A 115,343-nucleotide genomic window follows, 5' to 3' on the forward strand; every position below is an offset into this window, starting at 1 on the left:
CAAATAAACAATGGAACAATTTAGAGGAACAGGGGTGGCATTGATAACGCCTTTTACGTCGAATCGAGCTGTCGATTTGGAAGCCTTAGAAAGATTAGTGAATTATCAGATTGATAATGGCGTGGATTATCTGGTGGTTCTAGGAACCACCGGAGAAACGGCTACACTATCCAAAGAGGAAAAAGAAATCATAAAAGCAAAGGTCCTGGAGGTTAATAAAGGAAGGTTGCCGGTTGTTTTGGGGCTGGGAGGAAATGATACGCTCAGTTTAGTAAAGGAGCTTAAGGAGGGTGATTTTGATGGTTTTTCGGCAATATTATCGGTTTCCCCTTATTATAACAGACCCACACAAGAAGGCATATATCAGCATTATAGAATGTTTGCCGAAGCGAGTCCTTTACCGGTTATTTTGTATAACGTACCTCCACGAACCGGGAGCAATATAACTCCTGACACTGTAATCAGACTGGCCAATGACTGTAAGAATGTCATTGGGTTAAAGGAGGCCGCAGGAGATTTTGAACAGGCCCTCGAGCTCCTCAGGAGGAAACCTGCTGATTTTCTTCTTATCTCAGGAGAAGATAAACTGGCTTTGCCTTTTGTTTTGGCAGGAGGAGCCGGAGTTATTTCGGTGATTGGACAGGCTTTGCCCAAAGCATTTAGTCAAATGATACGTTTGGGTTTTGAGGGAGAAAGTCAGAAGGCTTTTGAAATATTTTACAGTTTAGCCGAAAGTATTGATTTGATCTTTTCTGAAGGCAACCCGGCAGGTGTCAAAAGCATGCTGGATGCACTAGATATATCAAGGTCATTTGTGAGAATGCCTTTAGTGTCTGCAACACCAGAATTACGACAAAAAATTAATATCTTTGTCACTAAATTTAAAAGTTAAAAAAATGGTTTCAAATAAAATTCAAGAAGCATTAAATTATCAGATTCAAATCGAGGCTGAATCTTCACAAATATACCTAGCCATGGCTTCATGGGCTGAAGTCCAGGGGTTTGAGGGAGTTGCATCGTTTATGTATGCCCATTCTGATGAAGAAAGAATGCACATGCTTAAATTGGTGAAGTTCGTCAATGAAAGAGGTGGTCATGCACAGATTACACAATTGGAAAAGCCGCCTGTGTCATTTGGGTCTTTCAAAGAAATGTTCCAGAGCTTGTTTGATCATGAAGTAATGGTCTCTCAAAAAATTAATGACCTTGTCGATATCACCCTAAAGGAAAAAGACTATGCAACGCATAATTTCCTCCAGTGGTATGTGGCTGAACAGATTGAAGAAGAAGCCTTAGCCAGGAATATTCTTGACAAGATCAATTTGATCGGGGATGACAAAGGTGGCCTGTATCTGTTTGATAATGATGTAAAACTGTTGGTCTCTAATGCTGCTGCACCGCAGTAAACAGGATTTTTTAACAGTTTGTATATTATATAATTAAGAATCAAGTGGTTAATACTTGATTCTTTTTCTGTGTATGCAAAAAATATTTTTTCTAATTTCATTTTAAAAGAGTAATTTTGCCAGATGCAAAAAATGAAGAAGTTAGCCTTAATCATGTTAATGAGCTTTTTAATGGGTTCATGTGGTGAATATCAGAAGGTTTTAAACAAAGGTAAGAATACTGAAAAGTATCAGATGGCGGTTGCTATGTATGAAAAGAAGGAATACAAAAAAGCCATCACCCTGTTTGAAAAGATTATGGGGCCTTATGCCAATAAACCTCAAATGGAAAGAATCCAATATATGATCTCAGATTGTTATTTTCAAACTGAGAATTATACCATGGCTTCTTATTATTTTTCAAAATTCATCACCAATTATCCTGAAAGTACAAAAGCTCAGGAGGCGGCTTACCTGAGTGCCAGGAGTTATTATTTGGCATCACCTGTTTACAGCAGGGATCAGGAAGATACCTACAAAGCTTTAACGGCGTACCAGGACTTTATTGATAAATATCCAAATTCTGAAATGATTGAGGAAGCTAACAAAGATTATGCGGCATTAAACAGAAAATTACAATTCAAAGACTTTGAAGTAGCAAGACTATATTATCACACTGAAAATTATAAAGCAGCTATACAAGCCTTTGAAACATTTAATGAAGACCATTTGGGCTCTGAATTCAAAGAGGAAACCTATTATTACAGCTTTAAGTCTGCCTACGCCCTGGGGATGAATAGTGTGATCACAAAAAAGGAAGAAAGGTTAAATGATGCCATAAGGTCTTATAAGAAATTTCAAAAGTCCTTCCCGGAATCAGACAGGATGAAGGAGTTAAATGGCTCGTATGCTAAACTTGAGCAGGAATTGATGAAAACAAAGGAATTATTCACTACAATATCACAAAATAATTAACAGATGAAAGATTACAAGAATACAGAAGCTCCTGAGAGCACGATTACTTTTGACAAAGTTAAAATTGAAGAGCCTACTCATAATATTTACAAGGCTATTTCTATTATGTCAAAAAGGGCAGCTCAGGTTAATGAAGATCTGAAAAGTGAATTGATTGATAAACTTGAAGAATTTGCGACTTTCAATGATAGTCTTGAAGAAGTTTTTGAAAACAAAGAACAGATAGAAGTTTCTCGTTTTTATGAGCGTCTTCCAAAACCGACTTCTATCGCTGTTGAGGAATGGCTCAAAGGTGAAATATACTACAGAACACCAGATACAAGTAACGATAATTTAGACTAATTATGTCTGTTTTAAGCGGTAAGAATATTCTTCTCGGAGTTACTGCTGGAATAGCTGCTTACAAAACATCCTTCCTGGTAAGACATTTTATTAAGGCAGGTGCTGATGTAAAGGTAGTGATGACACCTTCCGCTAAGGATTTTGTTACTCCGCTTACCCTGTCAACCTTGTCGAAGAATCCTGTTTATTCTACTTTTTATGATAAAAATGAAGAGAATGAATTGTGGAACAACCATGTAGATTTGGCACTTTGGGCAGATTTGATGGTGATCGCCCCGTTAACAGCCAATACCTTGGCGAAAATGGCCGAAGGTATCTGTGATAATTTGCTTTTGGCAACATATCTTTCAGCCAAATCCACTGTTTATTTTGCTCCGGCCATGGATTTGGATATGTATCAGCATGAAACTACATCCACAAACATTAGTACCCTGGAAAGAAGGGGGAATGTTTTTATTCCGCCTGCATACGGAGAATTAGCCAGTGGCCTTGAAGGCGAAGGAAGAATGGCAGAACCTGAAGAAATCGTTGCTTTTATTCAAAAGGATCTGACAGCGAGTTTGCCACTCAGAGGAAAGCGCGTTCTAATAACGGCCGGACCGACCTACGAGGCAATTGATCCGGTAAGGTTTATCGGAAATCACTCTTCTGGAAAAATGGGTTTTGCACTCGCAGAGGCGGCAGCTCAGTTAGGCGCAACCGTGATACTGGTAACAGGTCCGAGTAATGAAGCTTTGCATCACACAGCCATAGACAGAATTGATGTGATGAGCGCAGCGCAAATGTATCAAACCATACATAAGTTTTATGGAGAAGTCGACATAGCCATCTTTTCGGCTGCGGTTTCTGATTTTACTCCAAAAGTTGTATCTTCTCAAAAAATAAAAAAGAAGACTAGTGAGATGCAGATCACGCTGGTGCCAACTAAAGATATACTGGCTTCTGCAGGAGCTGTAAAAAATAATCAATACCTGGTTGGTTTTGCATTAGAGACTGAAAACGAACTTGAAAACGCAAAAGATAAGATCAGGAAAAAGAATCTCGATCTGATCGTACTGAATTCTCTTCAGGATAAGGGAGCTGGTTTCAGATCTGACACGAACAAGGTCACCCTTATCGATAAAAATTTTCAGATTCAGGAGTTTGGCCTCAAAAGCAAACAGGAAGTGGCTACTGATATTTTTAATGAGATTTTAAAAAGTGTTCATGCGTAAGGTTTTAATCATAGGTCTGCTCTTATTCGGATTGAAGTTGTCGGCACAGGAATTAAATTGTGTTGTTTTTATCAATTCGGCAGAAATTGGTGTTTCGAACAAGAAGATTTTTGACACCATGCAGAATGATATCTTTGAGTATATGAACAATACCAAATGGACAAGTTCAGTGTATAGAACTCATGAGCGCATTGATTGTTCAATTACCATAAACATTTTGGAGGCTTTGTCGACCAATAGTTTTCGCGGCAGTTTACAACTTAAAATTTCAAGACCTGTTTATAATGCCACTTACACAACATCTATTTTAAATTTTAACGATAATGATATCTCTTTTAGTTACGAGGAATTTCAACCTCTGGTGTACAATGAGAACTCTTTTGATTCCAATCTTGTATCTCTTTTAACTTTTTATGCCTACACCATTTTGGGATATCAGGCAGATACCTTTGGTTTTAAAGGCGGTGAAAATTTCTTCAAGCTTGCCGAAAATGTAGTTAATGTGGCGCAGCAAGGTGGTGGAATAGGTTGGAACAGGATCGATGGAAATTATACGCGATATCAGTTAAATGAAAACCTGTTGTCTCCTGTGTATGAACAATACAGAAAAACGATGTATGAATACCATCTGTTAGGGCTCGACAGAATGGTCGACAATACAAGGGAAGCCAAAGAGGTTATGAGCAAATCAATTACAGACCTTCAAACACTTTATAATGAGAGACCGAATACTTTTTTGATCAGGGTATTCTTTGATACTAAAGGAGATGAAATCGTTGATGTTTTTTCCGATGGGCCCAGAATAGATACATCAAAATTACGCGAGGTACTATCCAGAATTTACCCTGCTTTTGACGAAAAATGGAAGGAACTTAAAATCTAGTCTCTTTTGAATATCAGTGTGACTTTTTATCTAAGTTTGTTTATTGATCAATATCTTTATTAATTGAGTAGATTTTATGCTTGCATCATTGTCCATAAAGAACTATGCCCTGATAGAAAACCTAAAAGTCGATTTTAAGGATGGACTGTCTATCATAACAGGTGAAACCGGGGCGGGTAAATCAATTTTGATGGGAGGTTTAGCCCTCGTGCTTGGAAAAAGAGCAGATACCAGTCTGGTTTATGACAAGGCAAAAAAATGTGTGATTGAAGCAGAGTTCCAAATCGGAGCCTACCATTTGAAAGCATTTTTTAATGAAAATGACCTGGACTATGATCCTTGGGTAATTATAAGAAGAGAAATCTTACCCAATGGAAAATCAAGGGCATTTGTGAATGATACACCAACAACCTTAGCAGTATTAAACAGTTTGTCGAGGCAGTTGATCGATATTCATTCTCAACATGAAACGTTGCAGTTGGCTGATCCTTTATATCAGTTTCATATTATAGATGGGCTGGCCGATAATGCGAAGTACTTGAATGATTATCAACATGCGCATGGACACTATAAATTTTTACTGAAGAATTTAGAGGCATTTAAAGAGGCGCAGCAACAGGCTCAAAAGGAATACGACTATCATATGTTTCTCTGGGATGAACTGGATAAAGCTGATTTAAAAGTTGAGGAACAAGAGGCCTTGGAAAAGGATCTTGAAAAACTGGCACACGCCGAAGAAATCAAGGCCAATTTATCGGGTATACTCGAAATTTCGGAAAGGGACTCGATAGGTGCATTCAGCCAGCTTTCTGAAATAGGCCAACAATTATCGCGTATAGGATCGTATGCTGATCTTTACCGGAGCTTGTCGGAAAGGATGAAAAGTTTGTTGATTGAATTCAAGGACCTGTTAGAGGAAATTGAATCTGAAAATGAACACTTGGTCTATGACCCCGAGGCATTGGAAAGGGTTGAGGACAGGCTGCAGCTCCTCTATGATTTACAGAAGAAACACGGAGTTTCAACTGTTAAAGAATTGATCGAAGTTCGTGATGGCTATCATTTGAAAATCGAGAATGTTGATCAGGCTGAAGCTACAATTGACAAAATGACGAAAGAAATAGGAGAGACAGCAGCAGCATTAGACAGGGTGTGCATGCAATTATACAAAAGAAGAAAAGAGGCCATCCCTAAGTTCGTTTCTCAAATCGAAACATCTTTGACGGGACTTGAAATGAAGAACACCCGCTTAAAAGTAGAACTTTCAGGAACAGATGAGTTTTTATCGAATGGTAAAGACCAATTACTTTTTTTGATGTCATCTGATAAGGGAAAAACGTATGAAGCCATGAAGAAAGTAGCATCGGGAGGCGAAATGTCAAGGATGATGCTGGCTGTTAAATGGATACTTTCTCAATATTCAAACCTTCCGGCTATTATCTTTGATGAAATTGATACAGGAGTTTCGGGAGAAGTTTCGAACAGAATAGCGGAGGTCATGTTGGCGATGAGCAGAAACATGCAGGTAATTACCATTACGCATCTTCCGCAGGTTGCAGCTAAAGGACAGCATCATTTTAAAGTATTTAAAGAAGAGCACAAGGAAGGTGTTTCATCAAACATAAAGTTATTGAATGAAGATGAACGTTTGGTGGAACTCGCTGAAATGTTGGGAGGTGCCAAAATTACAGAATCTGCCATAGCCCATGCCAAGCAGCTTTTGTCATAAGATTCATATAAAAATAAACACTTAACTTTGCCGCTGTCCGATAAGGAACTGTCGGTAGAAATGGATAGGAATAAAAATAAAATAAATCAAGAAGTATGTACAATCTATTAAAAGGAAAGAAAGGAATCATATTTGGAGCTTTAAATGAAGACTCAATTGCCTGGAAGGTTGCTGAAAGGGCACATGAAGAAGGAGCAACTTTTGTTTTAACCAATGCACCTATTGCTATGAGAATGGGTGAAATCAATAAGTTGGCTGCAAACACGGGGTCAGAGATTATTCCTGCCGATGCCACCGTTATGGAGGATCTGGAGAATTTAGTAGAGAAGTCTATGGAAATTTTAGGAGGAAAGATCGATTTTGTGCTGCATTCAATTGGTATGTCAATTAATGTGAGAAAAGGAAGGCATTATACCGAATCTAACTACGATTTTACACATAAAGGTTTTGATGTTTCTGCTTTATCTTTTCACCGGGTGATGAATGTACTGTACAAAAAAAATGCCATGAGTGAATGGGGATCCATTGTTGCATTAACCTACATGGCTGCACAGAGGGTTTTTCCTGATTATAACGATATGGCTGATAACAAGGCCTATTTGGAATCCATAGCAAGAAGCTTTGGTTACTTCTTCGGGCGGGATCATAAAGTCCGTGTAAATACGATTTCCCAGTCTCCGACACCAACGACTGCAGGAAGTGGTGTTAAGGGCTTTGGCGGTTTTTTAAGCTATGCAGAAAAAATGTCTCCTTTAGGCAACGCGACAGCCTTGGAATGCGCAGACTATACCCTTACACTATTTTCTGACCTGACACGTAAAGTTACACTTCAAAATTTATACCATGACGGAGGATTCTCAAATATGGGGATCAGTGATGTTATTATGGATAGTTTTATGGAGGGAAAAGAATGAATCAATTTTGAATAACATGCGATGATCGGGAATTTTTTGAGTGGATCTTAATTTTCCCGATTTATTTTTAAACTTAAGCCCCAGATTTTTTACCGTGCGTTTTTCTATAATCATACCAGTGTACAACAGGCCTGAGGAACTCGATGAGTTACTTCAAAGTATTGTTGAACAGGATGTTAATGATAAAACGGAAGTAGTTGTTGTAGAAGATGGCTCTTCGATAGTAAGTAAATCGGTTGTAGACAAATACATGGGTCATCTTGATATAAAGTATTGTTTCAAGAAAAATTCCGGACCCGGCGAAAGCAGAAATTATGGAATGGAGCGTGCTTCAGGAGCTTATTTTCTGCTCTTTGATTCGGATTGTATCCTGCCCAAAGGATATCTGTCTACTGTAAAATATGAGCTTGATGCCCAATACACAGATGCTTTTGGCGGACCGGATGCCGCTCATGAAAGTTTTAGCAGCTGGCAAAAGGCCATTAATTACTGTATGACTTCTTTTCTAACTACAGGAGGTTTAAGAAGCAAAGAAACTCCTTCGAGAAAATTCCAGCTAAGAAGTTTTAACATGGGCCTTTCAAAGGAGGCGTTTACTTTGACTGGCGGGTTTTCAAAACAGCGAATAGGAGAAGATATTGACCTTAATTTCAAGCTTTTGAAGCACGGTTGTTCCACTCGATTGATTTCAGACGCATTCGTATACCACAAGAGGCGTACTTCCTGGCTGGCATTTTTCAGGCAAACCAGGAATTTTGGGGCTGCCAGGCCCATTTTAAATAAAATGTATCCGGGCTCAGGTAAGTTGACCTATTGGTTGCCATCGGTTTTTATCATGGCTTTTATCGGAGCCATTGCTTTGACTTATATCGGTTATTGGGCTGCACTGGTCATCTTCTTTTTATATATGTTTCTCGTCGCGGCAGATTCCTTTTCTAAATCCAAACAGATCACAGTGGCTTTGTTAAGCGTGCTGGCCATGTACATACAATTCTTTGGGTATGGATGGGGTTTTATACGTACTTTCTTCAGGCTTCATGTTCAGCGCATGGACTTCAAAGAGGCTTTCCCTGGAATGTTCGCGTAACAATTTTCTGAACCCTTTGGTTTCTTGCTGCTTTCTCATTTTATTTTCCTTAAATTTGATCATATCAAATACAGCAAATGAATTTCGCCAAAAACATTTTAGAAACCATTGGAAACACCCCAATGGTAAAACTCAATAAAATTGTTGAAGACATAGATGCTTTGGTCTTGGCCAAGGTTGAAACATTTAATCCCGGTAATTCCGTCAAAGACCGTATGGCGCTTAAAATGATTGAGGATGCAGAAGCTGCCGGATTGTTGAAGCCCGGAGGAACCATAATTGAAGGAACATCCGGAAATACGGGGATGGGACTTGCCATCGCTGCTAATATCAAAGGTTATAAATGTATTTTCGTTATTGCTGATAAGCAGTCGAAGGAAAAAATTGATATCCTGAGAGCCTTGGGAGCTGAAGTGGTTGTGTGCCCTACTCATGTGGAGCCCCAAGACCCAAGGTCTTATTATTCTGTTTCGAAAAGGTTATCTGAGGAAACTCCGAATTCCTGGTACGCGCTGCAATATGACAACCTCTCAAATACAGCAGCTCATTATGAAAGTACCGGACCTGAAATATGGGAACAAACTGATGGAAAAGTGACACATTTTGTTGTGGGTGTTGGAACCGGAGGGACGATCTCGGGAGTTGGTAAGTTCCTGAAAGAGAAAAACCCTGAAATCAAGATATGGGGAATAGATACCTATGGCTCTGTATTTAAAAAATACCACGAAACAGGAATATTCGATCAGAATGAAATTTATTCTTATATCACTGAAGGTATCGGGGAAGATATTCTGCCAAAAAATGTAGATTTTGATATTATTGATGGTTTTGAAAAGGTCACGGATAAAGATGGAGCCGTTTATACCAGGAAACTGGCAAGAGAAGAGGGTATTTTTGTTGGAAATTCTGCGGGATCTGCCATCAAAGGTGTACTGCAATTAAAAGAACATTTTAAACCTGATGATGTCGTCGTCGTCCTGTTTCACGACCATGGCAGTCGTTATGTAGGGAAAATGTTTAATGATGACTGGATGCGTGAAAGAGGATTCCTTGACGAAAATATTACCATTGCCGCTGATCTGATCAAAAATAAAAATAAAGACTTGGTTTCGGTTAAAACTGAAGAACTGGTTTCTCATGCGATTGAGCGCATGCGCAAATATGAAATATCCCAACTGCCAGTTACAGATGCGGATGGTTTTGTAGGTTCTCTTGATGAAAGTCAGTTATTCAGGTTGTATTTCGAAGATAAACACATCGCGGACAAACCCATAAAGGATGTGATGAGCAAGCCTTATCCGGTGGTGAAAAAGACCGTGTCAGTGGAGAAGATCTCCTCTCTGATCCACAAGAACAATCAGGCTGTGATTGTTGATTCGGGAGATGGTCATTACCATATTATTACCAAACATGATATTATAAGGGTAATACATTGACATCATGATTTCATAAAAAAATAAAACCGCAAAAATCAGTAGCCGCGATTGGTTGAACAAAAGCTTAATACTCCGGGTACCAGTTGCGAAGCCTTACGTCAATTTCAGGATTTTGCTCATTGACCAGCTTTTTAAAAGCTTCTGTATCACTCATATCAGGGTTCCCCCGATAGTGGTAAGGATAAACGACTTTTGGTTTAAAATCTAAAACGGCACTTGCAGCCTGTTCGATATTCATGGTATAAGGCAGGTTCATGCAGACAAAAGCAATATCGATATCTTTTAATTCACGCATTTCAACGATATCTGCCGTGTCTCCCGAAATATAGACTTTCTTTTTACCAATTTGCAGGAGGTAGCCGTTGCCTCTTCCTTTTACATGCTTGGCATCAGCTGATTCCGGTAAATTGTACATTGGGATCGCTTCAATGCCAATACCTAGTTGCTTACTGTGCTCACCATTTGCCAGAATCACCAATTGGCTGTGGTATTTTTCAGAAATTTGATCGGCTACTGCCTGTGGTACTACTATTTTGATTCCCTCTGTTTTGAGCGTATCCAGTGTATTTTCGTTTAAATGATCTCCGTGGATATCAGTGATCAAAATTAGATTTGGTTTTGCTATACCTGCAAAAGCCTCAGCTCCTCCATATGGATCGACATAAATTACATTGCCTTCATATTGAAAGGCAAGTGTTCCATGGAGGATGGGTTGTATTACAAGGTTTCCTTTTTTTAATTTAAATACATCAGCCTCAGGTCTTTGCCCGGATATAAATAAGGTGTTCAAAAAAAGAAGGAAAACGAAGAATAATTTTCTAGTCATGGTACGGTATTTTTTATTGTTAAAAATAATGAATTAAGGCAAAAGATTTCACGTCCAATAAAGTGGTCATAAAGGATTAGCAAATAGGGAGCCTAAAAGATTTTTTTAACCTCTATTTTTAAATAAGATATTGCCGCACTTGTAGGGCCCTCGTTTTTACCGAGATTACGCAATATATCTTTTCTTAAATCTTCAGCAGTTTCGACTTCTTTTTTTGCAGCCGTCGTATGAATGATTTTGACGATTAAATTTTTTGAGGTGACTACCGCTTTCCAGGCTGTTTCGGATACATAGATCTGTTGGGCCAGGTTGTGCTCAAATTCCTGTTCGACAATGCTGATTAATTTATGACTGTACTTTTCAGGATCTTTTCCAGTAGGCTTGATTCTGATCAGTAATTTATTCAGAGAGATGCGTTCCAAAAATAAAATAAGTCTTTCAAAAGCCTGCAAACGCAATGGTAAAGCCAGCTTTTGACTTTCTTTTCTCAGTAAATAATTTCGTCGCTTATCTTCATTGGTAATAAAATATTTAAAGAAATAGAGCGCAACGAGTCCGGTAACGACAGCTGGTAAGGTATAAGCTAATAATTCTATAATTTTTGTCAGGTCCATAGATAGGAATTTGTGGTTTATATATGGCTTATGTAACTATCGTTACAAAGCCGAAATAAGATGATATTTGTCACAATTACTTGTAACATATGACACTAAATTTGGCCAAAATTAACAGATCGTTTAGGTCAAAAAGAAGAAATTATCTTTGATTGAGATAATTTCAGTTATCTTTAGATAATACGACACAAATTTAATCATTATGATACACAAATCAATCAAATTATTTTTAATCCTCTTAAGCAGTGTGGCTATGGCTCAAACTGGTCACTTGATGCAAGGTGTTGGGGCAGTTAATATGTCAATGGGGGGAGCCGCTACGGCCCAACCACTTGATATAAGTGGTGCAATGCAATGGAACCCTGCGGCACTTTCTGTGTTTGATGGTTCTATTTTAAAATTTGATATAGGAGCCTTTGAAGGTGTTCCTGAATTATCATCTTCGCTTCCTGCAGGCATGTTAGGCCCGGGATCTCCATCAGTTAGTGGTTCAACTAAATCTGAATTGGGGTATAATCCAATGCCAGCAATTGGGTTTGCATGGGGAAAAGCAGACTCTAAACATACTTTTGGGGTTTCAGCATTTGGAATAAGTGGTTTTGGTGTAGATTTTCCTCAGGAAAACAATTTGCCGATTGGTGCTGATGGTAACCCAAATCCTAATTGGAATCCTAATGATTCAAATCCTATTCTGTTTCCTCAAAATTTAATGGGTTTCGGAAACTTGCATTCTGAATATATGTTGCTGCAAGTCGGTTTTACATGGGCTTATAATTTTTCTGAAAAATTTTCTATCGGTCTGCAACCAACTTTTAACTACGCTTCTTTAATTTTAGAGCCTAATCCATTGGCTGCACCTAGTCAGACTTTGGGATATCCGTTAAGTGAATCAGCTTCTACTACTGGTTTTGGAGGACAAGTAGGTTTATTCTATGATTCATTAAAAGGGTTTAAGATTGGTGCCTCTTACAAGACACCTCAATATTTTTCTAAATTTGATTTTAAGAATAATTACTTGGATGGCTCAGCTGCTCCTAATGTGGAATTCACTATGAATTATCCTGCGATTTATTCAATTGGCCTTGGTTATTCAAAAGGAATCGTTGATATCGCTTTAGATTATCGATATGTAGATTATGAAAGCACTGAAGGATTCGAAGATTACGGATGGGAAGTTGCTGAGGAAGGCCCTTTTACAGGTTTCCCTACAGGAGCTGTTAATGGTTTTGGATGGCAAAATATTTCTGTTGTTTCAGCAGGACTTCAATTAAAAGCTATTAAAAAATTACCGTTAAGATTTGGTTATACCTATAGTTCCAATCCTATTCAGGATGAATTAGCCTTCTTTTCGACTCCGGCAACTGCAATTATCGCACATGCTTTTCAATTTGGGTTGAGTTATGAAGTAAGCGATTCTTTCAGAATTGACGCTGTATATCACTACGGAATGAGTGATGGAAAAACAAGTGGAAATCTTTTGAATCCTACTCCGGCAATCGATTTTAATGGAGACGGATTTCCTGATGGACCATGGGATGCAGATAGCAACCCTTTAGGTAAGATCCCAGGATCAGAAGTTGCTTATGAAATGACGACTCAGATGTTTATGCTGGGCTTAAATTTCAATTTAAAGGGTAAAGACACAGATGGAGATGGCGTAAAAGATAAGGATGATCTCTGCCCTGAAGTAGCAGGCCTTGAACAATTCAACGGTTGCCCCGACACTGATGGTGACGGTATCCAGGATTCTGAAGACAAGTGCCCAAATGAAGCTGGCTTGGCCAAATTCAATGGTTGTCCCGATTCAGATGGTGATGGTTTTATAGATGCTGAAGATATGTGCCCCAATGAAGCAGGTTTGGAACAGTTTAACGGTTGTCCTGATTCTGACGGAGACGGTGTAATGGATTCTAAAGATGCATGCCCAAATGAAGCAGGTCCTGTTGAAAATAAAGGTTGCCCGGTACAAGATACTGATGGAGACGGTGTTCCTGATGATCAGGATAAATGTCCTAACGTTGTTGGATCAGTTTCAAACTACGGATGCCCTGTAGTAACAGAAGAGGTTCAAAAGCAAATCACTGATTTGGCAAGAGCCATTTATTTTAAAACAGGACAAGATTCTTTTACTGATGAAACACAAATCAGACTTGAAGGGATTGACAGGATTCTTGCTGAGTATACCAATTCAGAATTTGTAGTCGAAGGACATACTGACAGCACAGGTAGTGATAAAATCAATAGTGAATTATCACAAAAAAGAGCAGATGCTGTCATGAATTATTTAATTGAAAATGGTTTCCCGGCAGAGAATATTACTGCTATAGGCTACGGATCTTCTAAACCTATTGGCGATAATAGCACCTCTAAAGGCCGTCAGGTCAATAGAAGGGTTGAGATTTACGCCAAGTAGCAGGAGATAATTCACGAATTTTAAAAACCGCTTTTTTAAGCGGTTTTTTTTTTGACAAAATGTCAATAACTTTTATTGCCGTTCTTCAATAACCATTGTATTTTTGATGAAAAACGCAGGGGTAGTGAGTAGTTATTTGGATGAGTTAAACGAGGCACAAAGGGAGGCAGTTCTTCAAAAAGAAGGACCCATGATCATCATCGCAGGAGCCGGATCAGGTAAAACCAGGGTTCTGACCTATAGGATAGCACATTTGATGAAAAACGGGGTAGATCCGTTTAATATTCTGTCACTCACGTTTACCAACAAGGCAGCCAGGGAAATGAAAAGCCGGATAGCCGGCGTCGTCGGCCCAAGTGAGGCCAAGAACCTATGGATGGGCACTTTTCACAGTGTTTTTGCAAGAATTCTTAGAAGTGAAGCTGAAAAACTGGGTTATCCCTCTAATTTCACTATATATGATACGCAGGATTCTGTAAGGCTGATCAGTTCCATTATCAAGGAATTACAACTTGAAAAGGAAAAATACAAGGCCAAACAGGTTCTTGGAAGAATATCACAGTTTAAGAATAGCCTGATTACCGTAAGGGCTTATTATCAGAACCCTGAGCTGATAGAAGCGGATAAGGTATCAGGAAGGCCCAAAATCGGAAGCATATACAAAGAGTACGTCGATCGCTGTTTTAAGGCAGGCGCTATGGATTTTGATGATTTGCTGTTAAGAACCAACGAATTACTCACCAGGTTTCCTGAGGTCCTTGCCAAGTATCAGGACAGGTTTCGCTATATATTGGTCGATGAGTATCAGGATACGAATCATTCTCAATACCTTATTGTCAGGGCACTGGCAGACAGATATCAAAATATATGCGTGGTAGGTGACGACAGTCAAAGTATCTACGCTTTTAGAGGAGCTAACATTAAAAACATTCTTAATTTCCAGAAGGATTACGATGATGTAAAAATGTTTAAACTTGAACAGAATTATCGTTCATCCAGTACCATTGTTCAGGCCGCGAATAGTGTTATTGATAAAAACAAGACCAAGCTCGATAAAGAAATCTGGACGGCAAATCAAGAGGGGGAATCCATCAAGATCATGCGCACTTTTTCTGAAGGGGATGAAGGCCGGTTTGTGGCCAATTCCATTTTTGAGAATAAAATGCAGCAGCAGCTTCCAAATAACAGTTTTACGGTTCTCTACCGAACCAATGCGCAATCGAGAGCCATTGAAGATGCTTTAAGAAAGAAAAACATCAAGTATAAAATTTATGGGGGCCTTTCATTTTACCAAAGAAAAGAGATCAAAGATACTTTAGCCTATTTAAGGTTGCTTGTCAACCCCAATGATGAAGAAGCACTTAAAAGAGTGATCAATTATCCGGCCAGGGGTATCGGTCAAACTACTGTTGATCGATTGGTCATTGCCGCAAATCACTATAAGATTTCAATTTTTGAATTACTTCATCAATTGGATGGTTTATCGATCAATATTAATTCGGGAATCAAAGCTAAACTTAATAATTTCAGAGACATGATCAGGAGCTTTCAGATTGAAGCCGCGTCTAAAAATGCTTTTGAAGTTGCTGACCTCGTTGTTAAAAAAACTCGTTTAATCCGGGATATTGAAAGTGAAGGAACGCCCGAGGCAGTAAGCAGGGTTGAGAATGTTCAGGAACTGATGAACGGCATCAAGGATTTTATTGAAGAGCAACATCAAAAGGAAGAAGACGCTTCCCTGGCTTATTTTCTTGAAGATGTGGCATTGGCAACTGATTTTGATAAGGATAAGGAAGATGTCCCAAGGGTTTCTCTCATGACTATTCACCTTGCTAAAGGATTGGAATTTCCCTATGTTTATATCGTGGGTCTTGAGGAGAACCTTTTTCCTTCGGCTATGAGTATGAACACAAGGAGTGAAATAGAGGAGGAGCGACGATTGTTTTACGTGGCACTGACAAGAGCGCAAAAACAAGTCTACCTGTCATATGCCCAGTCAAGGTACAGATGGGGGAAACTTATCGATTGCGAACCCAGTCGCTTTTTAGAGGAAATAGATGAAAAATATATTGATTTTATCAGCCCAAAGAAGGAACAGGCAGCGGGTAATAAATTTATAAATAAAGACATTTTTGGGATCCCTGATGAAAATAGGATCAGATTTAAAAAACCCTTGGTCAGAAAAGTTGAAAAGCCTCTCAAGAAAACAGCGGCTAAACCGGTTCAGGTTAAACCGGCCAAAAACCTTAAAAAGCTAAGCGACATGCAGGGGTCTCAAAACCTCTTCGATCATGACCTGCTTCAGGGTAATTATGTGGAACACGCTAAATTTGGCAAGGGAGAAGTTCTTTCGGTTGAAGGCACCGGGAATAGTAAAAAGGCCGAAATCAGATTTGAATCAGGCGACACAAAGAAGTTATTGTTGCAATTTGCTAAGTTGAAGATTATTGGTTAAATCGTTGCTTTGATCATTAAAATAATTGTTACTTTGCAGCAAGATAAAAATTTAATAAAACGTAGGCTTAAAGAAACGGAAGGATGGATTTAGAATACAATTCAGATCGCGAACATTTGATCATACCAGAATACGGCAGGCATATACAAAAGCTTGTCAATCACTGTATCAAATTAGAAGACAGAGAAGTGAGAAATACCATGGCAAAAGCCATAGTTCAAGTCATGGGAAATATGCAGCCGCATTTAAGAGATGTACCCGATTTTCAACATAAATTATGGGATCAGTTATTTATTATGTCCGATTATAATTTGGATGTCGATACGCCATATCCAAAACCGGAAAGGGAAATTTTACAGGCAAAACCCGAAGCGATGGAGTATCCAAAATCAGCTTCTAAATACAGGTTTTACGGAAATAACATTCAGATCATGATCGACACGGCACTCACCTGGGAAGATGGCGACATGAAAGATGCGCTGGTATTCACCATAGCCAATCATATGAAAAAGTGTTATTTGAATTGGAATAAAGACACAGTTGATGATGAAGTAATCTTTAGCCATTTAAAAGAATTATCTGGAGGAGCACTGGTGCTTAAAGACAAAGAAACGTTGTCGGAATCAAAGGACTTGTTGAGAAAGAAACCGGCTAAAACCTATCAGAAAAGCGCACAAAAACAAGGTAAAAAGAATTTTAGAAAAAGATAGTCCCTAATAATAACTTCCGCTAATGTCAATATTTAAAATTGAAGGTGGACATCGTCTCAAAGGTGAAATTGTCCCACAAGGTGCAAAGAATGAAGCACTTCAAATTATTTGCGCAACACTTTTAACAGCTTCTGAAGTTACAATACACAATATTCCCGACATTAGAGATGTAAACAAGTTGATTTTTATACTGGGTGAACTGGGGGTGAAAATCAAAAAACTGGATACCAACTCTTACAGTTTCCAGGCAGATGACATCAACCTGGAATATCTGGAATCTCTGCAATTTAAAAAAGATGGAAGTTCTCTTCGTGGCTCCATTATGATCGTAGGGCCCTTATTAACCAGATTTGGAAAAGGTTATATTCCAAGACCTGGTGGCGACAAGATCGGACGAAGAAGACTTGATACACATTTTGAAGGATTTATTAAACTGGGAGCCAAATTCAGATACAACAAGGAGGAGTCTTTTTATGGCGTTGAAGCTGATGAATTGCATGGAACAGAGATGTTACTTGATGAAGCGTCGGTAACTGGTACGGCAAATATTTTGATGGCTGCTGTGCTTGCAAAAGGAGAAACCATAGTCTACAATGCCGCTTGTGAACCTTATATACAGCAACTTTGCAAAATGCTGGTAAGTATGGGAGCGGTTATCGACGGAATTGGGTCGAACAGATTGATCATTCAGGGAGTTTCAAACCTCGGTGGATGCATACATCGTGTGTTGCCGGATATGATCGAGATTGGCAGCTGGATTGGAGTGGCAGCCATGACCAGATCTGCATTGACAATTAAAAACGTGAGCTGGAAAGATCTTGGTCTTATCCCAAATGTATTTAGAAAGTTGGGTATTGAACTTCAGCAAATCGATGATGATATTTATATTCCATCTCAGGAAAGTTATGAGATTCAGGGTTATATGGATGGATCCATTTTAACGGTGTCGGATGCGCCATGGCCGGGATTTACCCCTGATCTCCTGAGTATTGTATTGGTCGTTGCTACACAGGCAAAGGGCAGTGTTTTGATCCATCAAAAAATGTTTGAAAGCAGGTTGTTCTTTGTTGATAAACTCATAGATATGGGTGCCAAAGTAATTTTATGCGATCCACACAGGGCAACAGTCATCGGGATGAATCACGAGTCAAGTTTAAAAGCTACCACCATGAGTTCCCCCGATATAAGGGCTGGAATTTCTTTGCTTATTGCAGCCTTATCTGCAAAAGGAACAAGTACGATTCATAATATTGATCAAATTGATCGTGGATATGAGAATATAGATGAGCGTTTGCGCTCGATAGGAGCCAGGATAGAAAGAATCGAAAGTACCTTCTAAAGAATCTCAAAACTTAAGTTTAATTTTGTGACAATATGACACAATAACGGACTTGGCAGGTAATTTGCTTAGCTAGGTGTAATAGCTTTAAATTGAACAGACATGAGTGACCAAGAACATAAAGATAAAGAAATGGAAAATGATACACCCAAACAGGAAGTGGAAAACGGAACTGAAAATATAAATGATTCACAAAATATTGAAAATGAAATAATTGAATCGGAGGTTGATGTACTTAAAGATGAGTTAGGAAAGGAAAAGAATAATTTTTTAAGGTTATTTGCCGAATTTGAAAACTATAAAAAAAGGACATCTAAAGAAAGAATTGAATTGTTCAGTACTGCAAATAAGGAACTTATGACAGTCTTATTACCAATTTTGGATGATTTTGAAAGAGGATTAAAAGAGGTTGAAAAATCTTCTGATAATGTATTGCTGGAAGGTGTTCGACTGATCTACAACAAATTGAAAAATACCCTGAGTCAAAAAGGCCTTAAAGTAATGGATGTAAAGCAAGGAGATACCTTTGATGCTGAGATCCATGAAGCCATTTCTCAGATTCCGGCCCCTTCAAAAAAATTAAAGGGCAAGATTATAGATACAGTGGAGCAGGGATACAAACTTGGAGACACTATTATTCGTTACCCAAAAGTAGTCCTGGGTAATTAACAAATCAACATTTTAAAAAAGATTAACTTGAAACAAGATTATTACGACATACTGGGTGTAAGTAAGAACGCTGCGGCCAATGAAATAAAGAAAGCATATCGTAAAAAAGCGGTACAGAATCATCCTGATAAAAATCCCGGGGATAAGGAAGCAGAAGAAAGATTCAAGCAAGCTGCCGAAGCTTATGAGATTTTGAGCAATGCTGACAAAAAGGCTAAATATGATCAATACGGTCATGCAGCTTTTGAAAACGGTGGAGCCGGTGGCGGATTTGGAGGCATGAATATGGATGATATCTTCAGTCAGTTTGGCGACATTTTTGGAGGTCACTTTGGAGGCGGCTTTGGAGGCGGCTTTGGCGGTGGTTCCAGACAGACACGTGTAAAGGGAAGTAACCTCAGGATAAGGGTTAAACTGGAGCTAAAAGATATTTTGAACGGAGTAACCAAGAAAGTAAAAGTTCGACGCCAGGTAAAAGCAGAGGGTGTTACCTACAATACCTGCGGCAGTTGTGACGGACAAGGAAGCGTGATGAGGGTTACCAATACGATTCTTGGAAGAATGCAAACAGCTACAACCTGTCCTACCTGTAAGGGATCCGGAAAAGTGGTTAACCACAGGCCGAAAGGGGCAGATGCAAATGGCATGGTGATAAGAGAAGAAACGGTTGAAATAGAAATCCCTGCCGGAGTAACCGACGGGGTGCAACTCAAGGTGTCGGGTAAAGGAAATGAGGCCCCAGGAGATGGTATCCCGGGAGATATTCTGGTTGTCATTCAAGAAATTCAACACGAAAAATTAAAAAGGGAAGGCAATAACCTTCATTATGATCTCTATATTAGTTTTGCTGAGGCAGCACTGGGAGGCAGTAAGGAAATAGATACGCTCACCGGGAAAGTTAGGATCAAAATAGAAGAAGGAACTCAGAGTGGTAAAATTCTGCGATTAAGGAGTAAAGGATTGCCAAGTCTCGATAGATATGGCAATGGTGATTTATTGGTACATTTAAATGTATGGACCCCTAAAAAGTTGTCAAAAGAACAAAAGGCATTTTTTGAAAGTGTTCAGAATGATGAAAATTTCATCCCGAGCCCATCGGTTTCGGAGAAATCTTTTTTTGAAAAAGTTAAAGACATGTTTTCATAACTACGCAATAATCAATTTCTTATAGCGAAGTATTTAGTGATAATGAATTTTTTAATGAAAAATTTCATTATATTTGTTATGCTGGATTTTTAATTCAGTAACTTTTTCTTTTTCATAGCAATTTTCCCACTCTTTTATTAGAGTGGGTTTTTTTGTGATCATATCTTAAAAATAATTAAAAATAAATTCTCAATAAGATTAGGATTTTGATGTAAATATTGTATTTTTACCATCTTATTTATATTACTTTTAATAGTAATATTCTTTTTCATAGCAATTTTCCCACTCTTTTATTAGGGTGGGATTTTTTTTTATACCTGTTATAGACTATTTTTGCAAATGAAAAAGAAAGCCATCTTATCGCCACGCACAGCGTGGAGGAAAGTCCGGACACCAGAGAGTAGCATAGCGGATAACATCCGTCATCACGTCAACGGCGTGATAGGACAAGTGCAACAGAAAGTATGTACAGTTCGGCTGTAGTGAAACCAGGTAAACTCTATGCGGTGCAATGCTATGTACATTGGAGATCCGATTCGTCGGGAGAGAACTACTCGTTCGATTTCAAGGGGTGAGCAGCTAGAGTTGTAAAGCAATTTACAACCCAGATAAATGATAGGAGTCCCGCCTTTGGCAGGATAACAGAATCCGGCTTATTGGCTTTCTTTTTTCTTTTGATGATTCCATAATTTCACATCTTTTTTACTCAACTTTTTTATGGATTTGGAATAAATTATTCGCTTCAATGAGGAAGAGCAAATCATCTACTATTTTACTTCAATAATTTCTAAAATCATTTTAATATTTCGTATTTTTGAGAACTAAAAATTTAAACAGAACAATTTAATATAAGATTATGGCATTTGATATTGATATGATAAAAAAGGTCTACGAAAGAATGGCAGGCCGCGTTGATAGCGCAAGAAAGATTGTTGGACGACCTTTAACTTTATCAGAAAAAATATTATACAATCATTTATGGGATGGTTTTCCCAAAGAACCCTTCAAACGAGGTGTGGATTATGTGGATTTTGCTCCCGATAGAATAGCTTGTCAGGATGCTACCGCCCAGATGGCCTTGTTGCAGTTTATGCAAGCCGGTAAAAAGAAAGTTGCCGTGCCGACCACAGTCCATTGTGATCACCTTATTCAGGCTAAAATCGGAGCTGATAAGGATCTTCAGGAGGCAATCAATACCTCCAGTGAAGTATTTAACTTTTTGGCATCTGTGTCTAATAAATACGGTATCGGTTTTTGGAAACCAGGTGCCGGGATTATTCATCAGGTAGTTCTTGAAAATTATGCTTTTCCTGGAGGAATGATGATTGGAACTGATTCACATACCGTCAATGCGGGTGGATTAGGGATGATCGCGATTGGCGTTGGAGGAGCTGATGCAGTGGATGTTATGGCCGATATGCCGTGGGAGCTTAAATTCCCAAAATTAATTGGTGTAAAATTAACGGGTAAGCTGAGTGGCTGGACTGCACCCAAGGATGTTATTCTTAAAGTTGCCGGGATTCTTACGGTTAAGGGAGGTACCGGTGCTATTGTTGAGTATTTTGGAGAAGGAGCTGTTTCCATGTCTGCCACCGGAAAAGGAACGATTTGTAATATGGGAGCTGAAATTGGAGCTACAACCTCAACATTTGGGTATGATGCTTCGATGGAAAGATATTTAAGGGCTACCGGAAGAGATGAGATCGCAGATGCGGCTAATAAAGTGGCACCATATTTAACTGGTGATGATGAAGTCTATGAAAATCCTGAAAAATATTTTGATCAGGTAATTGAAATTGATTTATCAGCTTTAAAGCCATATATAAATGGACCTTTTACTCCGGATCTTGCGACGGAGGTCGGAGGCATAAAAGAAAAAGCAATTAAAAATGGCTGGCCTTTAGAGGTGGAATGGGGATTGATAGGATCTTGTACCAATTCATCTTATGAAGATTTATCAAGGGCCGCATCTATAGCAAAACAAGCCGTTGATAAAAAAGTTAAAGCAAAGGCTGAATTCGGTATCAACCCGGGTTCTGAACAGGTGCGTTACACCGCCGAGCGCGATGGTTTACTTGATATTTTTGAAAATCTCGATGCAATGATATTTACCAATGCCTGTGGACCATGCATCGGACAATGGGCTAGAGAAGGAGCCGACAAACAGAAGAAGAACACCATAATTCATTCTTTTAACAGAAACTTCTCAAAAAGGGCTGATGGAAACCCAAATACCCATGCTTTTGTGGCTTCACCCGAAATGGTGGCTGCCATTGCAATTTCAGGGAAACTTGATTTTAACCCAATGACCGACGCATTGATCAATGCCGATGGCAAGGAAGTAATGCTAGATGAACCGACTGGTTTTGAATTACCTCCTAAAGGATTTGATGTTGAAGACCCGGGATTTGTTGCGCCAGTTGAGGATGGATCTGGTATCGATGTAATTGTAAGTGAAGACTCTAAGCGATTACAGCTTTTAGATCCTTTTACACCTATTGGTGACAAGATTACTAATGCTAAATTACTGATCAAAGTCTTCGGAAAATGTACTACTGACCATATTTCTATGGCCGGACCATGGCTAAGATTCAGAGGGCATTTGGATAATATTAGTAACAACTTGCTTATTGGTGCTGTAAATGCCTTTAATCAGGAGACGAATAGTGTTAAAAACCAATTAACGGGTGAATATCAGCCGGTTCCGGATGCTGCCAGGGCCTATAAGGCTGCGGGTATTTATTCTGTCGTAGTGGGTGATCACAATTATGGAGAGGGATCTTCAAGGGAGCACGCAGCCATGGAGCCGAGACATCTTGGAGTGGCAGCTGTCATTGTAAAATCTTTTGCGAGAATCCATGAAACGAACCTTAAGAAGCAAGGAATGCTCGGCCTTACCTTTGCCAATGAGAATGATTATGACCTTATTCAGGAAAATGACACTTTCAATTTTGTTGATCTTGATCAGTTTGCTCCGGATAAACAATTGACCCTTGAGGTGGAACATGATGATAGAACTAAGGATATCATTAAGCTGAATCATACTTATAATCAGAATCAGATAGATTGGTATAAAGAAGGTTCGGCATTAAATCTGATCAAAAAAGAGAATGCTAAATAATTTGATTTTTTGACTTCAATATATAATGAAAGCTCCAATTGATCGGAGCTTTTTTTTATTTGATTTTGACGGAATTAAGTACATATTTTGAAGGGCTTTATGTAAACTTCTGATGAGGTTTCGTCTTAAGACCAAATAAATCAATCAAAAGTCATGAAAAATTATCTTGAAAGAATTAGCGCCATCGCTGCAGCCGTCATTTTGTTACAAACCCTTTACTTTAAGTTTTCGGGAGCACCTGAAAGTGTTTATATTTTCAGCCAGCTGGGGATAGAGCCTTATGGACGAATAGGAACCGGCGTATTGGAATTGATTATTTCAATGTTGCTTTTAGTGAAGAGTAATTCACTTATTGGTGTCATACTCGGTTTTGGCGTTATTTCAGGGGTGCTTCTTTCACATTTGTTTAGCCTCGGTATAGAAGTCGAGGGTAATAGAGGCTTATTATTCGGACTGGCAATTATTGTATTCGCTTTGTTGCTATTAACTGTTATCTTGCAAAAGGAAAAATTGTTGTTATTTGTAAAAAAAGTCAAAAAATAAAATTATGGATAAGGCTATGAAATTTATAAGAAAAAATTTGTCGAATATTTTATTCATTGGTTTTATTATTTTTCTGTTCACGCCATATGGATTACCTGTTCGGGCAACTCTTATTAAAGGGGTAAGTATGATAACCACACGAGTGTTCTCTTTAAAAGTTGATGACGAAGATCGGGTGAATATTAATAATTATAACTGGGAATTAAGAGATCTTGACGGGAATATAACAAATATGAAGGTTTTTCAGGATCAGGTGGTGGTTGTTAATTTTTGGGCTACCTGGTGTCCTCCTTGCGTAGCTGAAATGCCGAGTTTCCAGAAGTTGTATGATGCCTATGGCGACAAAGTTATTTTTCTGTTTGTAGCGAATGATGAAGAGGAAAAGGTACTTAAATTTCTTAAGAAAAAAGGTTATGATTTACCTGTTTTTTTTCAAGCTTCACGAGTTCCTCAGGCATTGGGTTCAAACTCACTTCCAACTACCTATATTCTCGACAAAGATGGTAACATTATTGTGAACAAAATAGGAGCAGTTGATTGGAACAGTAGTAGGGTTAGAGAATTACTTGATTCTTTGATACAATAAAAAAAGGTTACCGCATACGATAACCCTTTGATTCAAATAAAATATAAGAACGACTAAAGTTGTTTAATCATTTTTACAGGTAATAAATAGATCTCGCCGTGTTTGCCAGGTTGGTGATTTACCTTCTTGTAGTTTAATTTTCTCTTCAAATAAGATTCCAATTGAGCATTTTCTGTATCCACAGAGAGAACGATCAATTCTCTGTCGTTATTGACAGTAAACAAAACTTCTGCAGCATACTGATCAACCTCCATGTCGGCCAAATAGTTTGATCCGATCAAATCGACGATCTCTACCCGTAATTCATCTGTAGGTTTGATAGGATTTAAATTTGCTGCGGAAACATTAATTGTAAAAAGAGTTAAGGCAAGGACAAATAATTTTAAACTTTTCATGATATATAATTTAGATTAGACAAATAATAGATTAGACATTTATATATTAAAGGACGGAACTTTTGCAACAATTATTACATATGAAAATGTTAAAATTTCATGAATTAAGAAATATTTAACTTCAGAGGGTTAATTTGTTACAATAAATTAAGAAATTATTAACGCATATTGTAAATCAGTGTTGGTAGACGCCGCTTGTGATATAAATCCTGTCTTGAGAACTCTTACTATAAGTTATTAAAACAACTGTTGCTGACTAAAGCAGGAGAAGTGTTGAGCAGCATAACAATGATCTTTAAACAAAAAAAAACTGTCTTTTATAAGACAGTTTTTATTCAAATAAAATATAAGAATGACTAAAGTTGTTTAATCATTTTTACAGGTAATAAATAGATCTCACCGTTTTTAGTTGGTTTGTGATTTACTTTCTTGTAGTTCAATTTTCTTTTCAAATAGGATTCTAATTGAACATTTTCTGTATCAACCGAAAGAACGATCAATTCTTTATTGTTGTTCACAGTAAACAAAACTTCTGCAGCATACTGATCAACCTCCATGTCGGCCATATAGTTTGATCCGATCAATTCAACAATCTCGATGCGTAAATCATCTGTTGGTTTGATTGGGTTTAAATTTGATGCGGAAACATTAAGAGTGAAAAGTGCGAGTGCGAGTACGAATAATTTTACATATTTCATGATATATAATTTAGATTAGACAAATAGATTAGACATTTATATATTAAAGGACGTAAGTTTTTCCATGATTGTTACACATGAAATTGTTCACACTTCATCAATTAAGAAACATTTAACGTATTTGGAAGAAAAATGATGAGGTTAAGTCTATGCGGCAAAAAAAAACTGTCTTTTATAAGACAGTTTTTATTCAAATAAAATATAAGAATGACTAAAGTTGTTTAATCATTTTTACTGGTAATAAATAGATCTCACCGTTTTTAGTTGGTTTGTGATTTACTTTCTTGTAGTTCAATTTTCTTTTCAAATAAGATTCTAATTGAACATTTTCTGTATCAACCGAAAGAACGATCAATTCTTTATTGTTGTTCACAGTAAACAAAACATCAGCGTTATACTGATCAGCGTCCATTTCGACCATATAGTTTGATCCGATCAATTCAACAATCTCGATGCGTAAATCATCTGTTGGTTTGATTGGGTTTAAATTTGATGCGGAAACATTAAGAGTGAAAAGTGCGAGTGCGAGTACGAATAATTTTACATATTTCATGATATATAATTTAGATTAGACAAATAGATTAGACATTTATATATTAAAGGACGGAACTCTTAACGTAATTGTTACATAATTAAGCGTTAAAATTCCCTCAATTAAGAAACATTTAACTTTTAAAAGAAGCAAATAAGGAATTATTAAGAAACACTTAACATTATGAACAATTACCTAGATATAATAGGGGATAAATGTAAAATACAAAATTCATTAAGAAGTAATTTATAATATATGAATAGAGGTTTGAAGAATTTCAAGTGAAAAGAGCAAGCTTATCTAACACTATTTTTACTGAGAATATCCAGAATGTGTTTACATCCGGTTTTAATTTCCTCAGTTGAAATGGTCAAAGGTGGTGTTATTCTCACAGCCCTCGGTTCATACAGGAGCCAAAAGAGTAAAATTCCGTTTTTCATCCCTGAAAGAATAAGTTGATCTGCAACTTCAGGGCTTTTCATGATTAAAGCCAGCATCAATCCTTTTCCCCGGATTTCTATTATCTTTTCATGAATCAGTAATTTTCTGATTAATGCTTCTTTTTCGGTGGTTTGCTCGATCAATGTGGAACTAAAAAGGGTTTTTAGTGTTGCCAGGGCAGCCGCGCATATAATGGGATGTCCTCCAAAGGTTGTGATATGCCCCAATTTTGGATTACTTATAAACAAGTTCATACAGGTTTGGGATGAAATAAAGGCGCCTATAGGCATTCCACCACCTAGCCCTTTACCGGTAATTATAATATCGGGTGTAACATCATATTGCTGGAAAGCAAAAAACGAGCCTGTCCGTCCTATACCAGATTGAATTTCATCCAAAATCAGCATGGCACCTACTTCGTCACAACGCTCCCTAACTTTTTTAAGATAGTTGTTTTGCGGTTCAATAAAACCGGCTCCTCCTTGAATAGTCTCCAGTATGACACCTGCAGTCTTTCTATTGATTATTTGTAGATCAGCTTCATTGTTGAACTCTACAAACGAAACTCCCGGTATAAGAGGTCTGAAGGCAGCGTTTTGTTCTTCTCTTCCGCAAACACTCATCGAGCCCTGTGTATTTCCGTGATAGGCATTTTTAGCCGAGACAATTTCAAATCTTCCTGTTGCCCTTTTGGCCAGTTTCAAAGCTCCTTCAGTCGCTTCGGTTCCCGAGTTTGTAAGATAAGTACAATTTAGAGATTCGGGTAAATGCTTGGCGATGATCCTGGTAAGTTCCAGCTGAGGTTCCTGTATAAATTCACCATAAACCATCACATGCATGTACTTATCCAATTGATCTTTGATGGCTTCAACAACAGGAGCTGGCTGATGACCAAGCGTATTAGCTGATACTCCTGCTATAAAATCAAGGTATTTATTGTCACCTGTATCGTAAACATAGCTGCCTGCTGCTTTTTTTATTTCCAATAAAAGCGGGTGAGGGCTTGTTTGTGCCTGATATTTTAAAAAGTCACTCTTCATCTTTTATAAATATATCATCTTTTGATTTTGGCTTTTCAATTTCCCTCCAAATAAATCCTCTTAACTTTCGGGCATTCAGAGGTAGTTTGGATGGAGGATAGGTTTGGCCATCTGGTGATGTAATAAATTTAGAGGATTCGATTTTGCCGTCTCGAAGGACAAAATGAATCTCGCTGCAGGATGTTTTTTCAATTCCTATAAGTTCCTGTTCTTCGTCTCTCACAAAGTGTATTACTTCCGAATTACCGATGATGGTAACATAGCGAAGGTCATTTTCTTCGAATTTCCCGTATAGATCCCGGCCTTTAATCTGATTAAATCCTATTGAATCCTTGTCTATGATAAAGGCATTTCTAAGCACTTTTAAGCTATCCAATTGATTAGTCAGCGTGTTGTTTAACAACTGTATCGTATCCCCGGTAATCTGACTCTTTTTTGACCAAAGAACAGGCGACCTGAACAACTGGGTCAAACCACTTCCCTGATCAGAGTGAATTGAGTCGCATTTGCCACTTAAATCACTTTTGTAAAATTTCACATGGTGATAAGCTCGGATGATCCTTTTTTCAGGCTTTCCGGTCGCTAAAATCGTATCTCCATGAATAAACAGGGAATCTTTATTTGTGTTGGTAACAGCAAGGGCTCTATCGATAACAAAGGCTGAATCAACTTTTTCAAAGAACTCAGCATAATTTCCTTTTAATACGACATGATTAAGCGTGTCAATAATCACAATATCCCTTGTAGCGGATGCAAAGCCTAAAGTCCTGTTGTAAAAGAGGCTGTCGGCCTTTATTTCCTTTTCGTCAAATTCTATCCTTGCATTTTTAGTGAAATGAGATACATTTTGCTTGGTGTCATAAAATCCTTTTTCGCAGTAGATAAGGTTTTCATCACTTTTGATGGTCGAAGGGCCATATAAAAATGCTCTTCCGCTATCTGTATAATAATCCAGGTGATTTGATTCCAATACATAATCAGGATTGGTGAGGACCACATTTGAAATGGCCTGAAACTTGTTGTTTTCTAAATAATAGTTCCCGGTATTGCTTGTTAATACATTGGTGCTGTCTTTGATGGTGGCACCATACTTGTAAAAAAGTAATTGTCTTGACCTGTCAAAATTCAGCGTATCTGTACTCAGGGTCATTTTAGAATCTTTGATTACCACATTACCCCATGACAAGGCTTTCTGAGAATTGCCGTTGTATTCTGTATATTGACTGGTTTGTACTACGCTATCGCCCTGATTGAGCACAACATCACCGTAAGCTTTAATAAAATTCTCATTTTTATAATGGATGGCTTTTTTACAATTGAGCTTGATTCCCTCATGCCTGATTTCAATATTTCCCAACAGGATCGTTGCACCTGGCAGCCGTACTTCATCAATACTGGAGTTATCAGAATGTATAATTTCGATTCTTTTTCCCTGCGCCATACAGAACAAGGGTAGAGAACATAATAATAGCAGCAAAAGTGTTGATTTCAATATTTTTGCAATTTAATTTAACGTTACAAATATAAACTAAATGAAAAAAGGTAAAGTCTCAATAAAGAACTTTACCTTTTTTGTTTTTTGTTGACCATGGTTTATACCATAATGGTTTGCTTTCGGTCCGGACCTACTGAAACGATTGTTACTTTCGCCCCAACAAAATCTTCAATAAAAGCTATATAATCATTAAGGTTTTTTGGCAATTGCCCGGCTTCAGTCATTGCTGTAAGGTCTTCAGACCATCCTTCAAATTCTGTATAATTGACTTTGACATTTTCTTCTTCAATATTAAAAGGAAAATGTAAAATATCTTTGCCTTTATAGGTGTATGAGGTACAGGCTTTTAAGGTTTTAAAACCCGAAAGCACATCTCCTTTCATCATCATCAACTGACTAACGCCATTGATCTGAACAGCGTACTTCAGGGCAATCAGGTCAAGCCATCCGCATCGTCTTGGCCTTCCGGTTGTTGCCCCGAATTCATGACCTACTTTTCCCATGGTTTCACCATCCTCATCAAACAGTTCAGTAGGGAAGGGGCCTGATCCAACCCGGGTGGTATAGGCTTTGAAAATTCCAAACACCTGACCAATTTTATTTGGTGCTACACCGAGTCCGGTACATGCACCTGCTGCTGTTGTGTTTGAAGAAGTCACAAAAGGATAGGTTCCGAAATCAATATCCAGCAAAGAGCCTTGGGCTCCCTCAGCTAAAATTGATTTTCCTTTCGAAAGCGCCTGGTGAATATATTCTTCACTGTCAATAAAAGTAAGTTCCTTTAAAATGTCAATGGCTGCAAAAAACTCCTTTTCCAGTGCTTCAAGATCAAATTCGAGTTCAACAGCATAGAACTTGATCATATTGAGATGTTTCTTTGTAAGTGCCCTGTAACGGGTCTTCCAATCAGCCATTTCAAGATCACCTATTCTCAGACCGTTTCTTCCTGTCTTATCCATATAAGTAGGACCTATACCTTTTAATGTTGATCCGATTTTTAATTTACCTTTCATTTTTTCAGAAGCAGCATCCAACAAGCGATGTGTAGGTAAAATAATATGGGCTTTTCTTGAGATTAGTAATTTGGTTTTAAAATCAATTTGATAGCTACTAAGATTATCAAGTTCCTTCCTGAAGATCACGGGATCGATTACTACTCCGTTTCCAACAATATTAATTGCTCTGTCGTGAAAAATTCCCGAAGGGATCGTATGCAATACGTGTTTATTTCCATCAAAAATAAGTGTGTGCCCTGCATTCGGGCCCCCTTGAAATCTGGCAATGATATCGTAATTCTTTGTGAGTACATCAACGATTTTTCCTTTTCCTTCATCACCCCACTGCAGGCCTAGTAGTAAATCAATCATTTAATAAATTTTATAAAGTTATTCTGCTGTTTTATTTTTTTGACCATAGAAGTAAAGTGAATGGCTGTCAATTTTTACATTAAAAACATCTTCAATTGACTTTTTGATATTCTCGATCCTGGGATCACAAAATTCAATCACCTCACCGGTGTCAGTCATGATGATGTGGTCATGCTGCTTGTTGAAATAAGATTTTTCATAATGCGCCTGGTTTTGACCAAATTGATGCCGTCTCACTAAACCGCATTCCAAAAGTAATTCAATTGTATTGTATAAAGTAGCCCTGCTCACACGGTAATTCTTATTCTTCATCTCTATATACAATGTCTCAATGTCAAAGTGGTCATCATTGTCATAAATTTCCTGAAGAATGGCGAATCTTTCCGGAGTTTTTCTATGGTTATTCTCTTCTAAAAACTTGGTAAAGAAGTTTTTAACTGTTTCCTGATTTTGGCTATTACTCATGTAAATAAAATCCTGGTTCTTGCATTGCAAAGTTACATTTAATCCCCACATTAATGCGATATATTTGCAAAAAAAGTTACAATTTAATTTGTATTTCTGATCACTTTTTCAATGCCATCAATCTTGAGGAGTTTTTGTATCAGATTGGTTAATTGTTTGTTATTATTGATATGAACCGTGATCACGCCTTGAAAAAATCCTTCATCACCGGAAATGTTCAAACTGTGGATGTTCACGTTGAGGATTCCAGATATAACCTTAGTGACTTCATTGACCAGGCCCACATTGTCAACCCCGGTGAGTTCAAGTGTGGCTTTGAACCCTTGCTGAGAAGAATCTATCCACTTGGCCGAAATCACTCTGTAGGCATATTGAGACTGCATGCTAAGGGCATTTGGACAATTGCGTTTATGGACCTTAATTCCATCTTTTATAGTGATAAAGCCAAATACCGGATCCCCGGGAATCGGATTACAGCATTTAGATAAACTATACTTTAATTTTTCCTCTTCCTTGCCAAAAACCAGCATGTCATAATTGGCAGTAACTTCCTCCTTGCTGTTATCCTCCTTAATGGCAGTAGGCCTGTTTATCCTACTTTTCAAAAAATGCATCAAGACATTAGAACGCTGACTTGCATATTTTTTAAGATCCTGATTATCAATGCTTCCGTTGCCAATCTTGTAGAACAAATCAAAACTGGTCTTAAGTTTAAAGAAATTAACAAGCTCATTGATGGTTTTCTCATTCAACTTAATTTTCAGGTGCCTCAATTTTCGTTCAAGAACTTCCCTGCCTTCCTTGGCAATTACCTTGTGTTCATCCTTCAGGATACTTTTGATACGGGATTTTGCCCTGGCTGTTTTTACAATATCCAGCCAGGCAAGCTTTGGGTTCTGGTTTTTGGAAGTAATGATTTCAACTTGATCACCGCTGTGCAATTCCTTGCTGATTTGAGTAAGCCTTCCGTTTACCTTAGCGGCCCTGCACCTCATGCCAACTTCTGTATGAATGGCAAAAGCAAAGTCAAGGGCCGTTGCTCCTTTTGGCAGCGACTTTATGTCTCCGTTTGGCGTGAAGACATATATTTCCTTTGCGTAGAGGTTCAGTTTGAACTGTTCTACAAAGTCAACAGCATTCACATCCGGGTTTTCCAGTGATTCTCTTAATTTATTCAGCCACACTTCCAGACCGCTTTCTTTTTGAGAGCCGTGCTTGTATTTAAAATGGGCAGCGTAGCCTTTTTCGGCAATCTCGTCCATTCTGCTTGATCTGATCTGAACTTCCACCCACTTTCCCTGAGGCCCCATAACCGTGGTGTGAAGCGATTCATAACCCGTCGTTTTCGGTTGTGTGATCCAGTCACGCAATCTGTTCGGGTTCGGGCTGAAATGATCTGTTACAATTGAATAGATTTTCCAGGCATCAAATTTTTCATCTTTGACGCTCGACTGATAAACAATCCTGATTGCAAATTTATCATACACTTCGTCAAAGGAGACTCCCTGATTCAACATTTTTCGGCGAATCGAATAAATGGATTTGGTCCTTCCTTTGATTGTATATTTAAAACCTTCATGATCCAAGGAATCCTTTATGGTTTTTGTAAAGCTTTCAATGTATTTTTCCTGTTCCTCCTTGCTCTCTGATATTTTTTCCATGATATCAGTATACACTTCATTTTCAGTGTATTTAAGGCCGAGGTCTTCCAGTTGGGTTTTGATGTTGTACAACCCAAGACGATGGGCCAGAGGTGCATAAATAAACAAGGTTTCTGATGCGATCTTTACCTGTTTGTCTTCTCTCATTGATTCCAGGGTCTGCATATTGTGCAATCGATCGGCAATCTTTATAAGGATTACCCTCACGTCATCGTTAAGTGTAAGGAGCATTTTACGAAAGTTCTCAGCCTGAATGGAGGCATTCTGGTCCTTTTGTAATTTTGAAATTTTCGTAAGACCGTTGACGATCTTTGTTATGGTTTCTCCGAAAATTTGTTCAATATCAGCAAATGAATAGTCTGTATCTTCAACAACGTCATGTAAAAGGGCTGCTGCTATTGAACACGCTCCCAGCCCTATTTCATTGGCTACAATCTTGGCAACGGCTATAGGATGATAAATATAGGGCTCACCTGTTTTGCGCCTTTGGTCCTTGTGTGCATCGGCGGCAATATCAAATGCCTTTCGTATCATGAGCTTGTCCTCGTTAGACAAGGTCTGATACGTGTCTTTAAGCATGTCTTTATACCGACTAGCTATTTCCTTTTTTTCTTCTTCTATGGTTACTGTATAAGCCATCGATTAAAAATACTATAAAGCGAATTAATTAACAAGTTTTTTATTCAGCAGAAGTTAATTCAAAAAACTCTTGCAGCTTAACTTGTCGTTAGATTTCTGACTCGCTGCAGTAAGGTCGGGTGAGAATAGTGAACAAATACGTTGGCCTTGTGAGGCGTTAAATTGCTCAGGCTGTTTCTAGAGAGTTTTTTAAGGGAGGTGACCAATGCTTTACCGTCGTAATTGATTTTGGCATAGTTATCGGCCTGGTATTCAAACTTCCTCGAGATAAAATTCATCAATATTCCTGTTAACTCCGAAATGGGACTGTAGAGAATACCAAAGGTAATCAATCCAATATGAAAACTTGGAATAGCCACCGACAGCGCCTCCGAGAGTATAGCGTTATTGATAAATAAAGAAAAGATATAAAGTGTTATTCCTGAAATCAAAAGTGAAAGGAACATGTTAACCATGACATGCTTTTTTTTGTAATGTCCTATTTCGTGGGCTAAAACACCAATAATTTCTTCAGTCTCAAGGTCGTTAATCAGCGTGTCATACAACACGATTCTTTTTTTAGACCCAAAACCTGAGAAATAAGCGTTGGCCTTTGTGGACCTTTTGGATCCGTCAATCACAAAGATATTATCGAGTTTAAAGCCTACTTTTTTTGAGAAGCTATGGATCGCATGTTTCAGGTCGCCTTCTTCAAGAGGAGTTTGTTTGTTAAAAAGCGGAACGATCAACGAAGAGTAAAACATAGTCATAAAGATGGTAAATAGACCAATAAAAATCCAGGTATATATCCAAAAAGCATCGCCTGTTTTTTGATAGAACCAAATAATAATTGACAAAACACCTCCACCAATAATGGCACTTAGGAGCCATCCTTTTATTTTGTCAATAAGGAAAAGTTTTTTCGAACTTTTATTAAATCCGTATTTTTCTTCGATAACGAAGGTGTGGTAATAAGAAAAAGGAGTATTCAATATGTCACTGCCTATCATAATGACCCCAAAAAATATCAAGGCCACCGTAATGTCATTGCTGCTATAACTTCGGGCAAAATGATCTACCCAGGCAAACCCTTTAAAGAAAAAGAACCCAAGGGTCAGGGCGAGGCTAAAACTGCTGGTTACAAGAGAAAAACGATAGTTTTCTTTTTTGTAGGCCTGGGATTTGACGTACTCGTCTTTATTGTATACATCAGAGAGTTCTTCAGGGATCTGATCATTAAAATGTTTTGCATTCAAATGATCGATTAATTTATCGATGATAAAATCAAGAAGAAGAACACCGATAATGATATAAAATAGAGATTGTGGACTCATTTAATTTACTAAGGTTAATGTAAGGTGCATTATTTGGGTCATTCGAATTTTCGTTGTCTTTTGGCTTCAAAAATAAGAATTGCAGCCGAAACAGAGACATTAAGTGAATCTATTTTACCCTGCATGGGGATGATGATGTTTTCAGTTGCGTTTGCCAGCCATGGTTCATCCAATCCTGTAGCTTCAGTTCCTACCACAAAGGCAGTAGGTTTGGTATAATCAATATTGTGATAGGCAACGCTTTGAGGACTTAGTGCCGCTGAGAAAACCCTGATCCCATACTTTTTGAGTAAATCCAAAATTTCAGATGTGCTTCCAAAAGCAATTTGATTCGTAAAAACACAGCCTACACTCGACCTGATAATATTTGGATTATACAGGTCTGTTTTGGGGTTAGCAATGATCACGGCATCTATATGAGCAGCGTCTGCCGTACGAAGCAAAGCGCCAATGTTTCCTGGTTTTTCAGAGGCCTCAGCCACCAAAACCAAAGGATTCACCGTGAATTTTAAATCACTTAATAACAGTGATTTAGAGACCGCTACCGCTATCACCCCTTCAGTTGTTTTTCGATGCGCCAACCGCTCGTATACTTTGGTGGAAACCTTTATAATCTCAGGCGCTAAGCTTTTTTTCGAATAGGCAAGTAATTCAATTTTGCTTTGATCAATAATCTCCTCACAAAAAAGGAGTTGTTTTATTTGATAGCCCCCCTCAAGTGCCAGTGCTATTTCTCTCTTACCTTCAATGACAAAAAGGCCTTTTTGTTTTCTCGCTCTTGATTTTTCCTGCAAGTGGATGATATCTTTGATCAGCTCATTTTGCAGGCTTGAAATTTCTTTGATCATACGATCTTTATTTACACTTTCAAATGTATCAATTAAAATTCAATGTGTACTTTTTGTCGTAAGAAATGACAAGATCCATGATCTGATTATAGCTTTCTAATCCATCTTCTTGTTGATTGTACTTTAAATAATTGTCATAAAATGTTTTAAAAACAGGTTCTAATGGATTTTTATATTTTTTCCAAAATTCATCAGATTCACGGATGTTTTTGAGAACGCCTTTTGGAACCTTTTTTAAATACATCTCAAAAATCTCCTGATCATAGCGTCGTATATCAATTAAAGCGTAACGCAAAACCAGGAGATAGCCGGCATATTGAAAATAGGGATCTTTGTGTTTTGCTGAGGCCAGGAAACCCACAAAATTCGCTTCGCTTTCAGAAGCGATGCCAAGTTGATGTGCTACTTCATGTGAACAGGTAAATGGTAAATTTATCTTAGGAATCAAATAGTCTATTTGGGCTTCACCGGATAGCGGGTTGAAATATCCTGAAAAACCCATATAGGTGAGGGGCAGGCTGAAAAGCGATTTTTTAAGCGACGGCCTTTTGTATTGAAGAAAGTCGAACTGTTTGGCCAGCTGTTCGTAACCACCTTTTGTAAGTGCCATAATCTCATTTTTTGTATAGGGCACTTCCACTGCAACAGAGTCATGAGGCGATAATTGATGCTGAAGCAAGGTGGTTTTAAAAAGAATTTTTTCAGTAACTTCTTCCAGTTGGCTGATGTTGAAAGCCTCTTTTTCAAGTGCCAGCCTGTTTGACAGCGGGCTGCGTGAGTAATTCAGCCCCCATAAGGTGTAAAAGAAAAAATAGAACACAGAAATTCCTGCCGTAAAACCCAAGATCAACGAAATTCGGTTTTTCTTTTTATTAAGGCCCAGCATGACAAGAAACCGAATTATTAAAAAGATAAGCAGGGCATATACAATGTCACCAATTGAAAAGGGAATCCATCCTAATAAAAATCTCAAAACGGAGGAGATTTTAGGATAAAGGCCGTTGACATATACTTTTTCTATATATTCCGGGTAATTGGATAAAACTGCCACCAGTCCAATCTGCAAAAAAAGGAAAACCGATAGAAGAATATTTCTTTTTTCTTTATACATTGCAAGCAATTATTCTGAACAAAAGAACAAATTATTAACAACAATTACAATTAACTTAAGGTAACTGTTTGATTTTTAAAAAAGGTTCTGAAATTGCTAAAGAATTGCATACTAATTTATTAAGGTTTTCATAATTCAGGTAGACAATAAAACGTGACTACAAGTAGAATTTTGAATACCGAATTTAAGAATAACGTTATTAACATATATTTGCTTGTTAACAATTATTGTTAACTTTAATTGGGCTTAAAGAAGGCTTTTGCTTTCCTAAACATTTACATTTGCCACATGGATTCAGCGAGATCATTATCATATAAAAATAAAGGTAAAGGGACCATCATCAACCTTGAGCAAGGAAAAATACCACCACAGGCCATAGACCTGGAGGAAGCTGTTCTCGGCGCAATGATGATTGATAAAAAAGGTGTTGATGACGTTATTGACATCTTACATGCCGAAGCATTTTACAAACCTGCCCATCAGTTTATCTATGAGGCTATTTTCAGGCTTTTTGAAAATTCCGAACCGATTGACCTGCTCACAGTGTCGAACCAGTTGAAAAAAGATGAAAAGCTTGAGGCGATAGGAGGAGATTTCTATTTGATTAACCTTAGCCAAAAAGTATCATCTGCAGCTCATATTGAATTTCATGCCAGAATTATTCTTCAAAAATATATTCAGCGTAAATTAATCAGTATATCGAGTGAAATCATAACAAATTCTTATGATGAAACCATGGATGTTTTCGATTTATTAGATGAAGCCGAAACAAAACTTTTTGACATCACCCAGGGAAATTTAAAAAAGAGTTCTGAAGCTGCTCATAACCTGGTAACTCAGGCACTAAAAAAGATCGAAGAAATTTCCAATCAGGAAGGAATGAGCGGGGTCCCCTCGGGATTTAGTAAACTTGATCAGCTTACTTCAGGCTGGCAGCCCTCCGACTTGGTTATTTTAGCGGCAAGACCCGGAATGGGAAAAACTGCATTTGTGATGTCTATGGCAAAGAATATGGCGATTGATTTTGATATGGCAGTAGCGATCTTCTCACTGGAAATGTCTTCGGTTCAGTTAATTACCAGAATGATTTCAAGTGAAACCGGAATCTCATCAGAAAAATTGAGAAAGGGGAACCTGGAAACCTATGAATGGGAGGCCTTGAATGTGAAAGTGAAAAAATTATCTGACGCTCCTATATTTATTGACGATACCCCTTCATTATCTGTTTTTGACTTAAGGGCCAAAGCGAGAAGGCTCGTTTCACAACATAATGTCAAGGCCGTGATTATAGATTACCTTCAATTGATGACGGCAGGATCTTCAACAAAAAGTTCAGGAAACCGTGAACAGGAGATATCAACTATATCCAGAAACTTAAAAGCCCTGGCAAAGGAACTCAATGTGCCCGTCATTGCCTTATCCCAGTTGTCTAGGGCAGTGGAAACCAGGGGAGGCAGCAAGCGACCACTTCTTTCTGACCTCAGGGAATCGGGAGCTATTGAGCAGGATGCGGATATTGTTTCGTTCATCTACAGGCCTGAGTATTACGGTTTAACAGAATGGGATGATGACGAAAGGACGCCATGCGATGGCCAGGCAGAATTTATCGTTGCCAAACACCGTAACGGAGGATTGGAGAATATTAGAATGAAGTTTATAGGAAGACTGGCCAAATTTGCAAATTTGGATGAGGGCTTTGAAACTGAATTCCAGTCTTCAATGAATGCAGGTCAGATCTCACCTGATAATTTCACCAGCGCTAACGATGCTTTTGGCCATTTGGAAAAGGATGATGACGTCCCGTTTTAACAAAAAGTATAGTCTATCACATGTATGTAATGAAGTCGCTTCATAAACTCCGTCTCTTTTGTTGTTTGATGGTGTTGTTCTTGGCGCATGCAACGGTTTTTGCCTCTTACCTGCTTGTTCCCATGGATGAGGATTCTCAAAAAAATCACCTTAAGGCCTATGGAATTACCTATCAATCACTTATACAGGGAAGAAAAGTACAATGGTTGTTAAATTACCGGGGCGGATCATTCCTCCTTGAGGATCATGAGGCTTTAAGGCGTGAATGCACTATTAGAGGAGTTTCTTATGAAATAATTTCAGAAGCTGAATCCATTAAAATTTTGGAATTAATTGCAAGTCCGTCACAAAATATGGAAGCAGTGGTTTTGGAAAAAGCCCCGAAAATTGCGGTTTATTCACCTAAAAATAAGCAGCCATGGGATGATGCGGTGACCATGGTGTTGCAATATGCAGAAATTCCTTATGAAACAGTGTATGACAAGGAAGTTTTAGAAGATAAACTATTGCTCTATGAATGGTTGCATCTTCATCACGAAGATTTTACAGGTCAGTACGGCAAATTCTATGGGGCTTTTCGAACTGCTCCCTGGTATATTGAAGCCAAAGTAAAAGCAGAAAACGAAGCTGCTGCGATGGGCTATGCCAAGGTATCACAACAAAAACTGGATGTAGCTGCCAAGATCAGGGACTACGTTTTCGGCGGCGGTTTTATGTTTGCCATGTGTTCTGCTACAGATAGTTTTGATATCGCCCTGGCCGCAAATGGCGTTGATATTTGTGAGGTTATGTTTGATGGCGATCCTTCTGAAAGAGGATACCAGTCGAAATTGGATTATGAACAAACATTTGCCTTTAAAGATTTTATACTTGAAAGAAATCCGGTTGTTTATGAATTTTCAAATATTGACACAACCCGGAAAAGAAAAGTCCTGAAAACTGAAGATTACTTTGAATTGAAGGAGTATTCTGCTAAATGGGATATGGTTCCCAGTATGCTGTGTCAAAACCACACCTTGCTGGTCAAAGGTTTTATGGGTCAGACAACCGCATTTGAATCAGCTCTGATTAAGCCTACTGTAATGGTCATGGGCCAAAACAATGTCAATGGGGAAGCAAGATATATTCACGGAGTGAAAGGCAAGGGCATGTTTACTTTTTTTGGAGGACATGATCCTGAAGACTACCAGCACAGAGTGGGAGACCCAAAAACGGAACTTGATTTACATCCGAATTCGCCCGGATACAGGCTTATTTTGAACAATGTTTTGTTCCCTGCAGCCAGGAAAAAGAAACAAAAGACCTGATAAATTAGCGCTCAATCCATTTACGGGCATTGACAAAAGCTTCAAGCCAAGGGCTGACTTCGTCATTCCGCTCATCAGGATAATTGGCCCAGTTCCATTGGAAAATGGATCTTTCAATATGAGGCATCATAACGAGATGTCTGCCATCATCACTGGCCATCATTGCCGTGTTAAAATCAGAGCCATTCGGATTGGACGGATATGAGTCATAACCATATTTGGCCACAATATTATATCTGGATTCTTCGTATGGAAAACTGAATTTTCCTTCGCCATGTGATATCCAGACCCCGAGCGTAAGACCTGCCAATCCTGAAAGCATCACAGAGTTGTTTTCCTGTATTTTCACAGAAGTAAAGCCACTTTCATGCTTAAAGGAATCATTGTGAAGCATCTTTGGTTTGGCATCGTGATCAGGATTGATCATTTCAAGTTCTACAAATAATTGACAGCCATTACAAATACCTACCGATAAGGTGTCTTCTCTTTCAAAGAATTTTTTTAAGGTCTTATTGGCTCTTTCATTGTATAGAAAGGCACCGGCCCAACCTTTGGCTGATCCTAAGACATCTGAGTTTGAAAACCCGCCAACGGCACCTATAAATTGTACATCTTCTAAAGTCTCGCGACCACTTATCAAATCGGTCATGTGTACATCTTTAACATCAAATCCTGCCAGATACATGGCATTCGCCATTTCACGTTCACTGTTTGACCCTTTTTCTCTTATAACCGCAGCCTTTGGCCTGGGTTTTGAAGCGTCGATAAGGGGCAGTTTTCCCAAAAAATTCTTCGGGAATTCATAGGTCAATGCTTGCTGCTTGTAATTCTCAAACCTCGATTCGGCAAGATTATTTGCCGTCTGTTCCTTGTCTAAAAGATAGGAGGTAGTATACCAGAAATCTCTATAGGTTGCTATATCAAAGTTTAAATCAAAATTATTTATTTCAAGGCTTCCTGATGTATCGGCCGTTCCTATCTGATGAAAGCTGATGGTATGTGCCAAAAGGATATCTTCTAATGCTGCTGCATTTTCAGTCTGAATGATGACGCCACTTTTTTCTGAAAACAATAATTTATTAGGGTCTTTTTCATCAAATCCATCAAGGTGAATTTTTGCTCCGAGATTATTTTCAGCAAAACACATTTCCAAGAGGGTGGTAAGCATTCCTCCGGCAGATATATCATGGCCGGCCAATAAGACATCTTGTTTGATCAATTCCTGGACGGCATTGAAGCAATTCTTAAAATAAGCTGCATCCTTTATGGACGGAGTTGCCGTTCCTATTCCATTTTTGATTTGGGCAAAACTCGACCCGCCCAGATGAAACTCATCTTCAGAAAAATCTATATAATAGATCTTGTTGTTTTCTGAAGTCTTAAAAACAGGTTCCACCACTTTCCTTATATCCGAGCATTCTCCGGCTGCTGAAATGATAACTGTTCCCGGAGCAATTACTTCTTCATCAGCATATTTTTGCTTCATGGAAAGGGAATCTTTTCCGGTAGGAACATTAATCCCTAAATCGATAGAAAACGCTGATACCGTTTCGACTGCGTTATACAACCTGGCATCTTCGCCTTCATTACGACATGGCCACATCCAATTTGCAGACAAAGACACTGATTGAAGCCCATCTTTTAAGGGTGCCCAGACGATATTGGTCAGGGCCTCGGCAATCGCGTTTTTTGAGCCGGCTCTTTCATCGATGAGAGAACTTGCCACTGCATGACCTATAGAAGTTGCAATACCCCTATGTCCTTGAAAATCCAGAGCCATTACACCTACATCATTCAGGGGCAATTGAAGTGAGCCTGCACATTGCTGTTTTGCTACTTTACCTCCAACGCAACGGTCAACTTTGTTTGTGAGCCAATCTTTACAGGCCACGGCCTCCAACTGCAACACATTTTTCAGGTCTTCATAAATTTCATCAGTATTGTACTGCACTTGTTTATAGTGCCGATCAAGCGTATGGTCGGTCATTATGGTATGAGGTGAACTTCCGAACATATCAGCCAAGTCGAAATCCATGGGTTTTTCACCCGTTTTTTCAGAGACAAATGTAAACCTGAAGTCATCAGTTACCTTACCTACGTCATAAATAGGAGATCGTTCCCTGTCGGCTATCCTGTGCAAATAATCAAGATCCTTTTCATGAATCACCAATCCCATTCTTTCCTGTGATTCATTTCCGATGATCTCTTTTGAAGAGAGTGTTTGATCACCAACCGGCAAAGCATCAAGGTTGATGATTCCACCTGTGTCTTCCACCAGCTCCGACAAACAATTTAAATGGCCTCCTGCGCCGTGATCATGAATGGAGATAATTTTGTTCTCATCTCCTTCAACCATGCCCCGTATCGTATTCGCAACCCTTTTTTGCATTTCAGGATTTGATCTCTGAACGGCATTTAAGGTGATCGCTGTATTGAATTCTCCAGTATCAGCAGAAGATACGGCAGCACCACCCATTCCTATACGGTAATTGTCACCACCAAGGATAATAATGCTGTCACCTTTTACAGGTTTGTCTTTTAAGCTGTCAATTTTCTTTCCATATCCAATGCCACCTGCGAGCATGATGACTTTGTCAAATCCAAGTTTTCGGTTGTGTTCTTCGTGCTCGAAAGTGTAAAGTGAACCTGATATCAAGGGTTGCCCAAATTTGTTTCCAAAATCAGATGCTCCATTTGAGGCCTTGATTAATAATTCTATTGGAGTCTGGTACAGCCATTTCCGTTCCTGCATGGTTTCCCATGATCTGTTTTTTGTTAATCTTGAATAAGGAGTCATATATACAGCAGTTCCTGCCAATGGCAAAGAACCCTTTCCTCCGGCAAGCCGGTCTCTTATTTCTCCACCTGAACCGGTGGCCGCCCCGTTAAAAGGCTCTACGGTGGTTGGAAAATTATGGGTTTCGGATTTTAGTGAAATAACCGATTCTATTTTTTTATTTTGATAATAATCAGGTTTATCGGCCGATATAGGCGCAAATTGTTCAATAACAGGCCCTTCAATAAACGCTACATTATCTTTGTAAGCCGAAACGATTGTATTGGGATTTTCAACAGAAGTCTTTTTGATCATTTTAAAAAGAGAATTTGGTTTCTCCTTTCCATCGATCACAAAGGTACCGTTGAATATTTTATGACGACAGTGTTCTGAATTTACCTGTGAAAACCCAAAAATTTCTGAATCTGTCAATTTTCTGTTTAATTTGGCAGACAATTCCTCCAGATAAGTGACCTCATCATTGCTTAGTGCAAGTCCTTCAGCTTCGTTATAGGCAGCGATATTCTCGATGTACTTTATGGCTTCAGGTTCAATATCAACAACGAACAAGTCTTGGTCAAGTTGTTTGTAATGATGTTGTATCATCGGATCAAAAACAGGGCTATCGGAAGAAGTTTTAAAAAATTCCTCAATCCGTATAATTCCCGAAATACCCATATTTTGAGTAATTTCAACGGCATTGGTACTCCAGGGGCTGACCATTTCATTTCTGGGGCCAATAAAATTACCGGTAATGGAGTTTTCTTTTACTTTTTCAGCATTGCCGAAGAGCCATTTTAATTTTTCAATATTCTGTTCGTCAATTTCTGAAGGAGAAGAAACGGCAAATACCGTTTGTTTCTTGGTAAAAAAGTTGATCATTTGACTGATTTTATCTTTGGATTTTGAAAAATGCAAATTTAATCAATTGGCATTGTATTACAGTAGGCAATGTTAATAATATTCAATAAAATATTGAATTATAGCAAACAAGCAAACTTCCCATTTGTACAAAATTGATTCAAAGCCGCCAAGTTTCAAAACCAACTGAACTCATGAGAACTAAGACGGCATAGAAAATGAAGGAAATCAACCCCTAATCCATGCTTCTTTTATCATCTCCTTTCTAAAAGAGCCATATAAAAGCCGTCAAAACCTGAGGCTGCGGGAGACACTTTTTTATCCTTGATCATTTCAAATTCTTTGTGATTGGCCAGGAAAGCTTTTACCTGTTTTTCGTTTTCCGAAGGAAGGATAGAGCAGGTTGCATACACTAATTTGCCACCGGTTTTAACCATTGACGCGTATTGATCGAGTATTTCAGCCTGAGTTTTTCTGATTCGGTCGATAAAATCGGCATTGAGTTTCCATTTGGAATCAGGGTTTCTTTTCAATACTCCTATACCGCTGCAAGGAGCATCGATAAGGACACGATCAGCCTTGCCTTTTAATTTTTTTATTGATTTAGTGCCTTCAATGGTTCTTGTTTCAATATTGTGAGCTCCGTCTCTCTTTGCTCTTTTCTTAAGTTCTGCCAGTTTGTGACCATGGATGTCTAAGGCAATGATCTGCCCTTTGTTTTCCATTAAGGAGGCCAAATGCAGCGTTTTACCTCCGGCTCCGGCACAAGTGTCTATAACCTTTTGACCCGGTTTTACATCTAAAAAAGGAGCTACGAGTTGTGAGGAAGCATCCTGAACTTCGAACAATCCTTTTTTAAATGCCTGACTCAGAAATACATTTTTGCGTTCTACCAGCACAAGGGCGTCCGGTGCCGAAGGAACTGTTTCAGTTTCGATTTCTTCTTCGTGCAACAATCTTTGTAATTCCTTTCGGTTAGTTTTAAGGGTATTGGTCCTGAGGATAACCCTGGCCTGCTTGTTCAATTCCTTGATTTCAACATCCCATTGTTTCCCCAATTCTGCCTCACCGGTCTCATCTAACCAATCCGGTATAGACTCTCTAAACTTTCGGATGCTTTGTAACTCGTCAAATTTGCCTTTGATCCTTCGGGTCGGAGTACCTTCGAAATACCTCCAGTCGGGTAAATCAATCCCTTTAAGGGTGGCCCAAACCGCAAAATTTTTCCATAAATTATCTCGGGAATAATGCTCTTTTGTACCTGCGATTTCATTGTAAAGGCGTTTCCATCGTACCATGTCGTAAATGGTTTCGGCAACAAATTTTCTATCCCTGACCCCCCATCTTTTATCTAGTTTCAAGGTTTTTTGGACGACCTTATCCGCATATTCGTTCTCATTGTATATAAGATCAAGTGCATGGATCACTGCCAGGACAAGATTTCTGTGTAAGCGCATCAGTTTTCAATTTTAGGCCTCAAAGGTAGGGATTAAATGGAAAGGGAATAGCACCGGGTAATTGAATTGATTAAAAAATAAAATTGCTTTTGACCAGTCTCAGGAAAATTTTTCAAAAACACCTAATCCAAAAAGCGCAAAATCGTATTTTACAGGATCGGCAGGGTCCATTTCCCTGAGCTTATGATCTAATTCTTGGAGGGCTTTGGCATCGTTTTGTTTCCGATGCAGCAAACCGAGTTTTCGGGCTACATTTCCCGAATGGACATCCAGTGGACAGGATAATATGGCTGGTGGGATCTGCTTCCAAATACCAAAATCAACTCCTGTATTATCATTGCGGACCATCCATCTTAAAAACATATTGATCCTTTTTGCGGCCGAACCTTTTTTGGGGTCTGAAATATGCTTTTGGGTTCTTAATGGGTGGGGGATATCAAAAAAATGCCTTTTAAAATGATGAATACTGTTTTGAATGCTGTCAGCTTCGGCATATCTGCTAAAAACAGATTCCAGGCCTCCATGCACTTTGTATATATGTTGCAGCCCCTCCATAAAAAAACTAAGGTCAGTGGCATTAAAGGTTCTGTGAACGAAATGCTCCATTTTTCCAGGTTTCCATTCCATGACAAAATCATAAGGAGAATTACCCATAAGGCCCATTAACTTTTGAGCGTTTTGGATGATCATTTTTCTGTTGCCCCAGGAGATGGTTGCCGTTAAAAAGGCCGAAACCTCTATGTCTTCCTTGTTTTGGAATTGGTGAGGAATCTGAATGGGGTCTGTATCAATGAAACTGGGGTTGTTGTATTGATTGGCCTTTTCGTCTAAAAATTCCTTTAGTGCTGCTGATTGCATAATTGATGATAAAAAATCAAATGTAAAGAATCTGCAAAAGAATTAAGTTTTATATTTTCGTATTCTCATAATTTGTAAGAAATCAATTTTCAAACATCCATATCGTATTTAAAAGGGGTAGGCCCGTCAAGGGCAAAGTTGCTCGGTAAGGAACTGGGTATTTTTACCTATGCTGATCTTGCCAATTTTTTTCCTAACCGATATATTGACAGAACACAGTTTTACAAGATAAGAGATTTGCAGATAAATAGTGCTGATGTTCAGATTGTTGGAAAAATCACAGGAGTTAAATCAGTAAAGCAAAAAAGGGGTAGCAGGTTGGTCGCGCAATTTGTCGATGACACAGGTCATATGGAACTGGTTTGGTTTAGAGGCGTAAAATGGATTCAGGATTCCCTTAAAATAAACGTGCCCTATGTGATCTTTGGAAAAGTAAACTTCTTTAACGGAGCCTTTAATATGCCTCATCCGGAGATGGAGCTGCTGAGCGATTATAAAAAAGGCTTCAAAATATCTATGCAACCTGTTTACAGGTCAACAGAGGTTTTATCGAGTAGGGGGGTAAGCAACAGGGTCATGCAAAAAATGCAGCAACAGCTTTTTACAGAGACCCAGGGTAAATTCGGGGAGACGCTTTCTGAAAAGTTGATCAGGGATCAAGGCTTGATTTCAAAGAATGAGGCGATGTTCAATATACACTTTCCTCAAAGCCAGGAATTATTGACCAAGGCCCGTCAAAGATTAAAATTTGAAGAACTGTTTTTTATTCAGTTGCAGCTGGTCGTTAAAAACCTTACCAATAAAAGAAAAAACAAAGGGTTTGTTTTTGATAAAATCGGGGATTATTTCAACGGGTTTTACTCAGCGTATTTACCTTTTGAGCTTACAGGGGCCCAGAAAAAAGTGGTTAAGGAAATACGAATGGACCTCAATACAGGAGCCCAAATGAATCGCCTTCTTCAGGGAGATGTAGGTTCTGGTAAAACCATTGTGGCTGTTTTGACGATGTTAATGGCCCTGGACAATGCCTATCAAACAGCGCTGATCGCCCCCACTGAAATCCTGGCTACCCAACATTTTAACGCCATAGATGAATTATTGGCTCCCATGAATATTAAAGTACGCTTGTTGACCGGCTCTTCAACAGTTGCCCAAAGGCGCGTGATACACGAGGAACTCGAAAATGGCAGCTTGCATATTATTATAGGTACACATGCCGTTTTCGAAGATAAAGTTCTTTTTAAGAATCTTGGCCTGGCCATCATCGATGAACAGCACAGGTTCGGGGTGGCGCAAAGAGCAAAAATGTGGATGAAGAATGATTTGCCTCCTCATATTCTGGTCATGACGGCTACTCCGATTCCAAGGACCTTGGCTATGAGTGTTTACGGAGACCTTGATATTTCGGTCATTGATGAATTGCCTCCCGGAAGAAAAACAATAAAGACCATACATCGTTTTGACAGCAACCGTCTTTCGGTTTTTAAGTTTATCAAAGATGAGGTGGGCAAGGGTCGCCAGGTCTATGTTGTTTATCCGTTAATTAAGGAGTCAGAGCAACTCGATTATAAAGACCTTATGGACGGCTATGAAAGTATATCAAGGGAATTTCCATTACCAGATTATAGAATAAGTATTGTTCATGGTAAAATGAAATCGGCCGATAAAGAGTATGAGATGCAGCGCTTCGTAAAAGGGGAGACCCAGATCATGGTGGCTACCACAGTCATTGAGGTAGGGGTTAATGTTCCAAACGCCAGTGTAATGGTTATAGAGAGTTCAGAGCGTTTTGGCTTGTCTCAGTTGCATCAGTTAAGGGGAAGAGTTGGTCGTGGAGCAGATCAGAGTTATTGTATTTTATTATCAGGGGTCAAACTTACCAAAGAGGCTAAAAAAAGGCTACAGACTATGGTGGAGACCAATGATGGATTTAAAATCGCCGAAGTCGATCTCGAATTAAGAGGTCCCGGAGATTTAATGGGCACCCAGCAAAGTGGCGTATTGAATTTGAAAATAGCAGATATCGTTCAGGATTCGCAGGTAGTGTATACGGCAAGAAAGGCAGCAATTCAAGTAGCTCATTCTGCTTTAGGCCATAAAGATCCGGCTTATAAAAACATTTGGGCGACTTTTGGAGAAATTATGAAAAACAGGTCGATCTGGGCGAATATCAGTTGAATACATATCGATTGGGATATTTTTTTAGATAAAATCATAATTTCTATATTTGAAAAAAAAAGTTCTCAATTATGAATAAAAGCTACTATATCGTTTTTTTAGTTTTTTTGATCTACAATGTTGCCACAGGACAAAAAGACACCCTGACGCTTTCAAATAATGATGTCCTGGTAGGTACTATAGAAAAAATGGATCGGAGTATTTTAACCTTTAGTACTTCATATGATGATTCTGATTTTAAGATCAAATGGAGGGAAGTAAAGAAAATAAAAACCCAAAGACAATTTATAATTTCTGTAACCGAAGGAAAACGCTTTACCACAGATATTAACAGTATTTCAGGAAAAGATAAAACAGTGGTATTAAACGTTGAAGAAGGTACCAGTGAGTACGCCCTTATGGACATCGTATTTATAGAGCCCATTGGGAAGAATTTTTTTTCAAGGCTTACGGTAGATTTGGATTTTGGTATGACCCTCACAAAGGCTAATAATTCAAGGCAGGTAACTTCAAACCTCAACGCGACTTATTTGGCCTATAAATGGAGAGGTAAAGGGCTTTATAAAACCGTTTTAAGCCGTCAGGATGGAGCTGCTGATATCAATAGAATGGATGCAGAACTGGGAGGTGAATATTATTTGCCTCATGATTGGTTTATCCAGGCAAAAGCTATTTACTTGTCAAATGATGAGCAATTGCTGCAATTGAGATCAACCTATCAGGTTGGTGCAGGTTATTATTTTATAAGAAACAATACGATGTTCTTCTCTGCCAATGCCGGTATAGCCTATACGAATGAAAATTTCACAAGTGATTCTTCTGATCGGAAAAGTACTGAAGGATATGTGGCTTTGGGATTCACCAAATATGCGATTGGCGATTTAAGCGTTGGGACAAATGTTGTTGTATATCCGAGTTTTTCTCAAGGTGGAAGATACAGGCTGGATTTTAATTTTGATATGAAATACGACCTTCCCCTTGATTTTTATATCCGCCTTGGTTGGTCGTATAACTATGATAACCAGCCAGTTGAAAATGCAGCTGATAATGACTATGTCTTTAATACTTCTTTCGGCTGGGAATGGAATTAGGTTAAAAACAATGGTATTGAAGGGAATTCTCAGGACTTGATCCTGGTCTCTGAATCCATAAGTTTAAGATCAATGATAGCATTATCTTTTTGACCCAGGTATCTTCTGCTGCCTAAATATCTGTTTGTGTTGAATTCATCATAATACTTTGAAACAGGATCAATTGAACCCAGTTTCACCCTTCCCGAAGCATGAATAAACTCACCCTGGTCGTTGCCAAGCCATATAGCAACATGGGTTACCCTTTGCTTTGTGCTGTCGGTGGCTTTTTTCCCGAAGAACATCAGGTCACCCTTTCTAAGGTTTTCCAGCGTAAACTGAGGGTCTGCGTCTTTCCCTGCCATAATCTGCTGAGAGGCATCACGAGGGATGATATAGCCATTCATAAAGTAAACAGTCTTTGTAAATCCGCTGCAATCCATGCCTTTGGAAGAAGTTCCTCCCCATAAATAAGGAGCCCCCATTAATTCTTTAGCGTATAATTCAACGAGTTCGCCTGATGGTTGTACTTCCTGTATCCATGTATGATATACTTCGCTTTCTGATTTTTTAAGATAGCCTTGCCTTTTGTCGGGATACTGAACCTTGTAAAAAGAGGGCATTTCTTCCACCAACAGCAATTGTGAGCCTAACACCATGTCACCGATTTTGTCAAATTCATTGTTTAATTCCTTATAAACATAACCAAAACCCTTTGTGAAAACCACTTTTGTTGCCATTTTCCAGGACTTGAATTCCTCTGAAGACATAAGCGTAACCCCTCCGTGATCTACCCAGGAAATGTAACCATCTGGCGTTTGCACCAAATAAAAGTCTCCTTTGATTTTTAAAACTTTTAAGGGAGTACCCAGGATGGCCTGAGTTGCCAGTTCTCCCGAATGCCTGGCATTTGATCGGATGTTTGCAACGGAATTGTTCACTACTGCCTGTTTCCATGGGCCCACACTTGAGTCGGGCAAAATGATCGCCTCGTTTTTTATCTCCATCCCTCTGGCCTTCAGCAGGGTTATCAGACTGGAAAGCGCCTGTGGTTGATCAGTTTCACCCGTTATTTGAATCTGATTTGCCTGTTCCGACAGCGTGAGCGTATAAACGGCCACGCGCTTGTCTGGCGCATAGCTTTGTTTGATACTGTCATTCAGCGATTGAATCGCCTCAAGGCCTTGTTTGTTCGGTTGATCACAAGCGAACAGGGCAACTAATAAAATGGCTGGGAGTACTTTTTTAAGCATAATTTCTGGGTGTGACCCTTTTAAAATCGGGGCTAAGCTACAAAATTAAGGATAATACGCACATGGCTTAAGGCTTATCAGTTTAATGAGAAGAACAGCGTTCTTTGATCCAGTTATGCAGGTCATAAAAATTCTGCGGAGCCACGCCGTGGCCGACAGGGTATTCCCGGTAACTGTATTTGATGTTGAGTTTTTCAAGGAAGGGGCCTGTTTTTCTTGCCCATTCAACAGGTATTACCTGATCTGCCGATCCATGTGAAACAAAAAAATCAAGATCTTTATAGCTCTCTTTTTCAATAGGCTTTTCAATTAATTCTTGATTTACATATCCGCTAAGTGCTGCTATGTGTTGAATTTTATGAGGATGGTTAAGTGCATAAGCGGTGCTCAGTATGGTGCCCTGGCTAAATCCAAGAAGAAAGATGTTCTTTTCATCCACATCATAGGCTGCGACCACTTCGTTGATAAATTGATCTATGCGTTTCAGCGCCTCCTTTGCTTCAGGGATATCCGAAAATTTATCACTGCTTGTGGCATCAAAATGTATGGTATACCAGGCATAACTTCCAAATCCAAGTGATAAAGGAGCCCTGGCACTTATGATCAGCAATTCTCCGGGTAATTCGTCTGCAAAAGAAAACAGATCCTGTTCATTACTGCCATATCCGTGAAACATGATGAGCAGCGGAGCATTGGATTGAGGTATTTTAGGTTGTCTTATCAAGTATTCCAGTGAAAATGAAGCCATAGAAGTCTCTAGTGTGTTTTGATTTGTTTAATAGTCTTGAAAGATCTGCTCACCGAATCTTATGTTTTTAATGAATATTCCTGAACCATTCCTGAAATTGATCCCCAAGTAAGGGAACCCTTTTTTCTTCTCCCTGAATTGCCCCGATCAGGCCGATGATCCATAAAATAAATACCCCGATGCCCAATAACATATCTAACCAGCCAAAATCTGTATAGCGCTGCAGAAAATTAACGAGCAGACCCAGGACAAATATGCCTATCGCCTGACGGATATGAAAGGACGCAAAATAATTCTGTTTGTTTTGATTCATGATAAATGCGATCAAAGTACCAATAACAGTGATATAACTTATAATGGCAATGGTTTTGCCTTCTTGTACTGTTTGATTTTTCATGGGTGAAGATTTTAATAGTTAATGTGTTGGATTTCCTCTTTACATACTCAGGACAGTACCAGTTTATTGTTGGCGAAGATACCGTAAGATTTCCCCAAAAGTTCTTTTCCTAAAAATGCTGAGTTCTTTGATTTTGATATGATATCCGTTGTATCAAAAACATATTTGGCGTCGGGATCGAATAGGGTCAGCTCTGCCTTTGCATCTTTTTCAATAACTGAAACGGGAAGGTCAAAGCGTTTGCAGGGATTTTCAGTTAAGCAAGTGATCGTTTCTTCGAGCTCTAATTTTTTTCTGACGCTGCCAAAAAGTGATTCCATTCCAATGGTCCCGTAAAACCCATTTTCAAATTCCACGTTCTTGTTTTCAATATCAATGGGGTTGTGATCGCTAACGATCATGTCGATGGTTCCGTCTTTTATACCTCTGATGAGTGATTTTACGTCCTTGTCGGATCTCAATGGCGGTGTTACCTTAAAATTGGTATCAAATGATCTTATTTCTTCATCTGTGAGGAATATATGGTGTGAAGCGACACTACAGGTGACGTCAAGCCCTTTTTTCTTGGCTTCTTTGATCAATTGCACGGCCTTGGAAGTACTGATGGTCGGGATATGTAATTTTCCACCTGTATACTCCAGTAAAGCAAGGTCCCTGGAAATCTGTAATTCTTCAGAAAGATTAGGAATCGAATTAAGTCCGAGCCTTGTGGTATTTTCACTTTCGTTTACAAATCCGTGAGTCCCAATTCCTGCATCCTGTGGAAAGCTTAAGACAACCCCGTCGAAATTTTGAGCATACAACAACGCTATTTTAAGCAAATTTGCGTTTTCAACAGATCGGTTATAATCACCGAAAGCTATGGCCCCTGAATTTTTCATGTCATATAATTCGGCCATTTCCTTTCCTTGTGCCCCTTGGGTAAGATTGGCTATCGGATAAAGGTTGACAGCCGATTCTGAGCTTTTTTGTATCAAAAACTCTACTGCTGATTTGTTGTCGATTAATGGATTGGTATTGGGGTTTAAGGCTACTTTTGTAAACCCGGATCTCGCAGCTACTTCCAATCCGTGTTTAATGTTTTCCCTCTCTTCATACCCGGGTTCACCTAACGAAACACTGGTGTCGAACCAACCGTTGGAAACGTGAAGGTTTTTCAACTGAATTTCCTTGCAATTTTTCGGGAGTTCCAGTTTTTTGCCAATGTTCGTAATGATACCATGTTGAATCAAAATATCCATCTTTTGGTTATGATACCTTGAGTTGCTGTCGATGATCTTGGCAGATCTTAGAAGTATGTTCATTTATTTCTTGTTTTGATGCTAATCATCTTAAAATATTTAATTCTTCAAAAATTTTTGAAGCAGAATTTCCAAGATTAAAAAAACCAAAGCAAAAATAACAAATAATTGCCATAGTTCTCTATTATTATTCCTTTCGATTCCTTCTTTCATTGCCGTATCCAAAGAATTGAAATAATGGATGTTCTCAAATTGATCAGTCAAAGGTTTGAGATTGACATAAGTAAGGTCACTTTCAATTCGATCATAATTGAAAGCTAAAGTTTCCAGCAATGTGTCACCTGATTTCAAATCATAAAGGCCTGAATTGAGCGGGTAATCCTGGGTAGTTAATTTGATTCGCTCACTTGTTCTAATTTGCATTGGAATGAATTCCATGCCGTTCCCAACAATTTTTAAGGCTTCCTCATCCGACTTATCTGACCTTGCTGTAATCTCATTTTTTTGTCCTATGGTCAGGTAAATCGACTTATCATTCTTGTTTTGAACCGAAAAATTGTAAAACAGCGGAACGACAAGGGGCGAATTTACAAAAGTATTTTCCTGGGCAGACAGATGTGAGGAGATCCAGTAGATCTTGTTGTTGAAATATTTTATTTCTGTCACAAAATCTGTTTGGTCCTCAAACTGGAGTAGTGTGGAGGAATTTTTAAAATCGGCCGTATATCCATCTCGCAATAACGGATATTCAAAGTTATATACTTCTTTTTCGAATACCTGATCAAAAAACGGATGGTCATAGTTAATCCGGTTGACACTTTTTTCTTCATTGAACTTTCCCGCAATCTTTCCTGTTCCAAAAGCGTTCAACAGCTTGTTATAAGAGTCAAGATCTGCGTCAACGGCAGGAATGATCACAAGATTTCCATTTTTTTCAGTAAAAGCTGCCAGGCTTTGACTTAGGGGGTTTGGTATTTTTTCTAATTCATTAAGAATAATGAGATCTTGGTTCGGGATGATGCTTTGATCCAGGTCAGCATAACTGGATTTGATAAAGGCAAACTCTTGTGGATTGTAAATCCTTTCTAAAAAACTATTCTTGAGACCAATAACCAAAACATTTCTTTTTGGCTTTTTAGGAATACTGAAAAATAGTTCATTATCAAAATTCAAACTGTGGTCAGTAAAGGAGATGCTGCCGTAATCTGATGATGAAGCAGGAATCAAGAATTCAATGTGTTCAGTTTCTCCGGGTTTTAAGCTTAATGTTGTTTTTCCGTAAAGCAGTTCATTGATAACCAGGGATACACTTAAGTCTTTGACTTCCATTCTCTCGCTGCTTATTTCGGCTTTTAAAGAGATTTGGCGGCCATTGTTTTTTGTGATCCAGACCGAATCGAGAGAAATGTTTCCTGTGGTGATATCCGACAGGTCGACCAAAGAATAATTGTGTTCTTTACGTATTAAACTGGTATCAATAACATTGTTAATACTTTGAAAATCACTAATTAAATAAACATCAAATAAAGTATTGATTTTATTATTTGAATTGGTGTTTACCTGAAACAGTACCTGGTTAATATCTTTTTTAAGAGGGAAAAAATCAAGTTCAATCAAAGTCCTTTGAAGGCCCTTTTGGTCCAAATGACTCATAGGCTTGTTGTTGGTGATCAGGCTCACTTCATCATCTATTGCTTCTAATTTGTCAAGGAGGTAATTTTTGCTCAATTCTAACTTGTCGACGCCGGTGTTACCCTTTGCCTGCATACTCAGTGAATTATCTATATAAAAAATACGCTTCCTTTTTTGAAGGCCTTCATTCTTATTGATAAAAGGTTGAGAAAATGCAATAACCAATGCCATTAAAGTGAGCATCCGTGCCAAAAGAATGAGAAGCTTTTTGAGTTTGGAGCTTTTTCTGGTTTCGAGCTCTATTTCTTTCAGGAACTTAACATTTGTGAAAACTTCTTTCTTAAATTTTTGTAGCTGAAACAAATGAATAAGAAGGGGAATAAGCAGCAGAAAAAGAAAAAATAAAATCTCTGGATATTTAAATTGCATTATTCCGAATAACTTTGTCCAAAAGTAGGAATTTATTATTCAAATATAAAGCTTAAAATTGGAAATGATCAAGGCGAGGCCCTTACAACAGAACTACTGCTCCACGCCGTTAAGTTCGGATATTATTCCTTCACTGTCAATTTTAAACCTTTGGTATTTCTTTTTGTGCCTTACAAGCAAAAGTAACTCGGTGGCTGCGTCATCGAGATCCGTTGTAAGCAGCTTTCCCTCATATTTTTGCGTAATGGTTTCCCGTGTTGTATGGGCTACCACGTGCAACTTTGATTTGTGCTTTTTGAGCATTGTATTTAATTGCGGGCCAAGGGTGTCTAAAAGTACATAACCCCTGAACCAGTATGGACTGTCGGAATGGAAAAAAAAGCTTCTCATTTCCATCCAGTGATTTACATCATATTTGGTACTGTCGGGATATGCTTCCATCATCTCAAGATACATCGGCTCTTTCATAAAGAAATAAGCTTTATTATTGAATTCTTCAAGCGTAATAGGGCCAATGTTCAAAATACCGCCATGCGACATTACGACATGATCAATTTTTAACAAAGATACTTTGCTCCGCAGCCAGGATCCGAGTACCGAATTGATCGGATGGAACAACTCTTCATAACCAAGGCCATGGGCCAATGAAATATTTTGCTCCTTTCTGCTGAGATACCTCAGGTCTTTGGTCATGGTCATGATTTCATGATTGCCAAGTACAAGATGTGACTCGCCACCGGCTTTTGCAGCTTTTTCTTCCAATTGATAGATAAACCAAAGCACTTTTGTCACATCATCACCACGGTCAAAAACATCTCCTAAGAAAACAATATGAGCATTTCCTGCTGTCCAATTTAAGTTTTTATCAATGATCTTTGATTTGGTCAGCAAGGTGATCAATTGATCGTATCTCCCGTGGATATCTCCGACTACATATATAGAATCCACTTTTTTATAAACTGTTTTGTCCTGTTCGGCATTGGCTTTGATCCTCACCTGATGCATTCCTGCTTTTTCACCTCCGAATTCAAAAGTAAAGGGAGTTTTTATTTCTTTATCAAGGTTAATATTGTGGGTTCTTGCTGTATCTGTTTTCCCGGATGCAACAATCCTGTTTCTGGAGTCAATAATTTGATAGCGACCTATGTCTGCTGCCTCGGTGATCCAGCGAAAATTATAGTAATCGGTTTTCCCCACATACAAAGAGTAGGTCCCTTCATATTTATAATCATTTTGTGTTGCTATCCGGTTTATTTTTGAATGCTTATCAAAGCTCATAAAAATAAATACGGCAGAAACAGCAATGATGAAATAGCGCGTTATTAGTATGTTATTTTTAGTCTGTTTCATAGGCGTGCTTATGTTTTACCCTACAGGCCTTGTTTATTTTTTTATCGACATATTTTGGGTCATTGAGGTTTTTGTAAAACCCACTGACATACCTGGTCATTGAATTTCTGCTTTTTTCTGTTAAGAAGTCAGCATTTTCGATGATACCTAACATATCATCCTGGATACTCAGGTAAAAATCTATTGTTTTTTTATAACCATCTGAACGACAGAAACCCCTGAAATCACGAGTTTTTACATTTTCAAGATTACTTCCTTCCGGAGGCAGGGCATAAGGCGTATCAACCAATCCAGAATAATCAAAGTCATAAGGGACCGGGATTGGTAACCTTCCCTGATCACCTTTAACAAGTTTCATATTGTGCATTTTAGAGATGGACCAATCGTGATTTCCAATCATAAACTGGAACATGATCAACTTGTCGAGTTCTTCCTTATTTGCAACCTCCTGATTTCTGAGGGAATCCTTAAATACACTTACCTCATTTCTTTTTGCGACATCTTTGATATCTTCAATGAAAAAACCGTAGTGCATATTTGCCCTTTTCGGATTATCGGAGTCGATATAGGTAATTTCGGCAAGTATAACATTGAAACTATAAGGACTTACTTTCTGATACATTTTATACACCAAATATTCTTTTTGAATGTATTCTTCATAAGATTTCTCGTTCTGGCAATGTGTCACTAATTTAAGTTTCTTCTGATTTTTAAAAATCGTGTTCTTTGTGTCGGCTTTGTTAAAGGTCAATCTCAAAGGCGGAAAAGTACATATTTGTTTAAATGTGCGCGAATTTCCACGGACATTGACTTTTAACTGGTGCTCGACGACGGTCCCGTCAGCTTGTGTGTAGGATATTTTTGCGTTGTGCTTATTCCTTTCTTTTGTGTCATTTGCCACTGTTTTTAAGGGCATTTCAAGATTTAATACAAGAATGGAATCTGATCGGAACAACTTTGCTGCTTTTTGAGCATTGACCGAAAGGTTTGTTAGCAGCAGGAATAAGATTAAAAAAACTGATCTTTGGAACATAAATGTTACATTTAGGTATTACATATGAACCCTGTTTATTAAGGTTTATCTCATACAGGTCAATTATTGGATTCCACCGAGAGATAACAGATTTTTCTCAGATCAAATAAGACAGTTGCAGCCAGTTCTTATGAAAGCGCAAGATTTATTTTAATTGTTTTTTTACAAAAAATAAACCCAAAATATCTGATTATCAGATGTATCTGTTATCACTAAAACTTTAATCAAAAAAGAAATTTCAGAATAAATCCCTAGTAATCCATTGACTATACGTAAATATAAACAAAAAATAAAGGTCATTTCTTTCGAAATGACCTTTATTTTCAAAACGTCTTAAAGCTGTACCCTTTTTTTAGGTTTCTTAACCTTTTCTTTTAATAAAGCGAGATTGATAACTTCTTTCATTTCTTTTACATAATGGAAACTTAATCCCTTCAAATACTTTTCATTGATTTCCTCAACATCCTTTCTGTTTTCATCACAAAGAATAATTTCTTTTATGTTGGCTCTTTTTGCTGCCAGGATTTTTTCTTTGATTCCTCCAACGGGAAGCACTTTTCCCCGAAGCGTAATCTCACCGGTCATCGCCAGTCTGGCTTTTACTTTTCGCTGAGTGAGTGTCGACACCAAAGAAGTAAGCATGGTGATTCCTGCACTTGGACCGTCTTTTGGTGTAGCCCCTTCAGGAACATGTATATGTAAGTTGTTATGGATCACTGTTTTATAATCTATGCCAAATTCATCAAGATTTGCCTTTATGTATTCAAGGGCAATCGTAGCCGATTCTTTCATGACTTTACCCAGATTACCTGTAATCGATAATGTACCCTTGCCTTTTGACAGGATTGATTCTATGAAAAGGATGTCACCACCTACACTTGTCCATGCAAGCCCTGTTACAACCCCGGGGATTTGGTTGTTTTCGTATTTATCCCTTTCAAGGTGTGAAGGACCAAGGATGGATTCAATGTCCTGGTTCGTGATTTTGACATTGTATTCTTCGTCCATGGCAATTGATTTTGCGGCGAATCTAACAACCTCTGCCAGTTTCTTTTCAAGACCCCTTACACCCGATTCACGCGTATAACCGGTTACGATTTTTTCAAGTTGTTTTTTGCCTACTTTAAGGTTTGAAGTATCCAGGCCGTGTTCGCGCAATAGTTTTGGAAGCAAATGTCGCTTGCCGATTTCAACCTTTTCCTCAACGGTATAACCACTTACATTAATAATTTCCATTCTGTCACGAAGTGCCCATGGAATTGTTGATAAAGTATTTGCCGTCGCGATAAACATCACTTTTGAAAGGTCATAACCAACTTCCAGGTAATTGTCATAAAAATCAGTATTCTGCTCAGGATCAAGAACTTCAAGCATAGCTGAAGAAGGATCTCCGCTATGATTTGAGCTCAATTTATCGATTTCATCCAATACAAATACAGGATTCGATGTTTCGGCTTTTTTAATACTTTGAATTATCCTGCCTGGCAGTGCCCCTATATACGTCTTTCTGTGCCCTCTGATTTCGGCTTCATCACGTAAACCGCCCAATGACATTCGAACATATTTTCTGCCCAGAGATTCAGCAATTGACTTGCCAAGAGAAGTTTTACCCACTCCAGGAGGTCCGTACAAGCATATTATGGGAGATTTCATGTCTCCTTTTAGCTTTAACACCGCTAAATGTTCAATGATCCTTTTTTTAACCTTTTCAAGACCGTAATGGTCCCTGTCTAAAATCTTTTCTGCCCTTTTAAGATCAAACAAGTCGGTACTGTATTCTTCCCATGGTAATTCAAGAAGGAGGTCAAGATAATTTCTTTGTACCGAATATTCGGCTACCTGAGGATTCATCCTTTGCAGTCTTCCAATTTCTTTCTCGAATGTATCCTGAATTTCCTTACTCCATTTTTTCTTAGTTGCCAGCTCCCGCATTTCTTCAATCTCTTCATCATGCGAAACCCCACCAAGTTCTTCCTGAATGGTTTTCATTTGCTGATGAAGGTAATATTCCTTTTGCTGCTGGTCCATATCTTCACGAACCTTTGACTGAATAGCGTTGCTGAGTTCAAGCCTTTGCAGCTCCTTATTCATTTTTTTTAAGGTGGCCAGGGCCCGGCTTTTTAAACCATTGATATTCAAAAGTTCTTGTTTCTCTTCTGTGGTCAAATTCAGATTGGATGATACAAAATTGACAAGAAAGGAATTACTTTGAATATTTTTAATGGCGAAAGCTGCTTCTGTCGGGAGGTTCGGATTTTCTTTGATGATTCTCAGGGAGATATCTTTGATTGAATCAATGATAGCCTTGAATTCAGTGTCATTTTTTTCGGGAAGCGTCTCAACGATTTCTTTGACCTTTGCCTTTAAATAAGGTTTCTCTTCAATTAATTGATCTATTTCAAACCGTTTTTTACCTTGCAGGACCACCATGGTATTCCCATCAGGCATTTTAAGAATCTTAAGGATGCGCGCAACCGTTCCTATCTGATATATATCTTCCAGACCCGGATCTTCTGTTGCTTCGTTCTTTTGGGCCACCACACCTATCGTCTTGTTGCCCTTGTTTGCTTCTTTTAACAATTTGATAGATTGATCACGGCCCGCGGTAATCGGGATGACCACTCCGGGAAACAGTACCGTATTTCTCAGCGGAAGAATTGGTAATGTTTCGGGGACATCTTCTTTTCTTATTTCCTCTTCATCTTCAGGCGTCATCAACGGAATTAATTCGGCCTCTTCATCAAGAATATTTTGAAGTGACAAGTTGTCAATATTTATAATTTTTGATCTGCTCATACTTTTTTTAAGTCATTTTGACATTATTAATACAAACTCGATGTAGGTTTGTATATTTTCTCATTATTCAATTATCTCATTTAGAAAGAGTTGTGTATTAATAACCTTTCTATGCCTTATCTAATGGTCAATTCTTGTGCCAAGCAGCTATTTCATCAGAAGAAAGTTTCTCAAGCATGGATACTTAAATTATTATATTGATAATTAATCCTTTATAAAAAATTGTAATTTTATTTCATTAAAGTGTAACATCACGATAAATGAATTGTCATTAATATAGAACCAAAGCATTGCAAGTGGAACAACAGCATATAACCGAACTATTACAGGCTTGTAAAAACGGAAGTACAACAGCGCAATTTGAGATATACAAATTATATTACAAGGCAATGTTTAATACAGCCCTAAGAATTCTGCAGAATAGTTTTGATGCAGAGGATGTAATGCAGGAGGCTTTTTTAAATGCCTTTACAAAATTGGATACCTATAAAGGGGAAGTGCCTTTTGGAGCCTGGTTAAAAAGAATTGTGATCAACAGAAGTTTGACGCAGATAAAAAAGAAAAACAAATTACAGGAGGTGAATTTAGAAGTCATTGATAGAAAGCTTGAAGATGTGGATGAAAACGAAGTAAACGAATCAAAAATTGACTATGTGAATTTAAAAGTTAAGAAAGTGGCTCATGCGATGCAGCAATTAAAAGATAGTTATCGAAGGGTACTTACTTTAAGTTTGATCGAAGGCTATGACAATGAGGAAATTGCAGAAATACTCAATATCAGCAATGAGAATTGCAGAACGAAGATCTCAAGAGCCAAGAGCAGGTTACGTAAAATACTAACGGAGTCATCCGTTTTAAATTGAAGGATCATGAAAAATAATATGGAAGAATTTTTTAAGAATAATAAGCACGAATTTGATTTTGCTGAGCCGGATGTAGGCCATTTTGAAAGATTTCGCGCAAGATTGGAGAAAGTTGATGAGACTCCAAAGAAAAAGGGAGGAACACCCTGGTATATATTGGCAGTGGCCGCATCGGTCTTATTGTTTTTTGGTTACTGGATGGGTAATTACAATCAAAGCGATTCCCGAGGGATAGACCTTGCGGATGTATCTCCTAAAATGGAAGAGACTCAGAATTTTTATATGACCAGTATTCAAAAAGAGGTGGAAGAAATTAAGACGAGAAAAACACCGGCGAATCAAAAAATTATTGAGGATGCTTTTATACAACTGGAATTACTTGAAACAAATTATCGCAAACTTACTTTAGAGCTCAAAGAAAGCAATGCTGATAAACGTGTTATATATGCCATGATCACTAATTTTCAAACCAGGCTTCAAATTTTACAGAATTTGATGGATCAACTTGAGGAATTTGAAGAATTGGTGCCTCAGGAAAACAGAGTTTAACATTATTAAAATCAAAAGTCATGAATAGAAGGATACAATTATTAATAGCCATGTTTTTGGTGGTACCCATGTTGGGTATTGCTAATCCTAAAAAAAACGCAGGGGATTATGAAAAAACCAAAACCATTAAAAAAGAATACGACGTGAATGCTGATGCAAACCTCAGTATTGAAAATAAATATGGAAATGTAGACGTCATTTCCTGGGATCAGAATAAGGTTGAAATAGAAGTGACCATCACAGTGAGCGGAAATAACGAAGCTAAAGTAATTGAAAGGCTATCCAAGATCAATGTAAAATTTGAAAACAGCAGATCTGCGGTTTCGGCTAAAACAACGCTTGAAAACAATTCAAAAGGCTGGTACAATTCAAAGAATAAAATGAATTACCAGATTGATTACAAGGTAAAGGTACCTGTTACCAATAGTATCGACCTAAATAACGATTATGGAACCATTACTTTGAATGAGATCAAGGGAAAGGCAGAAATTAGTTGTGATTATGGGAAAATACTTATTGGAAGCCTGTATCACATAAATAACAGTGTCAATATTGACTATACTTCAGACTCAGAAATAGGGTTGATGAATGGAGGTAATGTTAATGCAAATTATTCTAAATTCAGGGTTGGGAAGGCTAAAAATATTGAATTAAATGCCGACTATACCGAATCTGTTTTTGAAAACATTGAAGAATTGAAATTTGTTTGTGATTATGGAAATGTTGAGGTAAAAAACGCGAATATCATAGAAGGTCAGGGAGATTATATAACCATGCGATTCGGAACCATTTACAAAAAGCTTAGCATTCAGGCTGATTACGGTGGCATTAAAGTGGATAAGTTGATGAAGGGTTTTGAGAGCATTGATATTCATACAGATTATGCAGGTATTAAAATAGGTCTTGATAGTGATGTGTCTTTTGATTTTATCGCCGAATTAAACTATGCCGGTTTTGACTATGACGAGCAGAATATAACTTATCTTAAAAAAGTGGTAAAATCCTCTTCCAGCTATTATGAAGGCTTTGTCAATAAAGAAAATTCTGGATCAAAAATGGAAATAAGTTCTGAATACGGAGGTGTAAAAATTTATAACAACTAATATAACGTAACAATGAAAAATTCAATTTTAAAATCGACTGTCTTACTTTTAATTTTAACCCTCGCATTCGGTACTTCTTATGCGCAGAAAGTAAAGGGGAATGGAAAAATTATAAATAAAACCAGGACTGTCGGAAGTTTTGACGGGGTAGGGGTATCAGGTTCCTTTGATGTCTTTTTAGTGGCCGGTGAAGAAGGAAAGCTTGATATAAGCGTTGAAGAGAATCTTGAGCCTTATTTGATTACAGAAGTAAAAGATGGCACTTTAAACATCAAATGGAAAAAGGGGACAAATATAAGAACTTCAGCCAAGACGACGGTAACAGTTCATTTTAAGAATATAAATTCTCTGGCCATGGCAGGATCGGGTGATATCATTGGAAAAGATAAAATCAAAGGCAATTCTTTAAATGTGGCCCTTGCCGGATCCGGAGATATTGATGTTGAGATGGATGTCCAGCAGCTTAAAACAGCTATATCGGGATCCGGAGATATTGAATTTTCAGGGAGTGCAACCGAATTTGAAGCAGCCGTATCCGGTTCAGGAGATGTTGATGCCTATGATTTGAAAACAGAAAAGGCAGCCTTGAAAATCTCTGGTTCAGGCTCTATTGGAGTACATGTAGAGAAGGAAATTGTTGCCAGGGTTTCAGGCTCCGGAGATATCAAATACAAAGGGCAACCCAGAATCGAAGACATTAAAGTAAGCGGTTCAGGCAATATCAGTTCTTATTAAAATTATTGTGGTTAGTTGATAAGTAAATGTCGGTACCCGTGGGTATCGGCATTTATTTTTTCTCCTCTGTCTTTCTTGTAAGCGTTTTTACAAGTGCAGTTGAATCACATAATTCCACTGTGATCACAAGCTCTTTTAGGTCACCGGAACCTTCTATCCAGTAATTTCTGCAAGGATCATTCTTTACCTGGCTTTTTGAAAAATCGATTTCTCCCCTGTTGAGTACCTGCATGACGTCCAGGCTGTCGGTTGGGGTTGAAAGGAGTACTTCTTTTACATCCTCGCTGAGCATGATCTTTTTCTGGCTTATGATATTTAAGATCCTGTCATTGGGTAACCAGTTGCAGGATGCTTTTTTACCTCCGAGAAAAAAGAAAACTAGAACGATTCCAATGGCGAAACCAAACCCATACAGCGTAAAACGCGTTTTCATGTCGTCCATTGGCTAGAAAATAAGCAGGTTGATGTCAGTAAAAGGCAGGTTGAACCAATCTGCAATACGCTTATTGGTAAGAATTCCATGGTAAAAATACATACCTTTCTGGAGGCTTTTGTCAAATCTGGCAGCATTTTCTATACCCCCCATTTCACCTACATTTAAAAGGTAAGGTGTAAAAATATTGCTTATGGAAACGGATGCGGTTCTGGAATACCTAGAAGGTATATTCGGAACGCAGTAATGAATTACGCCGTGTCTTACGATAGTTGGTTTACTGTGTGTGGTAATCTCTGAGGTTTCAAAACAACCTCCATTGTCGATGCTGACATCAATAACCACAGCTCCGTCTTTCATTTGCTCCACCATCGTTTCACTAACTACCACGGGTGTTCTGGTTTTTCCCCTCAAAGCCCCAATAGCAACATCGCATTCAGCGAGTGACTTGGTTAAATTTTTTGGCTGAATGGTAGAAGTGGCAATCGGATGCTGTAATTTGTGTTGTATGCTTCTCAATTTCGTGAGTGAGTTGTCAAAAACTTCTACGCTTGCACCCAATCCCATTGCAGAACGGGCGGCGAATTCAGCAACGGTACCGGCACCTATAATAACGACCTTACTCGGTGGGACCCCTCCAATATTACCTAACAAAAGGCCATTTCCGATATTGTTATTGTTCATAATCTCGGCAGCGATAAGTACCGAGGCAATTCCGGCAATTTCACTTAAGGATTTTACCAGAGGGTAAATACCATGTGAGTCTTGAATATAATCAAAGGCTATGGCAGTGATTCTTTTTTCCGCCAGGGCTTTAAAATATTCCTTTTTCTGCGTTTTGATCTGCATGGCCGAGATCAAAACACTTTGCGGATTTATCATCTTGACCTCATCAAGAGACGGAGGTTCAATTTTTAATATAATGTTACAGGCAAAGACATCATTTGCATTATATGAAATTTTCGCACCTGCTTCAGAATATTCCTGATCAGTATAATTTGTTCCATCCCCTGCACCTGATTCTACTACGATTCTATGGCCATGTGAAGTAAGCGCAGCTACTGCGTTGGGGGTGAGACAAATACGTTTCTCATCGAAATGTGTCTCTTTAGGGATACCGATATATAATTCGTCCTTATGCTTTTTTATTTCAAGCATCTCGGGTTTTGGCATCAGCTCTTCACGGCTAAAAGGTGAAAGTTGTTTGGACATTTTAGTTGATTTCTATGGTTCTGGTATTATCCTGATTAATGCTTAATTTAATAACAACCGACTCTAAAGGTAGTAAATTTTCAACTTTATCCGGCCATTCTATAAAACACCAGGCCTCGCTGTCAAAATATTCTTCAATTCCCATGTCATAGGCTTCTTCCTCGCTATTTATCCGGTAAAAATCAAAATGATACAGGGTTTCTTCGTTTATTGAATGGTATTCATTAACAAGAGAAAAAGTGGGTGAACTGGTAACATCATCAACACCAAGCTGCTTAGAGATTTCTTTGATCAAAGTGGTTTTCCCACTTCCCATAGGCCCGTAAAACAGCAACACTCTTGAGTTGCAGTTATGCAGAATCCATTTGGCAGTTTCCGATATTTCAGAAAGCTGGTATGTTCGCTTCATGCTTGATATTTCTTGTATAAAAACTTATCTGTTGCTTTAATTCAATTCCATTGAATGATAGACATTTTGCACGTCATCCTCCTCCTCAAGCCGCTCTAAAAGCTTTTCAACATCCGCCTGCTCTTCTTCACTTAATTTTTTGGTTGTGGTTGGGATTCTCTCAAAACCAGATGAAAGTATCTCCAGTTCATTTTCCTCAAGGTATTTTTGAATGGCACCGAATTGCTCAAAAGGAGCATAGATCAGGATTCCGTCTTCATCCTCAAACACTTCTTCCACGTCATAATCGATCAATTCCAGTTCAAATTCTTCAAGATCCATTTTTAAGCCCTCAGCAGCGATCCTGAAATTACAGGTATGGTCAAACATAAAAACAACTGATCCCGATGTGCCAAAGGTTCCATCACATTTATTAAATGCAGCACGAACATTGGCAACGGTTCGGTTATTGTTATCTGTAGCGGTTTCGATCAATACGGCTATACCATGCGGGGCATATCCTTCGAAAAGAATCTCCTTGTAGTCTGCAGTATCTTTATCAGATGCTTTTTTGATAGCCCTCTCAACATTTTCCTTAGGCATATTAGCTGCTTTTGCATTTTGCATCACAGCCCTTAGCCGGGCATTGGTCTCAGGATTTGGACCACCTTCTTTAACCGCCATTACGATATCTTTACCAATTCTGGTAAAAGTTTTGGCCATGGCCGACCAGCGTTTCATTTTTCGGGCTTTTCTAAATTCAAATGCTCTTCCCATGATTTGTTAGTTTGTCAATTTTGAAATGTGTTAAACTTGTAATATGCCTAAATTGAACTTTTTTTCGATAGGGGCCTGATTGGCTGCATGAATACCTGAACTGATCCAATGTCTGGTATCCAATGGATCAATAATGGCATCAGTCCATAATCTTGCCGCAGCATAATAAGGCGAAATTTGTTCTTTATAGCGATCAGTGATCGTTTGAAGTATCTCGTTTTCCTTTGCTTTGCTTATAGTTTCTCCTTGTTTCTTTAAAGTTGCCGTTTCTATTTGCAGCAGTACCTTGGCCGCCTGTTCCCCGCCCATAACAGCCAACTCCGCACTTGGCCAGGCAACAATCAGTCTCGGGTCATACGCTTTTCCACACATGGCATAATTTCCGGCACCATAGCTGTTGCCAATCACGACGGTAAATTTCGGAACCACTGAATTGCTTACGGCATTTACCATTTTTGCCCCGTCTTTGATAATGCCTGAATGCTCTGATTTACTGCCAACCATAAAGCCTGTTACGTCCTGAAAAAACACCAGCGGTATTTTCTTTTGATTGCAATTGGCTATGAATCTGGTCGCCTTATCGGCACTGTCTGAATAAATCACGCCGCCAAATTGCATTTCGCCTTTTGCATTTTTCACCACCTTTCTTTGATTGGCAACGATACCAACGGCCCAACCATCTATCCTGGCATAGGCACAAATGATGGTTTTGCCATAGTTCGCTTTGTATTCCTGCAATTCTGATTTATCAACCATACAGCGCAGGATCTTTTTCATATCGTACTGTGCAGATCTCGCCTGTGGCAAAAGCCCGAACAGATTCGATTCGGGTTCTGAGGGTAACTGAGGTTCAGACCTGTTGAATCCCGCGCTTTCCTGGCTGCCTATTTTGTCTATAATGTTGATGATTGTTTCAAGGGCATCCTTGTCATCCTCTGCCTTGTAATCACAAACTCCCGAAATCTCTGTATGGGTAGTTGCTCCGCCGAGTTCTTCATTTTCAATCAGTTCTCCAATAGCCGCCTTAACCAAATAACTTCCGGCAAGAAAAATACTTCCTGTTTTGTTGACAATAATAGATTCATCACTCATAATGGGCAGGTAAGCACCTCCGGCCACACAGCTTCCCATCACTGCCGCAATCTGTGTAATCCCCATGCTGCTCATGATCGCATTGTTTCTGAAGATCCTCCCAAAATGTTCTTTATCCGGAAAGATTTCATCCTGCATAGGAAGGTATACGCCTGCGCTATCAACTAAATAAATGATCGGGAGTTTATTCTCCATGGAGATTTCCTGTGCCCTAAGATTTTTTTTTGCAGTAATCGGAAACCAGGCACCGGCTTTTACCGTGGCATCATTGGCGACGACAATACATTGTTTTCCTTTGATAAATCCTATTTTAACCACAACCCCGCCAGAAGGGCAGCCCCCTTGTTCGGCATACATCCCGTCTCCGGCAAAGGCAGCAATTTCAAGCGCTTTCTGAGGCTCATCAAATAAAAAGTCAATGCGCTCACGTGCTGTCATTTTACCTGCTTCGTGAAGTTTGGATATCCTTGCTTCACCGCCTCCTAATGATACATGACGCAGCTTTTTCCTTAATTGAGAAGCCAGCAATTTATTGTGGTCTTCATTCATATTGAAGTTGATATCCATTATTTTTTGATCCTGATTTAAAGGGCTAAAGTACAAAATGCAGGTCAATTATCAGATAAAATATACCATGTAAATAAATACCATGGTAAATATATAAATAATTTTGTATATTTGTACCTCAAACTAAAAATGTCACACATGAAAAACATCATAACAATTGGAGGAAGTACGAGTAAAAACTCCATTAATAAGCAACTGGCCGAATATACGGCTTCATTAGTCGAAGGGATTGAAACCAATAACCTTGACCTCAATGATTACGACTTACCGCTTTATTCGGTCGATATTGAAAATGAGTTTGGGTTTTCAAATGATTTAAAATCTTTAAACAGACTGGTTGAAGAGGCCGATGGGATTATCATATCACTGTCAGAGCACAATGGAGCCTACAGTGCAGCATTTAAAAACGCTTTTGACTGGTTATCAAGAATTGAAGCCAAGGTATGGCGAAACAAACCCATGCTGTTGCTGAGTGCATCTCCAGGACCGAGAGGTGGTCAGTCTGTGATGGATATTGCTCTAAACAGGTTTCCTTATAACGGAGGAAATATTATTGGTTCGATGACTTTTCCCTCTTTCGAAGAGAATTTTAAAGACGGAGTTGTTGCCAATAAAGAATTGAAAGAAAAGTTGATGGCCTTAAGTGATGAATTCTCAAAAAGCTTGTAATCATGGGAGACCTTGCCAAGGAAATCAATTCAGCTTTTTCGAATGAAAGGTTGAAAGCACTTTTAAATATCAAATATACAGCGGGCTGGCTCGATCAAATTGGTACCGAATTGCTGAAACCATTTAATATTTCAGAGCAGCAATACAATATTTTAAGAATATTAAGAGGTGCAAGAAAAGAAATTACTGTTACAGAAGTAAAAGAGCGAATGGTTCAGAAATCCCCTAATACAACGAGACTCATGGACAAGCTTTGTGAGAAAAAATTGACGGAAAGAAGGAGGTGTGACAATGACCGACGAGTTGTATTTGTAAAAATCACTAAAAAAGGGCTGACACTTCTGGAAAAGATCAACTTAAAGGATTTTGACATGTATATGAATCGATTGACTGAGTCAGAAGCTAAAACATTGAATGATTTGTTGGATAAAATAAGATAAACCAAGAGATATGAAAACAAAAATATTTAGGGCCAATGAGAGAGGGCATGCAAATTATGATTGGTTGAAGGCTAATTATTCTTTCAGTTTTGCAAATTATCGCAATTCGGAAAGAGACAATTTTGGGGCTCTAAGGGTCTTAAACGATGATTTTATTAAGGGAGGTACAGGTTTTGCTGAGCATCCTCATCACAATATGGAAATCATTTCAATTCCTCTACAAGGGGGGCTTAAACACAAAGATTCGATGAGTAACAAATGGATTCCGTTGCTTACCGGAGAGGTACAGGTAATGAGCGCGGGTACTGGTGTATTGCACTCTGAAAGAAATTACGATGTACAAGAAGAATTGAATTTGTTTCAAATATGGATCATTCCTGAAAAGTCGGGAATAAACCCGGCATATGGTCAAAAATCATTTGATCCCGAAGAGAGAAAAAACAAGTTGCAGGTACTGGTTAAAAGTTATAAGGATGCTGAGGCAGATGATTTAAGCATCCATCAGGATGCCCGGATTTCAAGAATTGACCTCAGTGGAGCAAATACCTTTGAATATCAATTAAAATCAACAAATCACGGTGTTTATCTCATGCTTATTTCAGGGAAGGTAAAACTGAATGATGCGATGCTGGAATCAAGGGATGCAATGGGTATTTGGAAATCAGATTCCTTTACCGTGACTGCTGAGGATCATTCTGAAATCCTTTTTATTGAAGTACCCATGTTTTTTTAATGATACATGACTAATGTTGCAAAATCCATAATCTGCTGACCAGAGGTTCTGTAATCTTGTAAATTTATCCTGATTTCTGTGCTAATTCTGCACTGCAATTGTTATGTTTGCAGCCATTATTAACGTCTTATATTGATAGGAAGAAATGAAGAAATTTAATGATTTTATTTGGGAAACCCACGGGATTCATGCGGGTACTGAAAATGATCATGTCAAGCATGGAATTGACAAGTTGGAAGACATAGTCGACAAGGCTATAGCAGAAAAACACCCGAGTATTACTTTTATCATTCACAGCCCGCGGCTGACCAATTTTCGATATGAAGCCGAAAAGGATACCAACATTAAATTCATTAGGGGAGATCGGTCTTATATCAATTATCCCAAAAGAATAGCAAATCTCCGCAAAAAATATGAGGGCCGGATCAATATCAAATACGGTGTGGAACTTGAATGGATGGGGGCCGACCTTGGCCTTCTTTGGAGCAGATCAAAGATATTTCAGGCAGAGGAGGCCGATTTTGTTATTGGCTCTGTTCATTTTGCTCCAGAAGGATTGCCTTATGACGGTTCGAAGGAAGAGGCACTGGAACTTTTAAAACAGAGAGGATCACTTGAAGCTTACTGGAATGGTTATATCAATGAAATGATTGAAATGATCGAAAGTTTTGGGGATATGATTCAGGTTGTAGGCCATATAGACCTTCCTAAATTGAACGTAGAGGTTCCGGATGTACTGCTTCACTTTGAGACCAGTTCTCATCCACTGGCCAATAAATTCAGGACTTTATTAGAAATTATAGCCGATAGAGACCTGGCTTTGGATGTGAATATGGCTGGTGATTTTAAGGGAGTAGGGGTGTATCCATCTCAAAATATTCTGAAAAGGGCCTTTGAGTTGCAGATTCCTGTTGCCCTGGGGACAGATACGCATCACGTGAGGTATTACGGGCATAACTTTAAGGAAAGTCTGGAATACATCTATAAAGCAGGTTATCAGCAATACGTGAGTTTTTCAAAGCTTATTCCTGAAAAGAGAACAATCTTCGATGACCATGACCTTAAGGTTAAATACACGATCCTCAATAAGGGAATTGAATTATTAAATCAACGCTTTCATCATGGAAGCAGGAGAATCATTCCTGACTTTTCTTTTGGAGGTTCTTTTTCTGAATTTATCGACATTTATAAAAATGCTACAGGGATGGGCGATTATAATGCCGTAAGGATCAGGAAGGGAAATAAATCTATTACAGTTTCAAATGAAACTCCGGTATCAGGGAAAACCAAGGTCAAAGGGCTTTTTTCAAAACATCGTGATCAAGCCGGAGTATTGTCGTCACTTTTCAACTCGCTGGCCTCAGAGAGAGTCAACGTTGAAACAGCTCGTTTACATTCGAATAATGATGGAACGGCCGTGGCCTTTTTAACGCTTGAAGCAGAAAATGGCAATGTCAAAAATGCCATTGATTTTGTTCACGGTACCGACCAGGATACATTCCTGGAACTTACTTATGATCAAAATATAGATCTTCCAAATTTTTATGGGGAGGGAGTTTATTTGTATGAAATGGATGGCGTGGAACTGAAAATAGCGCTAAGCCCAAAGATGATCCTGACAAAGCATGAGAATTCCCCGGGAGTTCTGTTGATATTGCTTTCGGCCCTGGCCTCAAAAAATATCAATATCATCGATATGCGCCTGGGAAAAAGAAACAAAGTAGGTTATTCTGCTTTGGCAATTGACGGTGATTCAAATATAATTAAAGCGCTTCTTGCAAAACTAGGAGAACAATATTACGAGGCTAATCTTGTCGAATTTCACAGCATGTAGACATTTCAGTTTATTTAGCAAATAGGCTTTCTATATTTTTAAAGGCTTTAAATTCGAGAGCGTTTCCCTCAGGATCAAGAAAAAACATGGTGGCTTGTTCGCCGGCTTGACCCTTGAATCGTATATACGGTTCGATAATAAACTTAATATTCTTGCCTGAAATCATTGTTTTGAATTCATGCCAGACGTCCCAGTCAAGCACTACGCCAAAATGGGGAACAGGAATACTATGACCATCCACCGGGTTGTATACTTTTTTGGGAACTTCGTCGGTCACCGGTCTTTGATGTATCACCAGCTGATGCCCAAAAAAATTGAAATCCACCCAATGCGACGAGCTTCTTCCTTCTTCACATTGCAGGACCTCTCCATAAAATTTCCTGCAAATGGAAAGATTATCAACCGGGATAGCAAGATGGAATGGACTAATTTTGTTCATAAGTGTATAATTTAGAGTATAAGAGAATTCCAAAAGAATATTTATTCTATGTTATAGATTACTTTCTATAAATATATACATTTGCTAAAATATCTTGCTGAGAAATGTATCTTTATTGAAAAAAATCATGAAGGCTGTTACACTGATATGTGGTTTTCTTTGCCTTGTTTGTTTGAATGCCTGCTTTGACAGGGAAGCAAGCAATACACCTGAGATACCCAAATACCTGAAAACTGAAAAGACTCAAAAATTGAAAAAACTCAGACATATCGTATTGTTAAAATTTAAAGAAACGGCAACCCAGGCCGATATTTATAAAGTAGAGCAGGCTTTTGCAGAACTGCCATCACTTATTGAGCAGATCAGGGAATTTGAATGGGGTCTTAACAATTCTCCCGAAAATTTAAACAAGGGTTATACGCATGGATTTTTACTTACATTTGATAATGAAAAGGACAGGAATCTTTATTTACCGCATCCCGATCATAAAGCTTTTGGAAAGATTTTGCAACCTATTCTAGATGACGTACTCGTTGTTGATTACTGGACAAACACAAACTAAATATATCGTATGAAGCTAAATATTTTATTCACTTTTTTACTTATTTCCTGGGTGGTCAATGCGCAGGAGGATGCCAAAATAATTGAAAACATGTACAATACCTCCTTAAGCAACGGCATGAGTTATTCCTGGCTTGATCACCTTTCTAATGAGATCGGAGGTCGATTGTCCGGATCAGATGGGGCTCGGCGAGCCGTGGAATATACCAAATCTGAATTGGAAAAACTCGGTTTAGATAAAGTGTGGTTGCAACCTGTCATGGTGCCAAAATGGGTTAGAGGGGCAAAGGAAAGTGGGTATTTTACCACCGGAATGGATCGGCATGAATTGCATATCTGTGCTTTGGGAGGATCTGTCGCTACACCCCGGGAAGGGCTCATTGGAGAGGTAATAGAAGTAAAGGGTATTGATGAATTAAAAAGCCTGGGGCCTGACAAGGTAAAAGGCAAGATTATTTTTTTTAACCGACCCATGGAGCCAACACTTATTGAAACCTTCAGGGCCTATGGGGGATGCGTTGACCAGCGTTATTCAGGTGCGATGGAAGCAGGTAAACTTGGAGCGATCGGGGTTGTGGTCAGGTCAATGAATTTGCGGCTTGACAACTATCCTCATACGGGAGCCATGACTTATGGTGATCTTCCCGAAAACCTGAGAATTCCTTCAGCTGCCATCAGCACGATCGATGCAGAAGCTTTGAGCATGGCGCTGTCAAATGATGCCTTATTAAAACTGAGTTTTAAACAAGACTGCAGGCAATTTGATGATGTTGAATCTTTTAATGTAATCGGTGAGATAAGAGGTTCAGAATTTCCCAATGAATTTATCGTAGTTGGAGGGCATCTTGACTCCTGGGACATGGGAGATGGATCTCATGATGATGGTGCAGGCGTTGTGCAATCTATGGAGGTACTGAGATTGATGAAATTCCAGGAGCAAAGACCCAAAAGAAGTATACGTGTGATACTGTTTATGAACGAGGAGAACGGCCTTAGAGGCGGACGAAAATATGCTGAAGAAGCAAAATTCAATCGGGAGCAGCATATCCTGGCTTTGGAGAGCGATTCAGGAGGTTTTACACCAAGAGGATTTTCTTTTGACTGTAGCGACGAGGAATTTGATCAGGTCAAAAGCTGGGAACATCTTTTTAAGCCTTATCTGATCCATTATTTTGAAAAGGGTGGGAGTGGAGCCGATATTGGACCGCTGAAAACCGAGGGAATCGTACTGGCCGGATTAAGACCTGATTCTCAACGCTATTTTGATTATCACCATACAAGTATTGATACTTTTGACGCAGTGAATAAGCGCGAACTTGAACTGGGTGCCGCAACAATGGCATCATTGGTATATTTGTTTGATAAATACGGGCTTAAAGACAAGAAAAACATCCCAATAAAAAATTAATATGCCTTATGAAACATCGAATAGTATTAACTTTGATGATATACATGAATTTATTTATGAGCCAGGCACAAGAACACTACGAAGCATTGCCGTATTTTCAAATTCCAGAGGCACCTGAAGCCTATAGCCAGGGGGCTATAGCAGCCAGAATGGTAGACGGGTTGGGGTTTAGGTATTACTGGGCCACTGAAGGCCTTAGCCCGGAAGATTTGGCATTCAGGCCCTCTCCTGAAGCCAGGACTTCACAAGAAACTATTGACCATATTTTAGGACTTTCCACTGTGATCTTAAATTCAGCGCTGCACAAAACAAATGAAGGCAACGATTTTAAAGATTTAAGTTTTTATGAAAAACGCAAGTTAACCCTGAATAATTTAAAAACAGCCGCGGATATCTTCAGGGAGAGTGATGATCTGGCTGAATTTACAGTAGTATTTAAAGGTAAAAACGGTACCAATACATTTCCTTTCTGGAATCAAATTAACGGACCGATCTCTGATGCCATTTGGCATTGTGGACAAGTAGTTTCTTTTAGAAGATCTTCAGGGAATCCTTATAATTCGAACGCCAGTGTTTTTATGGGAAGATTGAGGGAATAATTGAATTGTTTAATAATATTTTGATAAATAGAATCATATGAAAAAGTTGTTGATATGTTTCACTATAGTTCTCGGTTTGCTTTCGGGAAATACGCGAGGACAGCAGTTATCGGACGAATTTGAGAAAAACAAAAACAAAACCATACTTGCCATTTTTGCGCATCCTGACGATGAGGGCTATGTGACGCCGATTTTTGCCAAATATGCGAAGTTGGGCGTGAATATTCAATTAGTTGTTGTTACCGATGGATCAAAAGGTGTAACGGCTCATGCCAATATTGAGGCCGGTGACGCATTGACAAAGGTGAGGAAGCTGGAGACTGATTGTGCCGCCAAAACTTTAGGTATTAACCCGCCTGTTTTTCTTGGTTATACAGATGGAACTTTAGCCTCCATGGGAAGCATGGCTACCCTGGATGATAAAATTGACAGCTTGTTTGTCAAATTGCGGCCTGATGTCGTAATCACGTTCGGACCAGACGGGGCCTACGGTCATCCGGACCACAGAACCGTGAGCAATTTGGTTACTGAAGTATATCAAAAGCAGGGTCTGGCATCTTCAAATCAACTGTTATACGTAGGTTTTTCAGCAGAGTCAATAAATCAAATTACCGGGCTAAAAACCGATACAGGTAAATGGTTTAAAGAGAATATTCATACTACAGACATGAAATATTTAACGTACAGGGTTCCTTACAGTAAAGAAAATTATGAGTTGGCCCGGAATTCATTTTATTGTCATGAATCACAGTTTACCAGAGAAGAAATGGATGATTTATGGCTTCTGTTGGGTGCCGAGCGTTACGTCTATTTTCGGCCCTGGAATGGATCGGCTAAAATACATGATGACGTATTCGAATAAGCCTGCAGAAATCTCACCTCTCACTTCTCCCTTCTCACCTGTCTGTCGGCAGGCAGGATGGCTTCTCCCTTCACATTACATTCTGGAATCGATAATATCCATAACAGAGCTTTCAAGCTCCAGTGTCTTTTTATAAATAACCGCGGCTTCGGAAAGGATCTTGTCGACAAAGGACTTGTCTTTAATATCTTTTGCATTGATTCTAACATTAAAATACGCCCCGATTACTGCAGTTCTTGCACAGAGTACACCTACACCTGCGTCTGACAATGAATTTGGCAACCCGTCTTTGATCATGGCTTCCATAACCTCTATTGAATCATAGGCGGTTTTCATTACCTGAAAGGGAATTTCTGTAGCGTATTTAGTAGCATTTTCAACCGCTTCCATCCGTATCGTTTTTTCTTCAGCAGTACCCTTGGGCAAGCGAAAAGCTTCTATGATCCCATTAAAAGAATTGGTGTCTTCATCAACAAGATACAGTAGCTTATTTTTATAAGCCTGGCCTTTTACAGCCCATGAGGAGAAAGTTTCCCACTGATCATCCCAGCCTGGTTTATGGGCCGAAAGGTTCGCAACCATAGTGCCGAGTGAAACTCCCAATGCACCTACGTAAGCGGCAATGGAACCACCACCCGGAGCCATTGATTCACTGGCTGTTTCTTCGGCCAAACCGGCCGCCGTAAGGTCGATCAATTTAACCTTTTGCTTGTCTTTAAGAAGGTATTCAATTATTTTTTCTTCCGGGTTGAATGGTTTCAAATCATCCAAACCCAAAGATTTTACTGCAATTTTAATTTTTTCGCTTTCTGCGATGCCCAACGACCGTTCCTGTTTGATCAAATAATAATCAGCCGCATCCAGCATGGCCTGCAGAGGAATTAGCCCGATCAGCTCAGATCCGGTAACTCTTAAACCCCTTGCATCGGCAGCTTTGCAGGTGGCGTCAAAGGCTTCATGCATCGACGTGATGCTTATATTGGTTAGGTTATAAGAGATTTGAGCAATTCCGTATTCCTCAATATACCATCCAATTCCCTTCACGGCTTTTAGTTTACCCGGAATCCTGACAGGCTCCCCATGCTCATCAAGTACTTTTTTACCCGTCGATGGGTTTCCTTCTCTTTTGATCCTGCCGGCTTCTCTGATGTCAAAGGCAATGGCATTGGCCCTTCTCGTGGAAGTTGTATTGAGATTCACGTTATAGGCTATGAGAAAGTCCCTTGCAGAAATGGCTATGGCACCTGTTTTTGCTACATTTGAATTGAAACCTGCCGGCCCGAAATCAGGCTTCCATACAGGATTTGCCAGTTTGTCTTTTAATCCTTCATATTCTCCTGAGCGACAGTTCGCCAGATTTATTCTTTTTTCTGTTCTGGCTGCTTTTTCATAAAAATAACCTGGAATTCCCAATTCTTTGCCTACCCGTTCACCCAATTGGTGTGCATAAGTGACAGTTTCTTCCAAACTGATACCCGAAATGGGTACCAAAGGACAAACATCGGTCGCGCCAAAACGCGGATGTTCACCGGAATGTTTTTTCATGTCGATCAATTCTGAGGCTTCTTTGATCAGCAGAAAGGCAGCCTCGATTACTTTTTCGGGTTCTCCTACAAAAGTGATCACGGTCCTGTTGGTAGCTTTCCCTGGATCTATATCCAGTAATTTTACGCCCTCGATTGTTTCAACAACCCTTGCAATTCTTTGTATTTTGTCGTTATCTCTTCCCTCGCTAATATTCGGGACACATTCTATGAGTCTTTTTTCCATCCTGCTTGATTTGATTTGCCAAATTTAGGAATTGCCCCAACATTTTAAGGTTTTTTTTAAAAGAAAAACAAGCGCTGCATAACATAAAGTCAGGGTCAGTGTAAAAACATGCATATGGCTTATAAGAATTTGAAATTAAGCCCTAAAACAATGTTCCGTCCTGGATTTGGTATCAAATCTGCTTTTAGAACAGATAAGTGCGAAATATAGGTTTCGTCAAGTAAATTGTTAAAACTGAGGTTCATGCCGATGTTTAATTTTTGCAAGGAAAGATTGGCGCCCATCCTTAGGTGCAATAAGTTATAAGCCGGGGTAGCAGTTTCGTTAAGACTGACTTTATTTTGTTCTAAAAATGAATCCAATACCAGGGCAGCATAAAGCTCATTGAATTTTTCTGTACCCTTGAATTCAACCCTGATGGTATTGGCCCATTTATTGGCTGGGATCAAAGGAAGGTAGTCTCCACTTATTTGTTCTCCAATAACCGTTTCATAAGTACTTTCGAGATGCAACCAATCAAAGGGATGAGGATGCAAGTGAATACCGAACTCTCCTCCATATAATTTTGCATCACTTTGAACGTATTTAAATGCCTGGTAATTGTCAATCATCTCTCCCGTAGGATTGGCAAAAATATAGTTATCTAGTTTATTATAGAAACCATTGGCAAATACCTCCAGATGTTTATTACCGTATTCCAGGGAAAGATCTAACTGAAAATTATATTCACTCTCCAGGTCAGGATTTCCTACTTCAAACCTATTGGAACCGTGATGAACCCCAAAAGAAGTAAGTTCTGCAAGATTAGGGGCCCTGAATCCACTGGCCAGATTAATTCGCGAGGTAATTTTATCGAAGAATACATTTTTATAACCTAATGAAAAAGTAAAGTTACTGAATGATCTATCCAGCCCCGCGATGGTAATATCCTGAGAAGGAAAATCAGGATCTTCCTTTTCAAAATCAGATGATGACAAGCTTCTGTGGTCATATCGGACACCTCCTTGCAAAGAACTTTTGTCGTTAATCGAAAGGGTACTTGTCAGGAGCAAGCCTATATCATTGGTGATGGCATCCGGAATCAATATTTCTTCACCAAAATTGCGATTTTCCTGATACATTCCCTGTAAGCCGGCAATAGTCTCAAATTGACCCATTTTTACCAGGTTATATTTTAAATCATAAGACAAGGTTTTCAGTTTCATATCAAGGGCAGCCTCTTCGCTTTCATGTTCCTCTTCTTCACCACCCTGAAAGTCAGGTTCCTCGTCTCCATGGTCGTGCTCATCTTCAAATTCCTTTCTGTTATTTACAATGTACCCCAGGTTGAGATCAATTTTTGACTTGTTTAAGTAAAAATGGTTGTGCAGACTCAGTATATGTGTATTGAGGTCCTGAAAGGGAAGGGCAGGGGATCTGGAAGTGGTTTGTTCTTCTATACCTTCGGGAATGCCTATTTCAGACTGGTTATAGTTATAACGAAACTCTGTTACAAATTGATCGAGATTCAATCCGATACCTGTTTTAAAATCTTTTTCTGTAAAGCGTGAATTGGTAACCCTGTCTCCATCGGGAATATGATAATCAGCATGACTGTTAAAACCACCTCTGGCGATGAATTTCACTTTCTTTTTCGAAGTTTTAAAGCCTATAGAAGTATTGCTTCCCAGGGTATTTGACAGGAAAGTCTGACTCAGGTCAACCTTTGTTTCTCCCTGATAAGCAAATTTTTCAGGGTTTAAATAAAGGACGCCACCTAAAGCATCAGATCCATAAAGCAGGGAAGCGGGTCCTTTGATTACTTCCACACTCTCAATACCCGATTCGTTCATCCCAAGGCCATGTTCATTGCCGAATTGTTGATTTTCCAACCTTACTCCCTGTGTATAAACCAAAACACGGTTTCCACTAAGACCCCTGATAACCGGCTTTCCGATACCGGTTCCGGTGGTTATTTCAGCCACCCCCGGAATATTACTGATACTTTGCATCAGGGTTGGGGCACCTGCTTTTTTTAGTATCTCCATGCTTTTAGATTCAATTTTCATCACATTCTCACTTTGCAGTTTATTGAATGGGGCCGAAAGGATAACCTCATCCATATGGAATACTGATGGGGTCAGAGATACTTCAAGAATCGTTTCTTTTGATTTTATTTGTACCTCGAGGTTCTCGGTATTAAAACCGACAAAACTGATACTTAACTTATGCGTTCCGTTAGGGATATTGTCCAGTGTAAACATACCTGACTCGTTAGAAGTAGTCCCGATATGTAACTGTTCTATATAGATGTCGGCTCCAAATACCGGCTCTTTGTTTTCGTCTAAGATATTTCCATTAATTGTATTTTGGGACCAAAACACATAAGGAGATAAGAAGAAGAGGATGATCGTATAATAGAAAAAATGTATTTTCATAAAAATTGTATTATCAATGTCATTATAAAGTTTTTAAAAACTAGAATGTCATGATAACAGGAGGGCCACGATCAGGATCAGTGCTTGGAAAAGAAACAGTTATGCTCACTTCAATTGACGCGTCCTTCATATCAAACCATTGAGCAAAATTGAAATTCTTGTCTTCTGTGAAATTCTGATCTAAAGTTTGATTAAAATAATGAAGATGCGAACAATCTGATTTTTCTGCATGAATGTGGCTCTCTGACTGGTCATGGCACCGCTGATTTTCATGTTCGTGAACCGCATGCATTACACCGATCCCCATAGGCAGGATCAGGATAAGTACTAAAATCAATGAAGTGATATGATTTTTTCTGTCTAATTCCATGTCACTGCAAATATACAATTTTGATGTTTATTTAAAATATGATTACTGAGTCAAGACAAAAAAAACAGGTAGCGAGTGCTACCTGTTTTTCATCAATTCATATAACGGACTTAATTTGTAATCGAAATTTTATGTCTCATTGTATCGTTTCCATTTTTGACCAGGGCGAAATACAATCCTCTTTTTAAATGAAGCGTGCTGAATTCGATCAAGACATCGGCTCCTTTTTTCGTAACACCATTGTACAGGTCTCCAACTTTTTGCCCGCTAATATTATACAGTTCTATTCGTGTGTCTCCACTTTGTTTTGATGTAAAAGCAATTTTCCCAACATCTCTAACCGGATTTGGAAATACGTTTACCTTGTTTTTAGATGAGGCTACTTTAATGGCAATCTTTTCGGTGTATTCATCCTTATCATCACAATGACCCGGTCCGATTCGGCCGTTGTTAAAATCGTCTAAAATTCCTCCTAATCTTACGCACATTTGTTGAAGGTCTTTATTGTTGTTAACCTCTTCCGGCGTATTTTCATGTAAAAACTTTGTGGCTTCATCAAAGGTGGAAGCGATATCTGACGGATCAGCATCATTATGGAGATTTAATTCTGCCGCGATGTATTGATGTGCCAGAATATAATATTTTCCTCCTTTACCTGGATTTGTATTAAAAACCTCACAATAATCTTTTCCTGATTCAAAAAATACAGTTTTCTCAGCTTTACCTCCTTCAATAAGATCCCAGGTATCATCTCTTTTTGGGCCGTTACCATTTTTTTTGCAGGTAGAATGTGTTTTCCAATAGCCCTGGGTTAAGGTACATCCGTTAAAAACTTTTTCAACATCAGCAATCACGCCTCCTACGAAAAATGAATCTCCGTTTAAGTTGTCCGAACCTGGGTCGGGAGAATAGATACTTATTGTTACTTCTGAAATATTTCCGGGTACATCCTTTAACTGATACTCACCTATGAGTAAAGAATTTCCAAGTGAATTATAAGTATTTTCAACAAATCTCTGGTATTTTGGACCTGCCTCAATTTCGATGACGATCATCCTTTGACCTTCATCCAATTCAGATATGGGTACTTTAATGGTCAAATCTCTGCTGGCCGTTTCTGTTCCAATATCCAGGGTGTATACATATTTCTTCGCAGAACCATTATGATACATAAAAACCTGCTCTACATTAACAACGCTTTTATAACTGGCCGTCAATGATGTTCTGTACACATAGGCATAAAAGGAGTGAACATAGTCCTCTATTTTTATAGATGCATTGAACTTTTCATTTAAAGGATTTGCAAAGCTTCTTGTATAATAACCTATGGACTCATCCTTTACATAGGATAGATATTGACTGCCGACAATTGGAATCCAGTTAGACGATGGAGAATCTTCATTATCAAATAAAACGCCGTCAATTGGCGGTAATGTGTTTAAACCTTTTGAAACTGCAAATAAATCAGCCTGTTTTATATTATACTGATCTGCGATTTCTAAAGTAGCACTGGTCTTACTTTTAATGCCCATTCCCATCAGTTCAACCACTTGTCCTCTAACGGAGAAGTTGAGAAATATAAGCACAACAAAAGAGAGTAATAATTTTTTCATAGCAAGGGGTTTAAAATTAATACGAGATAAAAGTAAGAAATTGGAAGTTAATATCCAAATTAATTACTTGAAAACATGCTGTTTAGGTATTTTAAAGCCCTTGGTATTTATTATTTCACGCCCATCTTTTTTAAGATTACCGACATTAAACACCAATTTGTAAAACCTGATTGTAACAAATTGGCACCCACAAAAGCTGTAAACCAGATCCAGTTGGGATTCACATAATGAGCAAGCAATAAACTGATAAGAATAAAACTTCCGGCGATGACGTTGATGTACCTGTTGATCATTTTTATATATTTAAAATTATTGATATTTTTCTATATGTAACACAATGGCCCTTAAAGGATTACCGCTTTCTACCGTCATATTGAGGACTTCCAGCTCCTTCAATAGCAAATCGATCTTATGCTCTTCAGTAAAAGTGAAGAATAAAACGGATTTTACGTTCTCCGTTGAACTGGAGAACCAATTGTCAATGAGGTCTTCCTGGTCAAGTGTTTTGAATCCATTGATATCAGTGTTGCTAAAGGCCAGAATTCCGGCTTTTTTAAACAATTTTACAGCTTGTTTTTCATAGCTTTTTACTGCGGTAATGACGAGTAATTTCATATTGATTTGTTTTTCTTTTTAAGTTTGCTTCTTTCCAGATAGTAATAGATCAGCGGTACTGCCAGCAGCGTTAAAAAGGTCGAAAATATCGTACCCCCTAAAAGTGAAATGGCAAGCCCCTGAAATATTGGATCAAAAAGCATGACAATAGCGCCAATCACCACAGTTCCGGCAGTTAAAAGTATCGGCGTTGTCCTAACTGCGCCTGCCTCTACGACCGCCTGTCTTAATTCAACGCCGTCTTCGAGCCTCAGGTTGATAAAATCAACGAGAAGTACTGAATTTCTTACCATGATTCCGGCCAATGCGATAAGACCAATCATAGAAGTAGCAGTAAAATAGGCATCAAATACCCAATGGCCCAAGATGATTCCAATCAGCGAAAGCGGGATAGCGATAAGCATCACAACAGGCGACCTGAAACTTTGGAACCATCCAACCAGCAAGACATAAATGATAATGATAACTACGGCAAACGCGGCCCCGAGATCTCTAAAAACCTCAAAAGTAATTTGCCATTCACCATCCCATTTAACTGTGTATTCCTCGGTATTTGTCGGTTGATGATTCCATTCTTCATGTAGGGTAAAACCTGTGGGCATATCAATATCTTTTAAAAGGCCTGAGAGGCTCATTAAAGCATATACAGGGCTCTCCAGATCTCCTGCCATATCAGCGGTTACATAAACCACCCTTCTTTGGTTTTTTCTCATGATACTTTTTTGAATCGTATCTTTTTTCAAGTGAATAAGATCGCCTATTGGAACCGCTGTTCCGTTATTTGAAATTACCTTGAATTGAAAAAGGTCCTGTGCGGTGGCTCTTTCTTTGTCTTCAAATTTAAGGACGATGCCGATATCACTATTTGATCTGTCCCTGTACATCTTGCCAATGGCTTGATCAGACAAAGACATCTGCATGGTATTCACAATCTGCTGAGGGCTAATGCCGTTCAATATGGCTTTTTCTTTATCTATGATAAATTTGTATTCAGTTTGATCATCTTCCACCATCCAATCGATATCGACAACGTCTTCAACTTCAGCGAATTTATTTTTAAGCTGATCGGCAATTTGAATTTGCTGCTGGTGATTGGGCCCGTAAACCTCTGCAACCAAGGTTGAAAGTACCGGTGGCCCCGGTGGTACCTCAACAACCTTGACATTGGCACCAAACTTTTGTCCGATCCTTTGAATTTCAGGACGGAATACGGTAGAGATATAATGGCTTTGTTCCTTGCGATCTTCCTTGTCAGTCAGGTTTACCTGTATGTCTGCGATATTTGATCCGCTTCGAAGGTCATAGTGCCTTACCAGGCCGTTGAATGTTATTGGAGAAGCTGTTCCCGCATACGATTGATAATTCTTCACAAAGTGACTTTCCTTGATATACTGTGAGATCTCTTTAACCACCATATCAGTTCTTTCCAAAGTTGTTCCTTCCGGCATGTCAACAATCACCTGAAATTCATTCTTATTGTCAAATGGCAGCATTTTAACTGCTACGGCTTTGGTAAGAAACATGGCAGAAGTTGCCATCAGCAGAAATATATTGATACCGAAAAAGGCGAGTCGATACCACTTATTGTCTAAGAGCGGATCAATCGTTTTCTTGTAGAACCTAAAGATAGAAGAATCTTCAAGCGTTTTTGATGGTTTCTTTTCCTTGGTTTTATTTTCTTTTTCCCTTAGAAAAATATACCCTAAATAAGGGGTTATGGTCAAGGCCACAAAAAGGGAGATAAGCATAGCTATGGAAGCTCCGATAGGCATAGGGCTCATATATGGACCCATCAAACCCGATACAAAGGCCATTGGCAATACCGCGGCTATCACTGTAAAAGTTGCCAGTATCGTTGGGTTTCCAACTTCGTTAATCGCGTAAAGAGCCGCCTGTTTAAAGGGTAATCGCTTCATTTTAAAATGCCTGTGCATGTTTTCGGCTATAATAATCGAATCATCAACTACGATACCCGTAACAAAGACAAGGGCAAAAAGTGTAATCCGGTTTAGGGTATAGTCCATAAAATAATAGCTGAACAGGGTGAGTGCAAAGGTTACCGGTACTGATAAAAACACAACCAGGCCTCCGCGCCATCCCATGGCGAGCATTACTACCAGGGATACAGAAATGATGGCAATAAAAAGATGGCTTAGGAGCTCAGAAACCTTGTGCGATGCAGTGGCTCCATAGTTCCTTGAGACAGTGACCTGCACATCATCCGGGATAAGGTCTTTTTTTAAGGTTTCAATTTTTTCCAGGATGACATTCGAAACTTTCATGGCATCCCCACCTTTTTGTTTTCCGATTGAAAGTGTAACTGCATTGTACAATTCAGGGTGTTCAAGGTTTTCTTCTGAGGCTTTCCCAAAACCAAAATTCACATATTCTTTAGCTGCTTCTGCACCATAACTAACGGTGGCGATTTGATTGAGATAGACGGGTCTTTTCTCGTAAATACCTACTATCAGATTTTCAATATCTTCTGCAGTCTTTAAAAAATCTCCCGTATGTATCCTGATTTCCTCATCATTATTCGTTATGGTTCCTGAATTGGATTGTGTATTGCTGGCCTGTATCATTTGAGCCACGCTCAGGATATCTAATTTGTTTTCGGCGAGCTTCTCTTTATCAAGGAAGACACTCACTTCCTGACTTCTGCCACCGATTATATTTGTAATGGCAACGCCATCCACTTTTTTAATCTCAGAATTAACCTCTTCCACAAGTTGCTTGAGCCGAAAATCGTCATAGTGTTCGCTCCAGAAGGTCAGCCCCAAAACCGGTACATCATCAATGGCTCTGGTTTTGACCAATGGCATTGTAACCCCTTGAGGTATCTGATCCAGATGTTTGATAATCTCATTATAAAGCTGCACAAATGATCTTTCAAGGTCTTCTCCAACGTAAAACTGCACGATCAACATGGCTTTCCCATTCATCGAGGTTGAATAGACATATTCTACACCTGGCAAATTGCTTACGATTTTTTCAAGCGGTTTCGCCACTTTTGATTCGATTTCTGCCGGTGAAGCACCTGGATACCCTACAAATATATCGGCAATGGGCACCTCAATTTGAGGCTCTTCCTCCCTGGGAATCAAATAAGAGCTGTAAACACCAATGATCATGAAAATTACCATCAGCAATATAGTGAGCTTCGATTGTAAAAAAACCGATGCTATTTTTCCTGCAAATCCTTTATCCATCGCTTTTTATTTTATGTTGAGTTTAACTCCGTTATATAATTTGCTTTCAGCGCTTACTATATATTGCTCACCTTCAGAAAGTCCTGACAGTACTTCAATATGATCACCCACTGATCTTCCCAGTTTGAGCCATCTCAGAATAGCGGTATTAGAAGAACTTACAGTATAAATACCTTGTAAGTCTCCCTTTCTTATGAGCGCTGATTTGGGGATCAGGACCTGGGTAGTTTGATTCTGACTTGATGGGAATACAGCAGAAATAAACATCCCTGAATACAATCGCACGTCTTCGGGAATTTCTAATTTTATTTTTACCAGATACTGACCACCAGAGTTTTGCGAAGAAGTACTGATTTCGCTAACGGTTCCGTACAGTGTTTTTTCATTTGATTTTACGTAAACCTTGACGCTGTCATTTTGGCGTACATAAGGAATATTCATTTCCGGGACCATGGCAATGGCCACAAAGTTATTTGGTGCCTCAATGCTCAAGAGGTGCTGCCCCGGGTTAGCCATATCGCCAACCTTGACAGATTTGGAAGTAATGACACCGCTGAATGGTGCCCTTATGTTTGTATAGGATAATATCGCTTCCACTTCTTTTCGGACCTGCCTGGCACTTTCAAGCTGTGCTTTTGCTATGCTGTATTGGGTATTCACATCATCGAACTCCTTTTGGGAAGCACTTTTTTGCTCGAATAAAGTCTGATATCTCTTCAGGTTTTTATCGGCTGTTAAAAACCTGGCTTCAGCCTGGCTAATCCCGGCTTGTGCCTGGGCTTTTTTGGCTTCCATATCGGCATTGTTAATATCGATCAAGGCTTGTCCCTTTCTTACATTTTGCCCAACTTTCACATAAACTTTAGATACGTAGCCCATCATTCTGGTACTGATGTTTGCAAATTGATCGGCTTCAATTTGGCCACTGGTATTGAAATAACCATTGCTCTCGGGAACTATTGATTTTTCCACTTTTACATCTACAACTTCGACAGCTGTGGTAGTGGAATTCTTGGAGTCGGAGCAAGAAGCCAGCGTAGCTGAAGCCATCAGGAATAGACTCAAAAGTTTTATTGTTTTGTAATTTAGTTTCATCTTGTTTTGATTATCGTGTTAAGAAATTTAAATAGACTTTTGAAAAGTTGAAGTTGAAGATGGCCCTTGCATATTCAAGTTCTTTTTCATGGTATTTTGTTTCAGCGAAGAGAAGGTCTTTTGATTTTTCCAAACCTTGCTTAAACCTGTTATCTGTGATCCTGAATGCTTCTTTTGATTGTGTCAGGGAAAGACCGGTAAGCTCTATCTGTTTTTTGGCATCTGAAAATTGACGTTTGGCTTTATTGATTTCCAATTCACTTTCCTGAATATATTTTTGTTGTTTGAGCGTGGCTTTTTCTAAAAGCGCTTTTTCCTGGTGAATTTTACCGATGTTTTTATAACCACTAAAAATATCCCAGGACAGTTGCAGACCAATCATATAGTTGTTGGCTCCAAAACCCATAAACGAGGCATCATTCCATTCATAATTTGCCACAGCATTGGCTCTGGGGATAAAACTCATTTTTGATGATTGAAGCATTTGTTCCTGGGCATCTATGGAATACTGCATCGCAAGAAGGTCCTTGCGGTTGCTGTTCAAGGTAAAATCGTCTTCGGAGCCAACTACGTCCAGTGTTAATTCATCTGATGGCATAAGTACTCCTGGGTCTGTATTTCCTATTAAAAAAGCAAGGTATTCAGAGACGTTTTGAAAGTTAGACCTGGCCAGGTGAAGTTTGTGTTCTATCTCGGCCAACCTGACTTCCATATCGAGATAAGCGGCACTTTGCATCAAGCCCTGATCATAGGTATTTTTTGCCCAAATCTGATTCTGAGAAGCTGTTTCTTTAGCTTTTTTAATAACTTCAATTGATTTATGAGCCAATTGGAGTTGCATATAGGTTTTGATGGCTTCAAGTTCTATATATTCCTCTGTTCTCTGTGCCTGAAGGTTTGAAGCTTCCAAATTGAGATTGGCCATTTTTCTTTCTTTCCAACCATCTACGTTGATCAGGGGTTGCATGAGTTCAATCCTTGTGTTGAAGTTCTCTACATTACCCGGATCATTGAGCAGTTCGGGGTCAAAATCAGCAGATGCTACATCTCTTTGAAGCAATTTGAAACCAAATGCCTGCAAAGGGTTATTTGTGAAAGTACTCGTATTACTCAGTCTGATCTGAGGCAGTAAAACGGCTCTCGAACTTTCGTATTGTCCTTTTGCCAGGGCATAGTCTTGTTGTGAGATCTTTAGACTGTTATTATTTTCCTTTGCGCGGGTTTTTACTTCTTCAAGACTTATAACAGTGCTCGATTGCGCATGGGTCTGAGCCAGCATTAAAACGGTTCCCAGGACCAAAACTCCTTTTAAAAACGATTTGTTCAATTTGAATAAATACATGGATTTCTTAAATTAATTCCATGCAAAATTAGACTTATATCCTACTTGTCTAAGTAACCCAAGGCACATTGACACAATACAAAATGTCGTAACGAAGCTTCACTTACTTTTGGTATGCAGTACATCAGTACCCCTTGAGAGATTTTCCCTTGTTCTTTTAAAAGAGGTGAAGATGCAAATATGAATCGAGTTATATTTTTATTTTGAGCTTTCTGACCTTCATATTGAGGGCTTCAACAAGAAGTGAGAAAGCAATGGCAAAGTACAGGTAACCTTTTGGTATGGCACCAACGCGCTGGCCAAAAATTACTGCATTCGATAAATGCGCACTTTCTGTCACAAGCATAAAACCGATAAGAATCAGAAACGATAAGGCCAGCATTTGTACTGTAGGATGTTTATTGACAAATTTTCCGACAGGCAAGGCAAAGATCATCATGATCAAAATGGATACAACAACAGCTATAATCATGATAATCAAAGCTCCATCCAGACCATTGGTCATTCCAACAGCGGTCAAAACTGAGTCAAAGGAAAAAACAATGTCTATAAGCACGATTTGAACAATGACGGCAGACAGCGAAGACTTCACATTACTGCCGGCACTAGTATCGTGTTCAGCGCCTTCCACCTTTTGATGGATTTCATGCGTGCTTTTGTACAACAGGAAAAAACCACCACCTAACAGAATCAGACTTTGCCCTGAAACGGAAGCCTGAAACCAGGAGAGATCGACCTCAAAAAGAATGTCTTTCATGGCGATGATATAGGAGACGCCTATGAGTAATAAAATTCTAAAGACCATGGCCAGCACCAGCCCTATATTTGTTGCTTTTTTAATCCGGTTTTGAGGAAGCTTACCCGCGGTAATCGAGATAAAAATTATATTATCGATTCCAAGAACTATTTCAAGGAAAGTTAAAGTTAGTAGAGCTACCCATGTATCGATGTGAGAAAATATTTCCATGATTCAAGTGTTTTGCTGATTGGATTATTCCAGTTTTATGGCCGTACCCTTTTGTTTGAATTTAGATCCTTTATAATAAGCTTTAAAGGTATAGGTATCCTCTTTAATACTGATAATCTTTACATGAAAAGGGGTACTGTCCAAAAGTGTTTTCGGGCTTCTTTTGGTTAATACATATTCAAACTGGTCAAGCCACTTTATATTGAATGTATCCTTGACTCCATTAAAATCTTCAATTTGAATCGAATCATTGCGTGTTGCAAACGAAACCGTCTCTTTGTCTTCTAAAATGGTTTTAAATCTGCCCTTTTTAAGATCATCCAGGTGTAATTTACTGCCGTTGATACAGGAAACAGTAAGATAAAACATCATGATTGTCAAAAAATGGCGCATGGCTGATTGATTAAATTCCAGTGTAATTGTGAGGTGTAATAGCTTTTAATTCCTTTTTTATCTCGTCGGTCACTGCAAGCGTATCTATAAAGTCGGCTATTGCTTTTTGGTCGATCTTGGCGTTGGTCCTTGTAAGTCCTTTCAAAGCCTCATAGGGATCCGGGTAAGCCTCACGTCTCAATATGGTTTGAATGGCTTCTGCGGCTACAGCCCAGTTATCCTCAAGATCCTTGTCAAAAGCTTCCTGATTCAAGAGCAGTTTGTTTAACCCTTTTACAGTAGAAGTAAAAGATATGATAGTGTGGCCAACAGGAACTCCAATATTTCTAAGCACGGTTGAATCGGTCAAATCTCTTTGCAATCTGGAAATAGGCAGTTTAGCCGATAGATGTTCAAAAATAGCATTGGCAATGCCAAGATTTCCTTCGCTATTCTCAAAATCTATAGGGTTTACCTTATGGGGCATGGCCGAAGAACCTACTTCTCCTTTTTTAATTTTTTGTTTGAAATAATTCATCGAAATATATTGCCAAAAATCCCTGTCGAGGTCGATAACAATAGTATTGATCCTTTTTAACCCATCAAATAAAGCAGCCAAATGGTCATAATGCTCTATCTGGGTCGTTGGGAAAGAATGTGTCAACCCGAGGACATCCTGAACAAAATGACTTCCAAAAGCTTTCCAGTCATAATCTGGATATGCCACTTTATGTGCATTGAAATTTCCTGTCGCCCCTCCAAATTTCCCGGCAAAAGGTATTTCTTTTAGCAACTTTAATTGCTGCTTTATCCTTTCAACAAAAACATATATCTCTTTACCCAAACGGGTTGGAGAAGCAGGTTGTCCATGTGTTTTTGCGAGCATGGAAACAGCACTCCACTCGGTTGCAAGTGATTCGAGCTTTTTAATCAGCGCATCCAGCTCGGGTAAATAAACACTGTTATAAGCATCTTTTAAACTCAAGGGTACAGCAGTATTGTTAATATCTTGTGAAGTAAGTCCAAAATGGATAAACTCCTTGTATTTATGCAGATTCAGTTGGTCAAATTTCTCCTTGATAAAATATTCAACGGCTTTGACATCATGATTGGTAATACTTTCTATTTCCTTAATTCTTAATGCATCTTCAGCAGAGAAATCCGTATAGATGCTTTTTAAGGTGCTAAAAAGAGCATTGTCAAAACTTTTCAATTGTGGGAGTGGAATTTGACAAAGCGCAATAAAATATTCTATCTCTACTTTAACCCTGTATTTTATGAGTGCCTGTTCCGAGAAAAAATCAGCTAGGCCTTCTATTTTATTTCTGTACCTGCCGTCTATTGGAGATATGGCGTTCAAGGTTGTCAAATTCATGTCAAGTCATTTTTTTTGTAAGCTGCAAAAATAGTTTATTACACGTTTTTATGCACCATGGTTCTAGAGATTTTTTAATAATTTCCTTGCATGCGTCCTGTATCCGCTTGTTCCCAAGTCTGCGTTTTTTTGTAGAACTGATTTTAGTTCCGGTTGTATCCAATTTTGTTCTGAACTCCATAGTTTCAGCGTATCCATGGCAAATACTTGGGTGGCTGTTTTATGCGATTCAATAAGCCAGTCAAAATTACAGGAGATGATGATTTCCACTTCAGTTTGACTAGGTTTGATTTTTGAAGTCTTTTTTGAAAAATAATAGCTACTCCACAAGCTGCAAACTTTTGAAATCGGCCTTAAGGCACTTTCATGGTTTAACAGCGGCATGCCCCTGATAAATTCATGTATATAAGCATCTAAAAGCGAGCCGTCTTCAAGATATACCAATTCCAGTACCCAGGCCGCCTTAATATGCAAAGGGTCATCAATATCATATACTTTAGCAATAAGCTCTGGCAGCAGTTCGGGATTCCTTACAATATCAGCAGCCGTGGCATCACGATAGATTCTCTTTGCATTTATGACTTTATTCAAAATACTTATAAGATCCATTTTAGTGCCTTTTGTCTGCAGGTTGCCGTTCAGATGAATCTAATTTTTGGCGCATGATTGATGTGATTTCTTACAGTGCCAGAATCATCTGCTGTGCAGAGAAACTAAAATTAAAAAATATTTCTATTTTTATCCCCATAAATAAGCGCTTAATTTGAACAACATTTTTCGCTTATTTGAGTTATTTAATTAGAAATAGTAATCAAATGTATAGATATAGCCTGTTGTTGGTCTTTTTTTTGAATTTTTTTGCATCACATGCTCAGGCAGATATCAATCAATTTGATGCTGAGGGCAAAAGACATGGAGTTTGGAGAAAGTATTACAACAACAACCGTATCAGATATTCCGGGAAGTTTGATCATGGGAAGGAAGTCGGGGTTTTTAAATATTTTTCGGCATCAGATTCTGATTTTCCTGTAATTGTAAAGGAATATGAAGATAACAGCGATCTTGCAAGAGTAAGTTTTTTTACGCCTTCGGGAGCACTTGAAAGCAAAGGTCTGATGAGAGGGAAGGAGAGAGAAGGTAAATGGTTGTATTATCACCCGGATGGTAAATCGGTAATGAGTGAGGAGAATTACGTGAATGGAAAACTTGACGGTGCCTATAAAACTTTTTACCCCTCGGGGGAGCCAACTGAAACTGCCTATTACAAGAATGGATTACTGCACGGGAATTATAAAAAGTACTCCATTAAGGGGTTTCTTTATCAGGATTTTAATTACGCCAACGGAAAACTAAATGGCATGGCCGTTTACTATAGCCGTAAGACAGGAGACCTTATCAAAAAAGGACCTTTTAAGGATGACCTAAGGGTAGGAACATGGGAAAATTATGTCGACGGTGAATTGGTGAGTACTGAACAACCCGCCTTAAAGCCTGAAAAGGATTAATTATGTCTTTGTGCTACTTACATGATTAAATCTGGAACAAGTGCAGGGGCTTGTTTATAATACATTTTGTTTTTTGTATCTTTGCCGACGCAATTTTTATAGTCGATGAAAAGAGTTATCGTAGGATTATCCGGTGGAGTTGATTCAAGCGTTGCTGCTTATTTACTTAAGCAACAGGGCTATGAAGTGATTGGGCTGTTTATGAAAAACTGGCATGATGATTCAGTAACAATTTCAAAGGAATGTCCCTGGCTGGAAGACAGTAACGATGCGATGCTAGTTGCTGAAAAGTTAGGCATCCCGTTTCAGGTTGTGGACCTTAGTGAACAATACAAGGAAAGGATTGTTGATTATATGTTCAGGGAATATAAAATGGGCAGAACGCCAAATCCGGATGTACTGTGCAACAGGGAAATCAAGTTTGACGTGTTCATGGATATTGCATTGGATCTTAAGGCAGATTATGTAGCTACCGGGCACTATTGCAGAAAATCGGAGCAGGAGATCGGGGCTGAGAGGGTCTATAGCCTGTTGGCAGGAAAGGACGATAATAAGGACCAGTCATATTTTTTGTGTCAGTTGTCCCAGCAACAACTGGCTAAAGCCTTATTTCCGATTGGGGAATTGAAAAAGTCAGAGGTCCGTGAGATTGCAGCTCAGCAGGGACTCGTTACTGCAGATAAAAAAGATTCACAAGGCCTTTGCTTTATTGGTAAGGTGAGGTTACCTGAATTTTTGCAACAACAATTGAAACCAAAGGAAGGCCTGATCGTTCAAATTCCTAATGATTCGACTATTTATGATACAGAAACACCTGAATTTTCAAATCAGGAAGAGGCCCTTAAGTTCAACAGCCAAAAATTTCACTATTCCCCGGAGGATGGAAAAGCTGTAGGAAAGCATCAGGGGGCCCATTATTTTACAAAAGGCCAACGAAAGGGCTTGGCAGTCGGAGGTACTGTTGAACCTCTGTTTGTAATTGATACTGACGTAGAACGCAACGTGATCTATGCCGGGGAGGGAAAACATCACAGAGGATTATATCGAAATGTATTGTTTGTAAAAGCCGATGAAATTCACTGGATCAGAGAAGACCTTGCGCTTGAAATCGGTGAAGAAATGGAAGTGATGGCCAGGATTCGATACCGTCAGGCATTAAAAAAAGCGAGTTTATACAGAGCAGCTGATGGCATGTATGTCTCATTCAATGAGCCCCAGTCTGCTATCACTGAAGGTCAGTTTGTGGCCTGGTATCAGGACGATGAATTGTTGGGTTCCGGCGTGATAAGTTAAGAGGGCTTATGCATTGATTTAATTTGAACCTTTTACTGACACTGCAATAAGCACCGATTCCTATAAATTTGTTTTGACTTTGGTTTTCTTAACGATCAATAAAAAAACACCTCCCAAGATCATAAGAGAAGCAATAATTAATTTTGAACTGATCAGTTCTCCTACAAAAATAACACCACCTATGGCGGCAAGAACCGGGACAAAAAGCTGGACTATCGAGGCTTGTATCGAGCTGAGTTCCTTTAGAGCCATATACCATATCGTGTAGCCAATTCCAGAAGTGATTGTTCCGGATAAAAGAGCAAGCAGAATTCCCTTGGTTGAGGCGTTGGCATCTTTTGCAATAAAGAATAAAAGCAGCATTAAAAATGGAGTGGCCCTTAAAAAGTTAAATGCAGTTTCATTGAGCGGGTTCTTTGAATCCCTGCCTCGTATCGAATATAAACCCCAGGAGACACCCGAAATTGTCATTAAAACAAAGCCTGAAACCGATGGAGTTTTAGCATCAGGTAACATCAAATATACGAATCCTGCAATGGATAAAAATACTCCCAGCCATTCCCAAACACTCATTTTATAGCCTGATAATAGTGAATAGGCGATCATGGTGATTTGAACCGATCCGAATATAATCAAAGCCCCGGTTCCTGTTTCTAAAGTAATATAGGCATAAGAAAAGGCCGCCGCGTACAGGAATAGTACAAAGCCGGAAACCCAGGAACCTTTTGAATATGATGATCGGTCACCTCTTGATAAGAAAACCAGGATAGCCAATACTGACGCCCCGGAAATCAAACGGATACCGGTAAATAATCCAGGATCAATAGCCTTCTCTTTCAGGGCTAACCTACAGATTACAGAATTTGCCGCAAATGCCGAAAGTGCTAAAAACGTGTATATGACGGTTTGGGCAATTATTTTAGTTTTTTTATTTTGAATCATGTTTGAATTACGGTCCGGTAATTTACTAAGATAAACATTGAGAATGTGAATTAAACCAATTAATTTTACAGGGGTGAATCAACTTTCAATATGAACGAAAACAGGAATAAAGTCACATCATTGTTTGGAATAGACTATCCGATCATCCAGGCAGGAATGGTTTGGGTAAGCGGATATAAACTCGCTGCCGCTGTAAGTAATTCAGGGGGCCTGGGTTTAATAGGTGCTGGTTCCATGTATCCTGAGGTCCTTAGAGAACATATACAAAAATGTAAAAAAGCAACCCTTAAACCATTTGGTGTTAATATTCCGTTGTTCTATCCTGACCTTCAAAAAATCATTGATATCATTATTAAAGAAGAAGTAAAGATTGTATTTACTTCAGCCGGAAACCCGAAATTATACACGAGTATTTTAAAAGAAAGGGGAATTACCGTGGTTCATGTGGTGAGCAGCGTGAAATTTGCTTTAAAATCACAGGAGGCAGGAGTGGATGCCGTTGTTGCGGAAGGTTTTGAAGCCGGAGGCCATAATGGAAGAGAAGAGACAACAACCTTTACTTTAATCCCTATGGTAAAGGAAAAGATTCATATACCATTGATTGCGGCAGGAGGGATAGCAACGGGAAGGGGAATGCTTGCCGCCATGGTTTTAGGTGCTGATGGTGTTCAAATCGGAAGCCGGTTTGTTGCGAGTGAAGAGTCTTCCGCCCATTTGAATTTTAAGCAGGAAGTGGTGAAAACAGAAGATGGAGGAACCCATTTGACCCTTAAGGAATTAACTCCGGTGAGACTGATTAAGAATCAATTCTACCAAAATGTTCAAAAACTTTATGAAAAGCATGCAGATACCGAAGCGTTAAAAGAGTTTTTAGGACGCGGCAGGGCTAAAAAAGGAATGTTCGAGGGTGACCTCAACGAAGGGGAGCTGGAGATTGGTCAAATAGCAGGACTTATACATGATATTAGGCCCGCATCCAAAATAGTTAAAGACATTTTAAAAGAATACCATAAGGCCTTACTGTCAATTACAAAGATCAATTTTTAGTCAAAAAATGATTTTCTTAAGAGCCTGGAAGCACTACTTGATCTTTATTTAGGAATTTGTATCTCGTACAATTTTCTTGATTTATTATTTAAATGGTTTTCCCTAAGCCATGGGTTGTACATTTTCAATTCCTTGTAATTTGTATCGAATTTTTGCGCAAAGCTTGCAATATTAGTGATTGCTGTATCTACTCTTACGGTATAGGTAGTACCTAATTCATAGAGATCATCTTTATCAAATTCAAAACCGTATTTTTCAGGATGGCTTAGGATTTCCTTGGCCGCTACGATTCTTGGAATATACCTTTCAGTATTTTCACCTGCAAGAACGTCATAATAATTATCGACCATTTGTTCCTTAAGCCTTTTCTCAATCCCAAAATTGCCGGCGTGGTATGCCGCTGCAGCCAGTGTCCAACTGCCAAGTCTTTCTTTGGCCTCAATGAGATAATCACATGCGGCCCTGGTTGCTTTTTCCAAATGATATCTTTCATCGACATTATCATTGATCTCAAGACCATTTTCCCTTCCTGCGCCTTTGAGCATTTGCCACATACCCTTTGCGCCTGCCGGAGAGGTAACATTTCTAAGGTCACTTTCAATAACCGATAAATATTTAAAATCATCCGGAACCCCTTTTTCCTTTAAAATGGGTTCGATTACCGGAAAATATTTGTTTGTTCTTTTAAACCACAACAGGGCATTTGACTGCCAATAGGTGTTCACTAATAATTCCCTGTCTATTCGCTCCTTTATATCAGTTTTGTCAAGAAGTACTTTTTCTCCCGCAAAACTCAGGTTCTCAGGAATTTTAAGAGCTTTTATTGTATAGCTGTTCTCATCATTGGTTGTAGACGAATCGACATTTACTTTGCCTTTGGTTTCAGATTTTTTCACAGATTTTTCCGCGTTGATAAAAAAGAAAGCTATAACAACAATACTTGCTAAAACAATGAATCGATATGATCTGCTCATAGTAATTTGATTTTAAAATTAAAAGGGATTTTCAAATGTAACAAAATTTTCCGCCATTCGGTCTTTTTCTGCTAAAATCGGATCAAGCACACCCCAGTCAATGGAGAGATCAGGATCATTCCATAAAAGGCTGGCCTCGCTTTTAGCATCATAATAGTCTGAACACTTGTAATTTAAAATAGTATCGTCTTCAAGGCTTAAAAAACCATGAGCGAATCCTGCAGGTATGTATAGTTGTTTTTTATTTTCGCCGCTTAACACGTGTTTAAAGTGTTTTCCAAAAGTACTCGAATCTTTTCTCAAGTCAACGGCAACATCCAAAATACTGCCTTTTACCACCCTGATCAGTTTAGACTGTGCATGAGGAGGAAGTTGAAAATGAAGCCCTCTTAAGACATTCTTATGTGAAACCGACTCATTGTCTTGTACAAAACGGTCTTTGATTAGCATCGCTACTTTCTTTTCATTATACGACTCCATAAAATAACCTCTGCTGTCATAATACACCTTAGGCGTCAACAGGATGATATCATTTATGTCTGTTTTTTCAAGAATCATACCAACAAAATGTTTTCAATGATTGCACTTATTTTTTTTGCTTTAATAATGATCATGGCATGTGTACCGTCTTCAACGGAAATACAATCTTTAACGTGTTTTATTGGAAAAATCTCATCTTTCGTTCCGTGGATGTGTATTACACCGGGTTGGATAGATTTGTTGCTCCAGAACAATACATTGCGCAGGGCCCAATTTAGATATTTTTCGTTTCTTATACTTAAATATTTATTATATAATTCACCTTTTTTTTTCAAGTTTGGATGGAAGTTGTATTTCGAAAAGTCATCTATTTTTGCTATTTGTTTGGTTGGAAAGAACTTGTAAGCACCCGAACTTCTCAGTAATTTTAATCTTTTGGGCATCTCATCCTGACTTTTGATACTTGAGATAATAATTACTTTGCGAACCGCGATGAGCCTGCTAATTTCCTGAACCAGGATTCCTCCAAACGACACGCCTATCAATACTGCTTGTTCGTGTTCTATAAGCTTAAGGTATTTAGCGGCATAACTGGGAAGAGATTCATTTTCGTTTGCAGGTTCAAGCCATTCAAGATAATGCAATTCAAATTTATCTTCTGCCACATGTATGAATTCAAAGATTCTTGAGCTGGCAGCCAGGCCAGGCATAAAATAGATGTGTATTTTATCTTCCATTGGTACAACGTGGAATCAAAAATACTAAAACTTTCAACCAAAAGAACTCCTTTATCACATTACTGCCTCTTTGATCCATTCAAATCTTACAAGACCGTCCTCATCTATGTTCGTGAGTTTGACAGGATGCAGCGAATTCACAAGGGCAGGGTTCCAGGGTGTTTTTACTTTAACATAATTTTCTGTGAATCCATGAATATATCCTTTTTTGTTTTCACCCTCAAAAAGAACCGTTAGCGTCTCCCCAAGTTGAGATTCATAAAAAGCCCTCCTTTTTTTGACCGATAAGCCTCTGAGCATTTTACTTCTTTTATTTCTGACCTTAATCGGAATTACGCCTTTCATTTCAACGGCTTCGGTATTAGGCCTTTCTGAATAAGTAAAAACATGAAGATAGGAAATATCAAGATTGGATAAGAACTCATAAGTCTCAAGAAACACCTCATCAGTTTCACCGGGAAACCCAACGATAACATCTACGCCAATACAGGCATGAGGCATTAATGTTTTGATCTTTTTTACACGGTCAGCATACAGGCTCGACTGATACCTCCGTTTCATGCTTTTCAGCAGTTCGTCACTTCCACTTTGCAGGGGTATATGAAAATGCGGAACAAAACTTTTTGAACCTGACACAAAATCAATGGTTTCATTTTGAAGCAGGTTGGGTTCAATCGAAGAGATCCTTATTCGATGAATTCCCTGCACTGTATCAAGTGCCTGAACCAACTCGAGAAAAGTATGTTCGTGTTTTTTATTTCCGAATTCACCTTTCCCGTAATCTCCAATGTTTACACCTGTCAGTACAATCTCCTTGATTCCTTTAGCCGATATTTCTTTGGCATTCTCAATCACATTTTCCAGGGTGTCACTTCGGGAAATTCCCCTGGCCAATGGGATGGTGCAATACGTGCATTTATAATCGCATCCATCCTGTACTTTGAGGAAAGCTCTTGTGCGATCTCCAATGGAATAGGAACCCACATAGAAATCTGCTTCATCAATTTCACAGGAATGAATCTCCCCCATCTGGTTTTTTGAAAGATCTTCAATATAGTCAAGTACTTTAAATTTTTCGGTGGCTCCAAGAACAAGGTCAACTCCGTTAATATTCGCAAGTTCTTCAGGCTTTAACTGCGCATAGCAACCAATGGCTATTAAGAATGCATCTTCATTTTTCTTTAAGGCTGATTTAACGATAGTTTTAAAGCGTTTATCGGCATTTTCCGTCACAGAGCAGGTATTGATGACATAGATATCCGCGTAGTCATCAAATTCCACCCTGTTGAATCCTTCGTTTTGAAAATCTCTCGCAATGGTTGACGTTTCTGAAAAATTCAGTTTGCACCCAAGCGTATAAAAAGCTACTTTTTTATCAGTCTTCATGCTCAATTCTTTAGCGCTGACAAAAATACAATATTTTCATCGATTGAATTTTTTGAAGGGTATTAAAAAAATGTTTACGGAGGTAAATGATCAATAACTAAGCCTGGCAAGCACCGGTTCGTGATCAGAAAGTTCAATCTGGTAATTTTTGTGTTCATTAACCAGGAATTTCTTATCTGCCAGAATAAAGTCTATGCGCAAGGGGTATTTATTAAAAGAATAGGTTTTTCCAAATCCTTTTCCGGCTTCAACATAGGTGTCGTTCAGATCATTCTTGAGTTTTAAATAAGCCCAGGAAAAAGCTGTGTTGTTAAAATCACCGCTTATGATTATTTTGTACGGGCAGTTATTCCTGTGTTCCATGAATTTTTCAACCTGAACCTGTTGCTTGGTAAAGGATTTTTTTAATCTGTAAATCAGTCGCTTAGATTTTCTCTCATCGATATTTAAATCAACACTGTCTGGTCTGATTCCAAAGGATTCAAGATGAACATTATAGATTCTTATCGTATCATTGTTACGAATGATATCTATAAAAATGGCATTGTTATTTGAATTTTCAAAATCAAGACTGCCCTGGTTCACTATCCTGTACTTGGATAGGATAGCTAAACCATTAGCTCTTTTCCCGCCGTTCAGTTTTTCATACACATAGGGATAATTAAGGTCGACTTCTTTGTCGTGTTTGAATTCCTGAAAAGCGATAATATCGGGATTCTCTTTTTTGATAAAACTGGAGATTTTAGCGGGGACTTCTTCTGAGGCTATCCATTTGTATTTGTTAAATAACCTCACGTTGTAAGTCATCACTGCAAAACTCCCGCCACTCACCACGGTTTTACTGTTAAATTTATAAGGGAAGATTGACAAGCCAATGGCCAGCAGAATACAAAAAAAAGATAAAAGAAATTGCTTTTTTATACCTGATAACAACCAGTACACGATAAAGGCAACATTGGCAAACAGTAACAGTGGAACAGCCAAACTTATGATTGACAATAGGGGGAATGACTGAGGCGATATATAGGGTAGAGTCATTGAGGTAAGGAAAAGCAATGCCACAATGTTGTTTGCAAAAAATATGATTTTATTTAAAAACGATAAATTTTTCAAGAGGGGAATCGTTTAATTTATTTTTTTCCTGCATTAAAGAGATAATCCTTTTCTTCTTTTGTCAGGGTGTCATAACCTGACTTACTGATTTTATCCAGTATACTGTCTATTCTATGCTGTTCTTCAGATTTGGTTTCTCTTTTCTGATAGGCTTTCTTCTGACTATTTTTGTAAACTGTTTTTAAAGGTTTCTTTTCTCTTTTTGACATCAATTGTTCTACCCACCTGATCAAACCCAAGCCTTGATCAAAATATTTTGTCATCGTCAATCCAATCAGCGATCCGCCCAAATGTGCCAAATGACCACCGGCATTCCCGGTAGGTATTTGGACTACATCCAATACAACCAAAACTACAGCAATATACAACAATTTGACGTTTCCAATAAATCTAAATCTCATGGAGTAATGTGGAATATAGCTTGAAATACCAATTACAACGGCCATTACACCGGCTGAAGCTCCCAATAAAAGTGATTCCTGCGTCTTAAGACCCGGGAGGTAATTGTACGAGATCATATAGACAAATCCGCCTCCCATGATTCCAAGCAGGAAATAGACCAAAAACTGCTTATGATTGAAAAAATCAAGAAAGAGGTTGCCAAAATAATACAGCACAAGCATATTAAACAAGATGTGAAAAAAGCCAACATGAAGAAATCCATAGCTTATAATTGTCCAAGGCCTGTACAGCAAAAGTTCGAAATCAGGTTGCAGGGAAAACCAGTTAACGATGAAATTACCATCTATCTGGAACAAAAATGACAGGGTGTTGAACAAATAGGTCAGGATAAAAACGACCACATTGATGATGATGATTTTTTCAACAATACTTCGTGAAAGGTAATTTTGATATAGGTGTGTTAGCCAATTCATGATTCGAAAGCAGTTAATTCCATGATTTGAATTGATTCTTTTGCCAGTATTTCATAATGATAAATCCTATCACTGCTCCTCCTACATGCGCAAAGTGAGCAATTCCACCACCAAAAATAGAGAAGCCGGTTACTCCAGAAAAGAGGTCTAGCCCGATCAAAACCGGGATAAAATATTTCGCTGCAATTGGAACGGGCAAAAAGATCAATGCGAGCTTGGCATTGGGAAAACTCATTCCAAAGGCTACCAAGATACCATAAATGGCGCCCGAGGCCCCCACAGCTGGAGTATTAAAGATTTGGTAAATACCCGATAGTTTTTTTTCAGGAATCTGGTCCAAAATTGCAGAATTGTACCTTCCCGATTCAAGAAGGATTTGAATATCCTCCGGTCCAACTCCTATGCTTATGAGATCGTTGTAAATGCTGTTGAATTGAAAATAATTGACGGCAGTATATATGAGCCCCGCACCAATACCGGCCGAAAAGTAAAAGAAAAGGAATTTGTTCCGGCCCCACATCTGCTCCAGAGGTGATCCAAAGGCCCATAAGGCATACATATTAAAGAGAATATGCATAAACCCTGCATGCATAAACATATGGGATACGAACTGCCAAAATCCAAAGTGATCATTTTTTGGGAAGTACAAAGCCAGCCAGTTTCCAAGATTCAGGCCGAACAAGGAACTGGCTGCAAAAAAAATAACATTTAATATGATCAAATGTTTAATGGCCTCTGTCAATTTCCCCATATTACTCTAAATTAAATTTTTCTTCCAAGTCATTTAATGACAAGGTAATAAATGTTTTTTTGCCAAATGGCGAATAATTCGGCTCCTTGCAGGAGAATAATTTATTCAACAGATTCTCTTGTTCTCTGTTGTTAAGTGAGGTGCCCGGTTTGATCGCAAGACTTTTTGCCAAACTTTTCGTGATCAGGTCAACCTGGCTAAAACTTGATTCAGGCACTTCATTCCTAAAATTTTCTATAAGTGATTCAATAATGCCTAGTACTTCTTTTTCGGCAATGGCCGAAGGTATGGAATCAAGAACCAGTGCTTCTTCCTGTATCTCTGAAATATGAAATCCGGCGCTATTCAGATCTTGCCTGATCTGTTCAATGATCATTACATCATTTTTACTGATCGAAACTTTAAGGGGAAATAATAATTGTTGATGTCCAAGACCTTCCATAGTTACCTTTGCGAGGTATTCTTCATAGAGTATACGTTGATGAGCAGCATGCTGATCTATCAAAACCATACCCGATTTTATCGAACTTGCAATAAACTTTGCTTGTACCTGAAAAGTTTTCAAGGCGGCAGCCTCCTGAGCTTCGTCAAATAAATCTTGGGTGACATTATCCATGTCCACCGTAATATTCTCAATGAGTTCATTTTCAGGGTTGTCACTAAGGTATAATGCTTCCCATTGAAGATTCTTTGCAGATCGTTCTTTGTTAAATTTTGTGTTCCCTTTTTCTTTAAAGGGATTAAAACCTTGATCTATCTCAATAACCGGATTAGTTACATAGGCCCGGTCTTTGTAAGAATAAGGTGTGTCAAGACTTGCGTCCCTCTCAAAGTCTAAACTTGGCACTACATTGTACTGGCCGAGACTGTGTTTGATCGTAGACCTTATTATCGCATATAAATCTCGTTCATTATCGAATTTTATCTCTGTCTTGGTTGGGTGGATGTTAATGTCAACACTGTTTTTTGGCACATCAAGGTATAAAAAATAGGAGGGATGAGATCCCTGATTTAATAAGCCATCATAAGCATTAATTACTGCATGGTGCAGATAAGGACTTTTGATGAACCGGTTATTGACAAAAAAGAATTGCTCCCCTTTTTTTTTCTTTGCAAATGAGGGTTTGGTAATAAAACCTTTGATACTTAAAATATCAGTTTCTTCATGTATAGGAACCAATTTTTCATTAGTGCTTTTCCCCATAATATTTACCACACGCTGCCTGGTGTTGCTGTTCCATTGTTTTGAAGACCCTGCCGGTAATTTAAAAACCTCACTTCCGTTGTGCTCAAAAGAAAAGGCTATTTTGGGATAGGTAAAAGCCACTCTTTGAAAAGCATCGATAATATGTCTTGTTTCAATAGAATTGGATTTGAGAAAATTTCTTCTGGCCGGAATGTTATAAAAGAGATTTTTTACTTCGAAGCTCGAACCAACAGGTCCGGCAACGACTTGCTCCGATATAAATTCGCCCCCGTTGATCCTGATTTCTGTGGCCAACTCATCTCCTGCCGTTTTTGTTCTTAAAACTACATGGGCAATGGCGGCAATAGAAGCTAAAGCTTCACCCCTGAACCCATTTGTATGTAAATTAAATAGATCATTCGCTGTTTGGATCTTTGAGGTAGCATGTCTTTCAAAAGACATTCTTGCATCCGACGGGCTCATGCCCCGACCATTATCTATCAGTTGGATTAGTGATCTTCCTGCGTCTTTAACAATCAGTTTTATATCTGTTGCTCCAGCATCCACTGCATTTTCAAGCAATTCCTTCACCACAGAAGCAGGACGTTGAACCACCTCTCCTGCAGCTATTTGATTCGCCACATTATCTGGAAGTAATCGAATGAAGTCTGACATTAAAACAGTTTATGCAATTCAAATAAATAGGCTAAAATCCCGACTAAGATAGTTATTATAATAGCAAGTCGGATGTTGACGGCTCTGTTGGATGACATTTTCTTATGCCTTTGCCAACTTGATCTAAGATGATCTTTGGAGATTGTTATTTTGGGGATATCAGTTACAGAATTGTCTTTGTTCTTGTATTTTTCTTTTAATTTTTCCAAACGCTCTTTACGCTCGTCATAATAACGAGGTTTGTAATTGAATACATAATGAGCTCTTGGTTTAAAAGCATTTCCGAACATAGCACTTGCATTTCATACAAAATTACAGAAATATGATAAGCTGATCAAATAAAGTTATGTTAAAAGCCTTTGATAAATGCCCTTTATTTTAAAGACTACTGTTTAAAGCCGCCATTTTGATGGCTGCTACAGCGCATTCAATCCCTTTATTCCCGTGTTTGCCTCCAGACCTGTCAATAGATTGTTGCCTGGTATGATCAGTGAGTACACAAAAAATGGTAGGGGTATCATATTTTAGATTGAGATCTTTGATACCTTGAGTAACGCCTTCACAGACAAAAGTAAAATGCTCTGTTTCTCCTTTGATCACATTGCCTATCGCAATTAATGCATCCAACTCTTTATTAATCAGTAATTGTTTACAGCCATTTATGAGTTCGAAACTCCCGGGAACTTTAATCGATAAAATATTTTCATCTTTTGCTCCATGCTCCAGCAAAGTAGCACGTGCTCCATCAAAGAGGTTTTGGGTAATATCAGGATTCCATTCAGACACTACAATACCAAATTTGAAGGGAGAGGCATCAGGTATGCTTTCACTATCGTATAAGGAAAGGTTTGCAGTTGCCATGGTTTCTTTTATTTTTGAGCTATCTGAGCTCTTTGAATAAAAATATCGATATTCTTGGCTTCTTCAGATTTTGGATAATTATCCTTTATGGTTTGATAATACCCTTCAGCATCTTTAAATTTGCCCAGCTCCATCGCTATATTTCCAGCTCTGAATAAATATAAGGGTGAGGTAAAATTATTGTCTTTTACCCTTGCGGCCTCCAAATAGTATTGCAAGCCATCTTCGGGTTGTCCAATTTCAACAAAGGCATCTCCAATATTTCCTTTTGCAAGTGCGGCGAGCATTTCATCCTCAGAGGAGAAATCACTTAAATATTTAATGGCACTTTCGTAATCACCTGTTTTAAGAAAAGCGATTCCACTCATATATTTGGCCAGGTTTCCGGCTTTTGTACTGCCATAGTTGTCAACGATATCGATAAGGCCATATTTACCATCTGTACCGTTAAGGCTAAGATTGTATAATGAATCGACTGCGACACTGGTGTTTTGAGCTTCCTCAAAATATCGTTTTGGGAAAGCAAGTTCGTCAGCAGCTTCTTTTTCTTTTGGTTCAATAACATATTTGTTATATGCTAAAAATGCAAGAATGATTCCTGCTATAACGATTAATCCGGTAAAAATAATCTTTTGATTCTTTTCAACCCATTGCTCTGATCTTGATGCAGTTTCGTCTAAAGTGTTGAACACCTCAGCCGTAGTACTTTGATCTTCAATGCTTCCCTGATTACCTTTCTTTACTTTATTTCCTCTTTTTTTATAAGTCGCCATCGGTCTTTTTATTAATGGCGCAAAAATAAAATATTTATTCAAATTATTGACTTAATTTAAACTTAATTTTTGTTTTTTTGTAAGGTTCACTTCTTTGAACAGTAAAAGGGTTTAAATAGTTAAAAATTAATTAGTTAGTATCTGTTTGTTCAGGCAGATGACAAAAGTGTCTCAATCGGTTGAACCAATTGGGCGCACAGAAGGATTTTATCTATGTTTTTAGAAAGTATATCACTGATCAACTTTAAGAATTTTTCTGAGAAGTCATTTAGTTTTGACGAAAGGATCAATTGTCTTGTAGGCAACAACGGAGTGGGTAAGACCAATGTACTGGATGCCATTTACTATCTCTCGCACACCAGGGGCTATTTTAATGCCGTTGCCTCTCAAAATATTAAGCATGAACAAGATTTTTTTGTTTTAGACGGTATTTTTAAAAAAGGTGATCGGCCTGAGCATATCCATTGCAGTTTAAAGAAAGGTCACAAAAAGGTAGTCAAAAGAAACGGTAAGGAATATGAAAAACTCTCTGATCATTTTGGACTGATACCTTTGGTCATCATTTCACCATCAGATACGAACCTGATCAGCGAAGGAAGTGAATTGAGAAGAAAGTTCATGGATATGATCATCTCAATGAATGACAGAGCATATTTTCACGATCTCATTCATTATAACAAGACGATTAGTCAAAGGAATTCCCTCCTAAAATACTTTGCATCTAATTTCACTTTTGACAGTGATAACCTGGAAATATATGATGAGCAACTCATCGTTTTCGGCGAAAGGATCTTTGAGAAGCGCAAATCTTTTATTAAAGAATTTACACCTATATTTAACAAGCGTTACAGTCATATCATTGAAAAGTCATCGACTGCGAGTGTAAAAGAAGAGGTTACTTTTTCATATAAAACACAATTGGAGCAATCGGATTTCAGAACCTTGCTCAGGCAGCATCTTGAAAAAGACAGGGCACTGCATTATTCGTCGGCCGGCATACACAAAGACGACCTTCTTTTTCAGATCAATGAACACCCGGTAAAGAAGATAGGGTCTCAGGGGCAACAGAAATCATTTTTGATCGCCTTAAAACTGGCTCAGTTTGATTTTATAACCAAAAAATCACAGTTTAAGCCCATTTTGTTGCTTGACGATATTTTTGACAAGTTAGACGACCAAAGGGTAGGACAGTTGCTGCATCTTGTCAACGACGATAGTTTTGGCCAGTTATTCATAACAGACACGCATGACAAGAGAACCGAGGCATTGATTAAAGAAACAGGCCAGTCCTATAAGATGTTCGGTCTTTAAAAGAAAATGAAATGAGCAAAAGAGAAAATGACACCAATAAACTAAAAGATCTTATACCTCAAATGTTGCAGGAGAATAAGCTGAAAAAAGGAATGGATCAGATTCATGTAAAAGAAGCCTGGGTTGAAGTCATGGGCCAGGGTGTTGCAAATTATACCGAATCTGTTATTTTAAAAAACCACACTGTGTTTGTAAAGCTAAGCTCTGCTGCTTTACGCGAGGAATTGCAATACGGGCAGGATAAAATTGTAAAAATGATGGATACTGCATTAGCGCATGTGTCAGTAAGATCGATAAAATTAATGTAGTTTTTCATACCTTGATTTTTCTTCCGCCGCTTTTGCAGTTCAAGGGTTATAATTGAATACAAAAAAACCATCCGTCAATTGAAGGATGGTTTTTTTATTTTGTAAAACTGAAAAATTTAATAAATCTCTCTTCCTGAAAAATGAAAGGATCCTTCTATTGAGGCATTTTCGTTGCTGTCCGATCCGTGAACTGCATTTTCACTAATAGAAGTAGCGAATAATTTTCTGATGGTACCATCAGCTGCATCTTCCGGATTGGTTGCTCCTATAAGTGTTCTAAAATCTTCAACTGCATTTTCTTTTTCCAAGATGGCAGCCACAATGGGCCCTCTTGTCATATATTCAACCAAATCACCGAAAAAAGGTCTTTCTCTGTGGACCGCATAAAAAGTCTCAGCATCCCTCTTGCTCATCTGAGTCTGTTTCATTGCCACAATCTTGAATCCGGCCATATTGATCTTTTCTAATATTGCACCTGTATTTCCTTTTTCCAAAGAATCAGGTTTTAACATTGTAAATGTTCTATTTGTTACCATGTTGTTTTAATTTCAAATTTTGTGCAAAAGTACTTTATTAGACTCTTATTGACCAAAGTATCAGCCTTCTTTTTTTAATATTTTTGTAATAGTTCTTTAAAAAGAAAATTATCTTCCCCTCGAATCTCCATTTTAACTGTATTTTCTTTTACATCAATTGTAAGCAGACCGAAGTTTTTTTCGGCTACAACATCGCCAATCCTATAGGTGTTTGGTTCTCCGCTAAAGGTGTCGTAGCTATGGGTCATACCGCTCGAAGTAAAATCAACCAAGGGATAGTCCAGCCCCTGAATATCTATTTTAGAAATTTCAGCAATGTGTCTGTCGCCCGATAAAAATATTATACCTCTGGCCTTGCTTTTTACGATCAGTTTTTTCATTTTTTCCACTTCTCCCGGCATGTTTCCCCAGCTTTCAAATCCGTGTTCATGTGATAAAAACTGAATGCTGCTTACGATGATGTTGAACTGAGCATCTGAAGTTGTAAGGATATCCTCCAGCCATTTCCATTGCGGCGCACCCAGCATAGTAGCATCTTGATTATGGGTAGGAATATACCTTTTCTCTCCAGTGGGATCTTTGGTTAAATCACTTCTGAAATAACGCGTATCCAGCACGATGATATTTACAGAGGCTCCTCCTTTCACATAAGTATACAATTCATAGATTCCCTTTTGGTTTCTTCTAGGATGATCTGGCTCTACATCAAAAAAATCGAGAAAAAGTTGCTGTGAACTATCTTTTTTAAGGTAGTTCGCACCTCCGTCATTAAGCCCGTAATCATGATCGTCCCAGGTTCCAATGACAGGTATCTTTTTTCTGAAGTTCAAATAAGCCAAATCATCTTTCATCCTTTTATAATTCTCTCTCATTAAAGCCATATTTTCGGTATCCGAGTAAATGATATCACCTCCCCAGATAAAGAGATCAGGGTCATGACTAAGAATGGGTGACCATAATTTATTGGGAATGTTCTGATTGTTACAGCTGGCGAATGAAATAACGAATGTTTCTTTTTTGGTGCAGGAACAAAGTACGGTTGTGAGAAACAGTAATTGTAAAAGAAAAATTTTCATAACCCTTAAGAGATTTGAAGGTATATTTACGGTAAACACAAAGTAATGAAAACTATCTTAAAGAATCTGAAATAAGAATGATAATATTATTTTTATTGTATATTCGCAAACTATGAATAAAGTAGATTTTCGACGACTACAAGAAGACCTTTCTGAACCTAAAAACATTGTCATTGTCACGCACAGGAATCCTGATGGAGATGCATATGGCTCAAGTTTGGCGTTGTACTGGTTCCTAAAAAAACTAGGTCATGAGGTGGCTGTTGTGTCACCTAATGATTGTCCCGGATTTTTGAAATGGATGCCCGGTGAAGATCGGATACATATATTCGAAGCTGATACCGAAAAAGGAATTGAAATTCTGCGAAAAGCTGCAATGGTTTTTACCCTTGATTTTAATGCATTTCATCGTTTGGGTGAAGTGATGGAACCCATCATGGAAGAAATTAAGCCTGTTTATGTCATGATTGACCATCATCAGCAACCTGATGATTTTGCTGATTTTGCCTTTGTGGACCCTTCCATGAGCTCAACGAGTGAAATGGTCTATCGATTGATTGACCGTATGGGCAAGGCTGAATTGATAGACAAAAATATAGCCAGTTGTTTATATGCAGGGATTTTGACAGATACAGGATCTTTTCGCTTTCCGGCAACTACGAGCGCAACGCACAGGGTTGTGGCAGACCTTTTGGAAAAGGGTGCCAACAATTCGGATATTTACAGTAAGATACACGATGTAAATACTTATAATCGAATGCAACTGCTGGGACGGGCTTTAGATAATATGGTCGTTTTAGAAAGGTTTCATACCGCTTATATCACCTTGTCGCAGAACGAACTCAACCGCTATAAATTTCAGAGGGGAGATACAGAAGGTTTTGTCAACTACGCGCTATCCCTTAAGAATGTTATGTTTGCAGCAATCTTTATAGAAGACAAAAAACAAAAAATCATCAAAATTTCCTTTAGATCGGTCGGTGGATTTTCTGTGAATGAATTTGCCCGTACATATTTTAACGGAGGTGGTCATATCAATGCAGCAGGAGGAAGAAGCGACCTTTCTTTAAAAGATACCGTTAAAAAGTTTGTGAATATCTTACCGGATTTGTCAAATGAATTAACCTTACCCTCATGAAGTACTTTTTAATCATCCTGATCGTTTTTACCGGTTTGCTGTCATGTGCCAAACCTGAAGCTCGAAAGCCAATTGTTCGAAAAACAAGTTCTTTTATGAGCGAATCCATTGAGCGGAACAAGTTGCTTAATAAAGCAGAAAATGCTATGATTATGGCTAAAATGAAATCAGACAGTTTGCATCAATACCTGAATTCAGAGCATGGGTTCTGGTATTATTATGAAGTGTCTTTACCCACTGAAACCTATACTCCTAAAAGTGGAGATGAGGTGTTTTACAGTCATGAAATAAGAAGTCTTGATGACCTTGTCCTTTATGAAAAGGAAGCATTGGGAACCAAAAGTTATCTCGTTGATAAAGAGGAGTTGATATCAGGTCTTCAGGACGGTTTTAAATTAATGAAGGAAGGGGAGAAAGTTACTTTTTTATTTCCATCTCACAAAGCTTATGGCTATACCGGAAACGATAAAATTCAACCTAACCAACCCTTGATCTATTCAGTTCAATTATTAAAAATTAATAAATTAAGTGAAAATGAAAGTAATTAATCTAATCCTGCTCATCTTTTTGATAAATTTTGGTGCATGCAAAACGACTAAATATACCGATCTGGATGATGGAATTTATGCTGATCTCCAAACAGACAAGGGTGATATTTTGTTAAAACTGGAGTATGAAATTGTACCGATAACTGTTGCAAATTTTGTCTCACTTGCTGAAGGCACCAATCCCTATATGGATGAGAAATACAAAGGCAAAAGATTTTATGACGGCCTGAAGTTCCACAGGATCGTCAATGATTTTATGATTCAGGGGGGTGATCCAAGAGGGAATGGCTCAGGAGATCCTGGGTATAAATTTGAAGATGAATTTCCTATGGATGACAGCGGTAATTTAATATTGACGCATGATGGTCCGGGAATTTTGTCAATGGCCAATTCGGGTCCCGACTCTAATGGATCACAGTTTTTTATAACGCATAAGGAAACAAAATTCCTTGACGGAAAACATTCGGTTTTTGGTTATGTTGTGCAAGGCCAGGAAGTAGTTGATTCAATGGCCCAAAATGATCTGATCCAAAGGATTGAGATTATAAGAATTGGAAAAAAGGCCAAAGATTTTGATGCAGCAGCAGAGTTCACAAGTTATTTTGCAAAAATTGAGGAAAGGCAAAAATTGGTTGAAGAATTGAGAGAAAAGAAAAAGGAAGAACTGATTCAGTTTGTCATAAACAATGAAGCTGCCGCTCAAATAATGCCTTCAGGTTTAAAAATATTAACCATTACTGAAGGTACTGGTGAGAAACCGGCACAGGGATCGAAGGTAGATGTATATTATGCCGGATATTTTATGACTGGTGATTTGTTTGATTCCAATGTCAAAGAAATAGCAGAAGTTTATGGTAAATATGACAGAAGGAGGGACCAGATGAATGGTTACAGGCCTATCCCAATGGATTACAGCCCTGACGCCGCACTTATTCCCGGATTTAGAGAGGGCTTGCAGCAAATGAATTACGGAGACAAAGTTTTATTGATTATTCCTTCTCATTTAGGATATGGTGAACAGGGAGCCAATGGGGTGATTCCACCAAATGCTGATCTTTTATTTCAGTTGGAGATTGTTGCAAAACCATAGATCAGACAAAAAATAATTCATATTAAAAGGGCCTTATGGCCCTTTTTTTATTGAAAATTTTAACGGTTTGGTTTGCTGTGATTATTTATGCCGTAAATTTAAATAATTCAAATCTGCAACACTTTGATTTTCGCGTCGTATTTAGAATGAAGAATAAAAAACCGGATGGATAATAATTTTCAAATGCATTTGATCGAGAAATGCAAAAACAATGATAGCCTGGCTCAGATGCAGCTTTATGACCTTTATTGTAAAGCAATGTTTAATACTGCCTATAATTTCATCAAAGATGATGACATTGCGCAGGATGTCATGCAGGAAGCATTTATAAAAGCATTTCGAAAGATTGAAACCTATACAGGTGAGGCTACTTTCGGAGCCTGGTTAAAGAGAATTGTAATCAATCAATGCCTTGATTGGTTGAAGAAGAAGAAACTGGCAACAGTTGAATTGAATGAAGATGTGTCGTACCTCCCTAATGATGAGCCCTGGGAAGTCGATAATAAAATCAGTTTGGCAGTGATATATAAATGTATTGAATCACTGCCCCAAAAGTGTAAAAATGTGGTCAAACTCTACCTGCTTGAGGGCTACGATCATCAGGAGGTGGCCCAGATATTGGAGATTTCGGAAGTTGCATCAAGATCTCAATTGTCAAGAGGGAAAAGCAAATTAAAAGAACTGTTAATTCATGAAAATTATGAAAGTTGATATTAAAGAAAAATTAAAAGAAGAAAAAGTGTTGAGAGAATTATCAAATAATCATCGTTCTATTTTTGAAAAGAAACTTCAAAAGGAGTTGCACAGATCTTCTGGGAGTATAAGAAAGTACTTCATGGTAGCAGCATCAGTAATTATATTGTTCGGTATGGGATACCTGTTTACTTTGACCCGGGTCGATTCAGAGGTTCCTGTTCAGGCCACAAGCTCAAAAGTATCATTGGAGGAGTTTTCACCTGAATTAAAGAAAATCGAAAATTACTACCTCACCGCCATTAATTTTGAACTTGCAAATTTAAAGTTAACTGATGGAAACAAATTGATTCTCCAGGAATACTTCCGAAAGATGAATTCCCTGACAAATGAATACAAACTTCAAAGTGAACAATTGGAAATTGATAAAATTGATGAAGAACTTATTAATAACCTAATTGACAATTTACAAATGAGACTACAATTGATGATCGAGTTAAAAAAGGAATTAAAAAAATTAAAATCTAAAGAAAATGAAGCGAACACACTTTAAATTATTAGTCTTAAGTTTTTTATTGTCATTGAGTTGTTTTGCCCAGCAATTCACCAAACCCATACAGGAATTTAAGGTGGGCAGCAACACCACAATATCTATTGAAGCCTCTTATGCTGAAATTGAAATTATTGAATGGAACAAGAACAAAGTTGAAGTAGAAGGTATCATGAGTATTCAGGGCTTACCTGAGGATGAGGCCGAGGATATTTTTAACAGCTGGGATATCTTGGCACAAGCTGATGCCGAGAAGATAACAATCAGGTCCAGTTCAAGTAATTTTGGCAATGAATATTTCTTTATCAACAGTGATAAGTATTTAGGAAATGTAGTTATCGATATCCCTGAAATGAGCGACAGGGTAATTGATATTATTGATTCGATTCACTTTGTACTACCTGAATTTGAAAATTTCCCTGATATTGATTTTAATTTCAATCAGAATTTTGAATTCGCAGGTGATTCCATAGCCTTTGATTATGATGAGTTTCAAAAGAACAGTGAATATCTTGAGCAATGGCAGGAAGAGCACAAAGAGGAAATGAAAAGAATCAAAGAGGAGTTAAAGGAAAAACAGGCAAAGGTTGCTAAGAATCAAAAGGAAATTCAACGAGAGATTGCAAATAGTCAAAAAGAAATGCAAGAGGAGCTAAAAGAGATTCAAAAGGAAGCGGTTGAAGAAGCCTTGATACAAGCGCGGGAAGCTCAGCGTGAGGCTCAAAGAGAGGTCCGCAGGGAAAGGTCCAGAATGATCGAAGAAGGAGCCAAAGAAAGGGAGTATCAGGTTCAGCGGATAATAAGAGACAGGCAAAAGGTAAAGATCAAAAAAACGCTTCGCATCAAAGTTCCAAAGAATGCCAAATTGGAAATGGATGTCGATTATTGTAAAATCACTACTGTTAAATAGAGATTGCCATTCATAAAAGCAAACATCCGGAGCCAAAATCCGGATGTTTTTTTTGTCTTTCCTTCTCGTAATAGTTCTTATATTTGGAGACGCAAAAAGGCGTATAAACAAAAGACCAAATATGATGCAGAAGTTGATTTTATACAATTCACTTACAAATAAAAAGGAGCTGTTTAAACCGGTTAAGGAAGGTTATGTAGGCATGTATGTATGCGGCCCTACAGTATATAGCAACGTGCATCTTGGAAATGTGCGGACCTTTATGTCTTTTGACATGATTTTCAGATATTTCCTTCATTTGGGTTACAAGGTACGTTATGTGAGAAACATAACCGATGCCGGGCACCTCACCGATGATTCTCAAGAGGATAAGATCTCAAAAAAGGCAAGACTGGAACAACTGGAACCGATGGAAATCGTACAAAAATACACAACCGATTTTCATCAAATTCTGGAAAAATTCAATTTTCTTCCGCCGAGTATAGAGCCAACTGCCACGGGTCATATTATGGAGCAGATTGAAACCATTCAAACTATATTAAACAATGGCCTGGCCTATGAGGTAAATGGATCAGTGTACTTTGATGTGCTCAGATACAATGAAAAGGAGCATTACGGTATATTATCGAAAAGAAACATTGAAGATGCCATTGAGAATACAAGGGTCCTTGACGGCCAGTCTGACAAGAAGAATCCTCAGGATTTTGCTTTGTGGAAAAAGGCAGAGCCTGAACATATTCAAAGGTGGAATTCTCCATGGGGAGAGGGGTTTCCGGGATGGCATCTGGAGTGTACAGTAATGAGCACGAAATACCTTGGCGAAGAGTTCGATATTCACGGAGGAGGAATGGACCTTAAATTTCCACATCACGAGTGTGAAATTGCCCAGGCCCAGGCCTGTAACCATGTAAATCCGGTCAGGTACTGGCTTCACGGTAATATGCTCACCATGAATGGAAAAAAAATGGCAAAATCAACTGGGAACAATATCCTTCCGGAGGAGATCTTTACAGGTGAAAACGAGAATATATCCAAGGCTTTCGCACCCAGTGTGGCAAGATTTTTTATGATGCAGGCGCATTACAGAAGCATACTTGATTTCTCTAATGACGCGATATTAGCTGCTGAAAAGGGTTTTAACCGGCTTATGGAAGCAGTTGATTTGTCAAAAAAGCTTAAAGCCGGTGAAGAATCCACGCTAGATATAAGGTCATGGCAAGAGAAATGTTATGAAGCCATGAATGATGATTTTAATTCTCCTATTCTTATCGCTAACCTATTTGAGGCAGTCAGATGGATCAATTTGATCAATGATGGCAAAGAGTCTTTGGTTCAAAGTGATCTGGATCTCTTAAATTTAGCTTTAAATGATTTTGTTTTTGATATTTTGGGCTTGGAGAATTCCATGGATAAAAATGATGATTCACGCATAGTTGATGGTTTGGTCCACTTGTTGATTGAGATGAGAAAAGTGGCGAGAGCCAATAAAGACTGGGCCCTGTCTGATAAAATCAGGGATGAATTATTGGCCGTAGGCGTACAACTGAAAGATGGAAAAGACGGTACGACTTATTCATTGATTTAACACGTGATAAACATATGATTAAAAGGATTTTGATATTTCCATTTCTATTATTAATCAGGTTCTATCAGATTGCTATTTCTCCTTACACTCCTGCCAGTTGCAGGTATAGTCCAACTTGTTCACAATATGCTATTGAAGCCCTTAAGGTTCACGGCTTGTTCAGAGGTGGTTGGCTGGCCTTAAAAAGGATATTTTCATGCCATCCATGGGGTGGTAGCGGCTACGATCCTGTGCCCGAAAAAGAAGCTGATAATAAAAAGTAAGGAGGGGAGCAGATATTAACATCTTTCAATTATATTTACGTCATAAAATAAAATTTCATGTTGTTTTTAAGTATTGATTGGGATCCTAGCATAGAGCTTTTTAAAATTGGTTCTTTTGCGATCAGATATTATAGTCTGATGTTTGTGATTGCCTTTGTTTTGGGCCTGCAGATCATGAAACGGATCTTCATAAGAGAAGGAGTAAGCCTGGATAAGTTGGATTCTTTATTTATTTACACTGTAATTGCGACACTCTTAGGGGCAAGGATAGGCCATTTTTTATTTTACGATACCGCCTTTCTTTTGTCGAACCCCTTGGAAGTTCTTTTACCTGTAAAATTTAATCCATTTCAATTTACAGGTTATCAGGGACTGGCTAGTCACGGAGCTGCAATAGGAATAATCATTGCCATGTATTTTTACTCTAAAAGAGTGATTAAGAAACCTATGTTATGGATTTTAGACAGAATTGTTATCCCTGTGGCAAGTGGCGCTGTATTCGTTAGGATTGGAAACCTCGTGAATTCTGAGATCATTGGTAAAGCTACCCACACTGATTATGGATTTGTTTTTAAACAACTGGGGGAAGATTTTCCGAGGCACCCCACGCAGTTATACGAAGCATTTGGGTATTTAATCACTTTTGTAGTGCTGTGGTATGTGTATTGGAAAACGAATAAAAGAGAAAAACTTGGTTATCTTTTTGGCCTTTTTATGGTCTTTTTATGGTCCGTAAGATTC

General features: G+C 38.5%; 106 protein-coding genes and 1 other RNA gene (1 of these 107 cut by a window edge). 50 read left to right on the plus strand and 57 right to left on the minus strand.

Features of this window, described 5'->3' with window-relative positions:
• The first annotated feature begins 10 nt into the window (after nt 1-10).
• The 10 genes from dapA (at nt 11) to AABB81_RS01100 (ending at nt 9,965) form a co-directional block, all read left to right on the plus strand.
• Nucleotides 11-892 (plus strand): 4-hydroxy-tetrahydrodipicolinate synthase, encoded by an 882-nt coding sequence (gene dapA, locus AABB81_RS01055; RefSeq protein WP_342158011.1) that lies wholly within the window; start codon nt 11-13, stop codon nt 890-892.
• Nucleotides 893-896: 4 nt separating this feature from the next.
• The gene (locus AABB81_RS01060; RefSeq protein WP_342158012.1) at nt 897-1,406 is read left to right on the plus strand and encodes a ferritin; all 510 of its coding nucleotides are present in this window, start codon (nt 897-899) and stop codon (nt 1,404-1,406) included.
• Nucleotides 1,407-1,538: 132 nt separating this feature from the next.
• Nucleotides 1,539-2,360 (plus strand): outer membrane protein assembly factor BamD, encoded by an 822-nt coding sequence (locus tag AABB81_RS01065; protein ID WP_342158014.1) that lies wholly within the window; start codon nt 1,539-1,541, stop codon nt 2,358-2,360.
• A 3-nt stretch (nt 2,361-2,363) separates the two neighbouring features.
• Nucleotides 2,364-2,702 (plus strand): hypothetical protein, encoded by a 339-nt coding sequence (locus AABB81_RS01070; RefSeq protein ID WP_342158016.1) that lies wholly within the window; start codon nt 2,364-2,366, stop codon nt 2,700-2,702.
• Between the two features lie 2 nt (nt 2,703-2,704).
• Entirely contained in the window at nt 2,705-3,916 is a 1,212-nt protein-coding gene (gene coaBC, locus AABB81_RS01075) for a bifunctional phosphopantothenoylcysteine decarboxylase/phosphopantothenate--cysteine ligase CoaBC (protein WP_342158017.1), read from the plus strand.
• Nucleotides 3,909-4,799: a type IX secretion system protein PorD gene (porD, locus tag AABB81_RS01080; protein WP_342158018.1), complete on the plus strand. Its 891-nt coding sequence runs from the start codon at nt 3,909-3,911 to the stop codon at nt 4,797-4,799. Before coaBC ends, porD begins: the two co-directional genes overlap by 8 nt.
• A gap of 76 nt (nt 4,800-4,875) precedes the next feature.
• Nucleotides 4,876-6,528, plus strand: coding sequence for a DNA repair protein RecN (gene recN / locus AABB81_RS01085; RefSeq protein ID WP_342158019.1), 1,653 nt, complete (start codon nt 4,876-4,878; stop codon nt 6,526-6,528).
• Nucleotides 6,529-6,623: 95 nt separating this feature from the next.
• Nucleotides 6,624-7,442 carry an enoyl-ACP reductase FabI gene (locus AABB81_RS01090; RefSeq protein WP_342158021.1) on the plus strand — a complete coding sequence of 273 codons (819 nt, stop codon included), beginning with the start codon at nt 6,624-6,626 and terminating at the stop codon, nt 7,440-7,442.
• Between the two features lie 94 nt (nt 7,443-7,536).
• A complete protein-coding gene (locus tag AABB81_RS01095) occupies nt 7,537-8,529 on the plus strand; it encodes a glycosyltransferase family 2 protein (protein WP_342158023.1) in 993 nt (330 codons plus the stop codon).
• 77 nt (nt 8,530-8,606) lie between these two features.
• Nucleotides 8,607-9,965 (plus strand): pyridoxal-phosphate dependent enzyme, encoded by a 1,359-nt coding sequence (locus AABB81_RS01100; protein ID WP_342158025.1) that lies wholly within the window; start codon nt 8,607-8,609, stop codon nt 9,963-9,965.
• Nucleotides 9,966-10,029: 64 nt separating this feature from the next.
• On the opposite strand, the gene AABB81_RS01105 is transcribed toward AABB81_RS01100, so the two are convergent.
• Both AABB81_RS01105 and AABB81_RS01110 read right to left on the minus strand, forming a co-directional pair.
• Nucleotides 10,030-10,791: an MBL fold metallo-hydrolase gene (locus AABB81_RS01105; RefSeq protein ID WP_342158026.1), complete on the minus strand. Its 762-nt coding sequence runs from the start codon at nt 10,789-10,791 to the stop codon at nt 10,030-10,032.
• A gap of 92 nt (nt 10,792-10,883) precedes the next feature.
• Nucleotides 10,884-11,405 (minus strand): DUF7935 family protein, encoded by a 522-nt coding sequence (locus AABB81_RS01110; RefSeq protein ID WP_342158027.1) that lies wholly within the window; start codon nt 11,403-11,405, stop codon nt 10,884-10,886.
• A gap of 202 nt (nt 11,406-11,607) precedes the next feature.
• Here AABB81_RS01110 and AABB81_RS01115 point away from each other — a divergent pair, with 202 nt between their 5' ends.
• From AABB81_RS01115 to AABB81_RS01160, 10 genes are all read left to right on the plus strand, one after another.
• A complete protein-coding gene (locus AABB81_RS01115) occupies nt 11,608-13,818 on the plus strand; it encodes an OmpA family protein (protein WP_342158028.1) in 2,211 nt (736 codons plus the stop codon).
• Between the two features lie 106 nt (nt 13,819-13,924).
• A complete protein-coding gene (locus AABB81_RS01120) occupies nt 13,925-16,273 on the plus strand; it encodes an ATP-dependent helicase (RefSeq protein ID WP_425287330.1) in 2,349 nt (782 codons plus the stop codon).
• Between the two features lie 83 nt (nt 16,274-16,356).
• Entirely contained in the window at nt 16,357-16,983 is a 627-nt protein-coding gene (locus AABB81_RS01125) for a DUF4290 domain-containing protein (RefSeq protein WP_342158029.1), read from the plus strand.
• A 22-nt stretch (nt 16,984-17,005) separates the two neighbouring features.
• Nucleotides 17,006-18,322: a UDP-N-acetylglucosamine 1-carboxyvinyltransferase gene (murA, locus tag AABB81_RS01130; RefSeq protein WP_342158030.1), complete on the plus strand. Its 1,317-nt coding sequence runs from the start codon at nt 17,006-17,008 to the stop codon at nt 18,320-18,322.
• 102 nt (nt 18,323-18,424) lie between these two features.
• Nucleotides 18,425-18,991 carry a nucleotide exchange factor GrpE gene (locus tag AABB81_RS01135; RefSeq protein ID WP_342158031.1) on the plus strand — a complete coding sequence of 189 codons (567 nt, stop codon included), beginning with the start codon at nt 18,425-18,427 and terminating at the stop codon, nt 18,989-18,991.
• A 27-nt stretch (nt 18,992-19,018) separates the two neighbouring features.
• Complete coding sequence (dnaJ, locus tag AABB81_RS01140; protein WP_342158032.1) at nt 19,019-20,137, plus strand: molecular chaperone DnaJ; 1,119 nt, start codon at nt 19,019-19,021, stop codon at nt 20,135-20,137.
• Nucleotides 20,138-20,481: 344 nt separating this feature from the next.
• Nucleotides 20,482-20,809, plus strand: an RNA gene (gene rnpB, locus AABB81_RS01145) — RNase P RNA component class A.
• 184 nt (nt 20,810-20,993) lie between these two features.
• Nucleotides 20,994-23,258 (plus strand): aconitate hydratase, encoded by a 2,265-nt coding sequence (locus AABB81_RS01150; RefSeq protein ID WP_342158033.1) that lies wholly within the window; start codon nt 20,994-20,996, stop codon nt 23,256-23,258.
• 153 nt (nt 23,259-23,411) lie between these two features.
• A complete protein-coding gene (locus AABB81_RS01155; protein ID WP_342158035.1) occupies nt 23,412-23,801 on the plus strand; it encodes a DoxX family protein in 390 nt (129 codons plus the stop codon).
• A 16-nt stretch (nt 23,802-23,817) separates the two neighbouring features.
• Entirely contained in the window at nt 23,818-24,387 is a 570-nt protein-coding gene (locus tag AABB81_RS01160; protein ID WP_342158036.1) for a TlpA family protein disulfide reductase, read from the plus strand.
• Between the two features lie 53 nt (nt 24,388-24,440).
• Here the strand turns inward: AABB81_RS01160 and AABB81_RS01165 are convergent, their stop codons facing one another.
• From AABB81_RS01165 to AABB81_RS01215, 11 genes are all read right to left on the minus strand, one after another.
• Nucleotides 24,441-24,782: a hypothetical protein gene (locus tag AABB81_RS01165; protein ID WP_342158037.1), complete on the minus strand. Its 342-nt coding sequence runs from the start codon at nt 24,780-24,782 to the stop codon at nt 24,441-24,443.
• A gap of 356 nt (nt 24,783-25,138) precedes the next feature.
• Complete coding sequence (locus AABB81_RS01170; RefSeq protein WP_342158040.1) at nt 25,139-25,480, minus strand: hypothetical protein; 342 nt, start codon at nt 25,478-25,480, stop codon at nt 25,139-25,141.
• Between the two features lie 211 nt (nt 25,481-25,691).
• Nucleotides 25,692-26,033 (minus strand): hypothetical protein, encoded by a 342-nt coding sequence (locus AABB81_RS01175; RefSeq protein WP_342158041.1) that lies wholly within the window; start codon nt 26,031-26,033, stop codon nt 25,692-25,694.
• A 275-nt stretch (nt 26,034-26,308) separates the two neighbouring features.
• Entirely contained in the window at nt 26,309-27,493 is a 1,185-nt protein-coding gene (locus AABB81_RS01180) for an aspartate aminotransferase family protein (protein WP_342158042.1), read from the minus strand.
• Nucleotides 27,483-28,985 carry an OstA-like protein gene (locus AABB81_RS01185; protein WP_342158043.1) on the minus strand — a complete coding sequence of 501 codons (1,503 nt, stop codon included), beginning with the start codon at nt 28,983-28,985 and terminating at the stop codon, nt 27,483-27,485. Before AABB81_RS01185 ends, AABB81_RS01180 begins: the two co-directional genes overlap by 11 nt.
• Before the next feature lie 101 nt (nt 28,986-29,086).
• The gene (locus AABB81_RS01190) at nt 29,087-30,355 is read right to left on the minus strand and encodes an adenylosuccinate synthase (RefSeq protein ID WP_342158044.1); all 1,269 of its coding nucleotides are present in this window, start codon (nt 30,353-30,355) and stop codon (nt 29,087-29,089) included.
• 18 nt (nt 30,356-30,373) lie between these two features.
• Complete coding sequence (locus AABB81_RS01195) at nt 30,374-30,820, minus strand: Fur family transcriptional regulator (protein WP_342158045.1); 447 nt, start codon at nt 30,818-30,820, stop codon at nt 30,374-30,376.
• An 83-nt stretch (nt 30,821-30,903) separates the two neighbouring features.
• The gene (locus AABB81_RS01200) at nt 30,904-33,120 is read right to left on the minus strand and encodes a RelA/SpoT family protein (protein WP_342158046.1); all 2,217 of its coding nucleotides are present in this window, start codon (nt 33,118-33,120) and stop codon (nt 30,904-30,906) included.
• Between the two features lie 77 nt (nt 33,121-33,197).
• Complete coding sequence (locus AABB81_RS01205) at nt 33,198-34,433, minus strand: M48 family metallopeptidase (protein ID WP_342158047.1); 1,236 nt, start codon at nt 34,431-34,433, stop codon at nt 33,198-33,200.
• Between the two features lie 38 nt (nt 34,434-34,471).
• Nucleotides 34,472-35,281, minus strand: a complete 810-nt coding sequence (locus AABB81_RS01210) for a TrmH family RNA methyltransferase (RefSeq protein ID WP_342158048.1) — start codon at nt 35,279-35,281, stop codon at nt 34,472-34,474.
• Between the two features lie 28 nt (nt 35,282-35,309).
• The gene (locus tag AABB81_RS01215) at nt 35,310-36,392 is read right to left on the minus strand and encodes a DUF3810 domain-containing protein (RefSeq protein WP_342158049.1); all 1,083 of its coding nucleotides are present in this window, start codon (nt 36,390-36,392) and stop codon (nt 35,310-35,312) included.
• A 288-nt stretch (nt 36,393-36,680) separates the two neighbouring features.
• On the opposite strand from AABB81_RS01215, the gene dnaB reads away from it, so the two are divergent.
• Together dnaB and AABB81_RS01225 are read left to right on the plus strand one after the other, a co-directional pair.
• Nucleotides 36,681-38,201, plus strand: coding sequence for a replicative DNA helicase (dnaB, locus tag AABB81_RS01220; RefSeq protein ID WP_342158050.1), 1,521 nt, complete (start codon nt 36,681-36,683; stop codon nt 38,199-38,201).
• 68 nt (nt 38,202-38,269) lie between these two features.
• Nucleotides 38,270-39,508: an asparagine synthetase B gene (locus tag AABB81_RS01225; RefSeq protein WP_342159622.1), complete on the plus strand. Its 1,239-nt coding sequence runs from the start codon at nt 38,270-38,272 to the stop codon at nt 39,506-39,508.
• Nucleotides 39,509-39,512: 4 nt separating this feature from the next.
• On the opposite strand, the gene purL is transcribed toward AABB81_RS01225, so the two are convergent.
• From purL to AABB81_RS01240, 3 genes are all read right to left on the minus strand, one after another.
• Nucleotides 39,513-43,166 (minus strand): phosphoribosylformylglycinamidine synthase, encoded by a 3,654-nt coding sequence (gene purL, locus AABB81_RS01230; protein WP_342158051.1) that lies wholly within the window; start codon nt 43,164-43,166, stop codon nt 39,513-39,515.
• 233 nt (nt 43,167-43,399) lie between these two features.
• Nucleotides 43,400-44,602, minus strand: coding sequence for an RsmB/NOP family class I SAM-dependent RNA methyltransferase (locus AABB81_RS01235; RefSeq protein WP_342158052.1), 1,203 nt, complete (start codon nt 44,600-44,602; stop codon nt 43,400-43,402).
• Nucleotides 44,603-44,701: 99 nt separating this feature from the next.
• On the minus strand, nt 44,702-45,460 hold the full coding sequence (locus AABB81_RS01240; protein WP_342158053.1) for a TIGR02757 family protein: 759 nt from the start codon (nt 45,458-45,460) through the stop codon (nt 44,702-44,704).
• Between the two features lie 81 nt (nt 45,461-45,541).
• On the opposite strand from AABB81_RS01240, the gene recG reads away from it, so the two are divergent.
• Together recG and AABB81_RS01250 are read left to right on the plus strand one after the other, a co-directional pair.
• Complete coding sequence (gene recG / locus AABB81_RS01245; RefSeq protein WP_342159623.1) at nt 45,542-47,638, plus strand: ATP-dependent DNA helicase RecG; 2,097 nt, start codon at nt 45,542-45,544, stop codon at nt 47,636-47,638.
• A gap of 71 nt (nt 47,639-47,709) precedes the next feature.
• On the plus strand, nt 47,710-48,729 hold the full coding sequence (locus tag AABB81_RS01250) for a DUF481 domain-containing protein (protein WP_342158054.1): 1,020 nt from the start codon (nt 47,710-47,712) through the stop codon (nt 48,727-48,729).
• Nucleotides 48,730-48,758: 29 nt separating this feature from the next.
• Here the strand turns inward: AABB81_RS01250 and AABB81_RS01255 are convergent, their stop codons facing one another.
• The 8 genes from AABB81_RS01255 to lon form a co-directional block, all read right to left on the minus strand.
• Complete coding sequence (locus AABB81_RS01255) at nt 48,759-49,961, minus strand: C40 family peptidase (RefSeq protein WP_342158055.1); 1,203 nt, start codon at nt 49,959-49,961, stop codon at nt 48,759-48,761.
• Nucleotides 49,962-50,043: 82 nt separating this feature from the next.
• Nucleotides 50,044-50,709: an alpha/beta hydrolase gene (locus tag AABB81_RS01260; RefSeq protein WP_342158057.1), complete on the minus strand. Its 666-nt coding sequence runs from the start codon at nt 50,707-50,709 to the stop codon at nt 50,044-50,046.
• Between the two features lie 67 nt (nt 50,710-50,776).
• The gene (locus tag AABB81_RS01265; protein ID WP_342158058.1) at nt 50,777-51,106 is read right to left on the minus strand and encodes a DUF4870 domain-containing protein; all 330 of its coding nucleotides are present in this window, start codon (nt 51,104-51,106) and stop codon (nt 50,777-50,779) included.
• Between the two features lie 47 nt (nt 51,107-51,153).
• Nucleotides 51,154-52,410: a dihydroorotase gene (locus AABB81_RS01270; RefSeq protein ID WP_342158059.1), complete on the minus strand. Its 1,257-nt coding sequence runs from the start codon at nt 52,408-52,410 to the stop codon at nt 51,154-51,156.
• 36 nt (nt 52,411-52,446) lie between these two features.
• The gene (locus AABB81_RS01275; protein WP_342158061.1) at nt 52,447-54,408 is read right to left on the minus strand and encodes a BatA domain-containing protein; all 1,962 of its coding nucleotides are present in this window, start codon (nt 54,406-54,408) and stop codon (nt 52,447-52,449) included.
• A 93-nt stretch (nt 54,409-54,501) separates the two neighbouring features.
• A complete protein-coding gene (locus tag AABB81_RS01280; RefSeq protein ID WP_342158063.1) occupies nt 54,502-55,758 on the minus strand; it encodes a metallophosphoesterase in 1,257 nt (418 codons plus the stop codon).
• Complete coding sequence (locus AABB81_RS01285; RefSeq protein WP_342158065.1) at nt 55,745-56,791, minus strand: hypothetical protein; 1,047 nt, start codon at nt 56,789-56,791, stop codon at nt 55,745-55,747. Before AABB81_RS01285 ends, AABB81_RS01280 begins: the two co-directional genes overlap by 14 nt.
• Nucleotides 56,792-57,124: 333 nt before the next feature.
• Nucleotides 57,125-59,587, minus strand: coding sequence for an endopeptidase La (lon, locus tag AABB81_RS01290; protein WP_342158067.1), 2,463 nt, complete (start codon nt 59,585-59,587; stop codon nt 57,125-57,127).
• Between the two features lie 296 nt (nt 59,588-59,883).
• On the opposite strand from lon, the gene AABB81_RS01295 reads away from it, so the two are divergent.
• Genes AABB81_RS01295 through AABB81_RS01310 form a run of 4 tightly spaced genes read left to right on the plus strand, consistent with a single transcriptional unit; the run spans nt 59,884 to nt 62,837 of the window.
• Complete coding sequence (locus tag AABB81_RS01295) at nt 59,884-60,450, plus strand: RNA polymerase sigma factor (RefSeq protein WP_342158068.1); 567 nt, start codon at nt 59,884-59,886, stop codon at nt 60,448-60,450.
• Between the two features lie 6 nt (nt 60,451-60,456).
• Nucleotides 60,457-60,999, plus strand: a complete 543-nt coding sequence (locus AABB81_RS01300; RefSeq protein ID WP_342158069.1) for a DUF4179 domain-containing protein — start codon at nt 60,457-60,459, stop codon at nt 60,997-60,999.
• Between the two features lie 20 nt (nt 61,000-61,019).
• A complete protein-coding gene (locus AABB81_RS01305) occupies nt 61,020-62,102 on the plus strand; it encodes a hypothetical protein (protein WP_342158071.1) in 1,083 nt (360 codons plus the stop codon).
• 12 nt (nt 62,103-62,114) lie between these two features.
• Nucleotides 62,115-62,837 carry a head GIN domain-containing protein gene (locus AABB81_RS01310; protein WP_342158072.1) on the plus strand — a complete coding sequence of 241 codons (723 nt, stop codon included), beginning with the start codon at nt 62,115-62,117 and terminating at the stop codon, nt 62,835-62,837.
• 52 nt (nt 62,838-62,889) lie between these two features.
• On the opposite strand, the gene AABB81_RS01315 is transcribed toward AABB81_RS01310, so the two are convergent.
• From AABB81_RS01315 to AABB81_RS01335, 5 genes are read right to left on the minus strand one after another with little or no spacing between them, the layout of a single operon-like run.
• Complete coding sequence (locus AABB81_RS01315; protein WP_342158073.1) at nt 62,890-63,279, minus strand: hypothetical protein; 390 nt, start codon at nt 63,277-63,279, stop codon at nt 62,890-62,892.
• A 3-nt stretch (nt 63,280-63,282) separates the two neighbouring features.
• Nucleotides 63,283-64,482, minus strand: coding sequence for an alanine dehydrogenase (locus AABB81_RS01320; RefSeq protein ID WP_342158074.1), 1,200 nt, complete (start codon nt 64,480-64,482; stop codon nt 63,283-63,285).
• Nucleotide 64,483: 1 nt separating this feature from the next.
• Complete coding sequence (gene tsaE, locus AABB81_RS01325; RefSeq protein WP_342158076.1) at nt 64,484-64,891, minus strand: tRNA (adenosine(37)-N6)-threonylcarbamoyltransferase complex ATPase subunit type 1 TsaE; 408 nt, start codon at nt 64,889-64,891, stop codon at nt 64,484-64,486.
• 36 nt (nt 64,892-64,927) lie between these two features.
• On the minus strand, nt 64,928-65,647 hold the full coding sequence (locus AABB81_RS01330; RefSeq protein WP_342158078.1) for a YebC/PmpR family DNA-binding transcriptional regulator: 720 nt from the start codon (nt 65,645-65,647) through the stop codon (nt 64,928-64,930).
• Between the two features lie 30 nt (nt 65,648-65,677).
• Entirely contained in the window at nt 65,678-67,306 is a 1,629-nt protein-coding gene (locus tag AABB81_RS01335) for an acyl-CoA carboxylase subunit beta (RefSeq protein WP_342158079.1), read from the minus strand.
• Nucleotides 67,307-67,444: 138 nt separating this feature from the next.
• On the opposite strand from AABB81_RS01335, the gene AABB81_RS01340 reads away from it, so the two are divergent.
• The 4 genes from AABB81_RS01340 to AABB81_RS01355 all read left to right on the plus strand — a co-directional run bounded on the left by AABB81_RS01340 (nt 67,445) and on the right by AABB81_RS01355 (nt 70,982).
• On the plus strand, nt 67,445-67,975 hold the full coding sequence (locus AABB81_RS01340) for an NADPH-dependent FMN reductase (protein WP_342158080.1): 531 nt from the start codon (nt 67,445-67,447) through the stop codon (nt 67,973-67,975).
• Between the two features lie 2 nt (nt 67,976-67,977).
• The gene (locus tag AABB81_RS01345; protein ID WP_342158081.1) at nt 67,978-68,415 is read left to right on the plus strand and encodes a MarR family winged helix-turn-helix transcriptional regulator; all 438 of its coding nucleotides are present in this window, start codon (nt 67,978-67,980) and stop codon (nt 68,413-68,415) included.
• A gap of 10 nt (nt 68,416-68,425) precedes the next feature.
• Nucleotides 68,426-69,148, plus strand: a complete 723-nt coding sequence (locus AABB81_RS01350) for a pirin family protein (protein ID WP_342158082.1) — start codon at nt 68,426-68,428, stop codon at nt 69,146-69,148.
• Between the two features lie 145 nt (nt 69,149-69,293).
• Nucleotides 69,294-70,982 carry a histidinol-phosphatase HisJ family protein gene (locus tag AABB81_RS01355; protein WP_342158083.1) on the plus strand — a complete coding sequence of 563 codons (1,689 nt, stop codon included), beginning with the start codon at nt 69,294-69,296 and terminating at the stop codon, nt 70,980-70,982.
• Nucleotides 70,983-70,992: 10 nt separating this feature from the next.
• Here AABB81_RS01355 and AABB81_RS01360 read toward each other — a convergent pair whose 3' ends face one another.
• Nucleotides 70,993-71,421 (minus strand): VOC family protein, encoded by a 429-nt coding sequence (locus tag AABB81_RS01360; RefSeq protein WP_342158084.1) that lies wholly within the window; start codon nt 71,419-71,421, stop codon nt 70,993-70,995.
• A gap of 127 nt (nt 71,422-71,548) precedes the next feature.
• Between AABB81_RS01360 and AABB81_RS01365 the strand changes: the two genes are divergently transcribed.
• From AABB81_RS01365 to AABB81_RS01380, 4 genes are read left to right on the plus strand one after another with little or no spacing between them, the layout of a single operon-like run.
• Complete coding sequence (locus AABB81_RS01365) at nt 71,549-71,983, plus strand: Dabb family protein (RefSeq protein WP_342158085.1); 435 nt, start codon at nt 71,549-71,551, stop codon at nt 71,981-71,983.
• Between the two features lie 9 nt (nt 71,984-71,992).
• Nucleotides 71,993-73,390 (plus strand): M20/M25/M40 family metallo-hydrolase, encoded by a 1,398-nt coding sequence (locus AABB81_RS01370; protein ID WP_342158086.1) that lies wholly within the window; start codon nt 71,993-71,995, stop codon nt 73,388-73,390.
• A gap of 8 nt (nt 73,391-73,398) precedes the next feature.
• Nucleotides 73,399-73,989, plus strand: coding sequence for a hypothetical protein (locus AABB81_RS01375; RefSeq protein ID WP_342158088.1), 591 nt, complete (start codon nt 73,399-73,401; stop codon nt 73,987-73,989).
• Nucleotides 73,990-74,026: 37 nt separating this feature from the next.
• A complete protein-coding gene (locus AABB81_RS01380) occupies nt 74,027-74,851 on the plus strand; it encodes a PIG-L deacetylase family protein (protein ID WP_342158090.1) in 825 nt (274 codons plus the stop codon).
• 75 nt (nt 74,852-74,926) lie between these two features.
• Here AABB81_RS01380 and ftcD read toward each other — a convergent pair whose 3' ends face one another.
• From ftcD to AABB81_RS01445, 13 genes are all read right to left on the minus strand, one after another.
• The gene (gene ftcD / locus AABB81_RS01385) at nt 74,927-76,621 is read right to left on the minus strand and encodes a glutamate formimidoyltransferase (RefSeq protein ID WP_342158091.1); all 1,695 of its coding nucleotides are present in this window, start codon (nt 76,619-76,621) and stop codon (nt 74,927-74,929) included.
• A gap of 119 nt (nt 76,622-76,740) precedes the next feature.
• Nucleotides 76,741-79,038, minus strand: a complete 2,298-nt coding sequence (locus tag AABB81_RS01390; protein ID WP_342158092.1) for a TonB-dependent receptor — start codon at nt 79,036-79,038, stop codon at nt 76,741-76,743.
• Between the two features lie 40 nt (nt 79,039-79,078).
• Entirely contained in the window at nt 79,079-79,408 is a 330-nt protein-coding gene (locus tag AABB81_RS01395; protein WP_342158093.1) for a hypothetical protein, read from the minus strand.
• 110 nt (nt 79,409-79,518) lie between these two features.
• Nucleotides 79,519-81,021: a T9SS type A sorting domain-containing protein gene (locus AABB81_RS01400; RefSeq protein WP_342158095.1), complete on the minus strand. Its 1,503-nt coding sequence runs from the start codon at nt 81,019-81,021 to the stop codon at nt 79,519-79,521.
• Between the two features lie 110 nt (nt 81,022-81,131).
• Complete coding sequence (locus tag AABB81_RS01405) at nt 81,132-81,314, minus strand: YgaP family membrane protein (protein ID WP_342158096.1); 183 nt, start codon at nt 81,312-81,314, stop codon at nt 81,132-81,134.
• Nucleotides 81,315-81,330: 16 nt separating this feature from the next.
• Nucleotides 81,331-81,636: a hypothetical protein gene (locus tag AABB81_RS01410; protein WP_342158097.1), complete on the minus strand. Its 306-nt coding sequence runs from the start codon at nt 81,634-81,636 to the stop codon at nt 81,331-81,333.
• Nucleotides 81,633-84,845: an efflux RND transporter permease subunit gene (locus AABB81_RS01415; protein ID WP_342158098.1), complete on the minus strand. Its 3,213-nt coding sequence runs from the start codon at nt 84,843-84,845 to the stop codon at nt 81,633-81,635. The genes AABB81_RS01410 and AABB81_RS01415 overlap by 4 nt, the downstream gene beginning before the upstream one ends.
• Before the next feature lie 6 nt (nt 84,846-84,851).
• Nucleotides 84,852-85,940, minus strand: a complete 1,089-nt coding sequence (locus AABB81_RS01420; RefSeq protein ID WP_342158099.1) for an efflux RND transporter periplasmic adaptor subunit — start codon at nt 85,938-85,940, stop codon at nt 84,852-84,854.
• 10 nt (nt 85,941-85,950) lie between these two features.
• Entirely contained in the window at nt 85,951-87,282 is a 1,332-nt protein-coding gene (locus tag AABB81_RS01425) for a TolC family protein (protein WP_342158100.1), read from the minus strand.
• 190 nt (nt 87,283-87,472) lie between these two features.
• Nucleotides 87,473-88,249 carry a TerC family protein gene (locus tag AABB81_RS01430; protein ID WP_342158101.1) on the minus strand — a complete coding sequence of 259 codons (777 nt, stop codon included), beginning with the start codon at nt 88,247-88,249 and terminating at the stop codon, nt 87,473-87,475.
• Nucleotides 88,250-88,273: 24 nt separating this feature from the next.
• Nucleotides 88,274-88,642 (minus strand): hypothetical protein, encoded by a 369-nt coding sequence (locus AABB81_RS01435; RefSeq protein ID WP_342158102.1) that lies wholly within the window; start codon nt 88,640-88,642, stop codon nt 88,274-88,276.
• A 10-nt stretch (nt 88,643-88,652) separates the two neighbouring features.
• Nucleotides 88,653-89,996: an adenylosuccinate lyase gene (gene purB / locus AABB81_RS01440; RefSeq protein ID WP_342158103.1), complete on the minus strand. Its 1,344-nt coding sequence runs from the start codon at nt 89,994-89,996 to the stop codon at nt 88,653-88,655.
• A 63-nt stretch (nt 89,997-90,059) separates the two neighbouring features.
• The gene (locus tag AABB81_RS01445; protein WP_342158104.1) at nt 90,060-90,605 is read right to left on the minus strand and encodes a hypothetical protein; all 546 of its coding nucleotides are present in this window, start codon (nt 90,603-90,605) and stop codon (nt 90,060-90,062) included.
• Between the two features lie 206 nt (nt 90,606-90,811).
• On the opposite strand from AABB81_RS01445, the gene AABB81_RS01450 reads away from it, so the two are divergent.
• Nucleotides 90,812-91,501, plus strand: a complete 690-nt coding sequence (locus AABB81_RS01450; protein WP_342158105.1) for a toxin-antitoxin system YwqK family antitoxin — start codon at nt 90,812-90,814, stop codon at nt 91,499-91,501.
• A 105-nt stretch (nt 91,502-91,606) separates the two neighbouring features.
• On the plus strand, nt 91,607-92,794 hold the full coding sequence (mnmA, locus tag AABB81_RS01455; RefSeq protein ID WP_342158106.1) for a tRNA 2-thiouridine(34) synthase MnmA: 1,188 nt from the start codon (nt 91,607-91,609) through the stop codon (nt 92,792-92,794).
• A gap of 60 nt (nt 92,795-92,854) precedes the next feature.
• Here mnmA and AABB81_RS01460 read toward each other — a convergent pair whose 3' ends face one another.
• Nucleotides 92,855-93,736, minus strand: a complete 882-nt coding sequence (locus AABB81_RS01460; RefSeq protein ID WP_342158107.1) for a DMT family transporter — start codon at nt 93,734-93,736, stop codon at nt 92,855-92,857.
• A 90-nt stretch (nt 93,737-93,826) separates the two neighbouring features.
• Here AABB81_RS01460 and AABB81_RS01465 point away from each other — a divergent pair, with 90 nt between their 5' ends.
• A complete protein-coding gene (locus AABB81_RS01465; RefSeq protein WP_342158108.1) occupies nt 93,827-94,783 on the plus strand; it encodes an NAD(P)H-dependent flavin oxidoreductase in 957 nt (318 codons plus the stop codon).
• A 44-nt stretch (nt 94,784-94,827) separates the two neighbouring features.
• Here the strand turns inward: AABB81_RS01465 and AABB81_RS01470 are convergent, their stop codons facing one another.
• The 11 genes from AABB81_RS01470 to AABB81_RS01520 all read right to left on the minus strand — a co-directional run bounded on the left by AABB81_RS01470 (nt 94,828) and on the right by AABB81_RS01520 (nt 104,594).
• Complete coding sequence (locus tag AABB81_RS01470) at nt 94,828-95,757, minus strand: lytic transglycosylase domain-containing protein (RefSeq protein ID WP_342158109.1); 930 nt, start codon at nt 95,755-95,757, stop codon at nt 94,828-94,830.
• Between the two features lie 18 nt (nt 95,758-95,775).
• On the minus strand, nt 95,776-96,315 hold the full coding sequence (rfbC, locus tag AABB81_RS01475) for a dTDP-4-dehydrorhamnose 3,5-epimerase (RefSeq protein ID WP_342158110.1): 540 nt from the start codon (nt 96,313-96,315) through the stop codon (nt 95,776-95,778).
• Nucleotides 96,312-96,974: an alpha/beta hydrolase gene (locus tag AABB81_RS01480; protein WP_342158112.1), complete on the minus strand. Its 663-nt coding sequence runs from the start codon at nt 96,972-96,974 to the stop codon at nt 96,312-96,314. Before AABB81_RS01480 ends, rfbC begins: the two co-directional genes overlap by 4 nt.
• A gap of 54 nt (nt 96,975-97,028) precedes the next feature.
• Nucleotides 97,029-98,360 (minus strand): tRNA (N(6)-L-threonylcarbamoyladenosine(37)-C(2))-methylthiotransferase MtaB, encoded by a 1,332-nt coding sequence (gene mtaB, locus AABB81_RS01485; protein WP_342158115.1) that lies wholly within the window; start codon nt 98,358-98,360, stop codon nt 97,029-97,031.
• A 90-nt stretch (nt 98,361-98,450) separates the two neighbouring features.
• Nucleotides 98,451-99,344, minus strand: coding sequence for an endonuclease/exonuclease/phosphatase family protein (locus AABB81_RS01490; protein ID WP_342158117.1), 894 nt, complete (start codon nt 99,342-99,344; stop codon nt 98,451-98,453).
• A gap of 146 nt (nt 99,345-99,490) precedes the next feature.
• On the minus strand, nt 99,491-100,348 hold the full coding sequence (locus tag AABB81_RS01495) for a rhomboid family intramembrane serine protease (RefSeq protein WP_342158118.1): 858 nt from the start codon (nt 100,346-100,348) through the stop codon (nt 99,491-99,493).
• Nucleotides 100,349-100,361: 13 nt separating this feature from the next.
• Entirely contained in the window at nt 100,362-101,099 is a 738-nt protein-coding gene (locus AABB81_RS01500) for a rhomboid family intramembrane serine protease (protein ID WP_342158120.1), read from the minus strand.
• Nucleotide 101,100: 1 nt separating this feature from the next.
• On the minus strand, nt 101,101-102,960 hold the full coding sequence (gene mutL / locus AABB81_RS01505; protein WP_342158121.1) for a DNA mismatch repair endonuclease MutL: 1,860 nt from the start codon (nt 102,958-102,960) through the stop codon (nt 101,101-101,103).
• Nucleotides 102,960-103,250, minus strand: coding sequence for a hypothetical protein (locus AABB81_RS01510; protein ID WP_342158122.1), 291 nt, complete (start codon nt 103,248-103,250; stop codon nt 102,960-102,962). The genes mutL and AABB81_RS01510 overlap by 1 nt, the downstream gene beginning before the upstream one ends.
• Nucleotides 103,251-103,338: 88 nt before the next feature.
• Entirely contained in the window at nt 103,339-103,821 is a 483-nt protein-coding gene (gene ribH / locus AABB81_RS01515) for a 6,7-dimethyl-8-ribityllumazine synthase (protein WP_342158123.1), read from the minus strand.
• 8 nt (nt 103,822-103,829) lie between these two features.
• Entirely contained in the window at nt 103,830-104,594 is a 765-nt protein-coding gene (locus AABB81_RS01520; protein WP_342158124.1) for a tetratricopeptide repeat protein, read from the minus strand.
• Nucleotides 104,595-104,807: 213 nt separating this feature from the next.
• Here AABB81_RS01520 and recF point away from each other — a divergent pair, with 213 nt between their 5' ends.
• Both recF and AABB81_RS01530 read left to right on the plus strand, forming a co-directional pair.
• Nucleotides 104,808-105,905, plus strand: a complete 1,098-nt coding sequence (gene recF, locus AABB81_RS01525) for a DNA replication/repair protein RecF (RefSeq protein ID WP_342158126.1) — start codon at nt 104,808-104,810, stop codon at nt 105,903-105,905.
• 11 nt (nt 105,906-105,916) lie between these two features.
• Nucleotides 105,917-106,213 carry a DciA family protein gene (locus tag AABB81_RS01530; protein ID WP_342158127.1) on the plus strand — a complete coding sequence of 99 codons (297 nt, stop codon included), beginning with the start codon at nt 105,917-105,919 and terminating at the stop codon, nt 106,211-106,213.
• Between the two features lie 116 nt (nt 106,214-106,329).
• Here AABB81_RS01530 and AABB81_RS01535 read toward each other — a convergent pair whose 3' ends face one another.
• The gene (locus AABB81_RS01535; RefSeq protein WP_342158129.1) at nt 106,330-106,749 is read right to left on the minus strand and encodes a nucleoside-diphosphate kinase; all 420 of its coding nucleotides are present in this window, start codon (nt 106,747-106,749) and stop codon (nt 106,330-106,332) included.
• A 74-nt stretch (nt 106,750-106,823) separates the two neighbouring features.
• Nucleotides 106,824-107,825, minus strand: a complete 1,002-nt coding sequence (locus AABB81_RS01540) for an alkaline phosphatase D family protein (RefSeq protein ID WP_342158131.1) — start codon at nt 107,823-107,825, stop codon at nt 106,824-106,826.
• A gap of 112 nt (nt 107,826-107,937) precedes the next feature.
• Here AABB81_RS01540 and AABB81_RS01545 point away from each other — a divergent pair, with 112 nt between their 5' ends.
• From AABB81_RS01545 to lgt, 9 genes are all read left to right on the plus strand, one after another.
• On the plus strand, nt 107,938-108,963 hold the full coding sequence (locus AABB81_RS01545) for a DHH family phosphoesterase (protein WP_342158132.1): 1,026 nt from the start codon (nt 107,938-107,940) through the stop codon (nt 108,961-108,963).
• Nucleotides 108,960-109,511, plus strand: a complete 552-nt coding sequence (gldI, locus tag AABB81_RS01550) for a gliding motility-associated peptidyl-prolyl isomerase GldI (RefSeq protein WP_342158134.1) — start codon at nt 108,960-108,962, stop codon at nt 109,509-109,511. The genes AABB81_RS01545 and gldI overlap by 4 nt, the downstream gene beginning before the upstream one ends.
• Nucleotides 109,498-110,601, plus strand: coding sequence for a peptidylprolyl isomerase (locus AABB81_RS01555; protein WP_342158135.1), 1,104 nt, complete (start codon nt 109,498-109,500; stop codon nt 110,599-110,601). The genes gldI and AABB81_RS01555 overlap by 14 nt, the downstream gene beginning before the upstream one ends.
• A 165-nt stretch (nt 110,602-110,766) precedes the next feature.
• On the plus strand, nt 110,767-111,312 hold the full coding sequence (locus AABB81_RS01560; protein ID WP_342158137.1) for an RNA polymerase sigma factor: 546 nt from the start codon (nt 110,767-110,769) through the stop codon (nt 111,310-111,312).
• Nucleotides 111,302-111,847: a hypothetical protein gene (locus AABB81_RS01565; RefSeq protein WP_342158139.1), complete on the plus strand. Its 546-nt coding sequence runs from the start codon at nt 111,302-111,304 to the stop codon at nt 111,845-111,847. Before AABB81_RS01560 ends, AABB81_RS01565 begins: the two co-directional genes overlap by 11 nt.
• The gene (locus AABB81_RS01570; RefSeq protein WP_342158140.1) at nt 111,828-112,754 is read left to right on the plus strand and encodes a flotillin family protein; all 927 of its coding nucleotides are present in this window, start codon (nt 111,828-111,830) and stop codon (nt 112,752-112,754) included. The genes AABB81_RS01565 and AABB81_RS01570 overlap by 20 nt, the downstream gene beginning before the upstream one ends.
• A 121-nt stretch (nt 112,755-112,875) precedes the next feature.
• Nucleotides 112,876-114,339 (plus strand): cysteine--tRNA ligase, encoded by a 1,464-nt coding sequence (gene cysS, locus AABB81_RS01575; protein WP_342158141.1) that lies wholly within the window; start codon nt 112,876-112,878, stop codon nt 114,337-114,339.
• 14 nt (nt 114,340-114,353) lie between these two features.
• Nucleotides 114,354-114,602: a membrane protein insertion efficiency factor YidD gene (yidD, locus tag AABB81_RS01580; RefSeq protein WP_342158142.1), complete on the plus strand. Its 249-nt coding sequence runs from the start codon at nt 114,354-114,356 to the stop codon at nt 114,600-114,602.
• Nucleotides 114,603-114,659: 57 nt separating this feature from the next.
• Nucleotides 114,660-115,343: the 5' portion of a prolipoprotein diacylglyceryl transferase gene (lgt, locus tag AABB81_RS01585; protein ID WP_342158143.1), read on the plus strand. Its footprint extends 135 nt past the window's final position; the window shows 684 of its 819 coding nt (coding positions 1-684); it begins with the start codon at nt 114,660-114,662; its stop codon lies beyond the right edge, outside the window.

Origin of the sequence: Lutimonas vermicola (genome assembly GCF_038433205.1) — a bacterium.
Lineage (GTDB): Bacteria > Bacteroidota > Bacteroidia > Flavobacteriales > Flavobacteriaceae > Lutimonas > Lutimonas vermicola.

Bases quoted from the DNA above. Each gene is read 5' to 3' on its own strand.
- AABB81_RS01470 (WP_342158109.1), bottom strand. From the start codon at position 95,757: ATGAGCAGATCATATCGATTCATTGTTTTAGCAAGTATTGTTGTTATA.
- AABB81_RS01415 (WP_342158098.1), bottom strand. From the start codon at position 84,845: ATGGATAAAGGATTTGCAGGAAAAATAGCATCGGTTTTTTTACAATCG.
- AABB81_RS01160 (WP_342158036.1), top strand. From the start codon at position 23,818: ATGAAATTTATAAGAAAAAATTTGTCGAATATTTTATTCATTGGTTTT.
- AABB81_RS01300 (WP_342158069.1), top strand. From the start codon at position 60,457: ATGAAAAATAATATGGAAGAATTTTTTAAGAATAATAAGCACGAATTT.
- AABB81_RS01190 (WP_342158044.1), bottom strand. From the start codon at position 30,355: ATGATTGATTTACTACTAGGCCTGCAGTGGGGTGATGAAGGAAAAGGA.
- AABB81_RS01495 (WP_342158118.1), bottom strand. From the start codon at position 100,348: ATGAATTGGCTAACACACCTATATCAAAATTACCTTTCACGAAGTATT.
- AABB81_RS01535 (WP_342158129.1), bottom strand. From the start codon at position 106,749: ATGGTAACAAATAGAACATTTACAATGTTAAAACCTGATTCTTTGGAA.
- AABB81_RS01240 (WP_342158053.1), bottom strand. From the start codon at position 45,460: ATGCAATCAGCAGCACTAAAGGAATTTTTAGACGAAAAGGCCAATCAA.
- AABB81_RS01430 (WP_342158101.1), bottom strand. From the start codon at position 88,249: ATGGAAATATTTTCTCACATCGATACATGGGTAGCTCTACTAACTTTA.
- AABB81_RS01425 (WP_342158100.1), bottom strand. From the start codon at position 87,282: ATGTATTTATTCAAATTGAACAAATCGTTTTTAAAAGGAGTTTTGGTC.
- AABB81_RS01335 (WP_342158079.1), bottom strand. From the start codon at position 67,306: ATGGATATCAACTTCAATATGAATGAAGACCACAATAAATTGCTGGCT.
- AABB81_RS01370 (WP_342158086.1), top strand. From the start codon at position 71,993: ATGAAGCTAAATATTTTATTCACTTTTTTACTTATTTCCTGGGTGGTC.
- recN (WP_342158019.1), top strand. From the start codon at position 4,876: ATGCTTGCATCATTGTCCATAAAGAACTATGCCCTGATAGAAAACCTA.
- AABB81_RS01420 (WP_342158099.1), bottom strand. From the start codon at position 85,940: ATGAAACTAAATTACAAAACAATAAAACTTTTGAGTCTATTCCTGATG.
- AABB81_RS01115 (WP_342158028.1), top strand. From the start codon at position 11,608: ATGATACACAAATCAATCAAATTATTTTTAATCCTCTTAAGCAGTGTG.
- AABB81_RS01205 (WP_342158047.1), bottom strand. From the start codon at position 34,433: ATGAGTCCACAATCTCTATTTTATATCATTATCGGTGTTCTTCTTCTT.
- AABB81_RS01360 (WP_342158084.1), bottom strand. From the start codon at position 71,421: ATGAACAAAATTAGTCCATTCCATCTTGCTATCCCGGTTGATAATCTT.
- AABB81_RS01540 (WP_342158131.1), bottom strand. From the start codon at position 107,825: ATGAAAATTTTTCTTTTACAATTACTGTTTCTCACAACCGTACTTTGT.
- AABB81_RS01170 (WP_342158040.1), bottom strand. From the start codon at position 25,480: ATGAAATATGTAAAATTATTCGTACTCGCACTCGCACTTTTCACTCTT.
- AABB81_RS01105 (WP_342158026.1), bottom strand. From the start codon at position 10,791: ATGACTAGAAAATTATTCTTCGTTTTCCTTCTTTTTTTGAACACCTTA.
- mnmA (WP_342158106.1), top strand. From the start codon at position 91,607: ATGAAAAGAGTTATCGTAGGATTATCCGGTGGAGTTGATTCAAGCGTT.
- cysS (WP_342158141.1), top strand. From the start codon at position 112,876: ATGATGCAGAAGTTGATTTTATACAATTCACTTACAAATAAAAAGGAG.
- AABB81_RS01465 (WP_342158108.1), top strand. From the start codon at position 93,827: ATGAACGAAAACAGGAATAAAGTCACATCATTGTTTGGAATAGACTAT.
- AABB81_RS01405 (WP_342158096.1), bottom strand. From the start codon at position 81,314: ATGATCAACAGGTACATCAACGTCATCGCCGGAAGTTTTATTCTTATC.
- AABB81_RS01520 (WP_342158124.1), bottom strand. From the start codon at position 104,594: ATGGCGACTTATAAAAAAAGAGGAAATAAAGTAAAGAAAGGTAATCAG.
- AABB81_RS01100 (WP_342158025.1), top strand. From the start codon at position 8,607: ATGAATTTCGCCAAAAACATTTTAGAAACCATTGGAAACACCCCAATG.
- AABB81_RS01235 (WP_342158052.1), bottom strand. From the start codon at position 44,602: ATGCGCTTACACAGAAATCTTGTCCTGGCAGTGATCCATGCACTTGAT.
- rfbC (WP_342158110.1), bottom strand. From the start codon at position 96,315: ATGATTCTTGAAAAAACAGACATAAATGATATCATCCTGTTGACGCCT.
- AABB81_RS01180 (WP_342158042.1), bottom strand. From the start codon at position 27,493: ATGAAGAGTGACTTTTTAAAATATCAGGCACAAACAAGCCCTCACCCG.
- AABB81_RS01555 (WP_342158135.1), top strand. From the start codon at position 109,498: ATGAAAGTAATTAATCTAATCCTGCTCATCTTTTTGATAAATTTTGGT.
- AABB81_RS01255 (WP_342158055.1), bottom strand. From the start codon at position 49,961: ATGCTTAAAAAAGTACTCCCAGCCATTTTATTAGTTGCCCTGTTCGCT.
- purL (WP_342158051.1), bottom strand. From the start codon at position 43,166: ATGATCAACTTTTTTACCAAGAAACAAACGGTATTTGCCGTTTCTTCT.
- AABB81_RS01380 (WP_342158090.1), top strand. From the start codon at position 74,027: ATGAAAAAGTTGTTGATATGTTTCACTATAGTTCTCGGTTTGCTTTCG.
- AABB81_RS01215 (WP_342158049.1), bottom strand. From the start codon at position 36,392: ATGTATAAAGAAAAAAGAAATATTCTTCTATCGGTTTTCCTTTTTTTG.
- AABB81_RS01125 (WP_342158029.1), top strand. From the start codon at position 16,357: ATGGATTTAGAATACAATTCAGATCGCGAACATTTGATCATACCAGAA.
- AABB81_RS01435 (WP_342158102.1), bottom strand. From the start codon at position 88,642: ATGCGCCATTTTTTGACAATCATGATGTTTTATCTTACTGTTTCCTGT.
- AABB81_RS01570 (WP_342158140.1), top strand. From the start codon at position 111,828: ATGAAGCGAACACACTTTAAATTATTAGTCTTAAGTTTTTTATTGTCA.
- tsaE (WP_342158076.1), bottom strand. From the start codon at position 64,891: ATGAAGCGAACATACCAGCTTTCTGAAATATCGGAAACTGCCAAATGG.
- AABB81_RS01310 (WP_342158072.1), top strand. From the start codon at position 62,115: ATGAAAAATTCAATTTTAAAATCGACTGTCTTACTTTTAATTTTAACC.
- AABB81_RS01340 (WP_342158080.1), top strand. From the start codon at position 67,445: ATGAAAAACATCATAACAATTGGAGGAAGTACGAGTAAAAACTCCATT.
- AABB81_RS01560 (WP_342158137.1), top strand. From the start codon at position 110,767: ATGGATAATAATTTTCAAATGCATTTGATCGAGAAATGCAAAAACAAT.
- AABB81_RS01345 (WP_342158081.1), top strand. From the start codon at position 67,978: ATGGGAGACCTTGCCAAGGAAATCAATTCAGCTTTTTCGAATGAAAGG.
- AABB81_RS01120 (WP_425287330.1), top strand. From the start codon at position 13,925: ATGAAAAACGCAGGGGTAGTGAGTAGTTATTTGGATGAGTTAAACGAG.
- AABB81_RS01355 (WP_342158083.1), top strand. From the start codon at position 69,294: ATGAAGAAATTTAATGATTTTATTTGGGAAACCCACGGGATTCATGCG.
- AABB81_RS01065 (WP_342158014.1), top strand. From the start codon at position 1,539: ATGAAGAAGTTAGCCTTAATCATGTTAATGAGCTTTTTAATGGGTTCA.
- AABB81_RS01165 (WP_342158037.1), bottom strand. From the start codon at position 24,782: ATGAAAAGTTTAAAATTATTTGTCCTTGCCTTAACTCTTTTTACAATT.
- AABB81_RS01175 (WP_342158041.1), bottom strand. From the start codon at position 26,033: ATGAAATATGTAAAATTATTCGTACTCGCACTCGCACTTTTCACTCTT.
- AABB81_RS01480 (WP_342158112.1), bottom strand. From the start codon at position 96,974: ATGGAAGATAAAATACACATCTATTTTATGCCTGGCCTGGCTGCCAGC.
- AABB81_RS01565 (WP_342158139.1), top strand. From the start codon at position 111,302: ATGAAAGTTGATATTAAAGAAAAATTAAAAGAAGAAAAAGTGTTGAGA.
- AABB81_RS01305 (WP_342158071.1), top strand. From the start codon at position 61,020: ATGAATAGAAGGATACAATTATTAATAGCCATGTTTTTGGTGGTACCC.
- coaBC (WP_342158017.1), top strand. From the start codon at position 2,705: ATGTCTGTTTTAAGCGGTAAGAATATTCTTCTCGGAGTTACTGCTGGA.
- lon (WP_342158067.1), bottom strand. From the start codon at position 59,587: ATGAGCAGATCAAAAATTATAAATATTGACAACTTGTCACTTCAAAAT.
- AABB81_RS01410 (WP_342158097.1), bottom strand. From the start codon at position 81,636: ATGAAATTACTCGTCATTACCGCAGTAAAAAGCTATGAAAAACAAGCT.
- mutL (WP_342158121.1), bottom strand. From the start codon at position 102,960: ATGTCAGACTTCATTCGATTACTTCCAGATAATGTGGCGAATCAAATA.
- AABB81_RS01155 (WP_342158035.1), top strand. From the start codon at position 23,412: ATGAAAAATTATCTTGAAAGAATTAGCGCCATCGCTGCAGCCGTCATT.
- AABB81_RS01195 (WP_342158045.1), bottom strand. From the start codon at position 30,820: ATGAGTAATAGCCAAAATCAGGAAACAGTTAAAAACTTCTTTACCAAG.
- AABB81_RS01280 (WP_342158063.1), bottom strand. From the start codon at position 55,758: ATGAAACAGACTAAAAATAACATACTAATAACGCGCTATTTCATCATT.
- AABB81_RS01285 (WP_342158065.1), bottom strand. From the start codon at position 56,791: ATGTTCCAAAGATCAGTTTTTTTAATCTTATTCCTGCTGCTAACAAAC.
- mtaB (WP_342158115.1), bottom strand. From the start codon at position 98,360: ATGAAGACTGATAAAAAAGTAGCTTTTTATACGCTTGGGTGCAAACTG.
- AABB81_RS01350 (WP_342158082.1), top strand. From the start codon at position 68,426: ATGAAAACAAAAATATTTAGGGCCAATGAGAGAGGGCATGCAAATTAT.
- AABB81_RS01500 (WP_342158120.1), bottom strand. From the start codon at position 101,099: ATGGGGAAATTGACAGAGGCCATTAAACATTTGATCATATTAAATGTT.
- AABB81_RS01110 (WP_342158027.1), bottom strand. From the start codon at position 11,405: ATGGACCTGACAAAAATTATAGAATTATTAGCTTATACCTTACCAGCT.
- dapA (WP_342158011.1), top strand. From the start codon at position 11: ATGGAACAATTTAGAGGAACAGGGGTGGCATTGATAACGCCTTTTACG.
- AABB81_RS01450 (WP_342158105.1), top strand. From the start codon at position 90,812: ATGTATAGATATAGCCTGTTGTTGGTCTTTTTTTTGAATTTTTTTGCA.
- AABB81_RS01315 (WP_342158073.1), bottom strand. From the start codon at position 63,279: ATGGACGACATGAAAACGCGTTTTACGCTGTATGGGTTTGGTTTCGCC.
- AABB81_RS01070 (WP_342158016.1), top strand. From the start codon at position 2,364: ATGAAAGATTACAAGAATACAGAAGCTCCTGAGAGCACGATTACTTTT.
- porD (WP_342158018.1), top strand. From the start codon at position 3,909: ATGCGTAAGGTTTTAATCATAGGTCTGCTCTTATTCGGATTGAAGTTG.
- AABB81_RS01270 (WP_342158059.1), bottom strand. From the start codon at position 52,410: ATGAACATACTTCTAAGATCTGCCAAGATCATCGACAGCAACTCAAGG.
- AABB81_RS01225 (WP_342159622.1), top strand. From the start codon at position 38,270: ATGGTGTTGTTCTTGGCGCATGCAACGGTTTTTGCCTCTTACCTGCTT.
- murA (WP_342158030.1), top strand. From the start codon at position 17,006: ATGTCAATATTTAAAATTGAAGGTGGACATCGTCTCAAAGGTGAAATT.
- AABB81_RS01460 (WP_342158107.1), bottom strand. From the start codon at position 93,736: ATGATTCAAAATAAAAAAACTAAAATAATTGCCCAAACCGTCATATAC.
- AABB81_RS01275 (WP_342158061.1), bottom strand. From the start codon at position 54,408: ATGCAATTTAAATATCCAGAGATTTTATTTTTTCTTTTTCTGCTGCTT.
- AABB81_RS01375 (WP_342158088.1), top strand. From the start codon at position 73,399: ATGAAACATCGAATAGTATTAACTTTGATGATATACATGAATTTATTT.
- AABB81_RS01200 (WP_342158046.1), bottom strand. From the start codon at position 33,120: ATGGCTTATACAGTAACCATAGAAGAAGAAAAAAAGGAAATAGCTAGT.
- recF (WP_342158126.1), top strand. From the start codon at position 104,808: ATGTTTTTAGAAAGTATATCACTGATCAACTTTAAGAATTTTTCTGAG.
- AABB81_RS01320 (WP_342158074.1), bottom strand. From the start codon at position 64,482: ATGTCCAAACAACTTTCACCTTTTAGCCGTGAAGAGCTGATGCCAAAA.
- AABB81_RS01150 (WP_342158033.1), top strand. From the start codon at position 20,994: ATGGCATTTGATATTGATATGATAAAAAAGGTCTACGAAAGAATGGCA.
- ribH (WP_342158123.1), bottom strand. From the start codon at position 103,821: ATGGCAACTGCAAACCTTTCCTTATACGATAGTGAAAGCATACCTGAT.
- AABB81_RS01250 (WP_342158054.1), top strand. From the start codon at position 47,710: ATGAATAAAAGCTACTATATCGTTTTTTTAGTTTTTTTGATCTACAAT.
- AABB81_RS01445 (WP_342158104.1), bottom strand. From the start codon at position 90,605: ATGGATCTTATAAGTATTTTGAATAAAGTCATAAATGCAAAGAGAATC.
- yidD (WP_342158142.1), top strand. From the start codon at position 114,354: ATGATTAAAAGGATTTTGATATTTCCATTTCTATTATTAATCAGGTTC.
- dnaB (WP_342158050.1), top strand. From the start codon at position 36,681: ATGGATTCAGCGAGATCATTATCATATAAAAATAAAGGTAAAGGGACC.
- AABB81_RS01260 (WP_342158057.1), bottom strand. From the start codon at position 50,709: ATGGCTTCATTTTCACTGGAATACTTGATAAGACAACCTAAAATACCT.
- AABB81_RS01330 (WP_342158078.1), bottom strand. From the start codon at position 65,647: ATGGGAAGAGCATTTGAATTTAGAAAAGCCCGAAAAATGAAACGCTGG.
- AABB81_RS01210 (WP_342158048.1), bottom strand. From the start codon at position 35,281: ATGATCAAAGAAATTTCAAGCCTGCAAAATGAGCTGATCAAAGATATC.
- AABB81_RS01265 (WP_342158058.1), bottom strand. From the start codon at position 51,106: ATGAAAAATCAAACAGTACAAGAAGGCAAAACCATTGCCATTATAAGT.
- AABB81_RS01090 (WP_342158021.1), top strand. From the start codon at position 6,624: ATGTACAATCTATTAAAAGGAAAGAAAGGAATCATATTTGGAGCTTTA.
- AABB81_RS01390 (WP_342158092.1), bottom strand. From the start codon at position 79,038: ATGAAAATACATTTTTTCTATTATACGATCATCCTCTTCTTCTTATCT.
- AABB81_RS01365 (WP_342158085.1), top strand. From the start codon at position 71,549: ATGAAGGCTGTTACACTGATATGTGGTTTTCTTTGCCTTGTTTGTTTG.
- AABB81_RS01530 (WP_342158127.1), top strand. From the start codon at position 105,917: ATGAGCAAAAGAGAAAATGACACCAATAAACTAAAAGATCTTATACCT.
- AABB81_RS01395 (WP_342158093.1), bottom strand. From the start codon at position 79,408: ATGGAATTAGACAGAAAAAATCATATCACTTCATTGATTTTAGTACTT.
- ftcD (WP_342158091.1), bottom strand. From the start codon at position 76,621: ATGGAAAAAAGACTCATAGAATGTGTCCCGAATATTAGCGAGGGAAGA.
- gldI (WP_342158134.1), top strand. From the start codon at position 108,960: ATGAAGTACTTTTTAATCATCCTGATCGTTTTTACCGGTTTGCTGTCA.
- AABB81_RS01400 (WP_342158095.1), bottom strand. From the start codon at position 81,021: ATGAAAAAATTATTACTCTCTTTTGTTGTGCTTATATTTCTCAACTTC.
- purB (WP_342158103.1), bottom strand. From the start codon at position 89,996: ATGAATTTGACAACCTTGAACGCCATATCTCCAATAGACGGCAGGTAC.
- AABB81_RS01545 (WP_342158132.1), top strand. From the start codon at position 107,938: ATGAATAAAGTAGATTTTCGACGACTACAAGAAGACCTTTCTGAACCT.
- AABB81_RS01060 (WP_342158012.1), top strand. From the start codon at position 897: ATGGTTTCAAATAAAATTCAAGAAGCATTAAATTATCAGATTCAAATC.
- AABB81_RS01510 (WP_342158122.1), bottom strand. From the start codon at position 103,250: ATGTTCGGAAATGCTTTTAAACCAAGAGCTCATTATGTATTCAATTAC.
- AABB81_RS01135 (WP_342158031.1), top strand. From the start codon at position 18,425: ATGAGTGACCAAGAACATAAAGATAAAGAAATGGAAAATGATACACCC.